Consider the following 112467-nt stretch of genomic DNA (forward strand, 5'->3'; position numbering starts at 1 on the left):
AGGCACTGAATCCCGAGCGCGTCGTTCTGCTGCCCGACGGCGTCGAGGACCACTGGAACGAAGACTACCTGGACCTCATCACGCTGGCCTAGTTTCACCGCGGGGCTGCTGGTGTGCCAGCTGCTGGCCGGCCTCGCTAGCCGTCCTTTAATGTCGCACCCCCGTATCAGACTGGTTCCATGGAAGCCATTGGGGGATTCACCGCAGACCGGGCCTTAGGGCCCCGTGCTTCCGGGCTGGCTTCTGCATTAGGGAACGACGGCGGTGACTGGCCTGATCGGCTCCCTTCCGACGGCGGCACTCCAGGCGGCCGGTCGCCCAACGACCGGTCTCACAGCGGCGGGGCTAATAATGTCAGACCCCCTGATCAGACTGGTTCCATGGAAGCCATTGGGGGATTCACCGCAGGCCGGGCCTTAGGGCCCGGTGCCGGTGGGTTGGCTACTGCCGGTGGGTTGGCTACCGCCGGTGCCAACGCCCTTCAGAGCCTTCCTGCTGCGGCGGACGTGATGGACCGCAGCCTTGATCTGCTGACCTCCAGCGCGATCACCGCCGGAGACACGGCGTTGTGGGGTTTCGGGCAGGCCGCGGATTTCGCGGGCCGGGTCGAGCAGCTCTCCCGTCACGTGGAGTTTCTGCAGGTGGTGGCCGCCGGCGCGGTGGACCGTGCCCGCACCGAGGCCCTCACCGGCGCGACGTCACCCCTCGACCCGACCGCTGCTGCAGGGGACCCGGGTCCGGGGGATGACGGGTCCCGCAACACTGTCGAGTTCCTGCAGGCCAGGCTGCGGATCCCGGCCGCCGAAGCCCGCCGCCGCCTCTCCCTGGCCGACGCCGTGCTGCCCCGGGCAGGTTTCGGCGGCCAGCAACTCCCGCCCCGCTACGAAGAACTCGCCGCCGCGATCAGCACCGCCCAGATCAGCTCCCGCGCCGGGACCACCATCACCCTGGCCCTGGACCGGGCCCGGCACCTCACCACCCCGGCCCTCACCACCGAGATGGAACACGCCCTGACCCAAACCGCCGTCGAAAGCGACGGCGACTTTCTGACCCGGGTCACCAAACACTGGGCCGAAGCGATCGACCAGGACGGGACCGAACCCTCCGAACCGGCCCTCCGCCAAATCCAGGGCGCCTTCATCCGCCGCCCCAAACACGGCCTGCAGCACCTGGAAATTTTCGCCACCGCCGAACAATTCGAAACCCTCACCACCGTCATGAACACCGCCACCAACCCCCGCACCCCGGCACCCGCCGACGGGACCGGCACCCGCCGACGGGACCGGCACCGCCAGGACAGACAGTGCCGGGGCAGATGCCGCCGGGGCCGGTGGCGACCGGACGGGTGGCGACCGGACCGGTGGCAACGGGGACGGGGATACTGAGGGTGGCCTGGCCGGCTGGGACACCCCGGGCGTCCCCGAGATCCCTTTGGATCACCGGTCCCAGGGCCAGAAGAGACTCGACGGGCTCGTCGGCGCCTGCCAAACCGCCCTCACCACCGACACCCTGCCCGCCAACGGCGGGCACCGGCCCCAGATCCTGGTCACCATCAACTACCGCGACCTCCTCGCCGAACTCCAGCAACGACAGGGCGCGCAGTGGGGCGCACCGCCGGCTGACTGGGCCCAGGGCGGCCAGTGGTCCCCGGGCGCGCAGTGGGCCCAGGGCGCGCAGGGTCCCCGGCCGGGCTACACCGGCCGGACCGGCGACGGCACCGCCCTGCTCGCGTACGGCGGCCCGGTGAACCCGGCCACGATCCGCAAAATCGCCTGCGACGCCGACATCATCCCCGTCGTCCTCGGCAGCGACGGCCGGATCCTGGACATCGGCCGCGCCTCCCGGGCCTTCCCGCCCCACATCCGCAAAGCCATCACGGCCCGGGACCAGGGCTGCGCGTTCCCGGGCTGCACCATCCCCGCCCCCTGGTGCGAAGCCCACCACATCACCTACTGGTCCCGGGGCGGAACCACCGGCACCGGCAACGGCGTCCTGCTCTGCAGCCCATCACCACCACCTCATCCACAAAGAACACTGGACCATCGAAGTCACCAACGACGTCCCCTGGTTCAAACCCCCACCAGAACTCGACCCCCACCGAAAACCCCGCCGCAACCACTACTTCCGCTCACGACCCCAACACGAATGAACAGCCACGAGCATTCAGCACCGGAGCCTGGGCTTCTGTATAGCGACCAGCTCGCCCTAGCTGATAGCGAACCTGAACTGGCCCAGTAGCGCGGCGGTGCAGCGGGCCAATCGCAGGACTTAAATCTTTCTGTCCGGATTAGTCGGACTGATGAGCCGTGGTCAGCCTCCCCTTTGGTAGCTAAGCTCGTCCCGCTGTGGCATTTGTATTTCTAAACCCGATCAGCCGCACCCGAGGAGAGCATCATGGCCGCTACCTATACCTTCGACGTCTTTTGCAGCCTCGATGGCTTCGGCTCGCACAGCGGAAACTGGGGCGGTTACTGGGGCAAGCAAGGGCCCGAGCTGCTCGAGCACCGCCTCGGCTTGTACGGCGAGGAGCAGCGGATGGTCTTCGGGGCCAACACGTATCGGGCGTTCGCACGGATGCTGGCCTCGAGCAGCGAGGAGCCCGAGGTCCTTGACCCATGGGTAACGCGGATGAGGAACCTACCGGCAACAGTGGTGTCGAGAACGCTGCAGGAACCGCTCGACTGGCCGGACGCGGCTGTCGCTAGCGGCGACGCAGTCGACGTCGTGGCCCGGCTCAAGGAAGAGTCAGAAATGCCGCTGCGCTCCCACGGAAGCCTATCGATGAACCGGGCACTGATGGCCGCCGGCCTGGTAGACCGCGTCCAGGTGACTCTCTTCCCTGTGATCACCGGTCAGACCGGGGCGGAGCCGATCTTCCAAGGCGCCGCCGACTTCGACCTCGAGCTGATCGAGAGCCGGACCCTCGACGGCCACACCCAGGAGCTCATCTACCGGCCCGCCCTGCACGTCTGAATCCAAGGCAACCGGGCGCAACTGCTACTTCGGGCCGCGGCCAAAAAAGGACTGAACGGCCCCGGTGCTCACCGCACCCGAAGCGCGTGGGCGTCCGTGATGCGTTGCAGCTCACCGTAGCTGATGGAGAACATGGAGTGATGGTCGCCGGCTCCGGCCCAGAGCGTCGGATGCTCTTCGAGCGAGGCATCCAGCAGGGTGCGGATCTTGGCAGGATGGCCCACCGGCGCAACGCCGCCCACCTCCTGGCCCGTGTGGTGCAGCACGAAATCCGGGGCCGCGCGGCGGATCCGTCCGGTGCCCAGCTGGGAGGCGACCAGTCGGACGTCCACTTTCGCGGCGCCACTGGCCAGGATCAGCAGGGGAGTGCCGTCCACTTCGAACACCAGGCTGTTGGTGATTGCCGCAACATCGCAGCCGAGCGCGTCAGCCGCGGCGGCCGCCGTCGGAACCGCACCGGGAAGAACCGTGACTGTGTCGCGGGCGCCTGCGGCGGTGAGGGCGCGGCGCACGTTGGCCACCGGGTCGGCGGCAACAGCGTCGGCGAGCATGTCCGTGCTCCCGTCGTCAGTAGCCCTGGGCATCCAGGATCGCGTCTTCCTCTTCTTCCGCCGTGGGCCGCTTTCGTTTCCGGGGTGCCGGCGGACGACGGCGGGCTCCCGCGGCGGTGTGGGCAGGCTCGCCGTCCAACGCCTCGGCGTCCTCGGCATCCATCGCGGCGTTGCGCGCCTGCTGCCGGGCGGCGTAACCAAAACCGACGAACATGAGGACACCGAAGGCGAACCACTGCAGCGAGTAGGACAGGTGCGTTCCCTCGTCCACCGAGGGCATGGGGAAAGGCTGCGGCATGTCCGCCACCGGCGGCGTCTCCGAGGCGAGCTGCCCGTAGGCGCCTGTCAGGAGCGGATAGCCGAGCTCGGCGGCGTACGTCGGCAGGTCAATGGAGGCCAGCTGGCCCTCCGGCGCGCCGCGCTGGAGCGTGGGTTCGCTGTGCTTGAGCCGCACCACTGCGGTGATCTGCCCGGTCGGTGGCGCCGGAATGGAGTCCGGCCGCCCGGGGGTCTTGTTGCCAATCGGCAGCCAGCCGCGGTCAACCACGACGGTCTCGCCAGACACGAGCTTGAACGGGACCACCACTTCGTACCCGGGCTGCCCGTTGAGGGGCCGGTTACGAACGATCCGCTGCCCGTCGACGTCGTAGCTGCCCTGGAGCTTGACCTGGGTCCATTCCCGGGACGGGTCCAGCTGGTTGAACTCATCGCGGGCCTGATCAAACGTGATGGGCGTTGCTGAGTAATTTGATGTCACGCGCTGGATTTCCGCCAGCGTCTCCGCCCGGCGATCCATCTGCCAGCGGCCAAGGAACACGCAGCCGGTGGCGAAGATCGCGGCCAGCAGGAGGTAGCCCAGCCACTTGCTGGAAAACAGGAATTTGTACATTTAGCTGTTCCCGCCGGTCTCTGCGGCCTCAAGCGGCACGGTCTCCTTCCAGAGCCCGCGCGTCTGCAGGTAGTCCTCCAACCACGCCTTGTGCTCACCGCATGCCAGCCACACCTTGCGGCGGTCAGGCGTGTGGATCTTGGGATTGTTCCACAGCAGCTGCCAGGACGCTTCGGCCCGGCAGGCTTTGCGGGAGCACGTGGCCGCGGATGCCGGTCCGGCAAGATCGCCGCTGCCGCCACCCAAGTTGAAAATGTTCATGAAGCTTTCTGTCCCCGGCCGTCGTCGTCTTCTTCGTCATCAGCAATGAGTTCGCCCTGGAGCACCGCCGGTTCATCCGCGGTGTCGGTGCTTTCCGCAGTCCCGGAGTCGTCGGCCGCTCCCAATTCAGCGTACGGCGTGTAATCGAGCAGGGCATCGCTGTGGATCTCCGCCTTGTCTGAACCGTTGGCGATCACCACGGCGACCCACGGCAGGAACACTGCGCCCGCCACGGCAACCAGCTTGAACCAGCCGTCCACCACGAAGATCAGGATCAGGCACACCATGCGGATACCCATGGCGAGGGCGTACTTGATCATGCGCTCACGCATGTCTTCGGAATGCGCCGCGGCGGCGTCGGTGATGCTGATTACTTCCGGATGGCCGGCGGCGGCATCACGCTTCCCGGGCGTCGGCTGTCCGGGTTGGGGTTCAGGTATCACGACTGTCTCATCACGCTCCATTGGCTACCCCAATTCTCTCACCATCCGAAGATGGCTCCCAATCGGGCGATAAGATCGAAGGCAGTTAAAAATCCAGCCACCACAGCGGAGCGCGCCTCCGCGGAAATCCGGAGCACACATGTCTGAAGCAGCAACCACGGCCCGCAGCGTCCTTATCACCGGCGGAAACCGCGGCATCGGCCTGGCCATCGCGGAGGCATTCCTGGCCAACGGCGACAAGGTGGCCGTGACGTACCGCAGCGAATCGAAGCTGCCGGAGGGCATCCTTGGGGTCAAGGCCGACGTGACCGACGAAGCCTCCATTGACGCCGCGTTCGCCGAGGTTGAGGCCGCCCACGGCCCCGTCGAGGTTCTGGTAGCCAACGCCGGCATCACCAAGGACACGCTGCTGCTGCGCATGACCGAGGACGACTTCACGTCCGTCATCGACACGAACCTGACCGGCGCCTTCCGCGTCATCAAGCGCGCCTCAAAGGGCATGATCCGGCTGCGCAGGGGCCGCGTGGTGCTCATCTCCTCCGTCTCGGGCCTGTATGGCGCGCCGGGGCAGATCAACTACTCCGCGTCCAAGGCCGGGCTCGTGGGCATTGCCCGTTCCCTGACCCGCGAACTCGGATCACGCGGGATCACGGCCAACGTGGTGGCACCCGGTTTCATCAACACGGACATGACGGCAGAACTGCCGGAAGCAACCCAGAAGGATTACCTGTCCAGCATCCCCGCCGGGCGCTTCGCAGACGCCTCCGAGGTGGCCAACGTGGTGCGCTGGATCTCCAGCGACGAGGCCGCATACATTTCCGGCGCCGTGATTCCGGTCGACGGCGGCCTGGGCATGGGGCACTAGGCCCCCTCTGGCGCCAACACAGCCTCCGCCAACGGGCGGGCCGGCATCTTCTTTGTCGCGTTCCGACAAAGGAAACCGGTGCGCCCGCTGGCATGATGGACTGCAGGCCATCAGTAATTGGACGTTTTGAACAAAGATTAAAGCTTTAGACAAGGGAGCCCACATGGGACAGCTGGACAACAAGACAGCCATCGTCACCGGTTCTTCGCGCGGCATCGGCGCCGAAGTTGCCAAGATCCTCGCCGGCGAGGGCGCCGCCGTCGTCGTTAACTACCGCCAGAAGGCGCCGCGCGCCAACAAAGTGGTGGCCGGGATCGAGGCCGACGGCGGCCGCGCCGTTGCCGTTGGCGCGGACCTGACCACCCTCGAGGGCGTGCAGGCGCTGGCCAGCGCCGCCATGGAAAACTTCGGCTCGCTCGACGTCCTCGTCCTCAACGCCTCTGGCGGCATGGAAACCGGCATGGAGGAGGGCTACGCCCTCAAGCTCAACCGCGACGCCCAGGTCAACATGCTCAACGCCGCCGTGCCCCTCATGAAGGAAGGCTCCCGGGTAGTCTTCGTGACCAGCCACCAGGCCCACTTCATCAACTCGGTCGCCACCATGCCCGAGTACGAGCCCGTGGCCCGCAGCAAGCGCGCCGGTGAGGACGCCTTGCGCGCGCTCCTGCCGAACCTGGCGGACAAGGGCATCTCCCTGGTGGTCGTGTCCGGCGACATGATCGAAGGGACCGTGACCGCCACACTACTGGACCGTTCAAACCCGGGCGCCATCGAGGCCCGCCGCGCCGAGGCCGGCAAGCTGTACTCCGTCGAGGAGTTCGCCGCAGTGGTAGCCAGCATGGCCACCGCCGACGTCGAATCCGGCCACACGGAATACGCCGGCGGCGCGGACTACTTCGGCAAGAACGCCGACTAGATACTCCCTCCGCGGCTGCCTGACGCGGTTCCTTGACACGAAGGCCCGGTGCAACAGCGCCGGGCCTTCGCTGTTCTCACCTCGCTGTTCCCGCAGCCACCTGCCCCTCCACCTGGCTGTCGCCGAACTCGCTGTCCCCGTGCTGGCGTCCACATCAGTCCCCGCAGGCGTTGTCCGGGCGGCCCATGGCGCCTAGGGTCATAGCCATGGCAGAGGATGCAGCAGTGACGAAGCGGAGCTATCCGGCCGGCGTGCCGTGCTGGGTGGACAGCCAGCAGCCCGACGTGGAAGCAGCCACGAGGTTCTACGGGGGACTGTTCGGGTGGGAGTTCGACGCCGTCACGACGCCGCCGGGGGACACCGGCAGTTATGTGGTCGCCCGGCTCGGCGGCCAGGAGACAGGCGCCATCACCGGTTTGGGCGACAGCTCCCACGGCGTGCCCGCCTGGAACACCTACATCGCGGTCGAGGATGCGGATGCCGCGGTGCGCCACCTGCTCTCAGCCGGTGCCACCCTGAAATCGGCCCCGGCCGACACGGGCGTTGGAGGCGTGCGGGCCGCGCTGGCCGATCCCGAGGGGGCGGAGTTCCGCATCTGGCAGCCCGGGGAGCGGCCGGGCGCCCAGGCGGTCAACCTGCCGGGTGGCTGGAACTTCAGCGATCTCCACACAGCGGACACGGATGCGGCCGCGGACTTCTACGCCAGGGCCTTCGGCTGGCAGTTCGACCGCCTCGACTTCGGCACCATGATCCGCCGCCCCGGGTACGGCGACCATCTGGAGGCAACCGTCGACCCGGACATCAGGGCCCGGCAATCGGGTGACATGGTCCCGGCCGGCTTCGCGGACGCCGTGGGCTGGCTTGCACCGGCGGCCCCGGGGGAGCGGCCGCACTGGCATGTCACCTTCACGGTCGCGGACCGGGACCGCGCGGTGCAGGACGCAGAGCGCCTAGGCGGCCACGTCCTGGGGCAGGATGACACCGAATGGACACGGACTGCCCTGATCAGGGACCCGGCGGGGCTGTGTTCACGGCAAGCCAGTTCACGCCGCCGTCGGGCTTCTAGTTCCGTAGGCTTCTAGTTCCGTAAGCTTCTAATTCCGGTGCTTCAGACACCGGCGATGTGCCGCACAGCGTCCAGGTACGGCATGTTGATGGCGGCGTCAGCCACGGCGCGGACGGCGGGCTTGCCGTTGTAGGCCACCCCGATGCCGGCGGCGCCGAGCATGTCCAAGTCGTTGGCGCCGTCACCCACCGCGATGGTGTGCTCCAGCGCGATGCCCTCGGCGGCTGCCCATTCGCGAAGGTACTTTTCCTTGGCGGCGCGGTCGATCACAGCCCCAAGGACCTTGCCGGTCAGGGCCCCGTCCACGATCTCCAGCTCGTTGGCGATCCAGTAGTCCATGCCGAGGTCCTCGGCGATGGGGCGCAGGATCTGGTTGAAGCCGCCGGACACCACCGCCACGGCATGGCCTGCTGCCTTGAACGCTGCCACCAGCTCGGCCGCCCCCTCGCTCAGTATCACTTCCGCGTGGACGGACTCGACGACGTCGGCCGGCAGCCCCGCAAGGACGGCCACGCGGGCGTGCAGGCTTTGCGCGAAGTCGAGTTCACCGCGCATGGCGGCCTCCGTGACGGCTGTGACCTCGTCGCGCTTTCCGGCGTAGGCGGCGAGGAGCTCGATGACCTCCTGCTGGATCAAGGTGGAGTCGACGTCCATGATGAGCAGCTTGCGTTCCGCATTCCGGAGTTCTGCGGGGACGATGGCGGTGTCGACGCCGGTCCGCTCCGCTTTCTCCCTCCCAGCGGCAATAGCGTGCCGCAGGCCGGCGATGTCCGCAGCGGAGCCCGAGGGTACGGAAAAGTCCACGGTGCAGACTTCGAAGCGTCCGTCGCCTGTGCTGGAGGCTTCTCCGAAGGTTGCGCCGGAGTCCGCCAGCAGGGACCGCAGGTTTTCCGGTTCCGAGGGGGACAGTTTCAGGCCATAGCTGACCGCAGTCACGTTCGAAGTCATGGCTTCAATCTTATCCAGCGCAGCGCCGCCTCCCGAATCTGTTGCGTTGGTCCACTGTGCAGAAGCAGTCCCAGCTGGCTCCCAGCAAACGTCCGGCCAACCCGGAGGCCGGTCGGGCAGAATGGTGCGATGCTCTTTGCCCTGATCGCCCGCCTGCGCCCGGCGCCGCTGCTGCGGGCGTCGCAGGAGGTACTTTTCTGCTGGGCCGGGGCTCTCCTGGTGGCCGGTGACGCTGTTTTCTGGCTCATGTTCGCTGCCATCCAGTCGGACTCGGGCCTGGCAGTGATGGACGGTCCTGTGCACAGCCTCATGGTGGATTCCCGGAATCCGGCCGCCACGGTGCTGTTGGCGGTCCTGGCCACCGTGACATCGCCGGAAGTGCTGGGCGTTATCAGCGCGGTGTTTGCCCTGGCGTGGGCGCTGTGGAAGCGGGAACTGTGGCGACCCGTCATACTCATGGGCTCAATGGTGCTGGCCCTCGCGCTGACCACCCTCATCAAGCAACTTGTGAGCCGGTCGCGTCCGCCCGCCTCTGATTTCCTGCTCGGCCCGGACGACGCGCTCTCGTTCCCCTCGGGGCACACCGTGGGCATAGGCGCGTTCACGCTTGTACTTGCCTACCTCGTAGTGTCACGGTCGGGGACGCGTACGACGGCGGTGCTTGGGTTCTCAGCGGCCTGTGCAGTCACAGCGCTGGTTGGCTTAAGCCGGCTGTATTTGGGCTACCACTGGCTCACCGACGTCGTGGCTTCCTTCGGGGTGGCGCTGGCCGTTGCAGCGGTAGCGGTGTTCACAGACGCAGTCTGGCACGGTTCTGCGAAGAATCGCTCCAAAACCCCGGGCAACCAGGGGCCCGCTGGTTCCTCAGCGCGGAACGCGCAGCCGTAGCAGCGCCACGGCTGCGGCCGCGACCACTGCCGCCGCCAGGACACTGACGCCGGAGTAGCCGGTCAGGCCCATGACGGGCCCTGCAGCCGCGCTTCCCACTGCTCCGGCCAGCGACATGGTGGCGTCCGAAAACCCTTGGACGGGGACGCGTTCAGCGGGTGTGAGCGTAGCCACGAGCAGGGTGGAACCGGCAACGGTGGTTGCCGACCAGCCCAGCCCGAGAAGGATCAGGCCGAACGTGACCGAGCCCATGTTCTGGGACGCCAGTCCGGTCAGTGCCACAGCCGCGACCAGGGTGAGCAGACCCGCCAGCGCGGCGGTGCGCGGCCCGAGACGGTCGGTGAGTAGGCCCATCAGCGGTGAGAGGGCGTACATCCCCGCGATGTGCAGGGAGATGGTCAGGCCGATCAATGCGATGGTGTCCGGATTACCGGCCGTGTGTCCGGCGTGGTGCTGCATGTGCAGCGGTGTCATGGACATCACGGCGACCATCACGGCGTGGGCCGCAATGACAGCGATGACGGCTCCGCGGGCCGTGGGGTGCTGCTTGACGATCCGCCATCCTTCCCGCCACGCGCCGGAGCGCTTGGAAGCAGGCAGAAGGTCCACCCCGTCGAGGGCGCGACGGGTCAGGAGCGGGTCCGGATGCAGGGACAGTGCCACGATGGCAGCGCCGACCACCATCCCCAGCGCGGAAATCAGGAAGGGGCCGGCAGCAGGCGGAATGTCCAGCCAGCCGGCCAGGACGGCACCGGGGGCCACCATGTTGGGACCTGCCACAGCGCCGACGGTGATCGCCCACACCACCAGGGACAAGTCCCGTCCGCGGTGGGCAGGCTCGGCCAGGTCGGTGGCCGCAAAGCGGGCCTGCAGGTTCACCGCCGAGGCCAAACCCACCAGGAAGGCCCCGCCGAGCAGGAGCACGAACAGTTCCGCGGTCACTGCGGCGACCATCAGGAACGTGCCGGCGATCGCTGCAGCCAGGCCGACGGTGAGCGCCACCCGGCGTCCCCGCCGCAGGGCCAGCCGGGAGAGCGGAATCGCCGTGACAGCGGTGCCCAGGGTGAGGGCGGTGTTGACGGACCCGGCCCACGCTTCGGAGCCTGCCAGGTCAACCGCCAGGATCGAGCCCAGCGCCAGGGTTGACCCGTTGCCCAGGCCGGAGAAAATCTGTGCGACCGACAGGGTCCGCACGACGCGGCGCTGCGTGGAACGGGTTGCTTCGGCGGTGCTGGTCACGTTGTGTGGTCCCCTCGGGCAGGTGCTCGTCGTGGAAAACTCCACAAGACAACTGTGCTGTCATGGTTCATGCAGTTCAACCATGACAACATGCACGGGGTGCGGCTGGCGGAATCACTCGTCAACATGCTCGCCGACGGCATGTGGGACAGCGACGCGCTGAAGGATCTCCTGACCAGCCACCTGTTCCGCTCGCCCAGGGGCCCGCGGCTTGGTACCCGTGAAAGCTACGACGCGTGCATACCGGCAACCGTGGGCGTCAGCACCATGTCGTCGAGTTTGGGCAGGGCGTGCCGGAGCCGGTGCCTCGCTTCATGCAGGGTCTGTTCAGCCAGCCGAAGACTGGCGTCGTCGTCCACGGCGATGGTCGCCGCACCTTGAAGGCGGTGCCCAACCCACCGCAGCTGCACGCGCTTCACGTCGATCACGCCAGGCGTACCCTCAAGGGCGTGGCGGGCGCGGTCCACGAGTTCCGGCTCGATTCCGTCCATCAGCCGGCGCCCGATGCTGCGGACGGTTCCCCACAGCAGCATGATGATGGCCGCGGAGATCAGCAGGCCAACGATCGGGTCCGCCAAGGGGAAACCGAGCATGACGCCGCCGGCGCCGAGAACCACAGCCAGCGACGTGAAGCCATCCATCCGCGCGTGAACGCCGTCGGCAACCAGCGCCGCCGAGCCAATCCGCCGCCCGATCCTGATGCGGTAGATCGCCACTGCTTCGTTTCCGGCGAAGCCGATCAGCCCTGCGCCGATGACCCAGCCCAGATTCTGGAGCACCTGCGGGTGGATCAGCCGGTCCACCGACTGCCAGGCCGCCAGGACCGCCGAGAGAGCAACGACGGCGACGATGAACAGCCCTGCCAGGTCCTCTGCCCGGCCGAAGCCATAGGTGTAGCGGCGGGTGGCCGCACGGCGCCCCAGAATGAACGCCACCCAGAGAGGAACGGCGGTCAGGGCGTCGGAAAAGTTGTGAATCGTATCGGCCAGCAAGGCAACCGAACCGCTCACCAGGACGACAAGGAACTGCAGTACGGTCGTCCCGAGCAGCATGAACAGGCTAATCTTCAGCGCCCGGATGCCCTGCGCGCTTGCTTCCAGGGCGTCATCAACAGAGTCGGCCGCGTCATGGGTGTGCGGGATGAACAGCTCGAATAGCCAGCCCTTCAGGCCCTTGTGATGCGTATGCCCGTGACCGTGCGAGTGGTCGTGGCCGTGTGAGGGGTCGTGATCGTGCTCGTGCTCACTGTGATCGTGCTCGTGCTCGTGCTCACTGTGATCGTGCCCGTGCCCGTGCCCACTGTGATCGTGCCCACTGTGCTCGTGCTCGTGGCGGTCCGGGGCGCTTCCGCCCGCGGGCACGCCGGTGGTCTGCGTCCGGTCGCTCATGATGCGGTTCCCTTCATGCGGTGGTGGGACGGCTGCCCGCCGAGCGCATGCTCGGCCTGGAAGATTGCATCCGCGACGAGCTGGCGTGCGTGCTCGTTTTCGAGCCGGTACAGGACCTTGGTCCCGTCCTGGCGCGTGGAAACCATGCGCGCCAGCCGCATTTTGGCCAGGTGCTGGGACACCGCCGCCGGTGACTTTCCCACCACCTCGGCCAAAGCCCCCACGGCCATCTCGCCCTCGCGGAGAGCCAGGATGATCCGCACCCTTGTGGCGTCCGCCAGCATGGCGAAGATCTCAACTGCGAGCTCCACGTACTGGCTGTCGACGTCGAGCCTGCAAACCTGCTTATCTGCGTTCATACGCATATATTGTCATAAGAGCGGACGGTCCGACGACGGCGGGCGCTACCGGTTATCAGTCGCACCGTGTTTTGTCCTAGTGTCTACTTCTATGAGTGATGTTCTTGAAATGGCCGCCGTCAGCGTTGTGCGCGGAGCCAAAACGCTCCTGAGCAAGGTGGACTGGCAGGTCAGGGAAGGCGAGCGGTGGGTCATCCTTGGACCCAACGGCGCCGGCAAGACCACTCTGCTGCAGATTGCCGCTGCGCGGCTCCATCCCACCAGTGGTGTCGCCGGCATCCTGGACGAAAGCCTCGGAAAGGTTGACGTCTTCGAACTGCGGCCGCGGATCGGCCTCTCCTCGGCCGCCCTGGCCAACCAGATCCCCGAATACGAGAAGGTGCTCAACGTCGTGGTCACCGCGGCCTACGGCGTGACCGGCCGCTGGCGCGAGGGCTACGAAAAGGATGACGAGCGCCGCGCCTTTGCCCTCCTGAACGACTGGGGCATGGGCCCGCTCCTGAACCGCAGGTTCTCCACGCTCTCCGAGGGTGAACGCAAGCGCGTTCAGATCGCCCGGGCCCTCATGACCGACCCCGAACTGCTGCTGCTGGACGAACCCGCCGCCGGTCTCGACCTGGGCGGCCGCGAGGACCTGGTGCACCGCCTTAGCCAGCTGGCCATGGACGAGGATGCCCCCGCGATCGTGCTGGTCACCCACCACCTTGAGGAAGTCCCGCCGGGCTTCACTCACGCCATGCTCATGCGCGACGGCGGAGTGGTGGCTGCCGGGCCGGTCGAAGGGGTCCTCACGTCGGGCAACCTGAGCGAGACCTTTGGCCTGCCCCTGGACGTCTCGGTCAACGCCGGCCGTTACACGGCAACCGCCCGCCGCTAGCGGAGCGGCCCGCGCAACGTGGAGTTTTTCAGCGGCATCCTTGTGTTCTTCGCCGGCCTCTGGGCGGGCACCATCAACAGCGTCGTCGGGTCCGGAACGCTTGTCACCTTCCCGGTGCTGATCGCCCTGGGCATCGCACCGGTAACGGCCTCCATGAGCAATGCCATGGGCCTCGTAGCCGGCGGCGCCGCGGGGGCGTGGGGTTACCGCCGCGAGCTGAAAGGCCGCGGCCGGCAGCTCCTGCGGCTGCTCCCGGCGTCCCTGCTGGGCGGCATCACCGGGGCCTGGCTCCTGCTCCACCTGCCGGAGAAGGTCTTCCACTACGCGGCGCCGGTCCTCATTGTCCTGGCCCTGCTGATGGTGGTGTTCCAGCCCCGGCTGCAGCGCTGGGTTCGAAACCGTGAGGAAAACCCCGAGCACGCCCTGCGGGACAAGCACCACGGCGTCTTGCTCGTGGTCCTCGTCTTCCTCGCCGGAGTCTACGGCGGCTACTTCGTGGCGGCACAGGGAATCCTGCTGGTGGGCATCCTCGGCGTGTTCATGACGGGCACCATCCAGAACGCCAACGCCATGAAAAACGTCCTGGTACTGGGCGTGAACCTGATCGCGGCCGCCTCCTATCTGCTGTTTGCCTTCGACCGGATCAATTGGGCAGTGGTGGCCATCATCGCCGTCAGCTCCCTCATCGGCGGCCTCGTCGGCGCCAAGGTGGGCCGCAGGCTGTCCCCGCCCGTACTGCGCGGCGTGATCTTTGCCCTCGGCCTGGTGGCGCTCGGGTTCCTGGTCGCGAACCTGCTCAAGTGACTACGGAAATGACTGGACCGTGACTTTCCACTATCTCGAGTCTGCCGCGGACCCGCGCGTCGCCGACTACACCCAGCTGACGGACGTGCACCTCCGGAAACTCCGAGAACCCGCCGAGGGCATGTACATCGCCGAATCCTCCCGCGTCCTGCGGCGCGCCCTCGCTGCCGGACACCGGCCACGGTCGTTTTTCCTCGCCGAGAAATGGGTTGCGGACCTCGCGGACATCTTCGAGCAGTACCCTGACGTTCCCGCGTACATCGGCAGCGCAGGCCTCCTGGAGGAAATCACCGGGTTCCACCTGCACCGCGGAGCGATGGCGGCCATGCACCGCCCCGCCCCGGTTCCGCTGCCGGAACTGCTGGCCGGGGCCAGGCGCGTGGCGGTCCTCGAGGACATCGTGGACCACACCAACGTGGGTGCCATCTTCCGGTCGGCAGCAGCACTGGACGTCGACGCCGTCCTGGTCTCGCCCCGCTGCGGCGACCCGCTGTACCGCCGCAGCGTCCGCGTCAGCATGGGCACCGTCTTCCAGGTGCCGTGGGCCAGGCTGGACAGCTGGCCGCAGGACCTGACCCTCCTCAAGGAGCAGGGGTTCACGGTGGCAGCCATGGAGCTCACCGACGACGCCGTGGACCTGGACGAGCTGGCGGCAAGAAACCCGGAGCGGCTCGCCCTGGTGCTGGGCACGGAAGGTGCCGGCATGAGCGCAGACACGCTTGCCGCCGTCGACCTCGCCGTCAAGATCCCGATGCGCGCTGGCGTGGACTCGCTCAACGTCGCGGCGGCGTCCGCCGTCGCTTTCTGGGAGCTGCGGCCGCGCGCCTGACCGCGCGGAGCGCCGGGTTCGTTAGATCCACCGCCATCGGCTATGATTGATAGCTGGTTCCCCTGTGTTTTTCGCTGGCCTTTCGGCTGGTCGAAGCACGGATGGAAGCCATCCCATTCATACCTGGCAACTGGCAAAATCCAGTTGCGTGAACAAAAGGTCCCATTATGAAGTCTGATATCCACCCGAAGTACGAAGCTGTTGTTTTCAACGACCTGGCCTCCGGCACGAAGTTCCTGACCCGCTCCACCGTGTCTTCCTCGAAGACCATCGAGTGGGAAGACGGCAACACCTACCCGGTCATCGACGTCGAAATCTCCTCCGAGTCCCACCCGTTCTACACGGGCAAGCAGCGCATCATGGACTCCGCTGGCCGCGTCGAGCGCTTCAACGCTCGCTTCAAGGGCTTCGGCGGCAAGAAGTAATTCACTTCTCCCCAAGGTTCTTTGGAAAGCCCGCACCGGCAACGGTGCGGGCTTTCCGCGTTTGTGGGGCAGGATGGAAGGCATGACTGCCACGCCAATATCTGCAAGGGGAGAGGCGGCCCCGGGGCTGCACGGCGAGTACAAGGTCCCGGGCGGCAAGCTCGTGGTGGTGGACCTGGACGTCGTGGACGGCGCTTTCGCGGACGTTTCCCTCAGCGGCGACTTCTTCCTCGAACCGGACGAGGCCCTCCTGGCCATCAACGCCGCCTTGGGAGGACTGCCGGTAAGTTCGACGGCGGCCGACATCGCCGCCGCCGTGGAGGCTTCCCTCCCGGAGGACGCGGTGCTGTTCGGGTTCTCAGCCGATGCCGTGGCCATCGCCGTCCGCAGGGCACTGGCGAAGGCCACCGCCTGGACGGACCACCACTGGAACATCATCGCGCCCAGTGTGCTGCCCACCCACCTCAATGTGGCGCTGGACGAGGTGCTCACCGAGGAGGTCGGCGCCGGCCGCCGCAACCCCACCATCCGCTTCTGGGACTGGGAGGAACCGTCAGTGGTGATCGGCAGCTTCCAGTCCTACCGCAATGAGGTACATCCCGACGGCGTGTCCCGGCACGGCATCACCGTGGTCCGGCGCATCAGCGGCGGGGGAGCGATGTTCATGGAGGCCGGCAACTGCATCACGTACTCGCTCTACCTGCCGCAGACCCTCGTGGACGGCATCAGCTTCGCCGACTCCTACGCGTTCCTCGACGCGTGGGTCATGGCCGCCCTGAAGAAGCTCGGCATCGACGCCTTCTACGTCCCGCTCAACGACATCGCCACCGGCCAGGGCAAGATCGGCGGGGCCGCCCAGAAGCGGCTGGCCAACGGCGGCATGCTCCACCACGTGACCATGAGCTACGACATCGACGCCGACAAGATGGTGGACGTCCTCCGGATCGGCAAGGAAAAGCTCTCGGACAAGGGAACCACCAGCGCCAAGAAACGCGTAGACCCGCTGCGCCGCCAGACAGGCCTGGCGCGCGCCGAGATCGTGGCGGCCATGATGGACGTGTTCGCCGAACGCTACGGGGCCACGCCGTCGGAGATCACGACGCAGGAGCTGGAGACCGCCCGTGAACGTGTCGAATCAAAGTTCGGCACGGACGCGTGGCTGCACCGGGTGCCCTAAGGAACCCATCGATTGCTCCCCAGCGGCCCTTTTGAGCCCTCATAAGGGCAGTTACGGAGCAACCGATGGGGTTGTCACCGAAAGCGCCTGCGCAGCGAGGGACCGGACCAGGTGGCTGCGCTGTTCGATGATGATCCGGCGCAGCGCACGCGGGGCGTCCGGGTGTTCTGCGAGCCAGCCGTCGGTGCGTGCCAGCACGGGATGGTCCTCGGGCTTCCCGGCCGGTCCCAGGTCCCGGACCCCGGGGAAGAGCCCCCGCACGATCCGGCTGGCGATTTCGATGCTCCGCTCCGCCCACACTTCTTCCAGGCAATCGAAGTAGGGTTCCACAAACGGGTCCAGCAGTTCTTCGGAGGCGGTGTTGAACCCCGCGATGGTCGCGCTGAGCAGCTGGTTGGACAGCCCCGTTCCGCGGACCGCTGCGTCCCAGGCCGCGGCCTTGACGGCCGCCTCGGGCCGGGCCGCCAGTGCCGTGGCATGGCCTGCCCGTCCGGAGGCAGTGGTGTCCCTGGCCAGCTCGGCGTCAAGCTCCTGCTCCGTGGCCAGGCCCTGTGCCGCCAGGGCGTGCCACAGGCTCCAGCGCAGCTCCGCGTCCACAGCCAGCCCGGGCACCCGCTCACTGCCGTCCAGCAGCCCGCGGAGCAGCGCCGCTTGGCTGCCTTCGGTCCGGCTGACCGTGGCGAGCGTCCTGGCCCAGGAAAGCTGCTGGTCGGAACCGGGCTCCGCCGCGTAGAGTTCCCGTGCCGCGCCTTCGGCAAAGGACTTCCGCAGGGCGTCCCGTTCCGTGGCCGGCACGTACTGTTCGAGGGCCATGGTGGCGTTGCCCTGGACGTTCAGCAGGACACCGATTCCGGACTCGGCGGCAGCAAACCGGAGAACGGCGTCCACGTACTGTGAAGCGGGCGTGATGCCGTCCCGGGCCGAATTCCACAGCGCGGACCAGCACAGGGCGCGGGCCATGGGGTCGCTGATCCGGTCCAGCGAGGCGCGGACGGTGGCCTCGGAAACGGGGTCCAGCCGGACCTTGGCGTAGCTGAGGTCCTCGTCATTGACCAGGAGCAGCGCCGGGCGGGCCTTCCCGGACAGGGCCGTGATTTGCTCGGCCCCGCCGGTCAGGTCGATCTCCACGGAATCCGTCCGGACCAGCATGCCGGCGGCGTCGAAGTTGTACAGCCCGATCCGCAGCCGGTGCGGGCGCGGCTCCTGACGGCCGGTGGCCGGGTCGGTAGCGTCCTGCAGCAGCGTGACCCGCTCGAGGATGCCGCCGGGAGTGACCGTGGCATCGGGGGTGACTGTGCCGTAAGGAGTTGCAGTGCCGTCCGCCGTTTCAGCCGTCTCCAGTTCGGCGCTCAGCGTTGAGATGCCGGACGTCTGGAGCCACTGCCTCGCCCAGGTGGTGAGGTCCCGGCCGGAGGAATCGGCCAGGGCGCCGAGCAGGTCCGCCAGCGTGGTGTTGCCGTACTCGTGCTCCCTAAAGTACTGCCGGGAGCCGGCAATGAAGGCGTCGAAGCCGACGTACGCCACGAGCTGCTTGAGGACGGAGGCGCCCTTCGCGTAGGTGATGCCGTCGAAGTTCTGCTTGGCCGCCTCGAGGTCCGGGATGTCGGCGACGATCGGGTGGGTGGTGGGCAGCTGGTCCTGGACGTAAGCCCACGCCTTGCGGTTGTTCGCGAAGTTGACCCAGGCGGTTTCCCAGCCCGTGGCGCGGTCCACGCCGAGGGTCCCCATGTAGTCCGCAAAGGATTCCTTCAACCACAGGTCATCCCACCACTGCATCGTCACGAGGTCGCCGAACCACATGTGCGCCATCTCGTGCAGCAGGGTGTTGGCCCGGCCCTGGTACTGCGAATCGGCCGCCCGCGACGTGAACACGTAGTTTTCCGTGAAGGTGACCAATCCGGGGTTCTCCATCGCGCCCAGGTTGTATTCGGGCACGAACGCCTGATCGTATTTGCCCCACGGATAGGGGTAGTCAAACAGTTGGTTGAAGAATTCGAGTCCCTGCTTGGTGAGCCTGAACAGCTCGGCGGCGTCGAACGACGGCGCCATGGAGGCCCGGCAGTAAAGTGCCAGCGGCACGTCAAGGCGGGTCCCGCCGTCGTCCGTCCTGCTCCAGCGGTCCTCGGCCTTGAAGTAGGGCCCCGCCAGCACCGAGGTGATGTAGGTGGACATGGGCAGGGTGGGAGCGAAGTCCCAGCGGGCCGCGGCGGCGTCCTCCGCCAAAGGAAGGCGTGCTGCGTCGGCGCCGTTGGAGGCCACCTCCCAGCCGGCCGGGGCGGTGACGGAAAAGGCGAACCGGGCCTTGAGGTCGGGCTGTTCAAAGTTCGCGAAGACCCGGCGGGCATCGGCCGGCTCGTACTGGGTGTAGAGGTAGCACTGGCCGTCGGCCGGGTCGAAGAACCGGTGCATGCCTTCGCCCGAGCTGCTGTACAGCGCAGTTCCGGTGACAGTCACCTTGTTCTCGGCCTGGAGGTTGTCCAGCCGGATCCGTGCGCCGTCCACCACCTCGGGGACGGGCAGCTCGACGCCGTTGAGCACCACGCTGTGCACGTCGCCGGCGATGAAGTCCAGGAAGGTGGATGTGCCCGGCTCCGCTGCCGAGAAGGCGATGGTGCTGCGGCTGGTGTAGCCGGCCTGCGCCGGATCCGGTGCGCTGCGGACGTCGAGCGAGACATCGTAGCTGTGGGTGGTGATCAGGGCGGACCGCTCTGCCGCTTCGCTGCGCTGGAGGTTCTGGTTCGGCACCAAGCTATTGAATCACGGGGGCTATCGAACCAGGTGCGCTATGGAACCATTAGCAGCGCGGCGGCCAGTCCGAGGACCGCGATCAGCAGCCACGCCGCGAGTGCTGCCAGCACGCCGCGCGCCCCGGTGTGCAGCAGGGTGCGGATACGCACCGCCGATCCGAGGCCAAACAGCGCAGCGCCCAGCAGCACGTCCTGCAGCCCGGCCGCCGCCTCAAGCCAGCCGGCGGAGAGCCAGCCGCTGGAGCGCAGAGCCGCCATCACGATGAATCCGGCGACGAACAGCGGAACAAGCGGCGGCTTGCCCGCGGCAGGGCCCCCAGCCCGGCTGCCTGCCTCCCGGCGGTGCCGGATCCGCTGTTCCGCCCCGGCCATGGCCACCATCGGCGCCAGGAGGATCACCCGGGTGAGTTTGACGACGACGGCGAGGGCCAGTGCCGCCGGACCTGCGGTTTGCGCCGTGGCCACCACCTGCCCGACGTCGTGGACCGAGGCGCCGGTCCACGCACCGAAGGCCTCGGCGCTCAGGCGCAGCGGATGGACCAGCAGCGGGAGCACACCGATGGCCAGCGTCCCGCATAGCGTCACGAGCGCCACAGGCAGGACTGTGTCCCGGTGGCTGATGCGCCGGACCGCGGCCATCGCGCCGATGGCGGAGGCACCGCAGATGGAAAACCCGGTGGCGATCAGCAGCGCAGTATCGGCCGGAAGCCGGAACAACCGGGAAATCCAGTAGGTGCCAGCGAAGCTGGCCACCACCACCGCCGTGATGAGCAGGAGGGCCAGCCAGCCGAGGCCCAGCACGTCGGAGAGGCTCACCTTCAGGCCCAGGAGCACGATGCCGCCGCGCATCAGGTGCTTGCCGGCGAAGTCCAGCCCAGGCCGGGCGCGGCCGGCCGTCCACACCGCTGTGCCGGGAAGGTTTGCCGCCAGCAGGCCCAGGACCACGGCCAGGGTCATGGCCGGCAGTGCGGGCACGGCCGCATGAATTGCAAAGGCGATGGCCAGGGCGACGACGGCGGTCAGCAGGCCGGGCAGAATCCGGGTAAGGTTCTGATGCGTCATCCCGCGCAACTGCGTTAGCAGCGGGAGTCGGAAGTCTGGCACCTCCCAACCTTGCCGGACGTCGCCGCCAAAGACCAACCGGAAGCCCGCCAACACGCCATGGCGGGACGGGAAATGAATTCGCAACAAAAAGGTGGTTGGCTAATGACCATGTCTGACCTATTCCAGGATTACTCCGAGGCTGCCGGCCGCACCGGCGCCTACGACGAGATGTTTGCCCCAGGGCAAAAGGCACGCCAGTCGTATGGCCAGGTTGCGGGTGCCCTGCGGGAGCTGTCCCTGGCAGACGTCAGTGCCCGGGCGGACTCGATGGCGAGGACGTTCCTGGACCGCGGCGTGACCTTTGACTTCGCGGGGGAGGAGCGCCCGTTTCCGCTGGACATCGTGCCGCGCGTCATCCCTGCCGGCGAATGGGACGTGCTGGAACGCGGCGTCGCACAGCGGGTCCGCGCCCTCGAGGCGTTCCTGAACGACGTCTACGACAAGATGACCGTGGTGTCCGACGGCGTGATCCCGCGGCAACTGGTCACCACCAGCGCGCACTTCCACCGCGCCGTGCACGGCTTCGAACCTGCCGGCGGGGTGCGGGTGCACATCTCCGGCATCGACGTGGTGCGGGACGCCGCGGGAACCTTCCGGGTCCTGGAGGACAACGTCCGCGTGCCGTCCGGCGTGAGCTACGTGCTGGAAAACCGGAGGGCCATGGCCAAAGGCCTCCCGGAGGCCTTCGGCCAGCAGCTCATCCGCCCGGTGGAGGAGTACCCGCGCCGGCTGCTTTCCGCCCTTCGCAAGACGGCGCCGTCGGGCGTGGACGACCCCACAGTGGTGGTGCTGACCCCCGGCGTCTTCAACAGCGCGTACTTCGAGCACACCCTCCTGGCCGGTCTGATGGGCGTGGAGCTCGTGGAGGGCCGCGACCTCATCTGCCGCGGCAACCGCGTGTACATGCGCACCACCGCCGGTGAGCAGCGCGTGGACGTCATCTACAAGCGCATCGACGACGACTTCCTCGACCCCCTGCAGTTCCGCTCCGACTCCATGCTCGGCTGCCCCGGCCTGGTCAACGCCGCCCGCGCCGGTGGCGTCACCATCGCCAACGCGGTGGGCAACGGCGTGGCGGACGACAAACTGGTCTACAGCTACGTTCCGGACCTGATCCGCTATTACCTCGGCGAGGAACCGGTAATCGCCAACGTGGACACCTTCCGGCTGGAGGAGAAGGAAGCCCGCGAGCACGTCCTGGACCGGCTGGACGAACTCGTGGTCAAGCCCGTGGACGGCTCCGGCGGCAAGGGCCTGGTGATCGGCCCGGACGCGTCCAGGGACGAACTCGACGCGCTGCGCAAGCGCATCATCGCCGACCCCCGCGGCTGGATCGCGCAGCCGGTGCTGCAGCTGTCCACCGTGCCCACCCTTAGCGGCGACAAGTTCGGACCGCGGCACGTGGACCTGAGGCCGTTCGCGGTCAACGACGGCGACGACGTCTGGGTGCTGCCCGGCGGCCTGACCCGCGTGGCCCTCAAGGAAGGGTCCCTGATCGTGAATTCCAGCCAGGGTGGCGGGTCGAAGGACACCTGGGTGCTGGCGGGTTCGCCGCAGGTGCCGGTGGAGCGGCTGCCGCGGCAGTCCGTCACCGTCCGTGAGCGGGTCTCCGTGTGGCCGGTCGAGAGCAACTGGCGCGACCGGCAGTCGGAACAGCAGCAGCAGCAGATTTCTGACCCGCAGGAGGTACCCGCGAATGCTTAGCCGAATTGCCGAATCCCTGTTCTGGATCGGCCGCTACGTTGAACGGGCCGACGGCACGGCCCGCATCCTCGACGTCCACCTGGAGCGCCTGAACCACCTGCCGACCGAGGAGCGGCGCAGCGTTGCCCGCGAGCTGCTCGGTGTCATGGGGGCGCGCCCGCAGAGCGAGGACTTCGGGCTGGAGGAACTGCTCCACGCCCTCGCCTACGACAAGCACAGCGCCACCTCGATTGCAGGGTCCCTCGGCGCCGCCCGCGAGAATGCCAGGCGTGCCCGCGAAACGGTCTCGTCCGGTCTCTGGGAGAGCCTGAACACCACCTACTACGGGCTGAACCAGCACCGCAAGGACGTTGTGGGTACCTACCGCTTCTGCCACTGGGTGCTCGAGCGCACAGCCATGGTCAGCGGTTTGGCCGACACCACGGTCAGCCACGACGACAGCTGGCTGTTCCTGGCGCTGGGCCGCTCGCTGGAGCGGGCCGACATGACCGCCCGGATGCTCTCCACGCGCGACGTCCTCTCCGCAGGCATGTCCTGGGTGAACATGCTCCGCTGCGCCGGCGCCTACGAGTCCTTCCTGCGGACCCGCCGGGCCGCGTTCGGCGACCAGCACGCGGCCGAATTCCTCCTGCTGGACCGGCTGTTTCCGCGTTCCATCGTCTACGCCCTGCGTGACGCCGACGAGTGCCTGGCGAAGCTGGACCCCTCGGCCCAGCGCGTCGGCTTCATCAACGACGCCCGCCGGATTGTGGGCCAGGCCCGCACCTTCCTGGAGTTCCACCGCACGGACGACCTCATGTCCGAGCTGCCGGAGCACATGGAGCGCGTGCAGAAGGCCGTGTCCCAGGCCTCCGACGCCATTTCCCGTAAGTACTTCAATCAGGCGGACGAACTGGCCTGGGTGGGAGAAGTTTCATGACCCGGCTGAGCATCGTTCACAGGACCGGCTACAAGTACAACAAGAGGGTCACGCTGTCCTACAACGAGGCCCGCATGACGCCGCTGACGGACCCGCAGCAGGTGGTGCTGGAGTCGTCCATGAAGGTCACGCCGTCGCAGGCTGCCGTCAGCAGCTACCGCGACTACTGGGGCACCCGGGTCACTGCGTTCGACATGCAGATGCCGCACGAGCATCTGGAAGTCCTTGCCACGACCACAGTGGAGGTCCACCGGGCGATACGTGTCCCTTCGGAGGACGACATTGTGGGCTGGGACGACCTCGCTTCCCCCGAGACGCTCAACCAGTTCAGCGACTGGGTGCCGCAGTCACAGCTGACCGGGCCGGGGGAGGAGGTCCTGGGCATCATCCCCGGTGTGGTCGAGGGCAAGAACCCGCACGAGGCAGCCATGGCCATCTTCGCCTGGATGCGCGGCGAAATGACCTACATGAAGGGAAGCACCGGCGTGACCACCAACGCCGAGGAAGCCTGGACCCAGCGCCAGGGCGTGTGCCAGGACCTGGCCCACCTCGCCATTGGTGCCCTGCGCAGCTGCGGCATCCCGGCCCGGTACGTCTCCGGTTACCTGCACCCCCGGTCGACGGCGGACATCGGCGAGTCGGTGGCCGGCCAGTCCCACGCATGGCTGGAGTGGTGGGACGGCGAATGGCGCAGCTGGGACCCGACAAACCACAAGCCGGCCGGCGACTTCCATGTGACGGTGGCGCGCGGCCGCGACTACCGGGACGTGCCTCCGCTGAAGGGCATCCTCTCCGGCGGCGGCGGCTCGAACCTGAGCGTGAGCGTGGAGATCACCCGGTTGGCCTAGGCCCGGGCGGAAGCTTCACTCCGGCGAGGCCTTCACGGCGCCGCTGAGCTGGGTCCACCACGTGAGCGGCGCGGTGACCTTGAACCGCCTGCCGGTGATTGAGTCCGGCGTGATGCGGATGAAGTTGTCCTTCTGTCCTGCCTGCCACGGAAAGAGGTAGAGCGAGGCGGAATCGAGGATCTCCTCAGTGCTCTTGAGGGCGGCAGCCTTCCCTTTGACCACCACACTCCAGGCCAACCCGGAAGTCGCATCCACGCCGTCGGCCTCCAGGGCCACGGGGGATTCCCCGAGGGCGCCACCAAGTTTGGTGCCCTCACCCGTGCGGAACACCAGTGTTCCGTGGTCCACGGTGTAGTTGAGCGGGAAAATGTCCGGGTGGTCGTCCACCCACACGGCGAGGCGGCCCACGGAAACCTGCCTCAGCAGGTCCCAGCACTGGCTGGAATCCAGGTGCTCAACGGACTCGTGGGATGCGTCGGCGGGTTGCACATTCGTCATGGACCAGAGCCTACGCCGGAGCCGTAGGTCCTGCCAGAGCGCTTCCGGCTACTCGAACGACGCCCTGCGCTGGTCCATGAGCCTGGTGCTCCAGATGTGCGGAGCCGCCACTTTGAAACGGCGGCCGGTCGACGGGGAGCCAGACCGACGGGGAGCCGGGCCGTGCCCCCGACAGAAGACAGCGCCGTTTTACCAGGGGCTGGCCTTGTAGTCCTTCAGGAACACCCCGTACTGGTCCTCGCCCTTTTCACCCATGACGATGGGGTCGTAGACGCGGGCCGCGCCGTCCACCAGGTCCAGGGGCGCGTGGAAGCCTTCCTCCATCAGCCGGACCTTGGTGAAGTGCGGGCGTTCGTCGGTGATCCAGCCGGTATCGACGGCGGTCATGAGGATCCCGTCGGTCTCCAGCATCTCCTGGGCGCTGGTCCGGGTCATCATGTTCAGGGCCGCCTTGGCCATGTTGGTGTGCGGGTGGCCGGGTCCCTTGTAGGCCCGGGAGAACTGGCCTTCCATTGCGGAGACGTTGACGATGTACTTGCGGCGCGCAGTTGAGCGCTTCATGGCGTCCCGCAGGCGGCTGACCAGCAGGAACGGCGCGGTGACGTTGCACAGCTGGACCTCGAGCATCTCCAGCGGGTCCACCTCGTCCACCACCTGCGTCCAGCTGTTGATGGTGGCGAGGTCCGGGACCAGGCCACCGGCGTCGATGGCTGTTCCAGCCGCGATCCGTTCCAGTGACGCCGAACCGGTGGAGAGGGCAAGGGACGTGACGGCGTCGCCGGCCAGGACCGGGTGTTCGGTGACGCTGCTGGCAAGCGCGAGCGGGTGCTTGTCGTGGGCATGGCCGAAGGTGACCAGTTCCGGGCCGCCGTTGGCTGCCTCCAGGGCGGCGGGGAGCGGCTCGTCCTCGGCGTCGACAAGCGGCTTGTAGGCATTGCCGGAGCGGCGCACCGTCTGGGCTGCGTTATTGATGATGATGTCCAGCGGCCCGGCGGCATTGAGGTCATCGGTGAGGGCAATGACCTGTGACGGGTCGCGGAGGTCGATGCCCACGATCTTCAGCCGGTGCAGCCATTCCCCGCTGTCCTCCATGGCGGCGAAGCGGCGCGCGGCGTCCTTGGGGAAACGGGTGGTGATGGTGGTGTGTGCGCCGTCGCGCAGCAGCCGCAGGGCGATGTACATGCCGATCTTGGCGCGGCCGCCGGTCAGCAGGGCACGCCGGCCGGTGAGATCGGTGCGGGCATCGCGCTTGGAATGGCTGAACGCCGCGCACTCGGGGCACAGCTGGTGGTAGAAGGCGTCCACCTGGGTGTAGTGCTGCTTGCAGATGTAGCAGGGCCGGGACCTGATGAGGTGGCCGGCGACCTTTCCCGTGGCGGACGGGGCAAGCTTGTTGCCGCGCGTCTCGTCGTCGATCCGGTCCGGCGCGGCGGTGGCAGTCTGCGCAAGCACGGCGCGGTCCGCCTCCGCGATCAGATCCCGCTTGGTCACCCGCCGGTGCCGCTTCACGGCCTTGAACATCTTGCCGGTGGCGCGGCGCACCGAGACGTAGTCGGGGTGTTCCTCGTCGTAGACGTGGATGCTGTTCAAAACCTTGAGGCAGGCCTGAATCTCTTCAGGCGTCAGATCGGCGGAGCTCATTGATCTGATTTTACAGCCTGCGGAGCGTCAGACCTGCCTCAAGGAAATTGCTTGAACAGGGATTACTTGAACAGGGGACTAGGAGCGGACGGTCTGCTGCGGCGGGGCGTCCACGCCGACGGCGGCCGCCTGGACCTTGCCCACCTGTTCCACCGAGTTGCGGACCTCGGGCCAGTTCTCCGTGGCGGCCTTGACGGCATCGGGGACCAGGTGCAGGTTCGCGGCGGACAGTGCCCGCTCCTCGTCGCCGGGCTCAGGAACGGCCTGGTACTTGGAGAGAACCGTAATGCCGGAGTCGGTCACCTTGAAGCCGCGGGCGCGGTCCAGCTCTGGATCAAGGCCGATGGCGGCGCCGGCGGGCACCTTGACGTTCTTGTCGATAATGGCCCGGCGCACCACGGCACCTTCGCCGATCTGCACCTTGTCCATGAGTACCGAGTCGATGACGCGGCTGGCCGAGCCGACGTAGACGTCGTTGGACAGCACGGAGCCTTCCACGATGCCGCCGGAGATGACCACGCCGCTGGCCACGATGGAATCAAGGGCCGTTCCCACGGTGTTGTTCTCGCCGCGGACGAACTTGGCCGGCGGGGAAATGCTCTGCCGGGTGTAGATGGGCCACTCGGAGTTGTACAGGTTGAATACCGGCAGCGGCGAGATCAGGTCCATGTGGGCGTCGTAGAAGGAGTCGATGGTGCCAACGTCACGCCAGTATGTGCGGTCCCGTTCGGTGGAGCCGGGAATGTCGTTGAGGGTGAAGTCGTAAACATCGGCCTGCCCCTGGTTCACGAAGTAGGGGATGATGTCCCCGCCCATGTCGTGCTTGGTGTCCAGCCGTTCCGCGTCGACGTGCAGCGCGTCCACCAGGGCGTCGGCGTCAAAGACGTAGTTGCCCATGGAGGCGAGGAACTGGGTAGGGTCTGCTGCCAGACCCGGGGTGGAGGCGGGCTTCTCGACGAATGCAGCGATCTTCTGGGGGTCTTCGGGGTCCACCTCGATGACGCCGAACTGGTTGGCCATGTTCAGGGGCTGGCGGACGGCGGCCACGGTGGCCTTCGCACCGCTCAGGACGTGCTGCTCAACCATCTGGGCGAAGTCCATGCGGTAAACGTGGTCGGCACCCACCACGACGACGATGTCGGGATTGGCGTCGTGGATCAGGTTCAGGGACTGGTAGATGGCGTTGGCGCTGCCGAGGAACCAGCTCTTGCCGACGCGCTGCTGGGCCGGGACAGAGGCGACGTAGTTGCCAAGCTGCGTGGACATCCGCCACGTCTCGGAGATGTGGCGGTCAAGGCTGTGGGACTTGTACTGCGTCAGGACCACGATCTGCAGATACCGGGAGTTGACGAGGTTGGACAGCGCGAAGTCGATGAGGCGGTAACTGCCGGCAAAGGGCACGGCAGGTTTCGCCCGGTCTGCCGTCAGCGGCATAAGACGGTTTCCCTCGCCCCCTGCAAGGACAATGGCCAGGACTTTCTTTGTTAACGGCATGGTCGCTCCTGTACGCCTTCGTAACTCCCCAAAAAATCCGGTTTGTCCGGACTTTCTTCACACTAGAACAGTTCCACCGTAACGACTACCTTGGGTAACGTGCGAATAGACATTGTGACTAAAGAATTTCCGCCGGAAATCTATGGCGGCGCGGGCGTCCACGTTGCCGAGCTGAGCCGGGTGCTGGCCAAGCATGTCGACCTCCAGGTGCGTGCCTTTGGCGCGCCCCGGGACGCCGACTATCATGGCGCCTCGGTGACCTCCTACTCGGTGCCCGAGGACCTGGGCGCAGCGAACGCCGCCGTGCAGACCCTGGGCGTGGACCTGCGCATCGTCCCGGACGTCGCCGGCGCGGATCTGGTGCATTCGCACACGTGGTACGCGAACATGGCGGGCCACCTGGCGTCGCTGCTGCACGGCATCCCGCACGTGCTCAGCGCCCACAGCCTGGAACCGCTGCGGCCCTGGAAGGCTGAGCAGCTGGGCGGCGGCTACGCCCTGTCCTCGTGGGTGGAGAAAACCGCGTATGAGGCGGCAGCCGCCATTATCGCCGTGTCCGAGGGCATGCGCCAGGACATCCTGCGCAGCTACCCGGAGGTGGACCCGGCCAAGGTCAAGGTGGTGCACAACGGCATCGACGTCAGCCTGTGGAACCGCGACGAGAACGACGACGTCATCCGCACCCTGGGCATCGACCCCGCCCGGCCCAGCGTGGTGTTCGTTGGCCGCAACACCCGGCAGAAGGGTGTTCCCTACCTGCTGCGGGCCGCCGCCAAGCTCCCCGCAGACGTCCAGCTGGTCCTCTGCCTCGGGGCGGCGGACACGCCGGAACTCGCAGCGGAGACGGCCCGGCTGATCGAGGAGCTGCAGAGCCAGCGCAGCGGCGTGGTGCTGATCGAGCGCATGCTTCCCCGCAACGAGCTGATCCAGGTCCTGAGCCACGCCACGGCTTTCGCCTGCCCCTCCATCTACGAGCCGCTTGGCATCGTGAACCTCGAAGCAATGGCCTGCGGCGCTGCCGTGGTGGCCAGTGCAACGGGCGGCATCCCCGAGGTGGTCAACCACGGTGAGACCGGCCTGCTGGTCGAGCTCGAGCAGGTGACCGACGGTACCGGCACGCCGCTGGATCCGGAGAAGTTCGTCAGCGAGTTCGCCGCGGCCCTGACCGAGGTTGTGTCGGACCCGGAGCGTGCCCGCGCCATGGGCCAGGCTGGCCGCAGGCGTGCCGAGGAGCACTTCTCCTGGGAGTCGATCACCCAGACCACACTGGACGTCTACCGTTCCGTCCTCAGCTAGGGTCACCTAATTCAACGCCCGACGGCGGGGACCTCCTAACGTAGGTCCCCGCCGTCGGGCGTTTAGTCAACTGCGGGGCGGGAGTGATTTCTCCGGCACGGGGGCTGTTCCGCTGGCACGCTGCACCCGGTAGTAATCCCGCGCCTCGTCCTGGCGGACCTTTTCAGCGCCGGTGGCGATGGCCGCGCGGAGATGGGCCGGGCCGTAGCCGAAGGCGTCCACGAGGTCCAGCGCATGGGGGCGCAGCTTGACCAGGAGCCGGTTGATGTAGCCGCCCACGGTGCGTGCGCGCTGCATGGAGAGCCTGCCGTTCATCAGGTACCACGAGAGGTTGTTCTCGATGAGCGACAGGCCGAACAGGTCGCGGAGCCAGGTCAGCACGGTCCTGGTTCCCGGGTCGCCGACCCGGCCCAGTGCCTCGGTGAAGGCCTCCCACTGCAGGAGCTCGGCGTGCGCCCGGGCGGCATCGATGAGCTCGTCCTGGTGCTGGTTGAACAAGGCGGACGCTTCGCGCTGGGGCAGCCGGCTGGCGCCCCGGAGGGCTGTGGCCGCTTCGGCAACCATCGTCTGGACCCGGTCCGTGAGCAGTGCGCGCTGGCTTTCCTCGTCGCGGAGGGCAATGGCGGCCTTCTGGACTGAGCCGTTGTCAGCCACGAACTGGGCCACCTGGCGCAGGCCCGTGCGGTGGACAGCGGTGCCGGCGGCCTGGTTGACCACGTACCGCGCCAGCACTCCGAACGTGGCACTGCGGAATTCCTTGGCGTAGTCGGCCAGCAACCGCTTGGCCACGAGCTGCAGCAGGACGGTGTTGTCGCCCTCGAAGGTGACATAGACGTCGAGGTCCGCGCGGAGCGAGGCGAAGCGGTTCTCGATCAGGAACCCGGCTCCGCCGCAGGCTTCGCGGCATTCCTGCAGCGTATCCAGTGCGTGCCAGGTACTGAGCGGCTTGAGCGCCGCGGCCAGGGTTTCCAGGTCCTGGCGGTCCTCGTCGGAATCGTGGGCGCCGGAAAAGACATCGTCCAGCTTTTGGAGCAGCTGGTCATGCGCGAAGCCTGCGGCGTAAGTGGTGGCCAGCCGCGTGAAGAGCCGGCGTTGGTGCCGCTGGTAGTCCAGCAGCACCTCTTCCTCGACCGGGGAGGAGGCGTTGAACTGCCGCCGTTCGGTTGCGTAGGTGATGGCCGTCTTCAGTGCGATTTTGGACGCTGCGACGGCCGCACCGTCCAGGCTCACTCGGCCCTGCACCAGCGTGCCGAGCATGGTGAAGAACCGCCGTCCGGGGCTCGCGATGGGCGAGGTGTAGTTACCCGCGGAATCGACGTCACCGTAGCGGTTGAGCAGGTTGGTCCGCGGGACCCGCACATGGTCGAAGTGCAGCCGGCCGTTGTCGATGCCGTTGAGCCCGCCCTTCACGCCGTCATCCTCACCACCGATTCCCGGCCGGAATGCCTTGCTGACGGGGTCACGCAGGTCCACGTAGAACGCGTGCACGCCGTGATTGACCCCGCGCGTCACCAGCTGGGCGAACACCACGGCCCCGAGGCCGTCAATGGCCGCGTTACCGATGTAGTCCTTCCAGGCGGCGCGGAAAGGGGTGTGGATCACGAACTCCTGCGCGTCAGGATCGTAGGTTGCCGTGGTGGCGATGCTGGCGACGTCCGAACCGTGTCCCGTTTCGGTCATCGCGAAGCAGCCCGGGATGTCCAGGTTCATGATGCCCGGCAGCCACTTCTCGTGGTGTTCCGCCGTGCCAAGGTGCATCACGGCCGAACCGAACAGGCCCCACTGCACACCGGCCTTGATCTGCAGGGACGGGTCCGCGGTAACCAGTTCCTCAAAGCCGGCGATATTGCCGCCGTGGTCGTCGGACCCGCCGAAGCTGGCCGGGAAGGCCCGGTGCACGGCGCCGCTGTCCACAAGGTGCTTCAGCTGTCGGAAGGTGCGCGCCCGGTGCTCCGTGTGCGTGAGCCCTTCCGTCTTGTGGAGCTCCTCGCGTGCGGCCAGGTCACGTGCCTGCCGGCGGACGGCTGCCCACTTGCCCAGGAGCAGCTCACCCAGGGCGGCGACGTCGACGGCGGGCAACGGGCCTGCCGTCCCCGCGGTTGCTGCATGGGTGGTTGTGCCCTGGCGGTCCGCTACTTCAGTCATGTCGATTCCTTCGTTGGTATTGACAGGTTCCGGTGCTATTGAATGTCGGTGAGTTCCGGCGCGATGCCGACGCACAGCCAGTCGGTGATCTGGCGTGCCATGGTTTCCTGGTCCGGCTTGCCGGGGGAGTCCGGACTGGCCAGCCACTGCTCGCCGGCGTTGCGGACCAGGCCGATGGCGGCATTGGGCCAGTAGCCGATAACGGACTCTTTGCCTTCGCCGAGATGGGCCCGCATGGGCGCGGCGATCATGCCCGCGATGGCGTCAAAGAAATGGCCCAGGGCGCCGGACGTCGTGATCGAGGTGGGACCGCCGTCGGCCTCCGCAGCGGAGTACCGGGTCACAAACGTGTAGACGTTGGGGCTGGTTTCGGCCATCTGGAGGTAGGCCGAGACCATGGCGAAAAGACCCTCCCGGGGCGTTTGAGCGCTTTGCGCCGCCTCCCTGATGCGCTGCTGCATCTGTCCCAGCACCACTTCCCCGACGGCCTGCTGCAGGCCGGCTTTGTCACCGAAGTACCGGTAGAACACCGACTTGGAGGTGCCGGCCGCAGCGGCAATGTCCTCCATCGACGCGTCGCTGCCGAGCGTGTGCACGGCCCGCCGGGCGGCCTTGATGAGTTCGCGCCTGCGCTCCTCGCGGTGCCCCTGCCAGCGCGAGGCGCGGCCGTCCACGGCTTCTGAGGGGGAGCCCGGGGATCCGGCCGGGGGAGTCAAGTTCACGATACCCAGCGTATCAGGTACGCTGGGTATCGATAACCAGCCGGATCAAAGGAGATAGCACATGCACGTGGATCGTCAGCCTCAAACCGTGCGGAAGGCCGTGGTGGTCGGCGGCAACAGGATCCCGTTCGCCCGGACAGGCGGTGCGTACACCAAGTCGTCCAACCAGGACATGCTCACCGCGGCCCTGGACGGCCTGATCGCCCGTTTCGGCCTGCAGGAGGAGCGGATCGGTGAAGTGGCCGCGGGCGCCGTCCTCAAGCATTCCCGGGACTTCAACCTGACGCGCGAAGCAGTGCTGGGCTCGGCGCTGTCACCGGAAACTCCCGCCTATGACCTGCAGCAGGCCTGCGCCACAGGCCTGGAAACAGTGCTGGGCCTGGCCAACAAGATCAGGCTGGGCCAGCTGGACTCCGCCATCGCGGGCGGCGTGGACTCCGCCTCGGACGCCCCGATCGCCGTCAGCGAAGGACTCCGGGAGGTGCTGCTGGACCTTAGCCGCGCCAAGACACTCCCGCAGCGGCTTCAGATCCTCGCCCGCCTGCGCCCCAAGGACCTCGCCCCGGATGCGCCGAACACCGGAGAGCCCAGGACCGGACTGTCGATGGGCGAGCACCAGGCTCTGACCACGGCCCACTGGAACATCTCCCGTGAGGCGCAGGACGAGCTTGCCCTCAACAGCCACCGGAACCTCGCCGCCGCCTATGATGCCGGGTTCTTCGACGATCTCCTCACGCCATACCGGGGGCTCACCAGGGACTCCAACCTCCGGCCAGACACAAGCCCCGAAAAGCTGGCGTCCCTGAAGCCGGTGTTCGGCCGGAACCTCGGTTCGGAAGCCACCATGACGGCCGGCAACTCCACGCCGCTGACCGACGGCGCCTCCACAGTGCTGCTCGCCTCGGAGGACTGGGCGGACGCGCACGACCTGCCCAAGCTCGCCACCGTCCTGGACGGCGAGGCAGCCGCTGTGGATTTCGTGCACGGCAAGGACGGGCTGCTGATGGCGCCGGTGTTCGCCGTCCCGCGCCTGCTGGCACGCAACGGCCTCACTTTGGACGACATCGACTACTTCGAGATCCACGAGGCCTTCGCCGGGACGGTACTGAGCACGCTCGCCGCCTGGGAGGACGAAAAGTTCGGCCGTGAGCGACTCGGGCTGGATGGTGCCTTCGGCAAGGTCGACCGGTCCAAGCTGAACGTCAACGGATCGTCGCTGGCAGCCGGGCACCCGTTCGCTGCCACCGGCGGACGCATCGTGGCCACGCTTGCCAAAATGCTGCATGAGAAGGGCAATGCCGGCGGACGCCGCGCCCTGGGACTCGTGTCGGTCTGCGCCGCCGGCGGCCAGGGCGTCGTCGCGCTGCTCGAGGCGTACTCGGAAGGAACCACCCAGGGGGACATCCATGACTGACACCTACGCACGGCTCGTCAACCACGGCCTCGGACGGGATCTGGCACGGAAGCTCGGCCTGCCGCAGCCGGCCGAACTGAGGCGCTACCGGCCCGGCCAGCCCTTGATCGACGGCCCCGTCCTGGTGGGCGGCTCCGGACCCGGCGCCGACGGAATCGCGGCGGCGCTGCTTTCGTGGGGACTCGATGTCCGCCGCCACGCTGTTCCCAAGGAACGGCTTGGCGGAATCGTGCTGGTCCTCGACGCCCTCGAGGCCCCCGGCGACCTGGAGCAGCCGGTCCTTGCGGCAGCCCCGTCGCTGCGCGACCTTGCGCCAGGCGGACGGGTGGTGACTGTTTCGCGCGCGCCCGGCGGAACGCCCTCCACGGCCGCGGCCCGGCAGGGCGTGGACGGGCTACTGCGGTCCCTCGCCAAGGAACTGCGCGCGGGCGCCACCGGCAACGGCATCATCCTGGCGGAGGACGTCAGTCCCACCGCCCCCTCCGCTCTGGGGGCGCTGCGCTTCTTCCTTTCCGGCCGGTCCGCGTTCGTGGATGGCCAGTTCATTCGGGTCAGTTCCGCCGAAGGCAGCCTGCCCGACGACGCCGACGCTCCGCTCGCGGGAAAGGTCGCCGTTGTGACCGGCGCGGCCCGCGGGATCGGCGCCGCCATCGCCCGGACACTTCACCGTGACGGTGCCACGGTTGTGGCGGTGGACGTTCCCGCGGCCGGGGACCACCTGGCGGAGGTCGCCAACGGGGTCCGCGGGACCGCGCTGCAGCTGGACATCACGCGTGACGACGCCGGGCAAAGAATCATCGACCACGCCGTGCACCGCCACGGCCGGCTGGACGTCGTGGTCCACAATGCCGGCATCACCCGGGACAAGCTGCTGGTCAACATGGACCAGTCCCGGTGGGGTTCGGTTATCGATGTGAACATCGCCGCCCAGCTGCGCATCAATGAGGCCCTCCTTGCCTCCGAGCACTTCCGTTCCACGCCGCGCATCGTCTCGGTTGCCTCCACGAGCGGCATCGCCGGCAACCGCGGACAGACCAACTATGCGGCGTCCAAGGGCGGGGTCATGGGCATGGTCCGGGCCACCGCACCGCTCCTGGCGCAGCACGGCGGTTCGATCAATGCCGTGGCACCCGGATTTATCGAGACAGAGATGACGGCGCGGATTCCCTTCGCCACCCGGGAGATTGCCCGGCGGCTGAATTCCCTGCAGCAGGGCGGGCAGCCGGGGGACGTTGCCGAGGCCATTTCCTTCCTCGCGGGCGATTCTGCCGGTGGCATTTCCGGAGAGGTTCTGAGGGTGTGCGGACAAAACCTGGTGGGGGCATGACCGGCGGCCAGCACCTCATCCTGGGGGAGATGCCGTCGCTCTCCAAGCTCTACGTGAATGCGGCGGCCTCGGCGGCCCGCCGCAGGATCCTGGGCTCGCATGCCGCCGCCGTGCTGCCTGCCGTCAGCCACGAAGTCCGGGAGGTCCGTCCCGACGTCGAAAACCTCACGGCGTACCAGCACCTGCTGGGTGAGACTGCCAGTGACGTGCTGCCGGCAGGGTTCATCCATGCGCTGTCGTTCCCCGTCGCCATAAGCGTCATGAACCGGGACGACTTTCCCCTGCCCCTGCTGGGAATGATCCATCTGCGGAACGTGATTGAGTACCGCAGGCCGGTCAGGTTCACTGAGACGCTGGAAATTGTGGCCAGGGCGGAGACGCTCCGGGCGCACCGCGCCGGAACGCAAGTGGATATTGCGGTAGAGGTGCGCGCCGCCGGTGACAGCGCTGTGTGCTGGTGCGGCGTGTCCACGTATCTCGCCAAGGGCGTGTTCCTGCCCGGCATCGACAAGGCCTCGGCAGCAGCCGCGCAGCAGGGTTTCACCGCCCCGGACCCCACAGCGCTCTGGCAGCTTGGCGTGGACACCGGCCGCGCCTACGCTGCCGTGTCCGGGGACTTCAACCCGATCCACCTGAGTGTTCTTTCCGCCAGGGCCCTGGGCCTGCGCCGGTCCATCGCCCACGGCATGTACCTGGCGTCGAGGGCGCTGGCGGACGTGGGCTCGGCCAAAGGCGGCGCCTTCCGCTGGGACGTGGAGTTCGAGGCTCCGGTTTTCCTGCCCGCACGGGTGGCGCTGGACATTTCGACGGCGGAGGCCGGGGACGGCGGCTGGCTGCGGTCCGACTATGTGGCCTGGAGCCCGCGGTCCGGCCGGAAGCACTTCAGCGGGTCGGTGGCGGCGCTGTAGCACGGGGTGTGCTGCGCGCGGCAGAGATGCTCCCGCCGGGCTACTTGCCGTCCGGGTTGGCTACCCGGAGGATGCGGTGCAGGCTGAGCAGGATTGATCCTGCGGCGCTCGGCGTGCCGGCCCCGTTGCCATCGGCGGCGGTGCGGTCCTCGAGGGAGGCGACCGCCGCGTGGGCCGCCTGGAACAGCTCTGCCTGCCGTTCGGCGTCGTCCTCCTCCGCTGCACGAAGCACCTCACCCACCGCGGAAAGGGCCTCCGCGAGCGGTTCGCTGTAGGGCAGGGGGATGGTGAAGGGCATGTCCTCGCTCCAGATGACGTCGGCAAGCACCTCTGTCATGTCCTGGATGTGGAAGGTGATGTGCTCCAGGTCGCGGACGCTGCGGTAGTCCTTGTCCACGTCACGCGGGTGGAAACGGCGCCGCGGGTTTTTCGCCCTGCTGGCGTCAGCCTTCTGGACTGCTGCCCGGACCGAGCGGGCCGACTGGGCCAGGTCCTCGGACCGGCGCGACCAGTCCTCGTGTTCGGGCGGCCATTTTTCGTGCATCGCGGCGCCCATGTCGGACAACTGGCGGGCCAGGGACAGCCGCAGCTCAGCGAGGCTGAGGGCGGCCGCGTTGAAGTGCAGCGGCGGAAACACCAGCAGGTTCACGGCAATGCCGACCACCACGCCCACGCCCATTTGCAGCAGGTAGCCGAAGGAGAAATCGTCCGGATTCTGCCCGCCTACCAGCAGCACCAGCAGGGCCGCCGTCGGAATCCAGTCCCGGCCAGCGCCCAGGCGCGGGAGCCCCGCGAGCAGGACGCCCAGTGCCATGACCGCTGCCACGGTGAGGGGCGTGGCCCCGAAACTGATGAGAAGGAAGGCCAGGCCGATGCCCGTTCCCAGGCCGACCAGGGTCTGGAAGCCCTGGCGCATGGAGCCCGACACGTTCTCGTACATTGCCACCAGTGCGCCGAGCGGGGCGTAGTACGCGTACTGGGCGGCGCCACCGGGCATGAGCGGGGCCACCCAAAACGCGATACCTGCCGCCAGGCCCGCCTTGGCGGCGAGTTGAAGGCGCGGTGCGGCGAGGGCCCGGGTAATCCTGGTGGCCACTGACTGCCAGATCCTGCGTGGCAGCGGGTCACGGGCCGCAGTCCGGTGCTGCTCCGAGGTGCTCATCGGGTCCCTGCGGTGCTAGCCGGCTCCGTGGCCGGGGGCCACTTCCTCGCCGGCCCTGACCGGTCCCGGCGGAGTGCCCTGGCCGAAGGGGCTGCCCCCCAGGGACTCCCTGCCATGGGCGGTCAGCCACCCGGACAGCTCCGGGCCCGCGGGAACGATCTGGGTGGGATTAATGTCCTCGTGCACGATGTAGTAGTGCTGCTTAATCTGCACGAAGTCGATGGTGTCCCCGAAGCCAGGCGTCTGGAAAAGGTCCCGGGCATAACCCCACAGCGCAGGCATTTCGGTGAGCTTGTTCCGGTTGCACTTGAAGTGGCCGTGGTAGACGGCGTCGAAGCGCGCGAGGGTGGTGAAGAGCCGGACGTCCGCCTCGGTGATGGAGTCGCCCACCAGGTACCTCTGGCCGGAAAGCCGTTCCTCGAGCCAGTCCATCGCGTTCCACAGCCGGGTGTAGGCAGCATCGTAGGCCTCCTGGGACCCGGCGAAGCCACACCTGTAGACACCGTTGTTGACCTCGGTGAAGACGCGCTTGTTAACGCTGTCGATTTCCGCGCGCAGGTGCTCCGGGTACAGCTGCGGCGCGCCCGGGCGGTGGAAGTCCGTCCATTCCGTGGAGAAGTCCAGCGTGATCTGGGGGTAGTTGTTGGTCACCACCGCGCCGCTGGCGACCTCCACCACCGCAGGAACCGTGATGCCGCGCGGGTAGTCAGGGAAGCGGCGGAAGTAGGCCTCCTGCAGCCGCTCGATGCCCAGCACGGGGTCCTTGCCGTCCGCGTCCAGGTCGAAGGTCCAGGACCGGGCATCGTGGGTGGGGCCGGGCTGGCCGAGGCTGATGGCGTCCTCGAGCCCCAGGAGCCTGCGCACGATGACAGTGCGGTTGGCCCACGGGCACGCCCGCGCGGCAATCAGCCGGTAGCGCCCCGGCTCCGCCGGCCAGCCTGGTTCACCGTTCGGCCCGGGGGTGCCGTCCCGGGTGATGCGGTCCTCGATGTAGTTGGTGTCCCGGGTGAACTCGCCGCCGGTGACATAGGCGCCCTTTGTACTGTGGGGTTCCGTGCTGCGCGGCTCCGCGCTGTGGAATTCCCTGGGCTGCGATTCCGCGGCGTGGCGTCCCCTGCTGTGTGCTTCGACTGTGCTGGCCTTCTCACTCATGGAACCAGACTATGTTGCCGCCCCAAAGACCCGCGACATCGGCAGCCAGGCAGCCACCCAGCACGCCGCCACCACCAGCGAGAACAGGGCGATCCAGACGCCCGACGGCACGGCGGTGGCGCGGTAGAGGATGTAGGCGTCGGAGGACCGCAGCTGGTCGCGGCGGCGGAGGTGGACGTTTGTGAGCTTGAGCAGGTCCCGGACGGCGGCGACGAGGAGGGCCAGGCCCAGGATGATGGCCACATGGCCGGTGAACTCGGCGGGCACATTGATGATCATGGCCGCCACCGCCACCACTGCCCCAAGGAGGATGAGCACGCCGGCGGCGTTGCGGATGAAGATCAGCGAGGCCAGCAGGACCAGCAGCCCGGCCGACAGGGCGGCCGGTCCCCAGCCGCTGAAGCCCGCCCACACCAGGGCGGCGCCGGTCACGCCGGGAACGGGATAGCCCCAAAAACCTGACCAGACTGCGGCGGCACGTCCCCGGGTGTACGAGGTCGTGGTGCCGCCGTGATTCAGCTGCAGCCGGATGCCGCCCAGCCGCTGGCCGCTGGTCAGGGCAGCAAAGGCGTGCCCGAGTTCATGGGTGACCGTGGCGAGCAGGCCGAAATAGCGCCACGTGGCGCGGGGAACGGAGAGCACCGCCGCAATAAGCAGGACAGCCACGAGCTCGGTGACGGAGACCGCGGGAACGGCCGTCTGGGTGAACCCGGCAGCCACCCGGTCCCACCATTGTTCGGGCAGGGACGGACCGGGGACTTGCACATAAACCATAGGAGTCAAGGCTACAGGGGCTTTGCCTTTCGGGTCCGGCTCATAGCCCGGGCAGCGTGGGCGGATCCTCCGTCAGCGATGAAGCGTCGTCCGGAACCACCAGATGCAGCATGCTTTCCACGGGGGCTTCGCCCATCGCGACAAGGAGCTCATTGATTGACATCTGCCCGGCAAGTTCACCGGGATGTTCCTCTTCCATACCTAGAACATATGTGCGAACGCTGCCGGCAGCGGCGAAAGACACGCGGCAACACCTGATCCCGGGCGTTGCCGGCCCCATGCAGTCCGGGGTTCTAGCAGTGCAGCCCGGCCGGGGTCCACGATTGAGGTACACACCACTCCCGAGAGAAGGAAATCATGGCCACGCTGAAGGAACGCCTGCACGGGGACGTCGTCGCACATCTGAAGGAGCACAACAAGGTGGCCCTGGGCACCGTGCGCAGCGTCCTGGGCGAGATCGAAACCCGGGAGAAGTCCGGCAAGACGCCGGTGGAGCTGGACGACTCGCAGGTGACGGCACTGCTGCAGAAGGAGGCGGCGAAGCGGCGCGACACGGCCCGTATCTACACGGAAGCCGGGGAACCGGAGCGGGCCGCGGCGGAAGTCGCCGAGGCGGAGGTTATTGAGGCTTACTTGCCGAAGGCCCTCTCCGCCGCTGAAGTGGAAAGCATCGTGGACGAGGTCATCGGGGGTTTGCGGGCTGACGGCACTGAGCTGTCCGTGCGGCACATGGGCGCCGTGATGAAACCGGTCACGGCCCGAGTGGCAGGCCGCTTCGACGGAAAGGCCGTGAGCGACATCGTCCGTCAGCGGCTCACCTGAACAAGCTGCGTGCCACGGCCCCCAGGCAACCTCCAGGCAATCGACACTGTCCGGCAATGGGAGGACGATAAAGGTACACCAACTGTTAGGAGGTCGGTGATGTGCTATTCATCGTGTGAGGGATGGCGGAATTACAGGAAGGAAGCGGCTAAGGAGGCCGAGGGACGCCCGGAAGCAAGGCCGGCCGAGACCCCTGAACCCCAGGTGCAGGCCGAGGAAAGCAGGATGTGGGCCTACCTCGCCAGGCTGGAGGAAACCGCTGACCGTGAGCCTGACCGCATCCGCGAGAACGCATAGGCACAGCAAAGAAGGGCCCCGCCGCTGCGGGGCCCTTCTTTCTGCCTTCCACTCTTTCGGCCTTCTGCTAAAGGAGGCCTGCCGCTATGTCCTGCCCGATCCGGCGCAGCAGGGCGGAGGAGAGCTGGGGGTCCCTGGCCGAGTCCCGGTCGGTGTACTCTGCCAGCGTGTAGACCCGGCTCAACGCCATCTCGGCCCACCGCTCCCGCGGGAGCAGCGACCGGCCAGCCACCGCGATGATCGGACGGCCGCCCGAGCGCCGGGCGACGGCGGCAGGAAGTTTCCCGGCCAGGGTCTGTTCGTCGATGCTTCCCTCGCCGGTGATGACGACGTCGCAGCTGTCCTTTCTGGTGTTGAAGTCCAGCAGGTCCAGGAAGTAGTCGGCGCCGGACACCTGTTTGGCCCCCAGCAGCAGGCAGGCGAAGCCGAGTCCTCCGGCGCTTCCGGCGCCTTCGTGACCGGCCAGGGATTTGGCCCGGTGGTCGCCCGCCTCGGCCAGTTTGGACACGTAGTGTGCCAATCCGTTGTTGAGGGCTGTGATCTCTTCCGCTCCGGCACCCTTTTGGGGTCCGAAGACGGCGGGTGCGCCTTGGCGCCCGAGCAGAGGGTTATAGACGTCGCTGGCGACGATGAGTTCCGTCTCGGCCAGTTCCGGCAGGCCGGTCCGCTCGACGGAGCGGATCTGCGCCAGGGTCTTGCCGCTGCCGGAGAGCTGGCGGCCCTCCGCATCCAGGAAGCGGTAGCCGAGGGCGGTGAGCATGCCCATGCCGCCGTCGGTGCTGGCGCTGCCGCCCAGGGCCAGGACGACCCTGGCCGGGTTGAGGCTGAGGGCGAAGAGGACTGCCTCGCCGAAGCCACGACTGGAGGCATCCAGCGGTTCCAGCTTCCCGTTCGGCAGTAGCGCCAAACCGCAGGTGTTGGCGACCTCGACGACGGCGGTGGTTCCGTCAAACGCGATGCTTGCCTGGACGGGCTGCCCGGTGGGCCCGGCCACGGTGTAGCTGCGGCGGGTGAAGCCGGAGTCAACGGCGGCATCCACGCTGCCGTCACCTCCGTCTGCCAGGGGGAGGAGTTCGCACCGGACCGCTCCTACTCTGCCGGACGCGTCAGTTACGGAGCGCAGCCCGGCGGCCAGGGCCTCGGCTACCTCGCCGGCGGTGAGGCTGCCTTTGAACTTGTCGGGTGCGATGAGGGTCCGGACGGTTTTCGGGGCGGTTGGGCTGGTCATATCAGACGGTTTCCGAGTAGGCGGGGCGACGGTCGTTTGTGGAGGGTGTGGCGTCGGCGGAGGGTCCTGCGTGCCTGGCGCTGGTTTCCTTCGGAGCGTGGTGGCCGTACTCGGCCAGGTCGTCGTCGATGTCGGTGGCTTCGTCGAGGTGGACGGGGTCCTCGGATGGCATGGGTTCGACGGTCTCGCCGTTGAAGACGCGGCGGACACGGTCGGCGTCGAGGGTGCGGTCCCACCAGGCGATGAAGAGGGTGGCAACGGCGTTGCCGGTGAAGTTGACGAGGGCCCGGCACTCGGACATGAACTTGTCAATGCCGAAGATGAGCATGATGCCCGCGGCGGGGATGGTACCGATGGTGGTCAGGGTTGCGGTGAGGGCGATGAAGCCACCGCCGGCCACGCCAGCCGCGCCCTTGGAAGTCAGCAGCATGACGGCGAGCAGGCCGAGCTGCTGGCCGATGGTGAGGTCCGTGTTGGTGGCCTGGGCGATGTAGAGTGCGGCCAGGGAGAGGTAGATGGCGGCGCCGTCGAGGTTGAAGCTGTAGCCGGTGGGGACAACGAGGCCCACGGTTTCCTTCTTGACGCCGGCGTGCTCGAGTTTGCGCATCAGGCCGGGCAGGGCCGGTTCCGCGGTGGAGGTGCCGAGGATGAGCATGTATTCCTCTTTGAAGTGCTTGAGCATCTTGAAGATGTTCAGCTTCAGGAAAGCCATGATGGAGCCGAGCACGATCACCACGAAGAGGATGGAGGTGATGTAGAACAGGGCGATCAGTCCGCCCATGCTGGTCAGGGACGAAACACCGAACTTGCCCACCGCGTAGGCCATCGCACCGAAGGCACCGATCGGAGCGGCCTTCATGATGAAGCTCAGGATCTTGAACATCACCCCGGTCAGGCGCTGCACGCCGTCCAGGACCGGTGCGCCGACCTTGCCCATGGCGTTCAGGGCGATGCCAAAGACCACGGCGATGAAGATGATCTGCAGGATGTCGCCCTCGACGAAGGGACCGACGATGCTCTTCGGGATGATGTGGGTGAGGAACTCCCACCACTGCTGGTTCTGGCCGGCATCAATGAGTTTCGCAGCAGATTCCGAGGTCTCGATCTTGCTGGCATCGGCGTTGACGCCTTCGCCGAGCCGGAAGATATTGATGGCCACCAAGCCGAAGGTCATGGCGCAGATAGTGCCGATCTGGAAGTAGGTCAGGGCCTTCAGGCCGGTCATGCCGACCTTTTTCAGGTCCGCGACACTGGCGATGCCGCCGACGATCGTGAGGAACACGATCGGGCCGATGAGCATCTTCATCGCATTCACAAAGGTGGTGCCGATGGGTTCCATGGCGACGCCGGTGCTCGGCGCAAGCCATCCGACGAGGATTCCGACGACGATGGCGGTCAGCACCCAGAAGTACAGCTGCCTGTACCAGCGGGTCTTGCGGGCCGGCGCGGTGCCGGCGGTGGTGATGTGGTCCATGATTCCTACCTCATTGTGGAATGTCGCTGGAGTGGGTAAGTGGCGTCCCGAGGGCCCCGACGCGAGCTTGCGAGCGCTGGGAAGGGACCGCCACGGAAGTATTGGGGGAATGCTCTGGAGAGCGGACGACGGCGGCCGGCCCGGCCGCCGTCGTACCTTTCAGTAAGCGGACGTAAGCGGCGTCCGGGGGTCCCAACGCGAGCTTGCGAGTGTTGGGAGGGGACGTCCTCGCTAGACGGCGACCGGGGCGAGGGTCAGGGCGGCGATGATCGCCTCGGTGACGTCGTCGGTGGTGGATTCCCCGCCGACGTCGCGCGTCAGGTGACCGGCGCCGGTGGTCTGCTCAATGGCGGCCTCGACGCGGCGGGCTTCCTCGTGCAGGCCGAAGTGGTCAAGCATCAGGGCTGCGCTGGCGATCGCGCCGATGGGGTTGCTGATGCCCTTGCCGGCTATGTCGGGCGCTGAGCCGTGTACGGGTTCGAACATGCTGGGGAAGCGGCGTTCCGGGTTCAGGTTGGCGCTGGCCGCCAGGCCGAGGCTGCCGGCCAGGGCCGAGCCGAGGTCGGACAGGATGTCGGCGTTCAGGTTCGATGCAACGACGACGGACAGATCCTCGGGGTGCAGGATGAACTTGGCGCTCATCGCATCGACAAGGACGCTTTCGGTCTGCACGTCCGGGTAATCCAGGGCCACCCGCTTGAAGGTTTCATCCCAGAGGACCATGCCGTACTGCTGGGCGTTGGACTTGGTGACCGAGGAAACCTTCTTGACCGTGCGGGTCCGGGCCAGGTCGAAGGCGAAGCGCATGATGCGCTCGCAGCCCTTCTCGGTGAACAGTGCGGTCTGCAGGGCGACTTCGTTGCCCGGACCGCGGCCACTGAGGTTGCGTCCGCCCAGTCCGGCGTATTCGCCTTCGCTGTTCTCGCGGACCACGATCCAGTCGAGTTCGGTGTTGTCCGCCTTCCGCAGCGGGGACTGGACGCCGGGGAGGAACTTGACCGGGCGGATGTTGGCCCACTGGTCGAAGTTCTGCGTGATGTTAAGGCGCAGGCCCCAGAGGCTGATGTGGTCCGGGACGTTTTCCCAGCCGACGGCGCCGAAGTAGATGGCGTCGAAGTCCTTCAGAACTTCCAGGCCGTTGGGGTCCATCATCTGGCCGGTCTTTTCGTAGTAGCCGCAGCCCCAGGGGAACTCCGTCCACTGGAAGGCGAACTTGCCGCCGGAGTTCTCCGCCAGGGCGTCCAGTACGCGGCGGCCTGCGGACACGACTTCCTTGCCGACGCCGTCTGCGGGGATTAAAGCGATGCTGAATGTCTGGTTGGCACTCATGCCGACCTCCTCGTTGAGTGTGTTGACAGCGTGATCCTGTTAGCGGGGTCACACCGTTTTTCTTCCTCTTCAAGTAGACGATCCGGCGGCTACGCGCGTCCAAGACTTACTTTCGATACGGGAGATAGGATCTGCCTATCAGTCCGGAACCTGCCCGGCGTCGGGATCCGGTGCCACGTGCAGCTCAGCAACCTTCAGGAACGCCCGGGCGGCAGGCGTCAGGTCTTCCCTCCTGCTCAAAATCGCAACATCGAGGTGGGAAACCGGTTCGATCAGCAGTGTACGGAGGCCTGCCTTGTGTGCCGTCGGGGCCCAGGAGGAGGGCATGACGGCGTGTCCGACGCCGGCCAGCACCAGGGGCAGGATGGAGGTCCGGTGTGCCACTTCGACGACGATTTCGGTGTTCACGCCCCGCGCCAGCGCGTCGTCCACGAGCCAGCGCATCAGCGAACCGCGCTGGCTGGCGATCAGCCGGTGGCCGCCCAGGTCTTCCCGCTGGATGGTGGTCCCAGTGGTGAACGTGTCCGCCTGCGGGTTCACAATGAGGATCAGCGGCTGGCGTTCGAGGTCCAGCACGTTGACTCCCGGGACCCGGATGGGGCTGGCTGAGCCGGCGAGCCCAATCTCCGTGCTGCCGGTCCGGACGGCTTCAATGACCTCCTCCGGCGTAAATGCTGCGCTGACGTTGAGGCGGACCTCCGGATGCAGCCTGGTGAACGCGGCGGTCATGGACGTCAGCGGCTCGATGCCGGGGGAGGGCATGGTGATAATGTCCAGGCGGCCGCTCCGCAAGCCGCGGAGCGCCTGCACGGCTGACTGGGCAGCGTCCAGGTCGCGCATCACCAGCCGGGCGGGGCCCACAAGTTCCTTTCCGGCCTCGCTCAGGACAGCCCGGCGCCCGATGCGGTGGAACAGCGGCACGCCTAGGTCCTTCTCCAGGCTGGCAATGGTCTGGGACAGGGACGGCTGCGCGATGAGCAGGTGTTCGGCCGCGCGGTTGAATCCCTCGTGGTCAACCACCGCCAAGAAATACTTCAGCTTTCGCGTGTCCACGCCAGCTCCTATCCGGTCCCCTTTGCTGTTTGCCCCGGAACTGGCTCTGCGATGGCTACTGCGGTGGCGCCGCATGCCGGGGCCCTGATAGCTTACGCCTATCAGCGGCCGGGGTTGGTTGTGCTTGGGGTTGGTGTGCTTAAGGGCTGTCCGCGAGCCGGCGGATCTGCTGGCATACTCTGAGCATGGCCGTCACCTTCGAAAGCACCACACGGACAACCATCGGGATGACCGAGCTGTTTGACCTCTCCCGAAGCATCGACGCGCACAAGCAGTCGATGGCCAACTCCCGGGAGGAAGCTATTGGCGGTGTCACGTCCGGGCTGATTTCCCTGGGGCAGGAGGTGACCTGGCGCGCCTGGCACTTCGGGCTGCCGGTACGGATGACGAGCCGGATCACCGCGATGGAGGCACCCCGCTACTTCGTTGACGAACAGGTCCGGGGACCGTTCCTCCGCTTTCGCCACGTCCACGAATTCAAAGATGTCCCGGACGGAACCGTCATGGTGGACCGGATCGACTTCGCGGCGCCCTTCGGCCTCGTGGGACGCCTTGCGGAGAAGCTCTTCCTGGCGCGCTACCTCCGCAAGCTCATTGAGAGGCGCAACCTGCACCTGACCGCCGGCGTGCAGTCTTCATAGGCGTACGGGCTTCATAGCCCGGCCAGAAGCGGTGGTTAGCCCGAATCACAGGCTTCGCTCACGGGCCCGCAATGAGCTCTGCGACCCGGTCCAGCTCTTCCTCGAGATTATAGAAATGGCTCGCCAGCCGGATCCTGCCAGCCCCGGACGGACACCACCACGTTCGCATGGCGCAGCCTGGCCATGACGGCGTGAGGGTCGTCCAGGGGAACAGAGACGATCGTGGATCGGTGCCGTTCGGGGAACGGACCACCCCGTTACGGCGGGGCGTTCCCCAGAATAAATCCAGACGCTCGATAAAAATAGCCTGAAAACGTTAACGTGAAGGGCCAGCCCGACTGGCGCGGGCTGGCCCTTTAATAGGCGGCGGGGTTAGAGAGGCCGCCGGGCAATCTTCCTGACCCAGGCCGGGCTCTCGATGCCCTGCTTCTTGTCTGTCGACAGGCGGAGACGGGCAGCACGAACAATGACGCGCTCCTGTGCCGGACTGACATATCGCTTCGGGCTTTCGTCCGCAGTCTTCTTTTCGGCTACTGCACTCATTGCTCACCATCCTCAGGGTCGTCTGTCACCCCATTGTCCGGCAACGGCGGCAACAGGTCCAGCGTGGCCTCGCCGTTCTGGAGGGGTCGCTTCCAGGCTTCGGCAATAATCTCGGCCTCCTCCGGACCGGCCAGATTGCTGGTATTAAGGAGCTCCAGCACAGCGAGGCCCACATCCTGCTTCTCCTCATTTTCGTCCATGGCAGCTTCGAACGCCCATTGGGCGCGGCGCCACCACTCGGCCCGGCTGTCGGCTTCACGCTTCTGGGCCAGCGCCTTTTCATCGGCGACGGTGCGTTGCCGCAGAGTGTTCCAACCAATGAATGCAGCAAGCAACGCACCGAGCAGGACTGCCAAGGGGCCCAGTGCTGCCAGAATCTGCCACCACTCGGCGGGCCCGGTGCGGACGAAGACATCCAGCGGAGTCGGTGAAGGGTTTGGGGTCACCGAACCAGCCTAGGCCGTGTCACGCCAGCCACGTGCGTTTCAGGCGCCTGCGCGGCCCGGGGGCCCCTGGCCGGCTACACCGGTGACGGCCCTCCGGGTTCGACGAAACGCTGGGTCCGCTCGATCTCCACAACCTTCGGGTCCGTTTCATCAGCGCCGTAGTCAGACCGGCGCGTCCTGTCCTCGCCCTGGGGCACCTTGAGCGCACGCAGCACCAAAGTAAGTACGACGGCGACAATCAGGTTGAGCACGAACGCCGACACGGCGATGTACACCGTGAAGTCGGTCCCCGGGACGGGAGCAATGGAGCCGCCGAAGTGTGCGCGGGTGACGGGGTTGATGACGTTGTAGGCCGAGGCGGTGCCGAAGGCTATGCCCACGGCCCATCCGGCCAGCAGCGCCCACCGGTCGAACCACCGCGTGTAGAGTCCTGCGACAACAGCGGGGAATGTCTGCAGAATCCAGATGCCGCCCAGCAGCTGCATGTTGATGGCCGCGGACTGGTCCATGGCAATGACGAAAATAAGCGCGCCGACCTTCACCACCAGGGAGACGATCTTGGACACCTTCGCCTCGGTCTTTGGGTCGACATCAGGCCGGAGGAAGTCCCGGTAGATGTTGCGGGTAAACATGTTTGCCGCGGCGATGGACATGATCGCTGCCGGCACCAGCGCCCCGATGGCGATGGCTGCCAGGGCCACTCCAGCGAACCACGCTGGGAAGTGGTCCAGGAAGAGCTGTGGGACCACGAGCTGGGGGTTGACCGACCCGTCAAGGTCGATCGGCCTGGTGCCTGCCTTGATGGCCACGAAACCCAGCAGCGCGAGGAAACCGAGCATGAGGGAGTACAGCGGCAGAATCGCGGCGTTGCGCCGGATCGTGTTGCGCCCCTTGGACGCGAGCACGCCGGTGATGGAGTGCGGGTACATGAACAGCGCCAAGGCCGACCCGAGCGCCAGTGTCCAGTAGGCCGAGAAGTTCGCAGCCGACGGGATGAACACCCCGGTGGGCTTCCCTGTCGCTTCGTTCACGGTGTCCAGCTTCGTCTTCGCCGCTCCGAAGATCGCGTCCCAACCGCCGAATTTGATCGGCAGGTAAATGACCGCGACGATCACCGCGAGGTAAATGAGCAGGTCCTTGACGACGGCGATCATCGCCGGCGCCCGCAACCCCGAGGTATAGGTGTATGCGGCCAGCACGACGAACGCCAGGATCAGTGGCAGGTCTGTCAGCAGCACGTTCTCGGAGCTGCCCAGCCCGAGCACCGTCAGCACAGCCTTGATGCCCACAAGCTGCAGGGCGATGTAGGGCATGGTTGCCACGATGCCGGTGACGGCGACGGCAAGGGACAGCCACCGGCTCCCGTAGCGGCCGCCCACGAAGTCCGCCGAGGTGACGTAGCCGTGCCGATGGGACACCGACCAGAGCCGGCTCATGATGATGAAGATGATCGGGTAGAGGACGATCGTGTACGGCACCGCGAAGAAGCCGCTGACCGCGCCTGTGGCCCACATCGCCGCAGGAACGGCAACGAACGTGTAGGCGGTGTAGAGGTCGCCGCCCAGCAGGAACCACGTGATCCACGTCCCGAAGCCGCGTCCGCCGAGCCCCCACTCGTCCAGGCTGTGCAGCCCCTCGCTTTCCGCCGTTCGGCGCCACCGGGCGGCCATGAAGCCCATGACGGCGACGATGACAAAGAGCAGCACCACGATGATGAGGGCGATCCAGTTGATCTCGCGCCCGTTCATGGCCGTTCATCTCCGTTTGCTGCGTCGCCGTCGAGCCCGGTAGCGCCAGCGCGGGCCGCTGCCCGCCGTCGCCGGTCTTCCGTTGTCACAAGCCAGTACGCCACGCCGCTCAAGGCTGCGGAAATGGGAACCCAGAGGAGCTGGTACCAGTAGAAGAACGGGATGCCGCCCAGAGTCGGGGCGTTGAAGGAGTAGGTCTGCGGCATCAGCGGGAGCAAGATCGCCAAGGAAAGTAATACGCCGGCGACGACGTACGGCCCGCGCCGCGCCGGGCCACGGGTTGCAGTGTTGCGGGTTGGCCGTCCGGTGCCCGGGGGAGCCCCAGAGTCGGGGCGCTGTTTCGGGTCATGACGATCTTGATGGGACACCCGACGACCTCCTTGTCAGCCCGTCTCCCGGACTCGCGGTTCCCGGAGGCCGGTGAGGCGAAGGTTACAACTGTTGCCCTCCAGTTCCTTTTTACGCCCGTCGGCGGCGCTCGGGAAGAGCGCAGACAGTGCCGTCACAGTCAGTAACGCGCCTGACTTTCCGGGTCATCTTCGGCGCGTTTTCCGGACGTCTTCGATGGATTCCCGCCGAAGAGCCCTGCCGCGGTAGGCGCCGCCGGACTCAAGTGTGGGTTTGCCGTGACGGGTGCGTTCCCGCTGTTCATGGAGGAACGGAAAAGCACGCGGAGAAACGAAAAAACCCCGGGAATCCATTGGATTCCCGGGGTGTTCCCTTTGTGCGCGGAGGGGGACTTGAACCCCCACCCCCTTTCGAGGACTAGCACCTCAAGCTAGCGCGTCTGCCATTCCGCCACCCGCGCAGGTGGTATTTCGGAGGACTCTCTCCGCCTTTCAGCGGTTCGCTTCTCTCCGAAGCAGCGAGAAAAACTCTAACACGAACTTTCCGGAAAGATGGAATCGAGCGGACTGGGTAGGCTGAACCCGGGTGTTCCGGCAGCCAAAAACCGCCAGAACCCGCATGAATCCGCGTAGTCCCCGCATCAAGGAGTGATCAATGACACACGTACGGCCCGAGGATGAAGTCGTCACCATCTGCCAGGAGCTCATCCGCATCGATTCATCCAACTATGGGGACGGCTCGGGTCCCGGCGAACGTGCGGCGGCCGAATACACCGCCGGCCTGATCACTGAGGTGGGGCTGGACGCGGAAATCTTCGAATCAGAGCCTGGCCGGGCCAGCGTGGTCACCCGCATGGCGGGGGAGGACCCCTCCGCCAGCGCCCTCGTGGTCCATGGCCACCTGGACGTGGTGCCTGCCCTCCGCGAGCAATGGTCCGTGGACCCGTTCAGTGGCGAGCTCAAAGACGGGCTGATCTGGGGCCGCGGCGCAGTGGACATGAAGGACATGGACGCGATGATCTTGTCCGTGCTGCGCAACTTCGCGCGCACCGGGCGCAAGCCCAAGCGGGACATCATCTTTGCGTTCTTTGCCGACGAGGAGGCCGGCGGCGTCCACGGCGCCCAGTACGCGGTGAAGCACCGTCCCGAACTGTTCGAGGGTGCGACGGAGGCCATCTCGGAAGTCGGCGGCTTTTCGACCACGATCGGCGGCCAGCGGGCCTACCTGCTGCAAACGGCGGAAAAGGGCATCTCCTGGCTGCGGCTCGTGGCGCACGGCCGCGCCGGCCACGGGTCGCAGATCAACACCGACAATGCCATCACCCGGCTCGCCGGCGCGGTGACCCGCATCGGTGAGTACCAGTGGCCCATCGAGTTGACCGCCACCACGCGCCAGTTCCTGGACGGCGTGACCGAACTGACCGGCGTCGAATTCGACCCCGACAACCCGGAGCTGCTGCTGAAGGAACTGGGCACGGTAGCCCGCTTCGTGGGGGCCACGCTGCAGAACACGTCCAACCCGACGCTCCTGGGCGGCGGCTACAAGCACAACGTCATCCCCGAGTCCGCCGAGGCACTGGTGGACTGCCGGACCCTCCCCGGCCAGCAGGACCAGGTTCTCGAGATCGTCCGCGAGCTGGCGGGCAGCGGCGTTGACGTCAGCTACGTGCACAACGATGTCTCCCTGGAAGTGCCGTTTGCCGGCAACCTGGTCGACTCGATGATCGACGCCCTGCACTCCGAAGACCCGGGCGCGAAGGTTCTCCCGTACACGCTGTCCGGCGGCACCGACAACAAGTCGCTCTCCAAGCTCGGCATTACCGGCTACGGCTTCGCACCCCTGCAGCTTCCTGACGACCTCGACTTCACCGGCATGTTCCACGGCGTTGATGAACGGGTTCCGGCGGAATCCCTGAAGTTCGGCGCCCGCGTCCTGAACACGCTGCTCACCAACTACTGAGGCCGGCGGTGGAACCGGAACAGCTGCTTCCTGACAGCCTGCTCGAGCGGATCCGCGGCAGGGCTGCGGAGTACGACGAACAGAACCGCTTCTTCGCCGAGGATCTTGAAGAACTCGCCGCCGCCGGGTACTTGAGGCTTTTCGTGCCGGAGTCCGACGGCGGAGCGGGCCTTGGCCTGGAGGCTGCGGTCCGCTGCCAGCGGCGGCTGGCGACGGCGGCCCCGGCCACCGCGCTGGCCGTCAACATGCACCTGGTCTGGACAGGGGTGGCCAGCGTCCTGGCCGCGCGCGGCGACTCCTCCCTGAACTTCGTGCTGCAGGAGGCAGCGGCGGGGGAGATTTTCGCCTTCGGCAATTCAGAGGCCGGCAACGACTCCGTCCTGTTCGATTCGCTGACGGCGGCCACGCCCCTGCCGGACGGCGGGTACTCGTTCACGGGCACGAAGATTTTCACGAGCCTCTCGCCGGCCTGGACGCGCCTGGGCATCTTCGGCAAGGATCCGGCTGCACGGGACGGCGAAGGGGAACTGGTGCACGGGTTCATCGGTCGGGACACGGCCGGCTACCGGATCCTGGAGGACTGGAACACGCTGGGGATGCGCGCCAGCCAGTCCAACACCACCATCCTGGACGGCGCGGTTGTCCCGCCCGGCCGCATCTTCCGGAAGCTGCCGGTAGGCCCCAACGCCGATCCGCTGATCTTCGCGATCTTCTCGTGCTTTGAAACCCTGCTTGCCGGCGTGTATGCCGGCATCGGTGAGCGGGCCCTGGTGCTGGCCGTGGAAGCCGCCAGGCGCAGGACATCGTTCAAGAATGGCGGCCGGAGCCTGGCCCAGGACCCTGATATCCGCTGGAAGGTGGCCGAGGCTGCCCTGGCCATGGATGCCCTGTACCCGCAGCTTTCGGTGGTGGCCGGAGATGTGGACCGCCTGGCGGACCATGGCAGCCAGTGGTTTCCCAAGCTGGTGGGCGTCAAGCTCCGGGCCACGGAGACGGCGCGGACGGTGGTGGATCTCGCCATCCGGGTCTCCGGCGGCTCCAGCTACTTCAGGGGTTCGGAGCTGGAGCGCCTGTACCGTGACGTCCTGGCCGGCATGTTCCACCCCTCGGACGACGAATCTGCGCACAATACGGTTGCCAACGCGTGGCTGGGCCCGCTCGAAGACTGACCAGGCTCCATGTGGAAGCAGGCGCGCACCATCGAGGTGCGCGCCCAGGGGGCCGGAGCGGCCTAAACTGTGCGCTGCACCTGCGTGACCCGGCGGCGAAGCCAGAAGCGCCTGCCGCCGCCCACGTAGAGTCTGCTGCGCTCGAGTTCCCACTTGCCGTACTCGGAGTGTTCCACGAGCCGGCGCCGGGCTTCGGGCAGGGAATCGTCAGGACCGACGGTCAATACGAGGTACTCGTATTGCCGGGCATAGTCCCTTTCCCGCAGGACCGAGCTGGTCAGAAAATGTTCCTTCATTGCTCTCCATTTTCGTCCTTTTCCCGCTAACGTGAAGGCATGAGCATCGATCCGCGTGTCGCGCTTCAGTCCTTGACTGCCGCTTTGGAAGAACACCTTGCAGCCGCCTCGGCCCGCCGCGGGGATGGTGACCCCTCAGTGGAGGCGGCATTCTTTGCCGTTGCTGATGCCTTCGAAGTCTATGAGGACGCCCTCTATGAGGCCTACAACGAAGTGACGCCGCTCCAGGTTTTCGATGACGAGGAAGACGAAGAGGAAGACGAAGAAGCCGACGACGAGGACCTGGAAATCGTCGAGGAGTAAGGCTGCCGGATGCGGCCCGGCCCCCGTCAGACCTGGTTGCTGGAGACATCCTCGAGGGCGCGTGCTATTTCCGCCGGCAGCGGCGTGAGCTGGGCATCCAGAATTTCCTTGAGCTGGACCGGCGTGCGCGCGCCCACGATGGCCGTCGCCACCCCGTGCCGGGACAGCAGCCAGCTCAGTGCAACATCCAGGGACGACCGCCCCAGGCCCCGGGCCGCCATGGCAACAGCCTCCACTACCTGCGATGAGGGCTGTTCAAGGTACGGCTCCACGTAGGTGGCCAGCCGCGTGCCGGCCGCTCTGGAGTCAGCCGGAACATGACCGCGGTACTTGCCCGTGAGCACGCCGCGGCCCAGCGGCGCCCACGCCATCAGCCCCAGGCCAGCATCCTCGATGGCCGGCACCAGTTCCGCCTCGGGCTTGCGGCGGAGCAGCGAGTATTCGGACTGGTTGGCCACGAGCGGGAACCCTGCCACTGCTGCGGCTTTGGCAGTCTGCCAGCCGTTGTAGTTGGCGATTCCCGCATAGCGGGCCCGTCCGCTGCGGACGGCGAAGTCGAGGGCGGACAACGTCTCCTCAAGCGGGACGTTGGGGTCCCATGCCTGGGCGAGCCAGAGGTCAACGTAGTCGGTGCCAAGCCGCGCCAGGCTGGCGTCCAGGCCGGACAGCATGGCATTCCGGGATGCGTCCACGCGCTGCCGCCCGTCCGACGGCGACACCCCTGCTTTGGTGGAGATGACCACTTCCGTGCGGGAGACGACGTCGCCCAGCATTGACCCGAGCATGGCTTCCGCCTGGCCGTCGGCGTAGGAGGCCGCAGTGTCCACAAGGGTCCCGCCGGCGTCCACGAAGGTGCGCAGCAGCTCCGATGCATCCTGCTCGTCCGTTTCGCGGGACCACGACATGGTGCCCAGGGAGAGGGAGGAGGCGCGGAGCCCGCTGTTGCCGATGTAACGCTGCTGCATAGCAGTTAGCTTACGGGGAAACCACCTGCATCATGACGTAGGGTCTTAGCGTGAACTGGATTGAAGCGGCCCTGCTGGGTCTTGTGCAGGGACTGACCGAATTCCTACCTATTTCATCGAGCGCCCACCTGCGGATTGTGGGCTCCTTCCTGCCGAACGCGGCGGACCCCGGTGCGGCCTTCACCGCCATCACGCAGCTCGGCACGGAGACCGCCGTCATTGTCTACTTCTGGCGGGACATCGTCAGGATCGTTAAGGCCTGGTTCGGCTCGCTGTCCGGGCGGGTTTCACGCCAGGACCCGGACGCCCGGATGGGCTGGCTGGTGATTCTGGGCAGCCTGCCCATCATCGTCCTGGGCCTGCTGTTCCAGGACCAGATCGAATCTGTCCTGCGCAGTCTCTGGATCGTGGCCACCATGCTCATAGTCTTCGGCCTGATCCTCGCCGTGGCGGACGCCGTCGGCAAGCAGGACCGGGACCTCTCCAGGCTCACCTACAAGCACGGCATCCTCTACGGCTTCGCCCAGGCCATGGCGCTGATCCCCGGCGTTTCACGCTCCGGCGGCACCATCACGGCCGGGCTCCTTATGGGCTACACGCGTGAAGCCGCCGCCCGCTACTCCTTTCTCCTTGCCATCCCTGCGGTGTTTGGCAGCGGCCTTTACCAGCTCTTCAAGGTGGTGGCCAAGGACGGCGTGGGCGGTCCCTTCGGACTGGGGGAGACGGCGCTGGCCACGGTAATTGCGTTCGCCATTGGCTACGTCATCATCGGCTGGTTCCTGAAGTTCATCTCAACGCGCAGCTACCGGCTGTTTGTCTGGTACCGCATCTTCCTGGGCCTCGCCCTGTACCTGCTGCTCGGTTTCAATGTCATCAGCGCCTAGCACTAGGCTTGGTCTGTGAAGTCCTGGATCTCCCGCCCCGTGCCTGTCCTGCCGGGGGAAATGCCCGCGCTCCGCTTGTTTGACACAACCGCAGACCGCGCCGTAACCCTGAACGCCGATGGCGCAAAGTCGATGTATGTCTGCGGAATCACCCCGTATGACGCGACCCACATGGGCCACGCGGCCAGCTACGTGGCATTCGATCTGCTGAACCGCGCCTGGCGCGACGGTGGCCAGCAGGTTGCCTACGTCCAGAACGTCACCGACATCGATGACCCGCTGCTCGAGCGCGCCGAAGCTACCGGCGTCGACTGGCGCGAGCTCGCGGCCAGCCAGATCGAGCTCTTCCGCACAGATATGGAAGCCCTCAACGTCATCGCCCCCGACCATTACATCGGCGCCGTCGAAGCCATGCCGCTGATCGTCCCTGCCATTGAACGGCTCCTGCACCAGGGACTGGCCTACCGCGTTAACGGCACCCCGGGCGAGCCCGACGGCGACGTCTACTACGACGTCGAGGCCGCCGGCAAGCACGCCGTCGGCGTGGACGCCTGGAGCCTCGGCGCAGTCTCCGGACTGCCGGAAGCCGAGATGCTGGAGCTGTTTGCCGAACGCGGCGGCGACCCCGGCCGGGCAGGCAAGCGCCAGGCCCTCGATCCGCTCCTGTGGCGGGTGGCCCGCGACGGCGAGCCCAGCTGGCCCGGCGGTGAACTGGGGGAGGGCCGGCCCGGCTGGCACATCGAGTGCACCGTCATCGCCCAGAAGTACCTGCCCGCGCCCTTCACCGTGCAGGGCGGCGGCTCGGACCTGGTTTTCCCGCACCACGAGATGGGTGCCGGGCACGCCTATTCGCTGTCCGGGGTTCCGCTGGCGGAGCACTTCGCCCACGCCGGCATGGTGGGACTCGATGGCGAGAAGATGTCCAAGTCCAAGGGCAACCTGGTCCTGGTCTCCAAGCTGCGCGCGGCGGGCGAAGAACCCGCGGCCATCCGCCTGGCCATCCTGGCGCACCACTACCGGTCCGACTGGTCCTGGACAGCGGAAGGCTTTGAGCAGGCCAAGGCACGCCTGAAATGGTGGCGTTCAGCCCTGGCTGCGGCGCCGGCCGGAACCGCCTCGGAACTGATCGGGCAGATGCGCGAGGCCCTGGCCGATGACCTGGACGCTCCTGCAGCGCTGGCCGCCGTGGATCGGTGGGCAGACACTGCCCTTAAGAACCCCGCCCTTAACAACACGGGCAGCGTGTCCGAAGCAGACCAGGCACTGGTGCGCGACGCCGTCAACGCGCTTCTCGGCGTCGAACTGTAGCGCCCACAACGGCGTATCCCTAGGGCTTGTCCTTGCCCCGCCGCTTCAGGTAGCGCTCAAACTCGCGTGCGATGGATTCACCGCTGGCCTCGGGCAGGTCGGCGGTGTCCTTCGCTTCCTCCAGCTGCCTTACATAGGCAGCGATTTCGGGATCCTCGGTGGCCAGTTCGTTGACGCCGCGCTCCCATGCCTCGGCCTCCTCGGCCAGCTCGTGGGTGTCCAGCGGAACCTGGAGCAGTTCCTCGATGCGGTGCAGGAGGGCCAGCTGCGCCTTGGGTGACGGTGCCTGGGCCACGTAGTGCGGTACGGCCGCCCAGAGCGAGACAGTGGGGATGCCGGCGAGCAGCGATACCTCGGACAGCACGCCGACGATGCCCACGGGGCCTTCATACTGCGAGGCCTCAAGGTTGAGCCGTTCCCGCAGTGCGCCGTCGTCAGTGGACGTGCTGACCGGGATGGGCCGGCTGTGCGGCACATCCGCCAGCAGTGCCCCCACCAGGACCACGTAGTCCACATGAAGCGCCTCGGCGTGAACCAGCAGTTCCGCTGTATACGCGCGCCACTTATAGGACGGTTCGGTGCCTTGGATGAAAATCACATCCACATTGGTGCCGGGGGCGCTGGCCTTGTAGATCCGCGTGGAGGGCCACTTGATCTTGCGTTCGCCGGAGGCCGTGCGGCGCACGGTGGGACGGGTGAACTGGAAGTCGTAGTACTCGTCGGCGTCGATGGACGCGACCTTCTTCCCGCCCCACAGCTTGTTCAGGTAACGGAGCGCATCACTGGCGGCTTCCCCCGCGTCATTCCAGCCCTCGAACGCAGCCAGCATCACAGTAATGCGCTGACCCTCGGGAACAGGCTGCAGCAGCTGCTCCGTCTCAGGCGCGGTGCCCGGTTCGTTGGTGTCTCCGTCAAAGCTGTTCATCCCTTCACCCTACGTCCACAAGTGTTGCTGTTGCATAGAACGAACCGCCGCAGATCCGGACAAACCCCCATCTCCGCCGGGCGGGGATGGGGAAATTCGCCGACGGCGTACGTCCGGGGGCCGCGGCAGGGCGCCGCCGGGCGGCCCGGTACAGTGGAATGCATGGAATCTGCCGCCACTCAGCCCTTGCTCAAAGCCGTTTTATGGGACATGGACGGCACCATCGTTGACACGGAACCGTACTGGATCGAAGCCGAACACAACCTTGTCGAGGCCTACGGGGGGACGTGGTCGCACGAGCAGGCCATGCAGCTCGTGGGGCAATCGCTGGTCCACTCCGCCGGCGTCCTCCAGCGCGCCGGCGTGCGCCTGGAGATCCGCGAGATCATCGACACGCTCACCGCCCAGGTGATCAGCCGCGTCCGGGAAAACGTGCCGTGGCGCCCAGGGGCCCGGGAGCTGCTGGATGAACTTTTCAGCGCCGGCGTGCGTTGTGCCCTTGTGACCATGTCAGAGGCACCGCTGGCCCGCGAAATCGTGGCGAGCCTTCCCCGGCCCTACTTCGAGTTCCTCATTACCGGCGACACGGTAACCCGGGGCAAACCGCACCCGGAGGCGTACCTCAAGGCTGTGGACCTGCTGAAGCAGCAGGACCCTGAGCTCACCGTCGACCACTGCGTGGCGCTGGAGGACTCGGCGCCGGGCGTCGCCGCTGCCGTGGCATCCGGAGCGGTGACCGTTGCAATTCCGCACATCGTGCCGCTGCCGGACGACGCCCGCCGGTCCACGTGGGACACCCTCACGGACCGCAGCGTGGCCGAACTCGAGGAGCTGGTGAGGCTCCGCCTCGGCTCGCGCGAACCGGCGGCAACCTTCGAAAACGTTAACTAAGGAGCCGGAACGTGTCTGATCCCGCGGGATCCGGTCAGCAGCCCCCGAGCGTGCAGACCAGGAACAGCCGGCGCGAGGGCATCCCGCTCGGCAGGATCGCCGGCATTCCCATCGTCCTGGCCTACTCCTGGTTCATTATCGCCGCCTTCACGGTGATCGTATACGGACCCGTGCTGCAGCACGGCACCCCGTCGCTGGGCATCGGGGCCTACTACGTGGCATTCGCCTACGCGGTCCTGCTCCTGCTGTCGGTGCTCGTCCATGAACTGGCGCACGCGCTGACCGCCAAGATCTACGGCTGGCCCAGCGAGAAAATCGTGCTCAACCTCTGGGGCGGCCACACCCAGTTTGAAAGCTTCACCGCGACCCCCGGACGGTCCGTGCTGGTGGCCATGGCCGGGCCCGCCGCCAACTTCGTGCTCGCAGGCGCAGCGTGGCTGGTGATCTCCGCGGGCGGGCTGTCCGGCGTGGCGGACACCCTCCTGAACATCTTCTTCTGGGCCAACCTTGTGATCGGCATCTTCAACGTGCTGCCCGGGCTGCCGCTGGACGGCGGCCGCTTGGTGGAATCCGCCGTCTGGAAGGCCACCGGCAGTCACGCCAAGGGCACCGTCGCCGCGGGCTGGGGAGGCCGAATCATCGTCATCGGCCTGGGCCTGTACTTCATTGTCCGGCCGCTGCTCAGTGGAGACGTCCCGGACACCAGCATGCTGCTCATCACCATCCTGGTCGGCGGCTTCCTCTGGATGGGCGCGTCAGCGTCAATCCAGCAGGGCCGCCTGCGCAGCCGGCTCCATCTGGTGAGCGCCGCCGCGTTGGCCGAACCCGCCGTCGGCCTTTCCGAAACGGTGAGCGTCAGCGACATCCTGAACGTGTCGGCAGGCGGGCGGACCGCCGTCGTGCTCTGCGCGCCGGACGGCAGGCCAAGCAGCGTGGTGGACCCCGCGGCCCTGGCCGCGGTGCCCGCCGCCGTGGCCGGCACCACCCCCGCCGGAGCGGTGGCCTACGCGCTCGGCGCCGGCGCCTACGTGCCGGAATGGTCCAAAGGCCAGGAGCTGCTCCAGTACCTGGCGCAGCTCGAAGGACACGACTACGCGGTGGTTGACCACAACGGCCGGGTCACCGGCCTGCTGCGTCAGTCCACCGTGGTGACGGCCATAACAGGCAAGGGACCCCGCTAAAACACGCGCCGGCGTGGCCGGAACCGGTAGAGTTACGTGCCGGTCGTGAAATCGGCAGCGGGTGCACGGCGCCCTGCCTGACCGCCACGGTGCACGCCAAGACAGCTTTCACAGGAGCGAGGACACAGTCATGAGCAGCGAATCTGCCGCCAACGGAACCAGCACGGGCCTTTCCTCCGGCACTGCAGCCGGGACGGCGGACCAGCCGGTCGGCGCTGCCCGGCGGCGCGGCCCCTTCCGTGAAGGCGAACGGGTCCAGCTGACGGACGAGCGCGGGCGTATGAACACCATCAGCCTGGAGGCAGGCGGAGCGTTCCACACCCACCGCGGCTTCCTCAACCACGATGACATCATCGGCAAGGTGGACGGCTCGGTGGTGGTGAACAACGTCGGCCAGCAGTACCAGACGCTCCGCCCGCTGCTGTCCGACTTTGTCCTGTCCATGCCCCGCGGCGCCGCCGTGGTCTACCCCAAGGACGCCGGCCAGATCATCACCATGGCTGACATCTTCCCGGGCGCCCGCGTGGTGGAGGCAGGGGTGGGCTCAGGTGCACTCTCCATCTCGCTGCTGCGTGCGGTGGGGGACCAGGGCTACCTGCATTCCTTCGAACGCCGCGAGGAATTCGCCGCCATCGCCCGCGGCAACGTGGAGACCATCTTCGGCGGCCCGCACCCGGCCTGGCAGATCTCCCTCGGGGACTTCCAGGAGGAAGTGGTCCGCGCCGAAGAGCCCGGGTCCATCGACCGCGTGGTCCTCGACATGCTGGCGCCCTGGGAATGCCTCGACGCCGTGGCCACCGTCCTGGCCCCCGGCGGCGTGTGGATCAACTACGTCGCCACTGTCACCCAGCTCTCCCGCACGGCGGAAGCCATCCGCGCCGACGGCCGCTTCACCGAGCCGGACGCCTGGGAATCGATGGTCCGCGGCTGGCACCTCGAAGGACTGGCCGTCCGCCCCGACCACCGCATGGTTGCCCACACCGGCTTCCTGCTAGTCACGCGGCGGCTCGCCGACGGCGTCACCGGCATCTCCGTCAAGCGGCGCCCGTCCAAGACCGAGTTCAACGAAGAGGACGTCAACGCCTGGACACCGGGCGCTGTGGGGGAACGCCTCGTCTCGGACAAGAAGCTCCGCCGGGCGGCGCGGGACGCGATCGCCGGCACCAACGTGAAGGACGACCCGGAGATCACAAACTAGTCCGTATTTCGGATGTCGTCGGCTCTACCAGCCAACTTGGGGCTATGGTCTTAAGAGAAGCGTAGGAAGGGGCTGATGCATCATGGAGACGCCAAACAATGACTCCGTGCCTACGCCGGCTGAGCAGGCTGGCGCCAACGAACTGTCTGTCGCGGACCGGCAGGTCAATATCCTCAGGGACAAACTGAGGCATATCGACCGCCAACTGGCCGCTGCCACGCAGAACAACTCCAAGCTCGTGGCGATGCTGGAAACCGCCAAAGCCGAAATACTCCGGCTGAAGAACGCCCTGGACCAGGAGGGGCAGCCGCCGTACAGTTTCGGCACCATCCTCCAGCTGAACCCGCGGCGCCAGGCCGCCGGCAGCGGCCAGGCTGCCACCGAGGAATCGGTGGACATCTTCAACGCCGGGCGCAAAATGCGGGTTGGCGTCAGCCCGCTGGTCAACATGAACCAGCTGGCGGTCGGCCAGGAGGTCCTCCTCAATGAGGCTCTCCTGGTGGTGGCTGGCCTCGGCTACGAGCGCGCGGGCGAACTGGTCACGCTCAAGGAGATGCTCGGCCCGGACCGCGCCCTGGTGCTGGGCCGCGCCGATGAGGAGCGCGTCATCCGGCTCGCCGGCCCGCTGCTGAGCGAGAAGCTGCGCGTGGGCGATGCCCTGTCCATCGATTCCCGCACCGGGTACGCCCTCGAAAAGGTCCCGCGGTCCGAGGTCGAGAACCTCGTCCTGGAGGAAGTCCCGGACATCACCTACGAGGACATCGGCGGCCTCGGCCCGCAGATCGAACAGATCCGGGACGCCATCGAACTGCCGTTCCTGCACCCGGACCTCTACCGCGAACACGGGCTCAAGGCGCCCAAGGGCATCCTGCTCTACGGGCCTCCGGGCTGCGGCAAGACCCTCATCGCCAAGGCCGTGGCAAACTCTTTGGCCGCGCGTGCCGCGGAACGCTCGGGCAACATCGACCTCAAGAGCTACTTCCTGAATATCAAGGGCCCCGAGCTCCTCGACAAGTACGTCGGCGAAACGGAACGCCACATCCGGCTGATCTTCTCCCGGGCCCGCGAAAAGGCCTCGGACGGCAGCCCCGTAGTGGTCTTCTTCGACGAGATGGATTCGCTCTTCCGCACCCGCGGCACGGGCATCTCCTCCGACGTCGAAACCACGATTGTGCCGCAGCTGCTGAGCGAGATCGACGGCGTGGAGCGGCTGGACAACGTCATTGTCATCGGCGCCTCCAACCGCGAGGACATGATCGACCCCGCCATCCTCCGTCCCGGCCGCCTCGACGTGAAGGTCAAGATCCAGCGCCCGGACGCCGAGGCCGCGGCGGACATCTTCCGGAAGTACATCACCCCGGACCTGCCGTTCCACGAGGACGACCTGGTGGAACACGACGGCGATGTGCTGGCCACGGTCGATGCCATGGTCCAGCGGACCGTGGAGTCGATGTACTCAACGGAGAAATCCAACGAGTTCCTGGAAGTCACCTATGCCAACGGCGACACCGAGATGCTGTACTTCAAGGACTTCAACTCCGGGGCCGTGGTCCAGAACGTCGTGGACCGTGCCAAGAAGTACGCCATCAAGGACCTCCTCACCACGCAGCAGAAGGGCCTGCGCATCGACCACCTGCTGCGCGCCGTCGTCGATGAGTTCCGCGAGCATGAGGACATGCCCAACACCACCAACCCGGATGACTGGGCACGCATCTCCGGCAAGAAGGGTGAGCGCATCACCTACATCCGCACCATCGTCCAGGGCAAGGCCGGCCAGGAGCCCGGCAAATCCATCGAGACCATGCCCAACACGGGCCAGTACCTGTGACGGCCGGCTCCGAATCGGCGCTGGGAGGTGGCCTGCCGGCGGGCGGCGCCATGAGGGTCATGGGGTCGGAAACCGAGTACGGGATTCACGCGCCGGCCGCACCGGGCGCCAATGCCACCATGATGTCCGCCCGGGTGGTCCAGGCCTATGCCCAGGTCACGCGGCTCCGGGCCGCCGGCGGGGCTGAAACCCGCTGGGACTACACGGACGAGGAGCCGTTGCACGACGCCCGCGGCTGGACGCTCGAACGCGGCCAGGCCCACCCGAGCCAGCTGACGGACCAGCCGCCCGTGCTGGACGCCGAGGCCGTGGCGCTTGCTTACGGCCGGGAAGAGCTTGAGCTCGACGGCGAGGACGAATCGGGCTCGCTGCTGATGAACATGGTGCTCGGCAACGGGGCACGGCTCTATGTGGACCACGCCCACCCCGAGTACTCCAGCCCGGAGGTCACCAACCCCGCGGCGGCAGTGGCCTGGGACGCGGCCGGGGACCTCGTGGGCCTGGCTGCGGTCCGCAGGCTGGCCAGCGACACGGAACTTCCCGCCGTCAACCTCTACAAGAACAACACCGACAACAAGTCCGTATCCTACGGGTCGCACGAAAACTACCTGATGCCGCGGTCCGTGCCGTTCGGCGACATTGTCCGCGGGCTGACCCCGTTCTTCGTGTCGCGGCAGATCATCTGCGGCTCCGGGCGGGTGGGCATGGGCCAGGACAGCTCCCGGCCCGGCTACCAGATCAGCCAGCGGGCGGACTTCTTCGAGGCGGAGGTGGGCCTTGAGACCACCATCCGGCGCCCCATCATCAACACCCGCGACGAGCCCCATGCCACGGCCGACAAGTACCGGCGGCTGCACGTCATCATCGGCGACGCCAACCTGAGTCAGGTGTCCAACTACCTGAAGTTCGGGACCACCGCCATGGTGCTGAGCCTGATCGAGGCGGGGCTCGCGCCGCGCATCGAGGTCCACGAGCCCGTGGCCGCGCTGCAGGCGATCAGCCACGACACCACCCTCACCACCAAGATCAGGCTGCTGGACGGCCGCCGGGTGACGGCCCTTGACCTGCAGTGGATGTACCACGAGGCCGCCGCCAAGCTCGCCCAGGATACGGGGGTCTCGGACGCCATTGACGGCGACGGCCACACCCATGCCGTGCTGGAGCGCTGGGCCACCACCCTGACCCAGCTGGACAGCGACCGGGCCGCCGCAGCCACCTCGGTGGAGTGGCTGGCCAAACTGTCCATCCTGGAGGGCTACCGCCAACGCGACGGGCTCCAGTGGGATGACGCCCGGCTCGGGCTGGTGGATCTGCAGTGGGCCGACCTCCGGCCCGAGAAGGGGCTCTACTACCGCATGCTGTCCCGGAACCGGATGCAGCGGATCGTGGACGACGCCGACATCGCAGCAGCGGTAACGGAACCGCCGTCGGACACCCGCGCGTACTTCCGCGGACGCTGCGTCAGCAGCTTCAGCAAGGACGTGGTGGGGGCCAGCTGGGACTCGGTGATCTTCGACGTGCCGGGCTACGGAAGGCTGCAGCGCGTCCCCACCCGGGAACCGCTGCGCGGCACGAAGGCGCTGACCGGAGGGCTGTTTGCCAGGCACAACGAGGCAGGACCGTTCCTCGCGGAACTGCTCGGATCGGCACCGGCTCCGCCACAGGCATAATGCACCCCGCAAAGGCCCTTTGCGTGGCAATATGGGCATACAGGATGTCCCTGAAGCAACCGGGGACTGGATAAAGGAGAAGGACATGGCAGGCCAGGAGCAGCAGCAGCCGCAGCCACGCGACACCGAGGTCGAGGAAGAGGTCCCCGCACCGCCGGCGCCCGCAGAAGGACAGGCATCCGCGTCGACACAGGGTGTTGACGATCTCCTCGACGAGATCGACGGCGTCCTGGAGTCCAACGCGGAGGAATTCGTCCGGGCGTTCGTCCAAAAGGGCGGCCAGTAGACCGGCAGCGACACCACCCGCACCGGGCACGGAGGCCAGAGGTACCGGACAGCCGCTGAAGTAACACGTTGAAGGAGTGCACCAGTGCAGGAGACAACAGCCAACAAGGTAGCCGCCCACGCGACGTCGTCGTTCACTGAGCATCTCCAACGCGACCGTCCGGAACTGCTTCCCCAATACGCACCGTTCGCGTCGGGCACGCCCGCCGCCCAGCCCCTCGCCGTGCCCCACGCCACCACCATCGTGGCCATGACCTACGCCGGCGGCATCGTCATGGCCGGTGACCGCCGGGCCACCATGGGCAACATCATCGCCAGCCGGCACATCGAAAAGGTCTTTCCCGCCGACCAGTATTCAGTCCTGGGAATCGCCGGCACCGCAGGCATCGCGATCGACCTGACCCGCCTGTTCCAGGTGGAGCTCGAGCACTACGAGAAGATCGAGGGCACCCTGCTGAGCCTGGACGGCAAGGCGAACCGGCTCGGCGCCATGATCCGGGGCAACCTGCCGATGGCGCTGCAGGGCCTCGCCGTGGTCCCGCTGTTCGCGGGCTTCGACACTGCCGCCGGGGTCGGCAGGCTCTTCTCCTATGACGTGACCGGCGGCCGCTACGAGGAACAGGAACACCACGCCGTGGGCTCCGGATCCATGTTCGCTCGCGGCGCCCTCAAGAAGCTTTGGCGGCCGAACCTGCCCGAAGACGAAGCGATAGCAGTCGCCGTCGAATCCCTGTACGACGCAGCCGACGACGACTCCGCCACCGGCGGCCCCGACCCCGTGCGGCAGCTGTGGCCCGTGGTGTACGCCGTCAACCGGGCCGGAGCCCGGCGGGTATCCGAACGAGAACTCGCAACAATGGCCGGAAACATCATCGAGTCCAGGGCAGCTGCCCGCAGGGAGGCCTGATATGACACAGCAGTTCTATGTCTCTCCCGAGCAGCTGATGAAGGACCGTGCGGATTTCGCACGGAAGGGCATCGCCCGCGGCCGGTCCGTGATCGTGATCAGCTGCGAGGACGGGATTGCGCTCGTGGCAGAGAACCCGTCACCGTCGCTGCATAAGATCGGCGAGATCTACGACAAGATCGCCTTCGCCGCCGTCGGGAAGTACAACGAGTTTGAGAGCCTCCGCCAGGCCGGGGTGCGTTACGCCGACGTCCGCGGCTATTCCTACGACCGCGACGACGTCACGGCCAGGGGACTGGCCAGCGTCTACGCCCAGAGCCTGGGCGCCGTGTTCACCGCGGAGCAGAAGCCGTTCGAGGTGGAACTGGCCGTGGCAGAAGTCGGAGCCAGCCAGGACCTCGACCACCTCTACCGCCTCACGTTCGACGGCTCGATCGCGGACGAGCACAACTTCATTGTGATGGGCGGCCAGGCGGACAAGGTGTCCGGGGCGGTCGAGGGCGGCTGGCAGCGCGACCTCTCGTTCGCGGCGGCGATCCGGCTCGCCGTCAAGGGACTCGTGACGGACAACGAGGCACCCGACCTGCCAGCCAAGGCCCTGGAAGTGGCTGTGCTGGACCGAAGTTCGGAAAGCAACAGGGGTACGCGGAGGGCTTTCCGCAGATTGTCCGACCAGGACGTTGTGGAACTGCTGGCTGAGGAGAGCTGACATGGACAAGAGGATCTTCGGCATTGAAACCGAATTCGGGATTTCCTATTCGAGCCCGGATTCCCGCCCCCTCGCCCCGGAGGAAGTGGCCCGCTACCTGTTCCGCAAGGTGGTGAGCTGGGGACGGTCCTCCAATGTGTTCCTCACCAACGGGTCCCGCCTGTACCTCGACGTAGGCTCGCATCCGGAATACGCAACCGCGGAATGCGACGACCTCGCCCAGCTGATCGCCCATGACCGCGCCGGGGAGCTCATCCTGGACGACCTCGTTGACGAGGCCCAGTCCAGGCTGGCTGCCGAGGGCTTCAACGGCACGGTGTATCTGTTCAAGAACAACACGGACTCCGCCGGCAACTCCTACGGCAGCCACGAGAACTACCTCATTCCCCGCCGCGGCGAGTTCACCCGGCTGGCCGAGATCCTGATCCCGTTCCTCGTTACGCGCCAGCTCATCGCCGGTGCTGGCAAGATCCTGAAGACGCCGCACGGAGCCACCTACGCGTTTTCGCAGCGGGCGGACCACATCTGGGAGGGCGTGTCATCCGCCACCACCCGTTCCCGGCCCATCATCAACACCCGCGACGAGCCGCACGCCGACGCCGAGTTCTACCGCCGCCTGCACGTGATCGTCGGCGACTCCAACATGTCCGAGACCACTGCGCTGCTCAAGGTGGGCACCGTGGACCTCATCCTGCGGATGATCGAGGCCGGCGTAATCATGCGGGACATGCGGATGGAAAACCCCATCCGCAGCATCCGGGAGATCTCCCACGACCTGAGCGGCCGCGCGCTTGTCCGGCTCGCCAACGGCCGCCAACTCACCGCGCTGGAGATCCAGCAGGAGTACCTGAGCAAAGTCACGGCGTTCGTCGAGGAAAACGGAGCCCACAACCCGCACGTCCCGCTGATCCTGGACCTGTGGGGGCGGACGCTGCGCGCCATCGAAAGCGGCGACTCCAGCACCATCGAGACCGAAATCGACTGGGCGATCAAGAAAAAGCTCATGGACAGCTACCGCAGGCGCCACGGCCTGGGCCTGGACGCCCCCCGGATCGCGCAGCTGGACCTCACCTACCACGACATCTCCCGTTCCCGCGGCCTGTATTACCTTCTGCAGTCGCGCGGGGCAGTCCGCCGGGTGACCGAGGAGACGGCCATCAAGGACGCCGTGGACGCCCCGCCGCAGACCACCCGGGCCAAACTGCGTGGCGACTTCGTCCGCAAGGCACAGGAGCTGGGCCGTGACTACACCGTGGACTGGGTCCATCTGAAGCTCAACGACCGCGCGCACCAGACCATTTTGTGCAAGGACCCGTTCCGCAACGAGGACGAGCGGGTGGATGCGCTTCTGGACTCTATGGGCTGATACCCAGCTTTCCGCGTTACTCTGGAAGAGGCCGTTCTGCGGTCCTGACTGCCTTGCCGTGTCCAGCATCCCGGCAGGGCATCCATCTTGCCCCGACGAAAGTTCTTACGTGCGCCGACTACTAGCAATCCTTCTTCCCGCGCTGCTTCTGCTGACCGCCTGCGGTGGCCAGGAGCCCGCAGCCCCGGAACCGACCAGCCAGTCCGCGGGTGAGACCGCCAAGCTCGACTCGCTCAAGCTGACGGACAAGGGGGACAAGAAAGCCCCGGGCGTCGAGTTCGCCAAGCCCCTCGAGGTTGCCGAACCCACCGTCAAGGTTGTCACCGAAGGCGGCGGGGAACGCGTGAAGGCCAACCAGATCGCCGAGATTTCCGTTCTTGCCCTCAATGCCAAGGACGGCTCCACGCTGGATGACAGCTTCCCCCGCGATCCCGAGCCCCTTGAACTGAACGATGAACTCAAGACCGGCAGCGCGATCGTCTACAACGCGTTTGTTGGCGCCAAGGTGGGCTCCCAGCTCGCCCTCGCCATCCCGGGCAAGGCAGCGGCAAAAGGCCAGGCTGCCCAGCCGACCCAGCTTCTGATCATCAAGGTGCTCTCGGCCAAGGAGGCCCCGAAGGTGCTCGACAAGCCTGAGGGCGATCCGGTCACCCCGCCCGCCGGCCTGCCGACCGTTACCGAGAAGGATGGCGTCCCGGAGCTCTCCGTCAAGGGCGTCGCAGCCCCGAAGAAGCTCATCGCCCAGGACCTGATCAAGGGCAAAGGCGCAACCGTCAAGGCCACGGACACCCTGACCGTGAACTACGTCGGTGTGGCCCTGGCCAGCGGCAAGAAGTTCGACTCCAGCTTTGACCGCAAGCAGACGGCAGAGTTCGCGCTCAACCAGGTCATCAAGGGCTGGACCCAGGGCCTGACCGGAAAAACGGTCGGTTCCCGCGTCCTGCTCGTCATCCCCAAGGATCTGGCCTATGGCGACTCCGGCCAGGGTGACGCGAAGGGCGACCTCGCGTTCGTCGTCGACATCCTGGGTGCTAAGTAAACCCAGGCGTCAAGCAACACCCCCGAATACCCAAGTTCCCACAAGCAGAAGGAGCAACCATGTCATTTGGCCAGCGCAAGCTCGACCGTGAAAAGCCGGAAATCGACTTCCCCGAAGGCCCGGTGCCCACGGAACTCGTCATCACGGACATCATTGAGGGCGACGGTCCCGAGGCCAAGGCGGGCGACACCGTCTCCACGCACTACGTCGGCGTGGCCTGGTCCACCGGCGAAGAGTTCGACGCCTCGTGGGGTCGCGGCGCCCCGCTGGACTTCCGTGTCGGCGTCGGCCAGGTCATCCAGGGCTGGGACCAGGGGCTGCTCGGCATGAAGGTCGGCGGACGCCGCCGCCTTGAGATCCCCTCGGAGCTGGCTTACGGCTCTCGCGGTGCTGGCGGAGCCATCGGCCCGAACGAAGCACTCATCTTCGTCGTGGATCTGGTGGGCGTCCGCTAATCCCCACCGGCTCCCTGCCCTCGCAAGCTCGGGCCGGGGCCCTCGCCGGCGTGGGCCCACCCACCGGCTCCCTGCCCTCGCAAGCTCGGGCCCCTGTACTGCGCAAGCGCGGTAACAATCGGAAGGATTTTCCGGATTGTTGCCGCGCTTTCGCGTTTTTGCCGGAACGGCTTTAGTAACGTAACGAGGGTGTCCGCCCAACGTACTGAACGCCTGCTGAACCTCCTGATCGCACTGCTGAACTCGCGGTACGGCCTGCGACGCAGTGAGCTGCGGGAGAAAATCTATGCCGGCGGCGCGGCCAGCGACGCCGCCTTTGGCCGCATGTTCGAACGCGACAAGAACGATCTGCGCGACTTCGGCTTCGACGTCGAGACGGTCACGGACCTGGGCTGGAGTTCGGACGATCCGGGCACCACCCGGTACCGGATCGGCAGGGAATCCAACCGCCTGCCCGATGTGGAGCTGACCCCGGACGAGTGGACGGTCCTGCTGCTGGCTTCGCAGCTTTGGGAGCAGGCGGCACTGGGCACGGCGGCGAGCAACGCCCTCCGCAAGCTCCAGGCGGCGGGCGGCCTGGCCGACGTCGAACTTCCGGCCGGCGTGCAGCCGCGCATCAAGCCGGCCGGCCAGGCGTTCGAGGACCTCGTGGCCGCCATGCACGCCCAACACGCTGTCCGCTTCCGCTACCTGGCCGGCAGCACGGGCCGGGAAGAGGAACGCACGGTTGAACCGTGGGGCCTGGGCAGCCGCTTCGGCCAGTGGTACCTCGTCGGCTTCGACCGGGGCCGCGGCGCCAAGCGCTTCTTCCGGCTGTCGCGCTTCACGTCGGCCGTCACCATTCTGGAGAGGGAGGCCTTCACGCCGCCCGCCGGCTTCAACGTGCGTGCCCAGCTGGACAGCCTTCCGGAGCTTCCGGTCAGCGCCGCCGTCGTGGATGTCCGCAGCGGCAAGCTGCTGGGGCTGCGCAAGCGTGCCGCCGGGGCCACTACGTCCGCGGCCGCGGATCCGGACGCCGCCACAGGGACAGAGGCCGACGCCGGCTGGGACCGGCTTACCGTTCCCTACCGGGACGCTGAGGTGCTGGGAGAAGAACTGGCCTCCTACGGGCCGAACGTCAGGGTGGTGGCCCCCGCGGAGCTGTCCGCTGCTGTGCAGCGCCGCCTTGCGACTGCTGCCGCCTTCATCGACGCCCCGGTGCCGGCGTATTCGTTCGGCCATGCCGGGACGGGAAAGCGGACCCGCAAGCGCACGTCGGAGGACCAGCTCAAGCGGATGCTGCAGCTGGTGCCGTTCCTGGTCCGCAACCAGGGCCTGCCCATCGAGGAGGTCGCCGACAGGTTCGGGGTGACCCGGCAGGAACTCGAGGGCGATCTGCTGATCCTGATCTGCTCCGGCCTGCCGCAGGGCTACCCGGACGAGCTGCTGGACATCCAGTGGGAGGAAGGACACGTTTTCATCAGCCAGTCCATGGAGCTGAACCGGCCCGTCCGATTCACCGTGGACGAGGCCTGCGCGCTGCTCACCGGACTCGAGACCCTTAACGGCCTGCCGGAACTCGCCGAGGGCAGTGCCCTGGAATCGGTGACACTCAAGCTGATGGCGGCCGCGGGGGAGGAGGGGCTCCGCGCCGCTGCCCTGTCCGGGCCGGAGGTGGGACCCGGCAACTCAGCCAACCTCGAGGTCATCCGCGACGCGATCGAATCAGGGTCCCAGCTGCACCTCGTCTACCTATCCGCGCAGAAGGACACCCTGTCGGAGCGGGACGTGGATCCGCTCCGGCTCTACTCCCTGGACAACACCTGGTACTTCGAGGCCTACTGCCATTCGGCGGCCGGCCTCCGGAATTTCCGGCTGGACCGGATCGAGGACCTCACCCCGACCGGCAAGCCCGTCTCGTCGGGGATAAAGCCCGACGGCGGGTTCCCGGCAAAGCTGTTCACCCCCAACGACGACGACACCCTGGTGACCGTCCAGCTCACCGCCCGCGGTGCCGGTCTCGCGGACGACTATTATGCCGAGCGGACAGCCCCGCTTCCGGACGGCGGCCTGGTGGCCGAAATCCGGTTCGGCAACACGGCATGGCTGCCCATGTTCGTAGCCCAGCACGGCGGAACGGCACGGATCCTGGAACCCGGGGCGCTTGCCCGCGCTTCACGGGAGTGGATCCAGGCAGCCCTGGCCCAATACAAGGGGTAGCCAGTACAACGGCCAGCCAGTACGCCAGTTAGACTACTCAGCATGCCTTGGTGGTCCTGGATCCTTATTTGGGTGGCGCTTGTGTCGCTGTCCCTCCTGTTCTTCGTGCTCATGGGTGTCCGCCTGTTCCGCCAGTTCATGGCGACGGTCAAGGAGCTCGGTGAAGCGGGGGACAAACTCACCCGCCTTCCCGTTCCCGCGGCAGCGTCCGCAGGTGCCATGGAGGCGGCCCCTGCTTCCGTCGTCGATGGGGTTGCACCAGGAACCGCCCCTTTTGCCTCGCCGCACCAGCTGCGCCATGATTACCACGCCTCCAAGGAGGCCCGCAGGGAAGCCCGGCACGAGCGCAGGGTCCGCCGGAAGGCCGAACGGGGCCAGCCCCAGTCGCTGCGCGACATCGAATTCAGATAAACGTAGGATGTTACTAAACGAAAGGAACACCCACCATGAGGCTTGAAGGCTGGCATCTCATCATCATCATCGTCCTGGCTTTGGTGCTCTTCGCGGCACCGAAGCTGCCCGGCATGGCCCGGAGCCTCGGCCAGTCGTTGCGCATTTTCAAGTCGGAAGTCCGCGAAATGAAGAAGGACGGGGCCCCGGAAGCCAAGGACGGCTCAGATCCCGTCGAAGGTACCGTCGTTAACCACCCGCGCTCCGCCACGACGGATAACCGTCCTGCCGACGGAAACGACGTTCCGCCCCCCAACCGCGCCTAAGATTTCGTGGCACTGACCATGAGTCGTCAATCCAACCCTGAGGGACGGATGGCTCTGCTGGACCATCTGCGCGAACTCAGGAACCGGCTGTTCAAGTCCGCCATTGCCGTTGTGCTCGCCACGGTTGCGGGTTTCCTGGTCTACCAGCCCATGCTCGCGGCCCTGATCAAACCGATCCGGGACCTCAACGAGAGCGAGGGCCGGCAGGCGTCGCTCAACTTCGACGGCGTGGCGAGCTCCTTCGACCTCATGATCCAGGTGTCGGTGTTCCTGGGGTTAATCCTGGCCAGCCCGGTCTGGCTGTACCAGCTGTGGGCGTTCATCGTCCCCGGCCTGCACAAGAAGGAGCGCCGGCTGGCGCTGTCCTTCGTGGCGGCCGCGGTGCCGCTCTTCATCGGCGGCGTGACGATGGCATGGCTCGTCCTGCCCAATGCGGTCCGAGTCCTCACCGACTTCACGCCCTCCGGCGGGTCCAACTTCATCAGCGCGCAGGTCTACCTGTCTTTCGTGCTGCGGCTGCTGCTAGCCTTCGGCATTGCCTTCCTGCTCCCGGTTGTCCTGGTGGGCCTGAACCTCGCCGGGCTCCTCCGCGGTGAGCAGCTCATCAAGAGCTGGCGAATCACCGTGTTCCTCGTCTGCCTGTTCGCCGCGATGGCCGCCCCAGGTGGCGACGCCATGAGCATGTTCTACCTGGCCGGTCCCATGCTCCTGCTCTTCTTCCTGGCCATCGGGCTGTGCGTCCTGAACGACCGCCGGCGTGCGCGCCGGGCAGAGAAGCGGGCCGCTGAGACCGAGGCCACAGCCGATATCGCAACTCCGAGCAGTGAGCTGAAGAATCTCTAGGTGCGCCCCCGCTAGGCTTGAGGCATGTCCACCACCACTCCGTCGCCTTCCGAACGGTACCGCGCCAGCGCCGAACGGGCCGCGGAAGCAAAGACCCACCTGGGCGCATTCGCCCGCACCCTAAGCTTTGAACTGGATGACTTCCAGCGGCAGGCGTGCAAGTCCCTCCAGGAAGGCCGCGGGGTACTGGTTGCCGCGCCCACCGGGGCCGGCAAGACCATCGTGGGTGAGTTCGCCGTTTACCTGGCGCTGCAGCGCGGACTGAAGGCCTTCTACACCACGCCCATCAAGGCGCTCAGCAACCAGAAATTCACCGAGCTGACGGAGAAATACGGCGAGGCGAACGTCGGACTCCTGACCGGCGACACCAGCATCAACGGCGACGCGCCCGTGGTGGTCATGACCACCGAGGTCCTGCGCAATATGCTGTACGCCGACTCCGACACCCTGTTCGACCTGGGCTTTGTGGTCATGGACGAGGTCCACTACCTGGCCGACCGCTTCCGCGGTGCGGTCTGGGAGGAAGTCATCATCCACCTGCCCAGCGAGGTGCAGGTGGCGTCCCTCAGCGCCACGGTCTCCAACGCGGAAGAATTCGGCGCCTGGCTGGACACCGTGCGCGGCGACACCGACGTCATCGTCTCCGAACACCGTCCCGTGCCGCTCTGGCAGCACGTCATGGTGGGCCGGGACATTGTGGATCTTTTCGCCGGCGAGACCACCTTTGACGAAATCGCCCCGGCCGGCAGCCCCGCAGCGGCCGCTGCCCTGCCCCTGGCGCCGTCACCCGCCGACGCCGGCCAGCGGGGATTCGAAGTCAACCCGGAGCTGCTGACCCTCTCGAGGGCTGAAAGCCAGCTCAACTTCCAGGGCCGCTTCGGCCATGGCGGCCGGAGCCAGCGGCGGCAGCAGCGCCAGCGCTACGGCGACAAGCCCCAGCAGGAGACCCGGACCGCGGTGCGGCGGGCCAGCCGGCCACAGGTCATCGCCAGCCTCGACCGGCAGGACCTGCTGCCTGCGATCACCTTCATCTTTTCCCGCGCCGGCTGTGACGCCGCCGTTGCCCAGTGCGTGGCGTCCGGGCTCTGGCTCACCACGGAGCGGGAGCAGCGCATCATCGCCCAGCGGGTGGACGAGGCCGGCCAGGACATCCCGTCCGACGACCTTGAGGTGCTGGGCTTCTGGAACTGGCGCGACGGGCTGCTGCGCGGCATCGCGGCCCACCATGCCGGCATGCTTCCCACATTCAAGGAAGTAGTCGAAAAGCTCTTTGCCGACGGCCTCGTGAAGGCGGTCTTCGCCACCGAGACGCTGGCCCTCGGGATCAACATGCCGGCCCGTTCCGTGGTGCTGGAGAAGCTGGACAAATTCAACGGCGAAGCCCACGTGGACATCACGGCAGGGGAGTACACCCAGCTCACCGGCAGGGCGGGCCGGCGCGGCATCGACGTCGAAGGCCATGCCGTAGTCCTGTGGCAGCCCGGCACGGACCCTGCCGCCGTGGCCGGCCTGGCCTCCCGCCGGACGTATCCGCTGAATTCCAGCTTCCAGCCCACGTACAACATGAGCATCAACCTGCTCGCCCAGTTCGGCCGGCCCAGGGCCAGGGAAATCCTGGAGTCCTCCTTCGCCCAGTTCCAGGCTGACCGTTCGGTGGTCGGCCTGGCCCGGCAGGTCCGCAGCCGCGAAGAGTCGCTGGCCGGCTACGCAAAATCGATGACGTGCCATCTTGGCGACTTCACCGAGTACGCCCGGCTGCGGCGGGAACTTTCCGACGCCGAGAATTTCAGTTCGCGGAGCAAGTCGCGGGCCCGCAAGTCGCTCAACGAGGACTCCCTGAGCCGTCTCCTGCCGGGCGACGTCGTGGACGTCCCGGCGGGCAGGGCCCCCGGATTTGCCGTGGTGCTGAGCTCGGACCACAGCTCCCGCGAGCCGAGGCCCGCAGTGCTGACGCTGGAAAGCCAGCTGCGCCGGATCGGCGTCGATGACCTGGAGGGCCCCATTACGCCGCTGACCCGGATCAGGATCCCCAAGTCATTCAACGCGAAGGTTCCCAAGTCGCGGCGAGACCTGGCCTCCTCCGTCCGGAACGCGCTGCGGGAGAACCGGCCGCCAGCCAGGGGAAGCAGCCGCAACAACGACTTCGGGCTTGGCTCCGCGCTGCAAAACCAGGAAAAGAAGATCGCCGACCTGCGGCGTGCCTTGCGGGCCCACCCGTGCCACGGCTGCAGCGAACGCGAGGACCACGCCAGATGGTCCGAACGCTGGTGGAAGCTGCGCAAGGAAACGGACGGTCTGGTCCGCCAGATCCAGGGACGCACCAACACCATCGCCAAGACGTTCGACCGGGTTTGCGATGTCCTGTCGGCCTACGGATACCTCGAGTCCACCGAGGACGGACAGCATCGCATCAGCACCGACGGCCAGCGGCTGCGCCGGATCTACGGCGAGAAGGACCTGCTGATTTCGCAGGCCCTGCGGCAGGGCGCGTTCGATGACCTCGACGCGGTGGAGGTGGCCGCGTTCGCCAGCGTGCTGGTGTACCAGGCCAAGCGTGAGGACCGCGGCCTGCGGCCCCGCATGCCCAGCGTTTCCCTGGAGACCGCCGTGGATATCGTGGTCCGCGAATGGTCTGCGCTGGAGGACGTGGAGGAACAGAACAAGCTCCCCCTCACCGGCGAACCGGAACTGGGCCTGATCTGGCCGGTGTACAAGTGGGCCCGCGGCCGCCATCTGCAGGACGTGCTCAGCGGCACGGACCTGGCCGCCGGCGACTTTGTCCGGTGGGTCAAGCAGGTGATCGACCTGCTGGACCAGCTGGCCAAGATCCCCGGCTTGGACCCTCGGCTGGCCCGGCTCTGCGCCGAGGCCATCAAGCTGATCAGGCGGGGCGTCGTGGCCTACTCCACTGTGGGCTGACTGCCAGCACCCCAGGCCCCGCCGCCGCACTGAAACACTTCCGCACTGAACACTTCCGTACCCAACAGCCCGCTTGAACTCTCCAAGGAGCGCCTCCATGGCCGATGCCCCCGCCCGCCCGCAGGAAGGAACCGGACCGTCAAAGGTCACGCTGTACCGCAACGGTTCCGTCTACACCGCGGCTGATCCCTTCGCCACGGCCATGCTGGTGGACGGCGACACCATCGCGTGGGTCGGCTCGGAACAGGCTGCCACCTCAATCGCCGACAGCTCCATGGACATCATCGATCTCCGAGGTGCCCTCGTTGCTCCTGGTTTTGTCGATTCCCACGCCCACCTGACCGAGACCGGCGTCGCGCTCGATTCACTGCAGCTGGGCGGTGTGCGGTCGGCCCGCGAGCTGCTGGACGCCGTTGCGGCTTCCGGCGGGGAAGGCGCCGTGCTGGGTCATGGCTGGGACGAGTCGCTCTGGGACGATCCCACGCTCCCGGACGCCGGCGAGCTGGAGCGGGCTGCCGCCGGCCGTCCCGTGTACCTTTCCCGGGTCGATGTTCATTCGGCCCTTGTCTCGCCGTCACTCGTTGCCAGTGCCGGACTGGCGGAGCTTGACGGCTACGCGCCGGGCGGCCATGTCCGGCGCCAGGCCCACACTGCCGCCCGGCAGGCCACCCGACGCCTATCAGCCGCCGCGCTGCAGGACTACCAGCGGCGTGCCCTGGACGAGGCTGCGGCCAACGGGTATGTGGCGCTGGCCGAGATGGGTGCACCAAAAATCAGCAGCTTCGACGACCTGCGGCTGGCGGCCGGATGGAACGACGCAGCAGGCACCCGCCCGGCGCCCGAGGTGCTGCCGTACTGGGGACAATTGACGACGACGGCGGCCGACGCCGAGGCGCTCCTTGCAGAGCTTGGGGTCCGAGTCCGCGGATTTGCCGGGGACCTGAACATCGACGGGTCAATCGGCTCCCGCACGGCGTCCCTGCGGGAACCCTATGCGGACGCACCCGGGGAGACCGGGACGACCTACCTGTCCGTGGCTGAGGCGGCCGCGCATCTGGCGGCGTGCTCCCTCCTGGGCATCCAGGGCGGATTCCACGTCATTGGTGACGCTGGCCTCGATGCAGCCCTGCAGGCCCTTGAGGAGGCAGCCGCTGAGGTGGGGGAGCAGCGGGTCCGGGCGGCCGGGCACCGCTTCGAGCACGTCGAAATGGCCGACGCCGACGCCATAGCCCGCCTGGCGAAGTACTCGGTGACGGTCAGCGCGCAGCCTGCCTTCGACGCCGCGTGGGGTGGCCAGGGCCGGCTCTATGAGCGGCGCCTCGGATCCCGCAGCCAGGGCATGAACCCGTTCGCCTCGTTCTATTCGGCCGGCGTCCCCATTTGCTTCGGCAGCGACACCCCGGTGACGCCGCTCCGTCCCTGGTCCAGCGTCCGGGCGTGCCTCGAGCACCACGACGCCGACCAGCGGATCTCCGCCCGGGCGGCCTTCCTCGGCCACACGCGGGCCGGCTGGCGTGCCGCCCGCTACGAAAACCCCATGGCGGGCCAGCTGGTACCGGGCGCACCGGCATCCTTCGCTGTCTGGGAAGTGGATGAGCTCATGGTCCAGGTGGCCGACAACAGGGTCCAGTCCTGGAGCACGGATCCCCGCGCCCGCACGCCGCTGCTGCCCGCCCTGGATACCGGCACGGATCCCCGGTGCCTGCAGACCGTGCGGAACGGGCTGGAGCTGTTCTCTGCAGAAGCCCTCCGGGGCTGATTTCGCCGGGCTTAATTCGGCGACACATAGCGTCCGGCCGTGCCGGGATTCCCTCCCGGAAAAGGCCTCTGACCTGCGACGATAGGTGAACGGGCAGGTCAGGGGGCTGTTGACAGCCCCCAGCCAGTCCGTAGCATTGAGCTTCCGGGGGCGGGTCCGAAGCGCAGCAGAAAACAGTTCCTCCATCCGCTTATCGCGGCACCAGGAACTGGCCCGTAGCGCATGGACCCGCCCGTGGCGGAGCCGGATCCCTGCTCGCGGACAGAAGCGCTGTGCGGGGCCCGTATAATAGGGAGTTGCGCTTGCGAGCCGGCGTTCCCGCCGGGCTCCCCGCGTGCTGACCGCTCCCATCCAGGAAAGGCCTCCCTGTGCGTGTCCTCACCATCATCCCCACCTACAACGAGCTGGAGTCGCTTCCCAAGACTCTGGGACGACTCCGCGCCGCCGTGCCGGCTTCCGACGTCCTCGTTGTTGACGACAACAGCCCGGACGGCACCGGGCAGCTGGCGGACAGCATCGCTGCCGGGGACAACCAGGTCCACGTCCTGCACCGGAAGGGCAAGGAAGGCCTGGGCGCCGCCTACATCGCGGGCTTCAGGTGGGGACTGGACGCCGGTTACGACGTCCTGGTGGAGATGGACGCTGACGGCTCGCACCAGCCCGAACAGCTGCCCTCCCTGCTGGAAGCCGTGGACCAGGGCGCAGACCTCGCCATGGGTTCCCGCTGGGTGAAGGGCGGAAGCGTCGTGAACTGGCCCCTGTACCGGCAGGCCATTTCCCGGACCGGCAGCACGTACGCGCGTATCATGCTCGGCCTCAAGATCAAGGACGTGACCGGCGGTTACCGCGCATTCCGGCGCACCACGCTGGAGAAGCTGAACCTGGACCAGGTCGATTCCGTCGGTTACGGCTTCCAGGTGGACCTGGCATGGCGCGTCGCGAAGATGGGCCTGAATATCGTGGAGCGGCCCATCACCTTCGTGGAGCGGGAACTCGGGGCTTCCAAGATGAGCGGCAACATTGTGGTTGAGGCCATGATCAACGTGACGAAGTGGGGCCTGACCGCCCGCTGGAAGAAGCTGACGGGCAAGAGCCCGCGCGGCTAGCCGGTACCGCGACCAGCTGGCACAAAGAGCCAGGCTGATACGCAAAAGGCCGGATCCGCTGCATCCATGGATGCAGCGGATCCGGCCTTTTGGCTGTAGCGCCTGCCTGCCAGCTAGCAGCGGCTAGGCTGAACGCCGTTCGCCGCGACGCTCGCGCAGAATGGTGAGGCGGTCTTCGAGGATCTGCTCCAGCTCGGGAAGCGAGCGGCGCTCCAGCAGCATGTCCCAGTGCGTACGGACTGCCTTTTCGTTGCTGGTGTCCGGGCGTTCGCCATCAACGAGCAGCGCTTCCTTACCGGTCTTGGAAACCCACACAGGGGGAATTTCGGCTTCGGAGGAAAAGGTTACAAAAACCTGTTCGCCGTCCTCGCACCGGTACTCAACCCGCTGACGCGGAGCCGGCTCCACGCCGGATTCCGTCTCCATGCTTTGGGCGCCAAGACGCATACCTCGCAGGCTGCGATCGCTCATGATTTCTCCCTCTAATCGGTTCGCGGAGCGGACTCCGCGCTAGCCGGAAGCCCTGGTTAGGGCGCCTCCGGACTACGGTGTGGTTCACGTAGCATCACTAGGTGAAACGCTTCGCCAAGCTTTGTTGTTCCGCACGGACTGATCCGGCCGGACAAATATCCTATTATACGGATTCCAAGGGGGCGCAGCAATCCGGCCGGGTGCAGCAATCCGACGGCGTGCAAAAGTCCGACAGTGCGCAGCAATCCGACGGCGTGCAAAAGTCCGACAAGGCGCAGCAGCGCAGCCGGGTGCCCAGAAAACGGGAGGCAGGCCGCGGCGGCCTGCCTCCCGTTGCTTCGCCATGAAAGGGTTGCTTTGTCTTGAAACGCTAGGCCTGGGTCCGGGCCGCTGCTTCGCCGGCCTGGCCGCCGTCCTCGCTACCGAAGAGGTCGCCGGAGCGGGGATCAGCGTTGGTTCCGCCCAAGGCGCTGCCGATGCCTTTCAGTGCCTCGCCGACTTCGCTCGGAATGATCCACAGCTTGTTGGAGGAGCCCTCGGCGAGCTTCGGCAGGGTCTGCAGGTACTGGTAGGCCAGCAGCTTCTGGTCGGGGTTGCCCTTGTGGATGGCGTCGAACACCTTCTGGATGGCCTGCGCCTCGCCGTCTGCGCGCAGGATGGCAGCTTTCGCGTCACCCTCGGCCTTAAGGATGGCGGCCTGCCGTTGCCCTTCGGCGGTCAGGATGGCGGACTGCTTGGTTCCCTCGGCGGTCAGGATGGCAGCGCGGCGGTCACGTTCTGCCCTCATCTGCTTCTCCATCGAATCCTGGATGGAGTGCGGCGGGTCGATGGCCTTCAGCTCCACCCGGGAGACACGGATACCCCAGCGGCCAGTGGCTTCATCCAGGACACCGCGCAGCTGGCCGTTGATCTGGTCGCGGGACGTGAGCGCCTCTTCCAGGTTCAGGCCGCCCACCACGTTACGCAGGGTGGTGGTGGTCAGCTGCTCCACGGCCTGGATGTAGTTGGCGATCTCGTACGTGGCGGCACGCGGATCGGTGACCTGGAAGTAGACAACGGTGTCGATGGACACCACGAGGTTGTCCTCGGTGATCACGGGCTGCGGCGGGAAGGAGACCACCTGTTCGCGCAGGTCCAGCAGCGGCAGGAGCCGGTCAACAAAGGGGATGAGGAGTGTCAGGCCTGGATTAAGCGTGCGCTGGTACTTGCCCAGCCGTTCAACGACGCCGGCCCGGGCTTGCGGCACGATCCGCACCGAGCGGACCAGCACGATGATGACGAAAATGATCAGAACCACCATCACGAATGTGAGTGCGATTCCTCCTGGGCTATCCATACTTCTCCTTGTCCCCAACTTTCAGTGAAGCTCTAACCTGGCGAAAACTCGCCGCAATCTGCTGCTCCGCCGCGGCGGGAGCAGAAACCCATGGGGGAGCCGGCCTACTGGACGGCGGTCTCAGCCTGGGGTGAGACGACCGCCGTCGCACCTTCAATGGCCGAGACGATCACGCGCTGGCCTTCGGGAAGGACGCCGGACTGGGAGCGGGCGCTCCAGATGTCGCCGCCGATCTTCACGCGTCCGCCGCTGGCCGTTACCGCCTCGAGGACGAGCGCTGATTCGCCGATCAGGCGGTCGATGTTGGTGCGCTGTTCCGGCGCGCCCTTGTGCAGGTGCTTGAGTGTCACCGGGCGGACGAACGCAATCATGAGCAGCGAGACGACGCAGAACACCACGATCTGAAGCCAGAGGTCAGCACCGGCAAAGTCGGCCACCAGGCCGGCAATGGCACCCCCGCCCAGCATGATGAAAAACAGGTCAAGGGTCAGCATCTCCACGGCGGCGAACACCAGGAAGAGGGTGAGCCACAGTGCCCACCAGTTTTGGCCAAGCCATTCAAACATCGCGTTCCCCCTTGATCCCGAGGGCTGCGGGGCAGCCCTCAGTGACTTTCTTCCATCGTAGACCGAAGCACGAGCGCCCGGCAGGGGAACGGCGGGCAGCACAGGAACGTGGCCAAGCCGTTATGGAGCCGGGATTTCCGCCGGGACGAAGATGCTGATCCGGAACCGGGCGGAGACCCTGGTTGCTTGCGGGAGCCCGGCGAGCCGTTCGGTCAGTGTGGTGCGGTCCGTGTGGTGGCCGGCGGGGCCCATAAGGGCAAGGTTGGCCACGTCCTCCGGGGAAAGCGACAGCTCCACGTCGATGTCCTGTGCCGACAGCGGCGAGAAGCGGCCTGCGAGCGCCTCGGCCAAGCGCTCGTCCTTGTCAGGGTCGATGCCCAGCATGCCCGCCTGGCTGGCAATTTCCTCGAGGTGGCCGGCGCGCGGCGTCACCACGATGAGCCTGCCGGAGGGTTTGAGGACGCGGGCGAACTCGGCAGCGTTGCGCGGCGCGAACACCACGGTGACGACGTCGACGGCGGCGTCGGGCAGGGGCAGCGGCTGCCAGACGTCACCCACCAGGTTGATGGCTTCCGGATTAAGTTTGGCGGCGCGGCGTAAAGCGAACTTGGAGATGTCCAGCCCGACGGCGGCCACGCCGCCCGTGCCCTCTGCCGGGGCGGTGCCGTCCACCGGGGCGGCGCCGTCATCGTCACTCTCCGGATGAAGGTTGCTGTCCAGATAATCAAGGATTGCGCGCAGGTAGTGGCCCGTTCCCGTGCCGGAGTCAAGGACAGTTGGGGCTGGCCCGTTCAGGGCCGGGCCGGCTGCCTCGGCCAGCGCGCCGGCCAGGGGCCGGTAGTGACCGGCGTCGAGGAAGGCTGCCCGTGCCGCAACCATGTCCGCGGTGTCTGATTCGAAGGCGGTTCCCTTGCCCACCAGCAGGTTGAAGTACCCCTGGCGGGCGGCGTCGAAGCTGTGGCGCTCCGGGCACGCCAGCGCGCGGACCCTGCCGTTGCCGCCGTCGTGGACGGGCTGGAGTTCCTGGCGGCAGACGGGACAAAGCAGAACGGGCAGGCGCGAGAGCATGAGGACCATCCTAGGGCAGGTGTTTTCGCGGCTGCCGTTCCGCGCCCTTGCCCGACCCGCTAGGCTCACGTGGGTGAAGCCTGAACATTTGCCGCTGCTCAACTCCGTCTCCGCCCCCGCCGTCCACCCTGACGGCACCAGGGCCGTTGTGTCCGTTGTCCATCCGGACTTTGACGCCGACTCCTATGTTGGCCAGCTGTGGAGCGTGCCCCGGGACCCGGAAAAGCTGCCCCGCCGCGTGACCCGGGGCTTCCGCGACACGGCGCCGGCCTTTTCGCCGGATGGCCGAGTGCTGGCTTTCCTCCGCGCCGCCCCGGGCGGCAAACCCCAGCTTCACGTGGTGGAGTCCGCGGGCGGGGAACCGCAGGCCCTGACCGACAGGAAGATGGGCGTCACCGCCTTCGCCTGGTCGCCGGATTCCACCCAGATCGTTTTCAGTTCGAGGGAACCGGAAGAGGGCCGCTACGGATCGCTCGACGGCGTGGGGTCCGGTGCGGAGGACGCCCGGCTGATCACGGATTACAAGTACAGGATGAACGGCGTTGGCTACACGCGGGACAAGCCGCTGCAGCTGTTCATGCTCGACGTTCCGGAACTGGGCGGCGAACCCTGGGTCAAACCAGTGGGCCGCGCCGCCAAGGGAAGCGAGAGCGCGAAGGGCGAAATCAACCGTGAGAATGAACGCTCGCCGGAATCCGGCGAGGATTCCGGCGGGTTCCCGGAGGCACGCCAGCTCACGACGTCGGCAACCGACCACACCGGCGCCACCTTCAGCAGCGACGGCAGTGCCATTTACTTCGTGGCAGCACTCCACGAGGATGCCGACCAGGACCTGGTATCCGGGATCTACCGCGTAGCGGCCGAGGGCGGGAAACCGGCATTGGTGCCGGTCCCCAACTTGGGCGCCCAGACCGTCTCCGACGTCAGAGAGTCGGCCGACGGACGCTGGCTGTTCTTCACGTCCCAGGATCTGGGCAGCACCCGCCAGGACTTCGTTGCCAAGAACACGGTCCTCCACGTCATGCCCGCCGCCGGCGGCGACGCCACGGCCCTGAGCGACCCGGAGAACATGGACGTGGGAGCGCCCGGTGCCACCATCGGCCTGCGCGGCAACGACAGTGCGCTGGTGCTCAACAATGCCCAGGGAACGGTGGAGCTGCTCGAATTCAGCGCCACGGGGAACCACTCCCTCCTGGTTCATGGTGACCGGGTGGTCGCCGGGGCCGGGGACGGTGCGGGCACGGTCTTCATCAGCTACAGCGACGCCGCCACCGCAGGTGATGTGGGAGTCCTCGAGGACGGCCAGCTCCGCCTGCTCACCGATTTCTCGGCCGCACTGCGGACCGAAGCAGGCATCATCGAACCGCAGGAACTTTCGTTTCCCGCCCCGGACGGCTACCCCGTCCACGGCTGGCTGGTCCTGCCGCCGGGGAAGGGCCCGCACCCGGTGCTGCTGAACATCCACGGCGGACCGTTCTCGCAGTACACCACCGCGTTCTTCGATGAAGCACAGGTCTATGCCGCGGCCGGATACGCCGTATTGATGTGCAATCCGCGCGGCTCAGCCGGTTACGGCCAGGCCCACGGCCGGTCCATCAAAGAGCGGATGGGCACGGTGGACATGCAGGACGTGCTCGCGTTCCTGGACGGCAGCCTTGAGAAGTTCTCCTCCTCCTTGGACGCCGGCGCCTTGGGGATCATGGGCGGTTCCTATGGCGGGTACCTCACGGCGTGGACCATCAGCCAGGACCACCGGTTCCAGGCCGCCATCGTGGAGCGGGGATTCCTGGATCCCGTGAGCTTCACGGGCTCGTCGGACATCGGCTGGTTCTTCGGCGGTGAGTACGTCGGCTCGGCGGCCGAACAGGTGGCCGCACAGAGCCCCATGGCAACGGTTGCCGCCGTCAGGACCCCCACACTGGTGATCCACAGCGAAGATGACCTCCGCTGCCCGGTGGAACAGGGCCAGCGCTATTTCACTGCCCTCAAGCAGCAAGGCGTCGACTCGGCGTTCCTCGTGTTCCCGGGCGAGGACCACGAGTTGTCACGCTCGGGGACACCGCACCACCGGCGGCAGCGGTTCGAACATATTCTGGCCTGGTGGGCGAAGTACCTGCCGACGGACAACAACCGCGCCGGCACAGCCTAATCCGGCACCGCCTAATCCGCGCCGGCCGGGAAGCCGAGCTCCCGGCTGGCCGTAGCGATGCCCGGCTCGGCCCAGCGCGTGGCGTACTCGCTGTTCGTGCTGAGTGAGCGGAGCTCGGCCCGGTCGATGTAGAGCATGCCGTGGAGGTGGTCCGTTTCGTGCTGCACGATCCGCGCCTGCCAGCCGCTGAAGTCCTTGGTGACATTCCCTCCGTCGGGCCTTAGGTACTCCAGCCGCACGCTTTCCGGACGCTCAACCACAGCCTGCAGTCCGGACAGCGACAGGCAGCCTTCGAAGAAGGCTGCGGTGCCGTTGCCCAGGCGGGAGTAGGACGGATTCAGCATGGCGAAGAACTCCAGCGGCGCCCTGCCCCGGGCCGCGGCCGTCACCTCGTCGATCTCGAACTGGTCTTCGAGGACGGCCAGCTGCAGCGGAATGCCCAGCTGCGGAGCTGCCAGGCCTACGCCGGGTGCGGCATGCATGACCTTCCTCATCAGGACGATCAGCTCGCTGAGTTCCTCGGGCTCCAACTGGCCCTCGAAGGGAGCCGCGTGCTGCCTGAGGACCGGATGCCCGGCCTGCACGATGGGCGGCAGGGCCTCTGAGGCCAGCAGTTCCTGCACGGTTTCCCGGATGCGTGCGGGGCTGTAGGTGGTGGGCGGAGATGCGTGGGTCATGGGGACAGCCTAGCGCCGCGTTGCCCAGTGCCGCGGTGCACAGCGCCGTCCCCTCTCACGCCCTGCAGCGGCCCGCTATTGAATCGTGAACGCGCTATTGCATCGTGAAGCGCCGGGCCACCAACGCGTTGAAGGCCGGTATGGCCGCCACGCTCGCGATCGCCGCGTTCCGGGGTCGCAGCAGGCCGGCCGGAAGCGGCCTGCCCAGCGCCATGTTCACCTCGGCCTGGCGTGCCGCCGCGGCTGCGGCCCGGCGCCGTGTGGCATCGAAACGCCGCAGCGACTCAGCGGAAGGCCCACCGCGCACGACGGCGAGGATCGCCGGGAGCAGCGCTTCGGCATCCAGCCAGCCAAGGTTCATGCCCTGGCCGCCGATGGGGCTGATCTCATGTGCCGCATCACCGATGAGCGCCGTCCGGCCGGAAACCATGCCCGCGGCCAGCCGCGAACGGACGCTGAAGCTGCTGAGCATGGTGTTCGCGCCGGGGTCCAGCGCCACGCTGGTTCTGCCGACAACGAGCCCGGCCAGCTGCTCCGCATCGGGGCGGGGCGGCGGACTCCCCAGCCGGACTACCCAGCGGCGGACTCCGCCGGGCAGCGGGAACGACTCCACAATGCCGTCGCTTTCCAGGAACAGCGCGGCGTCGCTGCCGAAGGGGCTGGACTCGGGGAAGTCACCCATCAGGTAGTGGTCCGGATACAGTTTCTCCGGCGCCGCGACCCGCAGAAGTGTCCGCACAGTCGAGTAGGCGCCGTCGGCGCCCACCGCGAAAGCGGCGGAGTGGCTGGACTCGGCCCCGGCAGTGGTGACGCGCAGCGTGACCCGGCTGCCGTCGTCGTGCATTCCCGTGACCCGGGCGTCACGGACAAACGCGCCGCCGTCCAGCTCCCGGAGCCGCCGCTCCAGGACCTCCTCCGTCACGGGCTGGGGCACGGCGAGGACGAACGGGTACCGGTCGGAGACCGGGGCGAACGGCATGCGGGCGATCTTCCGGCCGTTACTCACAGCGAAGCCCTGGCGGATGGGGACGCCGCGGCCGATCAGCTCCCGGGCAACGCCGATGCGCTCCAGGGCGGCGAGCGCCGGCGGATGGATGCCGATGGCCCGGGTGTGGGCATTGCGGCCGGTCCGCCTTTCGAGGACCCGCACCGTAACCCCGTGCTGCAGGAGCAGTGAACCGAGAAATAGCCCAACCGGACCGCCGCCGACGATCAGCACATCGGTCATGCCGGGCGCCGCCGGTAGGTGAGCAGGCAGTGGAAGGGGGAATGCGGTTCCACCGTCCAGCCGGCAGGGACCACGGCGGCCAGCTCCCCGACGGTGTAGCTGCGCCTGATCGAGGTCAGCCCGTCCCCGCGGATATAGGAGCCGGTGAGCGGGAGGGCGCCGGCACTGAACAGCGCATAGGCAGCCGCGCTCCGGGTCAGATCGTTGTGCAGGGCCAGGCGGCGGGCCAGCCCGGCGGAATCATCCAGGAACTGCTGCAATTCCGGCGCAGTCAGATGGTGCAGCACGTGGTTGGAGATGACGACGTCGTAGGACTTGCCCTCGGCGAGCAGATCGCCGCTGCTCGCCTGCCGGAACTCCACACCGGGGATGGGCTTGCGGCCGGCGGCGAAACGGAAGGCCCTTTCATCCGGGTCAATCCCTGTCACGTGAAGCTGGATCCCGTCCCTCGACGCCCAGCGGGCGAGCATTACGGCCAGGTCGCCGCCGCCGCAGCCAACGTCCAGCAACGTTGTGGTGCCCACGCCGCGCACCTGCGGGCGCACTCTGGTGCGGTACAGCCGGTGCCAGCCGGAGACCACGCGGTTGACCAGCGCGAACTGTTGGTAGGTGCGCTTCAGCCGGTCCGGATCGCAGTCCGGCCGGTCCATGTCCTCCACGGCGTCCGTGGCCCGCAGGCCAAGGATGCCTGGGCCCGTTCCCGGGATCCTCACGGCCGTCAGGCCAGGGAAGGCTCGGCCTCGCCGGCCACCGCATGAAGCCCATCCGCCGGCTGCTTCACCTTGGTGAACAGCCCGGTTTCCACCGTCAGCCCCGGGCCGAACGCCATGGAGCAGATGCGTTCGTCCCCCTCCCGCGAAGGAAGATCCAGAATGTGCTTGAGGACGAAGAGCACCGTGGCGCTGCTCATGTTGCCGTAATTCCGCAGTGTTTCGCGGGCCGGATGCAGCTGCTCATCGGTGAGGTCCAGCCGGGACTGCACCTTGTCCAGGATGCTGCGGCCGCCCGGGTGGATGGCCCAGTGGGTGATGTCGCGGTAGGCGAGTTCCCGCAGCGAGGGGTCGCGGGCCAGGAGCGGCTCAAGCGCGCCCACAATATGGCCGTCGATGATGTGCGGCACGTAGTTGCCGAGCACCATCTCAAAGCCTTCATCGCCGATGTTCCAGGCCATCGAGTCCTCACCCACCGGGGTCAGGACGGTCTCGAAGTGGTCCAGCTGGAGCAGCGGCGGAAATTCCAGGTCCACGCGTGCCGTCACCACGGCTGCCGCCGCGCCGTCCGCAAACAGCGCAGATCCCATGATCGTGTCGGGATCGTTGGAGGTCCGGACGTGCAGGGAACACAGCTCGGCGCACACGACCAGCACAACCGCCGTCGGGTCCGCCTCACAGAAGGATTTGGCTGCCCGGAGCGCCGGGAAGGCCGCATAGCAGCCCATGAAGCCGAGGTGGTACCGCTGCACCGCAGGGTTGAGGCCCAGGGCGCGGACGATCTTGTAGTCCGGCCCGGGATTGAAAAAACCGGTACAGGAGACCGTGATGAGGTGCGTGACGTCCGGCGGGTCAATGCCGTCGCACTTGGAAACGGCCGCGTCCGCCGCCTCGATGAAAAGCTTCGTGGCTTCCTCGGCGAAGAGGTTGTTGCGTGCCTTGGTGCTGGGGCTCCGCAGCACACCGGTCTGCGGATCGAAAAACTGGGGGTCTTCGGCGGCGGAGTCCAGGGTCAGTTCGCGGACCGCCGTGTACCGGGTGTCGATGGCGGCGGAATCAAAGCACGTGGACACAAGCCGTGAGCCAAGCCGGGTCAGCCCGGGCTGCGCCGCGAACACGTCGCGGGCCTCATGCTGGATGAGCAAAGTCGGCGGAACTGCAGTTTCGAGAGCTCTCACATAGACCGTCATTCGTTCATTCTTAACGAGAGCGCAGGTTAAGACAATGGATTGGACTGGCCGCAACTGGACAACTCCCGCGGGACTGGACAACTCGGGCCAGAGGTAGCACCATCTCGAATGTGACCACCAGACCCGCCGCAGAACAGCGCCTGGACGATCTGGCGCGGCTGCGCCGCGTCCGTGACCGCATCGACAGGGAGTACGCCCAGCCGCTGGACGTCGAGGCACTTGCGCGCGGCGTGAACATGTCAGCCGGGCACCTCAGCCGGCAGTTCCGGGAAGCCTACGGCGAGCCCCCGTACGCCTACCTCATGACGCGGCGCATCGAGCGGGCGATGGCGCTGCTGCGGCGCGGCGACCTCAGCGTCACGGAGGTGTGTTTCGCCGTCGGCTGTTCGTCGCTGGGGACGTTCAGCAGCCGCTTCACCGAGCTGGTCGGCATGCCGCCCAGTGTGTACCGGACACAGGCGGCGGGGGAGACGGAGGGCATGGCGTCATGCGTAGTGAAACAGGTGAGCAGACCGGTCAGGAATCGAGAAGCGGTCCCGTCCGGCCGCACCTAGACTGGCGGCATGAACCTCACCATTCACTGGACTTTCCTTCCGCATAACGACGCCGACGCCTCCTTGGCCTTCTATCGCGACACTCTCGGATTCGAGCTCCGCAACGATGTGGGGTACGGCGGAATGCGCTGGCTCACCGTCGGTCCTCCGGACCAGCCCGGCACCTCTGTGGTCCTGGAACCGCCGGCAGCCGACCCGGGCATCACCGAGGACGAGCGGCGGACCATCACCGAGATGATGGCCAAGGGCACCTACGCCCGCCTCGTGCTCGGCACCCCGGACCTGGACGGCACCTTCGAAAAGGTGCAGGCCAGCGGCGCCGAGGTGGTGCAGGAGCCCACCCAGCAGGCATACGGCGTCCGCGACTGCGCCTTCCGCGACCCTGCGGGGAACCTGATCCGCATCAACGAGGTCCGGTAAAACATTTCCGATCACGCCCGGACTTTCGATCACGACCGGCGGGCGCAGCTGTTGCGCCCGCCGGTCGCCGTGCGGAGTTACTGTTGCCGCAACCGCGGCAACGAACAAGAATCAGACATGGCGCGCGAAGCCGGCGAGCCCAACCGGCTATCCGCTTAACAGAGGGAGACACGATGACCATAACCACGAGGACGGATACCCAGTCATCCGGACTGCACACCGCCGATGGCCATCACCTGATCCGTGTGCAGGGCGCGCGCGTGAATAACCTCAAGGATGTCAGTGTCGAGATCCCCAAGCGCCGCCTGACGGTGTTCACCGGTGTCTCCGGTTCCGGCAAGAGCTCCCTGGTGTTCGGCACCATCGCCGCGGAGTCGCAGCGGATGATCAATGAGACGTACAGCGCCTTCGTGCAGGGGTTCATGCCCACACTGTCGCGGCCTGAGGTCGATGTGCTGGAGGGGCTGACGACGGCCATCATCGTCGACCAGGAGCGGATGGGGGCCAACCCGCGCTCCACCGTAGGCACCGCAACCGACGCCAACGCGATGCTGCGGATCCTCTTCAGCAGGCTGGGCCAGCCCCACATCGGCTCGCCCAATGCCTACTCCTTCAACATCCCGACTGTGAAGGCCAGCGGCGCAATCACCGTCGAGCGCGGCAACAAGACCAAGGCGGAGAAGGCGACGTTCAACCGGCTCGGCGGCATGTGCCCGCGCTGCGAAGGGATGGGCAACGTCAGCGACTTCGACCTTAGGGCGCTGTATGACGACAGCAAGTCACTCAGCGGGGGTGCCCTGACCATTCCGGGCTACAGCATGGATGGCTGGTACGGCCGCATCTTCAGCGGAGCCGGCTTCAACATGGACAAGCCGATCAACAAGTTCACCAAGAAGGAAATGCACGACCTGCTCTACAAGGAGCCGACGAAGATCAAGGTCGAGGGCATCAACCTGACCTACGAGGGCATCATCCCCAAGATCCAGAAGTCGATGCTGTCCAAGGACGTGGACTCGCTGCAGCCGCACGTCCGCGCCTTCGTGGAGCGGGCCATCACCTTCACGACCTGCCCCGATTGCGGCGGCACCCGGCTCAGCCAGGAAGCGCTGTCCTCGAAGATCAAGGGCAAGAACATCGCCGACGTCTGCACCATGCAGATCACCGACCTGGCCGACTGGGTCCGGGGCCTGGACGAGCCGTCCGTGGCCCCGCTACTCGCCGGGCTGCAGCACCTTTTGGACTCGTTCGCGGAAATCGGCCTGGGCTACCTCTCGCTGGACCGGCCATCGGGGACGCTGTCCGGGGGAGAGGCGCAGCGCACCAAGATGATCCGCCACCTCGGTTCGTCGCTCACTGACGTCACCTACGTCTTCGACGAGCCCACGATCGGCCTGCACCCGCATGACATCGAGCGCATGAACTCCCTGCTGCTCCAGCTGCGTGACAAGGGCAACACGGTGCTCGTCGTGGAGCACAAGCCGGAGAGCATCGCCATCGCCGACCACATCGTCGACCTCGGCCCGGGCGCCGGCACCGGTGGCGGCACCGTCTGCTTCGAAGGCACGGTCGAGGGGCTGCGGGGGAGTGACACCATCACCGGCCGGCACCTCGATGACCGGGCGCAGCTCAAGGAGTCGGTGCGCTCCGCTTCCGGCGCGCTGGAAATCCGCGGTGCGTCGACAAACAACCTCAAGAACGTCGACGTCGACATCCCGCTCGGCGTGCTGTGCGTCCTCACCGGGGTTGCCGGTTCCGGCAAGAGCTCGCTCATCCGCGGCTCCGTTGCCAAGCGCGAGGGCGTGGTGGTGATCGACCAGACCGGTATCCGCGGTTCCCGGCGCAGCAACCCCGCCACGTACACCGGGCTCCTTGAGCCGATCCGCAAGGCGTTTGCCAAGGCCAACGGCGTGAAGCCCGCGTTGTTCAGCTCCAATTCCGAGGGCGCCTGTCCCACATGCAACGGCGCCGGTGTCATCTACACGGATTTGGGTGTCATGGCCACGGTCGAGACGACGTGCGAGGAGTGCGACGGCAAGCGGTTCCAGGCAGCGGTTCTGGAGTTCACGCTCGGCGGCCGGAACATCGCCGAGGTGCTGGCGATGCCGGTGGCGGAGGCCGAGGAGTTCTTCGAGGACGGCGACGCGCGCACGCCGGCCGCCCACAAGATCCTGGACCGGCTGGCCGACGTCGGACTCGGTTACCTCACCCTCGGCCAGCCGCTCACAACGCTGTCCGGCGGCGAGCGGCAGCGGCTCAAGCTGGCCGCGCAGATGGCAGAAAAGGGTGACGTCTACATCCTCGACGAGCCGACCACCGGCCTGCACCTGGCCGACGTCGAAAACCTGCTGGGCCTGCTCGACCGGCTCGTCGACTCGGGCAAGTCGGTGATCGTCATCGAGCACCACCAGGCGGTCATGGCGCACGCCGACTGGATCATCGACCTGGGCCCCGGGGCGGGGCACGACGGCGGCAAAATCGTTTTCGAAGGATCGCCGGCAGACCTTGTTGCCGGCCGGTCAACGTTGACCGGCGAGCACCTCGCCGCCTACGTGGGCGCCATCTGACGGACCGGCATGCAGGTTATGCCGCCGGACCCGGCAGAACGGACAACCCGTCTGCCACAACGCGGCCCTCGTGGATGACGGTGCGGTCCGCTCCGCGGTCCATGACGGTGCTCGTGATGGTTTCGCCGTCCACCAGGACGATGTCTGCCGGGTCTCCGGCGGTCAGGCCGGGCCTGTCGTCGGGGCTCGTGAGACGGTGGATTCCGCGGTCCATGATGGAGGCACCCCCGACAGTGGCGATCGCCGCACAGTGCTCGATCAGCCGGTCCTTGCGCAGCCGGTGGGTGAACGCCAGCTGCCAGGTGCGGTCAAGCATGTCGCAATTGCCGTACGGGCTCCAGTAGTCCCTCTGGCCGTCCTCGCCCAGCCCCACCCGGATTCCGGCGTCGGTCATCTGGGCGAGGTCGAACTGGGTTCCTCCGCTGGCCGGGGCGACCGTCGCCCAGGCATGTCCAGTTCGGCCATCTGCTCCAGGAGCCGCGCGGTCACGTCCGGATGGACGTTGGCCAGGTCGTAGGCGTGGGAGAGCGACACGCGCCCTTCCATGCCAAGTGCCCGGGTGCGTTCAAAGATGAGTTCCGCGCTGAAAACGCCGAGGTGGCCGGGCTCGTGCAGGTGGATGTCGACGTCGGCCCCGTACTTCTCTGCCAGGCCAAAGACGATGTCCAAATGGCGCGCCGGATCCCTGTCCAGCTGGCAGGGATCTATGCCGCCGATTGTCGTGGCACCTGCCCTGAGGGCATCCTCGAGGAGTGGGACTGTCCCGTCCTCAAGCAGGAGTCCGGCCTGGGGAAATGCCATGATCTCCACGGTTGCGGCGCGGGCGAAGCGTTCCTTGGCAGCCATGACCGCCTCGAACCGTTCCAGCCTGCAGTCGACGTCGATCTGGGCGTAGGAGCGGACACGCGTGGTGCCCCGGGCAATCATCAGTTCCAGCGTTCCCGCCACCACCTCCGGGTAGGGGATGGGGGTGTCGCGCCAGTTCTCCCGGTCGTTGCACATCATGTTCCATACCCCGGGACCGCCGGTGTGCTCCCTGAACGGCAGCCCGATCCGGGTCGAATCGAGGTGGACGTGGACATCGGTGAAGGCAGGAATGGCGATCCGGTGACGCCCGTCCACTCTGGCACCGGCAGTCCGGGCATTGACGGCGGCGGTCCCCGGGGGATGCAGTGCAGCAATACGCCCGTCACTGACCTCGATGTCAACGGCATTCCCGCCCCACGGACGGACGTTGGTGATAAGCATGGTTGATTCCTTTCGCCCGGCACCTTCGCTGTGCACGTTGACCTCACTATTGGAGCATCTCTTGTCGCACTGTGCCCGCCGCCTGAGGCCTCGGAGCGCGTGGACCGGTCGCTGGGAGAGTCAGACGTTATGTCAAGTGCGGGTGGATGCGTCGGCCTGATGGATGCCAGCAGATGGCGGGTCCGAAAGCTGGCCAGGTCCTGCCAGGCTTGCCGACACGGATCCTACGGGATGTCCGAAGACAAAGGTTCGCAAACGCCAAATGGTTCGAATCTCTTGTCAGCGCGTCAGTGCTGGCCAGTACTTAGCCGCAATCTGTGGCTGAAAATGTTCCAAACCCCATGGAGATGAACCACGCCATTCGGTGGCCGTGCGGCATGTCTTCGCACCCACTTCTGCACCTCCCTGCATAACGCCGATAATCAGCATTATGTAAAGTAAAGTCGCGATTGCTGCAACCGATGGACGATGAACGCTCCCCCTATGGGTGACGCGGCGTCTTCGAGCTCAAACCTAATTACTGGCGCGGAGCGCCTGTGGTGCGCAAACAAAGAACAGCGGCTGCTCCACCTGGGCGAACGGCACGACGAGCCACCGACCGCCATAGAACTCGACATACGAGTCCGGTGCGCACCTTGCGAAAGCTTCTTCGCGTGTCATCGTCTTTCCTTTCACAATAAGCTCTTGGCCTGTAAGACTGTCATCACCGTGAGACCTGCTTCATTCCCACCGCGCACCGGATCAGCGGGTGTGGACCCAGCCGGCGCCGCCGCCAAAGCGGATGCCGCAACCGCATGCAGCACACGACCACTGGCCACGGAACCATCGGCGCTCAGTGACGCTTCGGCAGGGGCTGATTTCCGGACCGTCGCCGTCAGCGCCGGCCTGCACCATTGCGGCCAGCATGACCCGGACATCCGTTTCGTAAATGTCCATCGCGTGGAAATCGCGGAGTCCGCAGCCTCCCCCATGCAGGCACGCCCCATCGTGCAACCGGCGGGCGATCGTAAGCACCGCCTGGTCGTTGACGGTGACAGTCAGAACCGGGGCAGCGAAGTCTCCGGCGGCGCAGGCCCCCGGCGCAGGAAGGTCCGCGAAGGAATCGTCGATCAGGTCATTTATCGTGGCGGTCATCGGTGCTCCTCGGTACTCCAGTAGTTTTGTTGAACTCCCCCGTCTGCGGCATCTGGCGATGCAAGTCACGTTCACTCGTTTCATGAGCTAAGTTACGCTGCTTTAATCATCTAGTCCAGCTTTTTTTATATTTTAAGAGCTAGGCAAACGTTCATCCTGCGGACCGCGATCCGCGCACTGGTACGTCCCTGCCTTGGAATATGCGGGCCAAGCTTTATCCAACGTGCCGACACGTGAGCGAAAAAAGATCGGCTCCTGAGGGTTTTACACGCAACGCTCCCCCGCGGGCGCCACGTCGGAGAACACCAGGTCCAGCTATTCATGCGTCAAGGCGCGGTGGCCGCCGTCGTCCACGTCCGGTGGCCGGAGGGCGAGTAGCGCAGATCCATTCGCGGGTCGACCGCTTGAACTTACAGACCAGTGCCGACGCGATGCTCGCGCACGCGGTCGAGCCACTCCGTGATCAGCGCCGTGGTGAGGCCGGGCTGCTCGTGCGGCAGCGCATGACCGGCACGGTCGAGCACGGCGAAGGTAGCCCGTGGATAGTGCTCGAGCAGATCCCAGTGGCCGGCGTAGCCCACAGTGGAGTCCTGGCGTCCGGTGACGATAAGGACGGGGCTGGAGTACGGTGGGCCCGCTTCGGGACTGCTGCTGAACAGCCAGTGTTGGCCGATCCGCTCGAGTCCTTCTTGGTCAACCAGGCCAAGGGCGGGGACGATGTACTGCTTGTATCGCTCCAGCATGGACTGCGTTTGCACGACAAAGTAGTCGCGGAAGACGCTCGCCTCAGCCGGGCCGAGCGTCTCGCGCGGATCCGTCGAGACGTGCAGGACCTGGTGTGCCGGAAGATTCCGAACGTTCTCCCCCAACGGACAGATCAACGCCAGCCCTGTCACCTGCTCCGGGCGCCTGCCGGTGATGGCCCGGGCATAGTACGCACCGGCGGAATGGCCCATGAGCCGAAACTTCCCACCACCGATCACACCATCTATAAACGCGAGCAGGAGGTCGAGAACGTCGTCGGCACTGTCCAGGGTCCCCGCCGGCGTGCGCCCCATGCCGGGAAGATCAGGGTAAAAGCGCCGACAATCATCTATCCCGCTAAATATCGGCTCCATGGCACCGACCATCTCTCGGTGATCCACACCGGCACCGTGCAATACCAGGAGCGGCGCTCCGTCGCCATGCTCGACGTAATGTACAGGTATGCCCCGTGCTTTGTACTCCACAGCGTCAGCCTAATTTAGGCCCTTGGTCAGTGACAGGATGTGATTCATGTCCATTGATGTGCAAGCGGTGCGCCGAGAGACCCGCGGCGTCCGGAACGTGACCCATCTGAACCATGCGGGAAGCTCGCTGGTGTCCCGCCCGGTGGCGGAGACGGTGGTGGGCCATCTGCGCCGTGAGGAGGAAATTGGCGGCTATGAAGCGGCCGAGGAGGCTGCTGACCGGCTGGAAGACGTGTATTCGTCGGTGGCGCGGCTGCTCGGGGCCCAGCCAAACGAGATCGCCCTGGCCGAGAGCGGCAGCCGGGCGTGGGGTGCGGCGGTGTACAGCTTGCCCTTTGCCTCCGGGACCCGGCTACTGATTGGCCGTACGGAGTATTCCGGCAACGTTATCGCCCTGCGGCAGCTTGCGCGTCGGCATGGCCTGAAGATTGTGGTTCTCCGCGACGACCCTCATGGGCAGGTCGACGTCGGGCACCTTCAGAGGGAGCTTGAGCGCGGAAACGTTGCGATGGTCGCCCTGACGCATGTGCCCATGGCTAACGGTCTGGTCAATCCGGCAACGCAAGTGGGCCGGCTGTGCCGGGCTGCCGGTGTGTTGTTTGTCGTCGACGCATGCCAGTCGGTGGGCCAGATGCCGCTGGACGTGGAGTCGCTGGGCTGCGATGTGCTGGCGGGGACCGGGCGGAAGTTCCTGCGCGGTCCCCGCGGCACTGCGTTCCTGTATGTGCGTGCCTCGGTTCTGGAGCAGCTGGAGCCGGTCATGCTGGACGGGCACTCGGCCGCTCCGTCAGGCGCCAACGGATTCGAAATGCGCGGCGATGCGCGCCGTTTTGAAAGCTGGGAGGCCAGTGTCGCCGGAAGGCTGGGTCTGGGCCGCGCCGTCGACTATGCCCTGGCCCTTGGCCTGGACGCCGTGCAGGAGCGTGTGGCGTGGCTCGCGGAGCTCCTGCGAAACGCGTTGTCTGCGGTTCCGGCAATAACTGTCCACGACGGCGGAGTGACCCGATGCGGCATCGTCACGTTTTCGGTACGGGGAAGCGATGCGGGGACCATCAGGGCGAAGCTGGCGCATCACCGGATCAATGTCTCCGTGGCTCCCCTGCCCCCTAGTGAGGTCAACGCTGTCCTCACCGGGAAACCAGATGCGGCGGCCACGGTGGTGCGGGCCTCGGTGCACTACTACAACACCGAGGCCGAGATTCAGCGGCTCGTGAGCTTACTCGGGTGAGCCTTGCACGCCTCCCCCGGCTTGCCGCAGCCGCCCGGCTAAAGCGCCTCCGCGAGCGTCATCGCGTAGAGGTTCTGACTGTCGGTCCATTGCCCTGCAATGGAGAATCCCGCCGATTCCAGCTCGCTGGCTATGCCCTCGATCCGGAATTTCGCAGAAATCTCCGTGCGCAGTTCCTCGCCTTCGTGGAACCGGACGTCCATCCCCACTCCGGGCAGGCGCACGAGCATCGGTTTCCTGGCACGCAGCCGCATTTCGATCCACTCTTCGTCGGGCATCCACAGCGCGACATGGTCAAAGGCCATCACCTCGAAATCGGCGCCCAGCTGGGAGTTGAGGACACGGAGCACGTTCCGGTTGAAATCCGCGGTGACCCCCTCGGCGTCGGCATAGGCCGGAACAAGGATGTGGGGTGACTTGACCAGGTCCGTGCCAAGGAGCAGCGAACCGCCGTCGCCGTCGAGCATCTCGCGGATGCCCGTGAGGAAGCGGGCCCTGGCCTCCGGCTCAAAATTGCCGATGGTGCCGCCCAGGAAAGCAACCATGCGGCGCCCTGTTCGAGGGAGAAGGTGCAGCTGGGTTTCGAAGTCGGCTGCCACTGCCTCCAGCTGAAGGTCGGAGAAGGCCGGAGCCAGATCATTGCGTGCATCCAGCAGCGCGCTATCGCTGACGTCCACGGCGACGTAACGGCGAAGCGACCCCGCCTCCCTCAAGGCATCCAGCAGCAGCGGGGTCTTCCTGGACGATCCGGATCCGAGTTCAATCAATGTTTCTGCCGGGCTCGCGGCCGCCATTTCTGGGGCGAAGAGTTCCAGCACTTCACGTTCGGCGCGCGTCGGGTAGTACTCGGGCAGGTTCGTGATGCGCTCGAACAATGCGCTGCCGAGTTTGTCATAGAACCACTTGGGCGGCAGCGTTTTGGGTGACGAGCTGAGACCCGCGCGCACGTCTGCGCGCAGGCTGCGCTCCAGATGGTCCGGGGGAAGGTGATGAATGATGTCGGTGCGGTCGGCGGAGAGGCTCATGGGGCTGCGTGCTCCTTCGTGAGTGCCGGAATGGGACGTACTTCGACGCTGCCTGCGGTGGCGGTCAGGAGGGAACGGTCAGGCACCTGGTGCCAGTCCGGGCCGTCGTCGTATGGTTCGCTGGCGACGACGATGCCCCCGGTGCCGTTTCGCCAAAAGAGGCTGTCCCCGGCGGCTGTGGCGGCGATGGCCATGCCGTCTGTGAGCAGAAAGTTGAATCTGCCCCCAGCCACGGCTGAGACAGCGTTCACCACGTGCATCAGCGCCTCCCCGGCGGCATCGCCGGCGTCAAGCCGCTCCAGAACGAGGGCCCAGAGCAGCGCAGAGTCGACCTGCGCCTCAAGGGCCAGCAGTCGCGATGGCGGGAGTGAAGCGGCCAGTTCTTCCACCGAGTGCGGCCAGCCTTCCACGCGGCCGTTGTGGCTGAAGAGCCAGGGTCCATGCGCATATGGCGCAGCAGCTGACTCCTCAGGCGTCATCCCCGGTGTTGCTGACCTGACGGCTGCCAGTACGGCCCGGCTGGAGGTAACCCGGGCAACGTCGGCGAAGGATCTGTCCGACCAGATCGGGATGGAACGGCGGTAGCGGGCGGGCACAGGATCGTCAGGGGCGTACCAGCCGACACCGAATCCGTCGGCATTGATTGTCCCGTACCGTTGGCGGCGGGGCGCCCACGACTGCTCCAAAAGTCCATGGTCCGGGGCGAACAGCAGCTCGGCCAGCGGCATCGGCTTTCCGATGTAGGCGAAATGACGGCACATGGGCTAGCGACCCTCCACCGGAGTCGCGTCGCGCGCTGTGCGGAATCCGGTAAAAATCTGCCGGCGGATCGGATAGTCCCAGTTTCGGAAAGTGCCCCTGCAGGCGGCGGGATCCGCCGCCCAGGACCCTCCCCGGAGCACCTTGTAGTCGGACCCGAAGAACACCTCGCTGTATTCCGGATACGGGAATGCGGTGAATCCGGGATACGGGCGGAAGTCGCTGGAGACCCATTCCCAGACGTCGCCGATGAGCTGCCGCACTCCAAGCGGCGAGGCCCCCGCGGGAAAGGAGCCTGCCGGAGCCGGGCGGAGGGCAGACCCGCCAAGATTGGCGTAGTGAGGTGCAGGATCCTCGTCCCCCCACGGGTAGCGCCGGGAACGCCCGGACCGGGGATCAAAGCGCGCCGCCTTTTCCCATTCGGCTTCGGTCGGGAGCCGGCGCCCTGCCCAGCGGGCGTAGGCGTCCGCTTCGAACCAGCACACGTGCTGCACCGGCTCATCGTCCGGAACAGGCTCGACGACGCCGAACCTGGTCCTGCTCCAGCCGTCGCCGTCGCGTTCCCAGTACTTGGGAGCCGCCAGCCCGGCGTCCCTGCAGTGATCCCAGCCCTCCGAGGTCCACCAGCGGGAATTCCGGTAGCCGCCGTCGTCTATGAAATGCCGGTAGGCGCCATTGGTCACCGGAACGGTGTCGATCCAGTAGGCGGGCACGTCCACCGAATGGGACGGGCGTTCGTTATCCAGTGCCCACGGTTCCACCGACGTCCCCATGGTGAAAGGCCCTGAAGCCACCAGGACCTCCTTTGGCAGGGCATGCAGGTCCTGGGGTCCGACGCCGGACGCGAACGGTTGACCGTGGAGGACCGGCGTTCCTTTCCGGAGCTGGTGCGTGGCAAGCATTGTTTCGTCGTGCTGCTGTTCGTGCTGGATGATCATTCCGAAGGCGAAACCCCGGTTCACCAGCGGTGAGCCCTCCAAGGGGGTCCGCTCCAGGATGTCGAGCGCCTTGTCGCGCACCTCGGCGATGTATTTCCGTGACTCCTGCGGCGATAGCAGCGGCAGCGTCGTGCGGCTGCTTCGCGGATGCTGGAACGCGTCGTACATCTGGTCGAGATCGCACCGCAGCGGTTCCATCTTGCCGACGTCACGTACGAGCCAGAGTTCCTCCTGGCTGCCTACATGTGCCAGGTCCCAGACCAGAGGTGACATGAGCGGTGAGTGCTGCTTTAGCAGATCTTCGTCGTCACAGTCGGTCAGCGCATGGGTTCGGTTCCGGGCCCTTTCCAGCCCGTCGGCGATGAAGGTCCTGAGAGTTTCGGGATCGGCAGGGGCTCCGGGAAGGTCACTCCGCATTGTCGTCCTCCTCGTCAGGCTCTGGTCGGGCAAACCAACTGCCGGTTCTTCGCCACACGTCCAGCCGCTCCTGCGCCGGGCACCGGCCACGCGCCGTATGACGTTCCACGAACTGTTCGGCCCGCCTGCGGGTTGTGGCGTCGGCTCCTAACCGGGGCAACGCCATCAGGGCGGCCTCGGCGCAGGCGGTGGCAGCGGCGGCGAGTACGGGATTCGTCAGCCCGTCGCGGGCGGCAGTTCTCATCGGATCGGTCAGCGCAGCAAGCGGTTCGCAGGCGTCTGCGGCAAGATCGGCAGCAATTTCGTCGTCCATAAGCGCTGTGACGATCGCCGTGACCGGCTCCCAGTCATGACCTGCCTGCGCGTCGATCACCCTGAGCTCCATGAATCCGCGTGGCCGCACAGGCGGGAAAAGGGTTGTCAGGTGGTAATTCAGGTCAGCCAGCGTTGCGGGCCTGGGTCCCCTCCCCTGCAGCCAGTCCCGCATCGTCAGCTCCCGCGGCGGATCCCAGCATGCCTCCTCTGACGGGATGCACAGAACGAGAGCGTCGAGTGCGTAGCGCGCCCACGCCTGGCGCGGATCCTCCGAACGAGGGACGGCACTGGTCCTCGTCGGGTCAATGTCCAGCCAAGTGCGCTGCCGGTTGCTGTGCCATCCGCTCGGGATGCCGTGAAGGAAAGGCGAATTGGCGAACATCGCGACGAAAACCGGAAGGAGATTATGCAGGCGATGCCAGCGTTGCACTGCACCGGTGGACCCCGGAGTGTCGAATCCGGCTTCCAGCGAAATCTGGAGGGAAGCCGTGGAGCACATCATGGTTCGTCCGGCTGGGCCGAAACGGTCGAAGTGTCGTTCCATTGACGCATACCGCGGATGCGCCAATGACCGCACAGCCGGCCGGCCGGGGTCCACGGCCATGGGTCCGAAGCAAAGACCAGCCTTTGAGAGCCGGGCCGCAACGGCTGCAAGGTCTGTCCGGGTCGCTGCGACAAGAGCCGGAAGACCGGGGGCACAGGCGGAGCTCACCTCCAGTTGGCCCCCTGGTTCAAAGGTGATGACCCCACCGCCGGGCAGCGGCCCGGGAGATGCCGCCATGGCCGCGCTCAACCGTGCCACCGGAACCGGGATCTGTGGATCCACAACGTCGTGTACCACTCGCTCGACCTCCACGCCGGCAGCGCCCGGCGGTCCGGTCTTGAAACACACGGAGGCCACATACACCTCGGCCTCGGACTCGGAAAGCGGGCGAATGTCGCGCCCTGCCTGCAAAGCGGAATTCACGCGGCGCTCCTTCGACGGCGGTAGTCTTCTGGCGGCAAGCTAAACAGCCCCCTTTTGGCCTTGTCAACGGTCTGGCCACCGGAATCCGCCAACGTCGGCGCGGCTAGAACACGTCTTCGGGGTCGACGGTGGACGTCGCGTACTCCGGTCGCCCGCGGGGCCGATAGGTTTGGATGGTGATGCCCCGGGACGTGGACCGCGAGCTGACCAGTTCGAGCGCGATGTCGGGACCGGTTTCGGGGAACAGCCGTGTTCCCTGGCCGACGACGACGGGATAGGTGACCAGGTCGAGCTGGTCAACCAGGTCATTGGCCAGCAGCCATCTAACGAGGGCACCGCTGCCCGGCACCAGCAACTCGCCGTCGTGATTCGCCTTCAGTTCAGCGATGGCCGTGGCAACGTCGCCCTGCAGGACAGTCGTGCCCGCCCACCGCGGGTCGGCCAGAGTGGTCGACACCACGTACTTGGGGCGGCTGTTCAGCGCGGCGGCAATCGGGTTCGCGTCCGGGTTGGGCATCACTCCCCAGTACCCTGCAAAGATCTCGTACGTCCGGCGGCCAAAGAGGAACGCATCCGCCCCGCCGTAAACCTGGTTGAGATAGTCCCCTGCTTCGGCGTCGAGAAGCGGTATCGCCCATCCGCCGCGGTCGAAGCCGCCGCTGCGGTCCTCGTCGGGTCCGCCCAACCCCTGCATGACGCCGTCAACCGAGACGTTGGTCGTGGTGGTCAACCTCATGTCTTGTCACCTCGTCGGACAACGGCCGCGGACCCCTGACGGATCTGCGCTGGTTGCTACAGACAAGCACACTTGCGGTAGCCGCGCGAGGGCGAAATGGGCACCGGGCCCAGCTGGCCGGTGGCTAGGATGTGCATGTGAAGCAGCAAACCCATAAGTGGCAGGCCTCCTCCAGCACGTCCGAGCCGTCCCCAGGAGTCTTTTTCGTCGAGGGACCGGCATCAAACTGGATCGTGGTCCGCGACGAGACCGGATTCATGATCATCGACAGCGGTTACCCGTCCGACCGTCCGCTGGTCCTTGAATCCATCCGCCGTCTGGGACTGCGGCCGACGGATGCCCGGGCCATGCTCATCACGCACGGCCACGTGGACCACACCGGTTCGGCGGCCTACTTCTCCGAAACCTATGGCACGCCCATCCTGTGCGCGCCGGAGGAGCTGGCCCACGTCCAAGGGAGGGAAAAGCACCAGGTCACGTTCGGCCAGGTCATCATCCGCGCCTGGCGGCCCCGCGTGTTCCGCTGGATGGTCCATGTCATCAGGTCGGGAGCCCTCAAGGCGAAGCCCGCAACGGGGGCCCAGGCCTGGACCGCCGACGTGTTGAGAAACCTTCCCGGCAAGCCGGAAGCCGTGCTGCTGCCGGGGCACACACCGGGCAATGTCGCGATCCTGCTTCCTGAAGCCGGGGCGATAGCGGTGGGTGATTCGTTCGTCAGCGGCCATCCGCTGAGCCGGACAGCCGGACCGCAGATGCTGCACCCCATGTTCCACACCGATCCCGCACAGGCGCTCGCGGCGACCCATCGCCTGGACGAAATCGACGCCTCGGTGGTGCTGCCGGGCCATGGCGGTGTTCTCCGCAGGTCTCTTAGCGACGCACTGGAAACGTTGCGCGGACAGGCGTCGGCGTCGAATCCCGAAGCCGCCTGAGCATCTCCGGGCGTTGCCGCTATGAATAACGGCCCGGATCGCATAAAATGAACGACGTTCATTTATTTGGTCGGGCCCAAGGGGTCAGGCCAACGCCGTTCGAAGCGAAGGAGCCACCGACAGTGACGCCGGGGACAGCTGCAGGAAGCACACATGATGCCCGCGACCTCATAGGGACAGAGGTGAGGGTGGAACGGGCCGGAACGGTCATCCGAGTGGGCTACGTGGAAACCGCCACGCCCTCGGGAGAGCTGTTCTGGATCAGGGCCAACGGGTGTGAGCCCCGTGAACTGTTCGGTTCGGCGCTGGGCCACACGATTGTCCCTGCATCGGAACCCGGCCAGGTGGCCGGCTAAACCCCCGCCGCCTGTCACCTACGGGGTTGCGCCCTAGGAACCGGAACCAGCAGGAGCGGCACGGCTGTCCACCTCGGCAGTCAGCCGGTCGATCCGCTCAACTGCGGCGTCAAGGTCCCCGACTGTCGACCATAAGGCCGGCTGCTCGTTACGAATCTGTTCAAGCGTGCGCCCTGCGGAGGTGAGCGCAGCGAGATCGAAACTCACATTGGTACGGGCACCGGTCACCGCTGCCCGCAGGGCCCCGAAGGCGACGACGACGTCGGCAACCAGGGCCGAATTACCATTGGACGCCAGCCACTCCAGGTCCCCAATGGCATCGATGGCGTGCTCGCCGAGCACGGCAGAGGCCTTGGCGGCATCCACGGACGCCCGGCGTATCGCATCCTCCCGTTCCGGCCCCGGTTCCAGCCGGAAGGCGGCGCCGAAAGCCTGGGACGCTGAGGCGTCCTCGTCGGCCAGCCGAAGGGCGGCTTCCCGCAGCGAATGCACCCGAGCGTGAACATCAGCAAGTTCCTGCCGCTGGTGCCTGTCAGCTTCCGTATATCCGGCGACCATGGATGCCAGTGACGCGGCGATGGCAAGCATCACGCCCGCCCCGGCGCCGCCGCCTGGGGAACCAACGGACTCCGCCAAAGCCCGCGTCCAATCCTCAACTGTCGACCGCCGAGTCGTAACTGACTTCGAATCATCGCTCATGGCACCAGTCTGCCCGAAGCCCCCGCTACATTGTCAGGACGACGGGCCAGCCGGGAACGAAACGTGCGGCGCATTGGACCGGAAACCGAAAACGTACAAACCTATTTGGGTTCCGTTACATATTTCGGCGAATCCCGGCTCGATAGCATGAGGTGACCGGACAGAGCCGTCCGGGTGGATCGACGCAGAAGGAAGCTCATGCCCGCGGTAACGGTGGACGATATCCTTTCGGATTTCCCGCTGGGTTTCGCCACCCTCATCCTGCGACCCGCCCCTGACCGATCGGGCATCGAACGGTTCTTGATCGTCGACGCTGATGATGAAACGTCCGACGCCGGCGCAGCCTTTGTCCTGCTGATCGGCGTCCGCGGCCGCTCGGCTTTGCCCGCGTTGCGACGGCTCCTGAAGAACCCGCCGCAGGTTGTCGCGGTCAAGGGGACCCGCGAGGAGCTGACCGACGCCGAAGAACTGCTGGCCGCAGCGGGCAGCGGGCTGCTGCTGGTGGACCCGGCTGCCGATTGGGACCGGCTGCTGTCAATCGCCAAGGACCGGATCCAGCCGCGCAGTTACCAGAGCGAAGTGCTGACACTGCTGGAAGAGGACCTGTTCGCCATCGCCCAGACCACTGCACGGCTGACCTCCAGCCACGTGGTTATCGAGGACGCCGCCAACAAGGTCCTGGCCTACTCCACCGTCTCGAACGACATCGACGAACTGCGCAAGGCATCCATCCTGACCCGGCGCGGCCCCAGGAAATACGAACTGCTGCTCAAGGACCTCGGCGCCTACCGCGAACTGCACAGAACCCGGCTGCCTGTGCGTGTGCCGGCCCGGCCGCAGGACGGACTGCGCGAACGCGTGGCCATCACGCTGTTTGCCGGTGACCGGATCATGGGCTACATCTGGCTTCAGGAGACCGGGGACGGATTCGGCGCGGATGTAGACTACGTGCTGACGGGATCCGCAGCCCGGGCCTCCGCCGAGCTGATCCGGCACCGCAACCAGCAGTCGGTGCACATGCGCGAAGACCGTATTGCCAGGATCCTGTCCGGCCCCGCGGAGGCTGCCGCCAGTGCCCACAGCGGGAAAATTCCGGCGGAACGGCCAGCGGCACTCATCCTGATCGGAATGTCCGGCGCGGACACGCAGGCTGATGATGCCGCACTGAAGCACGGCGAACTCGCCAGTCTGGCGTCCATCCACGCCGCCGCTTACAAGGCATGCGCCGTCGTCGGGCAATTCAAGGGCGATACTGCGGTGATCGTTCCGGGGCTCCAGTCCACTGCGGCGGAACCCGGGCTGCGGAGCCTGGCCGAATCCATCATCCGGGACGCCGGCAAACACCTGGGCATCAGCCCCTTTGCCGCCGTCGGCCCGGTGGCACCGGATCTGCTGACTCTCCACTCGGTTACCCCGATCACCGAGGCCCTGCTGGATTGCGTTAGCGCCTCCCCTGACACCACCGTGGCCACGGTGGCTGACTTCGAGGGAGAAATCCTCTTCCGTGACGCCGTCCGGAATTTTCTGTCCTCGACGTTCCGTCACCGCAGCCTCTCCACTCTTTTGCGGGACGACGGCGACCTCGCAGAAACCTTGCTTGTGTACTTCGAAGCCTCGCTCGACGTGGCCGAATGCGCGAAACGCATGGCACTGCACAAGAACACCGTCTACTACCGGATCAGCAAGGCTTCCCGGGTCACGGGCCTGGACTTTGGCAATCCACGTGATGCACTGGTGGCCCTGCTGCATATTCAGGAATGGGCCGCCATCCATAAAGACCTTCGAGGCAGGAAATGACCACGACACTCGATGCACCGCCCTTGGGCCCGATGCTCGATGACATCGTCCGCAGCCATAGACCGCAAAGGGAAGCCGGCTCTGTTCCGGCCAACATCCCGTCTTTGGCGGCGGTTCCGTTCAGCAGATTCGGAATAGCTGTGGCCACCGCGGCCGGAGAGATCTTCACCTCAGGGGACGCCGATGTCCCCTTCTCCATCCAGAGCATCTCCAAGGTGTTCACCCTGGCTATGGCCCTGCGCCGCGACAGTTCCGGAGCGCTGTGGTCGCGGGTGCTGCGCGAACCGTCCGGCTCCGCCTTCAACTCCCTGGTCCAGCTGGAAGTGGAACACGGCATCCCGCGGAACCCGTTCATCAACGCCGGCGCCCTGGTGGTCACCGACCGTCTGATGGAAGAGACGCCCGACGCCGCCACCGCGGTCCTGCGCTTCCTCACCGGACAAACGGGGGAACCAGGGCCGTTCATCGACGAGGCAGCCGCGGTCAGTGAGCTTTCCAACAGCAGCCGCAACCTGGCCCTGGCCCACTTCCTCAAAGACTTCGGCAACCTCAGGCAGTCCGCCGAGGCCGTCGTGGAAAACTACGTCCGCCAGTGCTCCATCATGATGACCTGCGCGGAATTGGCCAGGGCCGGGCTCTTCCTCGCCCGGGAAGGTCGCGGAACGTCGGGAACCGTGGTGTCCCGGAGCGAGGCGAAACGCATTGGGTCCATCATGCTGACCTGCGGCATGTACGATGCGGCAGGCGAATTCGCCTACCGGGTAGGACTGCCAGGAAAAAGCGGCGTGGGTGGCGGCATCCTGGTCATTGTCCCGGGCCACTGCGCCATCTCCGTCTGGAGTCCCCGCCTGGACGCAAAAGGCAATTCCCTGGCGGGCAGCGCCGCGCTCGCCGATCTTTCGGACCGCACCGGCTGGTCTGTTTTCTAAGCGTTTCCCGCACTTTCCTGTTCCACCTTCAGTTAGATCTTCAACCGGTCGAAAGGATCACCCATGTCCAACAACCCCAATGACGAGGTTGCTCAGTACGACGCTGACGGCGGCCATGCGCATGCCACCGAAAATCTTCTTCACGCCGAGGACAAGGGCTACCACAAGAGCCTGAAGCCGCGGCAGATCCAGATGATCGCCATCGGCGGTGCGATCGGCACCGGCCTGTTCCTCGGCGCCGGCGGCCGGCTCAACGCCGCCGGCCCGTCCCTGGTCATCGCCTACGCCGTCTGCGGCTTCTTCGCCTTCCTGATCCTGCGCGCCCTCGGCGAACTGGTCCTGCACCGGCCCTCCTCGGGCTCGTTCGTCTCCTACGCCCGCGAATTCTTCGGCGAAAAGGCAGCCTTCGTCTCCGGCTGGTTCTACTGGATCAACTGGGCCACCACCACCATCGTGGACATCACCGCCGCCGCCCTCTACATGAACTTCTTCGGCAACTACATCCCCTGGATGGCCGACGTCCCCCAGTGGGTCTGGGCCCTGACCGCCCTCATCGTCGTCCTGGGCCTGAACCTCGTCTCGGTCAAGGTCTTCGGCGAAATGGAATTCTGGTTCGCCATCATCAAAGTCGCCGCCCTCGTCGCGTTCCTGCTGATCGGCACCTACTTCGTCATCTTCGGCACCCCGGTCCCCGGCCAGGAAACCGGCTTCAGCCTGATCACCGACAACGGCGGCATCTTCCCCAACGGCCTGCTGCCCATGATCATCCTCATGCAGGGCGTCCTGTTCGCCTACGCCTCCATCGAACTCGTCGGCACCGCCGCCGGCGAAACCGAAAACCCGGAAAAGATCATGCCCAAGGCCATCAACTCCGTGGTCTTCCGCATCGCCGTGTTCTACGTCGGCTCCGTCATCCTGCTCGCCCTGCTCCTGCCCTTCACCTCCTACCAGAAGGGCGTCAGCCCCTTCGTGACGTTCTTCGGCTCCATCGGCATCCAGGGCGTGGACGTCATCATGAACCTCGTCGTCCTCACCGCCGCCCTGTCCTCCCTCAACGCCGGCCTCTACTCCACCGGCCGGATCCTGCGCTCCATGTCCGTCGCCGGCTCCGCCCCCAAGTTCGCCCAGCGCATGAACAAGGCCGGCGTCCCCTACGGCGGCATCGCCATCACCGCCGGCGTCTCCCTGCTCGGCGTCCCGCTGAACTACCTCGTCCCGTCCCAGGCATTCGAGATCGTCCTGAACATCGCCTCCGTCGGCATCATCGTCACCTGGGCCACCATCGTCCTGTGCCAGATCCAGCTCAAGCGCTGGGCCGACAAGGGCTGGCTCAAACGACCCTCGTTCCGGATGTTCGGCGCACCCTACACCGGCTACCTCTCCCTGCTGTTCCTGGTCGGCGTGCTGGTCATGGTCTTCATCGACTCACCCCTGACCCTTCTGGTCACCCTCATCGCCATCGCCCTCATGGTCGCCGGCTGGTACGCCTGCCGCAAACGCATCCACGAAATCGCCGAAGCCCGCGAAGGCTTCACCGGCCTGTCCCCCGTCATCGCCAACCCGACCCCCATCAAATAAAGATCCGCAGCTTTACACACACCCGCCCGCCGAATAGCCAAAGAAAGCACATGACAACAGAGTCTCAGTCCACCCTGACCGCCACCGACAACCGCCCCGATCTTGACCGAGCCCAAGGACAGGAGTTCCGCCAGACTGGCCCCGAGAGCGTGCCTGCAGGACCGCGCCCGGTCCTGAAATCCGCCGGGCATGTGATCGTTGATTCGCTCGCGGCCCATGGCGTGGAGCGCACCTATGTGGTTCCCGGTGAAAGCTTCCTTGACGTCCTGGACGGCCTGCACAGCTCCGATATTGAAACCATCGTGTGCCGGCACGAGGGCGGGGCGGCGTACATGGCAGAGGCTGACGGCAAAATGAACCAGCGACCCGGGGTGGCGATGGTCACCCGGGGCCCAGGTGCAGCCAACGCGCACGTGGGGCTGCACACGGCCTGGCAGGACTCGACGCCGATGCTGCTGTTCGTGGGTCTGATTCCGTTCGCGCACCGGGACCGCGAGGCGTTCCAGGAGTTCGACATCAAAGCATGGTTCGATACCGGCGCCAAACGCGTCATGGTCCTTGACCACGCGGAGCGGGCATCCGAAATTGTGGCTGAGGCCATGTTTGCCGCTATGAGCGGGCGGCCGGGGCCAGTGGTGGTGGGCCTGCCGGAGGACATCCTCCGGGACCTGATTGATCCGACGCTGCACCCGGCCATCCCGGTGGCGGGCGGCGGCATGAGCAGCAACGACGTCGAGGCACTGAAGGCTGCACTGGCTTCGTCCAACAAGCCGCTGTTCGTGACGGGCGGCAACGACTGGACCCAGTCCGCAGCTGATCAGCTGACCGCCTGGCTGGAGCGGCACCAGATTCCCGCCGCCGCTGAATGGCGCACCCAGGGAACAGTCTCCTTTGACTCCCCGTCCTATGTGGGCCCCATCGGGTATGGCCGCCCGCGCCCCACCTACGACCTGCTGGAGGAAACCGACCTTCTCGTCTTTGTGGGCACTGTCCCGGGAGACGTGATTACGGACGGATTCGTCTGCCGGCAGGACTGGAGCAAGAAGAACTTCCTGGTCACCATCGACCCCGCACTGCGCGGCCGTTCGGGCCCCGTCTCGCGGCAGATCCTGGCGAAACCCGAGGCCTTCGTCCGCGACCTCGCCGGCATCGATCTGCAGGTGAAGGAGGAGTGGAAGGCGTGGACAGGCCGGATGAGGGCGGAGCAGGAGTCGTTCGCCGCGCTTCCCTCGTCCATCCCCGTCCCCGGGCCGGCCAGGATGGACACCCTGATGGCACACCTGGTCCCCAAGCTGCCGGAGGATGCCCTGGTGACGTTCGGGGCGGGCGAGCACACTAACTGGGCGCACCGGTACTTCCCCACCCGCCGGTACGCCTCAATGATCAGCGCCCGGAACGGCTCCATGGGCTATTCCATCCCTTCGGCCGTCGCGGCGTCACTTGCTGAACCGCGGCGCCGCGTGGTCACTGTTGCCGGCGACGGCGAGTTCCTTATGAACGGCCAGGAACTCGCCACAGCCGCCCAGTACGGTGCCACGCCGCTGGTCATCGTCGTGGACAACCAGGAGTACGGCACCATCCGCACCCACCAGGAGCGGCACTATCCCGAACGCGTGTCCGGCACCCAGCTGAAGAATCCGCACTTCGGCATGATGGCCACCGCCTTTGGTGGCTTCGGCATTACAGTTACCGAGGACAAGGACATTCCGGCCGCCTTGGATGCGGCGTTGGCCGCCATCGAGGAGGACGGTGTCTTCGCCCTCATCCACCTCGTGGTGGAACAGCGGGTCAAGGCCTACCAGGCCACCGCCTGACAGAAAACGGACGACGGCGGGACCTCCCGCCGTCGTCCCCCGGAGAACTTTTCTGATCCGGCTACCGGTAGACGCGCACCCAGTCGACGATCATCTGGGTCTGATTGGTGACGGTTCCGTCCGGGAACCAGTCGAGCTGGAGCGTCTGATGCATGCCCACGGTCGGCAGGTGGGACGGATTCGTATCGATGTACCACGGGACGCCGTCGATATAGCCGGTGATTCCGGTCCGGGTCCACTCAACGGCGTAGTTGTGCCACTGGGTAAGGTCGATGGCCTTAGCCGCCCGCGTCTGATAGTTGGACCGCGTGCAGGCGTAATGCAGGCTGAACTTGATCACGTTGACGTTGCCCAGCGCCTCCGCATAGTCAACCTCGGCGCAGTTCGGCGAGTTGTTGTCATTGGGCCACAGCAGCACCACCGGGTGGTACTCCACATCCCGCACAGTGGTTCTCATCCTGGTTTCCCAGCGGCCGTACTTCTGCTGGGCGAACCTGGCGGACATCCCGCCGGTGGTGCCATTGGCGTCGCCGGTGATGAAGGCCGCCCCGTAAATAACCTTCAGCGCCTTCGGGCTGCGGATCCCGTTGCCGTTATGGCCCACGCTGTCATACACCTTCCACTTCAGCGGGTTGGGCGCTCCCAGATAGTTGAACTCGTCTCCGGCCACCACCGGACCCCAGTTGCGCAGGACTGCGGCCTGCACGTTCGGCACGACAGTCGCTGCGAGTGCCCCGTCCATCGTTCCCACGGAGTAGTCTCCGTTCAGGTTAACTGCCGCAACATTCAACGTAACGGCAGCGATGATTGCCGTTGCCAGCCTTCTTCTCCACAGCATGACCTCACCTCGGTTTGCAGCCTTCGCAGCGCCCCGCCCAACGCATCCTGTTAATTACCCTGCCCACAGGGTACTGATACTTCTTGGAAAAACCTTGGGGTGCTGGGTGGGCCGGCTGTCCGGGGAACTACCCGCCGTCGTAAGCCCGCCGGAGTTCGGCGATCTCCAGCTTCTGCATTCCCAGCATGGCCTGGACGGCACGCTGGGCGCCGGCCGGGTCAGGCCCGTTGATCAGCTGGCTGAGAACTTTCGGCACTATCTGCCACGAAACACCGTACCTGTCCTTGAGCCAGCCGCACTGGCTTTCACTGCCGCCGTCCGTGAGGGAGTTCCAGTAGCGGTCAACCTCTTCCTGCGAGCCGCAGCCCACCACGAAGGACACCGCCTCACTGAAGGAGAACGCCGGTCCCCCGTTCAAGGCCTGGAAAGCCTGGCCCTCGATTTCAAATTCGACGGCGACGGCCTGGCCCGCCGGGCCGGGGCCGCCCTCACCGAAGCGTGAGACGCTGGTGATCGAGGCATTGTCGAAGACGGACACGTAGTATTCGGCCGCTTCCTCCGCCTGGTTATCGAACCACAGGCAGGGTCTTATTTTCTGCACGCCGCTCTCCTCCTTCGCGGGGCCGGCCGGTTTGCTGACGTTTGCTTACGCGGGCGTACCGCCGTCGGACGTGTGGCTCACCAGACCGACGGTGTTTCCTTCACTGTCCCTGATGAACGCCATCCATTCATCTGTACCCGCCGGGCCGAGCCGCGCATCATCGTGATGGAAAATCACGTGCGGCGCGCCGACCACCTCCACTCCCGCGGCCTCCAGTTCCGCTACGCGTGACCGCACGTCCGGGACCTCAAGGTAGACCACCGACGACGGCGCTCCCCGCTCCAGCAGGAGCCGGACGCCGTCGAGATCGAAGAACAGCAGTCCCGGCGGCTCGAAGACCGCCGCCGGAGCGGTGCCCAGCAGGGCGGAGTAGAACTCCGCCGCCCGGTCAAGGTCCTCGGCATGCTGGGCAATCTGGATGAGCTTCACCAGGCCTCCTTCAAGCCGCGCGCATTGGTTCTGCCTGACATCGTCACGGCATATTCCCGTCGGGGCAAGACCTGCCAAAAACGGATAGGCTCGGAAGCATGCCTTCCACGACAGACCGTTCCGGAACACGGGCGGTTCCGGCCCTGACGGCCGCCGCAGCTGCGGCCGATTTCATCCTCATCCTGACCTTCGCCGCCATCGGCCGCGATGCCCATGCGCGGGGTGAATCAGTGACGGGAATCCTGGCCACGGCCTGGCCATTCCTGGCCGGCGCAGCCGTCGCCTGGCTGCTGCTGCGGGTCTGGCGGCGGCCCCTGGCGCTGTGGCCGGCCGGGGTGGCTGTCTGGCTCGGCAGTGTGGCCATCGGAATGGCGCTGCGCGCGCTCACGGGACAAACCGTGGTGCTGCCGTTTGTGATCGTGGCCCTGCTGAGCCTAGCGGTTTTCCTCCTCGGCTACCGCCTCATCGTCGCCGTAGTCCTCCGCCTGCGCGGACGCCGCCGCGCCTGAGTCCATGTACTAGGCTGGCAGCACAGCTCAACAGATCCGGAAGGGTTCACAGTGATCACCGCATTCGTCCTGATCAAGACAGACGCCTCGCGCATTCCCGAGACGGCCGAGGAAATATCCGCCATGGAGGGCATCAGCGAGGTCTACTCCGTGACAGGGGAATGGGACCTGATCGCCGTTGCACGCGTGGCCCAGCACGAAGACCTCGCAGATGTCATCGCCGACAAGCTGTCCAAGGTGCCCGCCGTCGTGCACACCACCACCCATATTGCCTTCCGTGCCTACTCGCAGCACGACCTCGATGCCGCCTTCGCGCTGGGGTTCGAGGAATAGCAGCCCATATTTCGCTGTCTAACGACGGAGGGGCCAGGCACCTGCAGGTGCCTGGCCCCTCCGTCGTTGGCTGCCTTAGGGCTTGTTCGGTACCTTATGCCTGCGAGAGGCTGACCCACTTCTCAAGGACGGCAGCGGCTGCGCCTGAGCCGATGGACTCCGCGGCCCGGTCCAGGGCAAGCTTCATGCGGTCCGTGAGCGGACCGTCGGCCTGCAGGTCGTACGCCACCAGGCCCGCCGCGGCGTTCAGCAGGACCGCGTCCCTCACCGGGCCCGTTTCTCCGGCCAGGACATTGCGGACGACGGCGGCATTCGCCTGTGCGTCCCCGCCGCGAAGCTGCTCCACGGTCGCCTGACGGATCCCCAGGTCCTGGGGCGAGAAAGTCTGTTCGGTCACTTCGCCGCCGCGGATCTCCCATACTGTTGACGGTCCGGTGGTGGTCAGTTCGTCCAGGCCGTCGCTTCCCCGGAACACCAGGCCGCGGCTGCCGCGGCGCGCCAGGACGCCTGCCACCAGCGGCGCCATGCGGGCATTCGCCACACCTACTGCGGAGGCCTGCACCCGGGCGGGGTTGGTGAGGGGGCCCAGGAAGTTGAAGGCTGTGGGGATCGCGAGTTCACGCCTGGGAACCGCGGTGTGCCGGAAGGACGGGTGGAAGACCTGGGCGAAGCAGAAGGTGATGCCAGCTTCCTCGGCGTTCCGTGCGACGTCCGCTATGGGAAGGTCGAGCCGCACCCCCAGCGCTTCCAGGACGTCCGCCGATCCCGACGACGACGACGCCGCCCGGTTGCCGTGCTTAACCACCTTTGCGCCCGCGCCGGCACAGACCAGCGCCGCCATGGTGGAGATGTTCACAGTGTTGAGTTGGTCACCACCGGTGCCCACGATGTCCAGCTTTTCACCGGAGATGGAGATCGGATTGGCATGGGACACCATGGCGTCAACGAGGCCGGCGATCTCCTCCACGGTCTCGCCCTTGGCGCGTAACGCCACGAGGAAACCGGCGATCTGGACGGGCGTTGCGGCCCCCGACATGATGGTGTCCATGGCCCAGGACGTACTGTCCGCACTCAGGTGTTCGCCGTTCAACAGTGCCGAGATGAGGCGCGGCCAGGTGTTGCCTGCCGCCGGTGCCGATACCTGTGAAGTCACCTCCTGAT

The 112467-nt window shown here is 66.6% G+C and carries 111 protein-coding genes, 1 tRNA gene and 1 pseudogene (1 of these 113 cut by a window edge); 60 read left to right on the forward strand and 53 right to left on the reverse strand.

The features are described from left to right. From QF036_RS14225 to QF036_RS14235, 4 genes are all read left to right on the forward strand, one after another. Nucleotides 1-92: the 3' portion of an ABC-F family ATP-binding cassette domain-containing protein gene (locus tag QF036_RS14225; RefSeq protein WP_307102847.1), read on the forward strand. 1507 nt of this gene lie to the left of the window's left edge; only the last 92 of its 1599 coding nucleotides appear in the window; its start codon lies beyond the left edge, outside the window; its stop codon occupies nt 90-92. 288 nt (nt 93-380) lie between these two features. After that, the gene (locus QF036_RS25360) at nt 381-1385 is read left to right on the forward strand and encodes a DUF222 domain-containing protein (RefSeq protein ID WP_373460149.1); all 1005 of its coding nucleotides are present in this window, start codon (nt 381-383) and stop codon (nt 1383-1385) included. 46 nt (nt 1386-1431) lie between these two features. Then, a complete protein-coding gene (locus QF036_RS25365; RefSeq protein ID WP_373460151.1) occupies nt 1432-2238 on the forward strand; it encodes an HNH endonuclease signature motif containing protein in 807 nt (268 codons plus the stop codon). A 156-nt stretch (nt 2239-2394) separates the two neighbouring features. Next, nucleotides 2395-2973 (forward strand): dihydrofolate reductase family protein, encoded by a 579-nt coding sequence (locus tag QF036_RS14235; RefSeq protein ID WP_307102848.1) that lies wholly within the window; start codon nt 2395-2397, stop codon nt 2971-2973. A 68-nt stretch (nt 2974-3041) separates the two neighbouring features. On the opposite strand, the gene QF036_RS14240 is transcribed toward QF036_RS14235, so the two are convergent. The 4 genes from QF036_RS14240 to QF036_RS14255 are packed head-to-tail and all read right to left on the reverse strand — an operon-like array spanning nt 3042 to nt 5138. Next, entirely contained in the window at nt 3042-3557 is a 516-nt protein-coding gene (locus QF036_RS14240) for a YbaK/EbsC family protein (RefSeq protein WP_373460152.1), read from the reverse strand. Continuing rightward, nucleotides 3541-4413, reverse strand: coding sequence for an SURF1 family cytochrome oxidase biogenesis protein (locus QF036_RS14245; protein ID WP_307102850.1), 873 nt, complete (start codon nt 4411-4413; stop codon nt 3541-3543). Before QF036_RS14245 ends, QF036_RS14240 begins: the two co-directional genes overlap by 17 nt. Then, a complete protein-coding gene (locus QF036_RS14250) occupies nt 4414-4674 on the reverse strand; it encodes a hypothetical protein (protein WP_307102853.1) in 261 nt (86 codons plus the stop codon). After that, nucleotides 4671-5138, reverse strand: coding sequence for a DUF3099 domain-containing protein (locus tag QF036_RS14255; protein ID WP_307102854.1), 468 nt, complete (start codon nt 5136-5138; stop codon nt 4671-4673). Before QF036_RS14255 ends, QF036_RS14250 begins: the two co-directional genes overlap by 4 nt. Before the next feature lie 118 nt (nt 5139-5256). On the opposite strand from QF036_RS14255, the gene fabG reads away from it, so the two are divergent. From fabG to QF036_RS14270, 3 genes are all read left to right on the forward strand, one after another. Further along, nucleotides 5257-5982: a 3-oxoacyl-ACP reductase FabG gene (gene fabG / locus QF036_RS14260; RefSeq protein WP_307102856.1), complete on the forward strand. Its 726-nt coding sequence runs from the start codon at nt 5257-5259 to the stop codon at nt 5980-5982. Nucleotides 5983-6145: 163 nt separating this feature from the next. Beyond that, the gene (locus QF036_RS14265; protein ID WP_307102858.1) at nt 6146-6898 is read left to right on the forward strand and encodes an SDR family oxidoreductase; all 753 of its coding nucleotides are present in this window, start codon (nt 6146-6148) and stop codon (nt 6896-6898) included. Between the two features lie 206 nt (nt 6899-7104). Then, a complete protein-coding gene (locus QF036_RS14270; RefSeq protein WP_307102860.1) occupies nt 7105-7980 on the forward strand; it encodes a VOC family protein in 876 nt (291 codons plus the stop codon). A gap of 26 nt (nt 7981-8006) precedes the next feature. On the opposite strand, the gene serB is transcribed toward QF036_RS14270, so the two are convergent. Then, entirely contained in the window at nt 8007-8912 is a 906-nt protein-coding gene (gene serB / locus QF036_RS14275) for a phosphoserine phosphatase SerB (protein ID WP_307102862.1), read from the reverse strand. Between the two features lie 129 nt (nt 8913-9041). Here serB and QF036_RS14280 point away from each other — a divergent pair, with 129 nt between their 5' ends. Continuing rightward, nucleotides 9042-9800 carry a phosphatase PAP2 family protein gene (locus tag QF036_RS14280; protein ID WP_307102864.1) on the forward strand — a complete coding sequence of 253 codons (759 nt, stop codon included), beginning with the start codon at nt 9042-9044 and terminating at the stop codon, nt 9798-9800. Here the strand turns inward: QF036_RS14280 and QF036_RS14285 are convergent. The 3 genes from QF036_RS14285 to QF036_RS14295 form a co-directional block, all read right to left on the reverse strand. Further along, nucleotides 9777-11039, reverse strand: coding sequence for an MFS transporter (locus QF036_RS14285; protein ID WP_307102866.1), 1263 nt, complete (start codon nt 11037-11039; stop codon nt 9777-9779). The genes QF036_RS14280 and QF036_RS14285 overlap by 24 nt on opposite strands. Nucleotides 11040-11266: 227 nt before the next feature. Beyond that, the gene (locus QF036_RS14290; RefSeq protein WP_307102867.1) at nt 11267-12427 is read right to left on the reverse strand and encodes a cation diffusion facilitator family transporter; all 1161 of its coding nucleotides are present in this window, start codon (nt 12425-12427) and stop codon (nt 11267-11269) included. Continuing rightward, nucleotides 12424-12786: an ArsR/SmtB family transcription factor gene (locus QF036_RS14295; protein ID WP_307102870.1), complete on the reverse strand. Its 363-nt coding sequence runs from the start codon at nt 12784-12786 to the stop codon at nt 12424-12426. Before QF036_RS14295 ends, QF036_RS14290 begins: the two co-directional genes overlap by 4 nt. 91 nt (nt 12787-12877) lie before the next feature. Between QF036_RS14295 and QF036_RS14300 the strand changes: the two genes are divergently transcribed. The 5 genes from QF036_RS14300 to QF036_RS14320 all read left to right on the forward strand — a co-directional run bounded on the left by QF036_RS14300 (nt 12878) and on the right by QF036_RS14320 (nt 16898). Beyond that, complete coding sequence (locus tag QF036_RS14300; RefSeq protein WP_307102872.1) at nt 12878-13663, forward strand: ABC transporter ATP-binding protein; 786 nt, start codon at nt 12878-12880, stop codon at nt 13661-13663. A gap of 18 nt (nt 13664-13681) precedes the next feature. Continuing rightward, a complete protein-coding gene (locus QF036_RS14305; protein WP_102973584.1) occupies nt 13682-14467 on the forward strand; it encodes a sulfite exporter TauE/SafE family protein in 786 nt (261 codons plus the stop codon). A 19-nt stretch (nt 14468-14486) separates the two neighbouring features. Next, nucleotides 14487-15296, forward strand: a complete 810-nt coding sequence (locus QF036_RS14310) for a TrmH family RNA methyltransferase (RefSeq protein ID WP_307102876.1) — start codon at nt 14487-14489, stop codon at nt 15294-15296. A gap of 167 nt (nt 15297-15463) precedes the next feature. Next, the gene (locus tag QF036_RS14315; RefSeq protein ID WP_003802336.1) at nt 15464-15721 is read left to right on the forward strand and encodes a type B 50S ribosomal protein L31; all 258 of its coding nucleotides are present in this window, start codon (nt 15464-15466) and stop codon (nt 15719-15721) included. Between the two features lie 82 nt (nt 15722-15803). After that, nucleotides 15804-16898, forward strand: a complete 1095-nt coding sequence (locus QF036_RS14320) for a lipoate--protein ligase family protein (RefSeq protein ID WP_307102878.1) — start codon at nt 15804-15806, stop codon at nt 16896-16898. Between the two features lie 51 nt (nt 16899-16949). Here the strand turns inward: QF036_RS14320 and pepN are convergent, their stop codons facing one another. Further along, complete coding sequence (gene pepN / locus QF036_RS14325) at nt 16950-19643, reverse strand: aminopeptidase N (RefSeq protein WP_307102879.1); 2694 nt, start codon at nt 19641-19643, stop codon at nt 16950-16952. A 38-nt stretch (nt 19644-19681) separates the two neighbouring features. Then, nucleotides 19682-20707, reverse strand: coding sequence for a YeiH family protein (locus tag QF036_RS14330; protein ID WP_307102881.1), 1026 nt, complete (start codon nt 20705-20707; stop codon nt 19682-19684). A 150-nt stretch (nt 20708-20857) separates the two neighbouring features. Between QF036_RS14330 and QF036_RS14335 the strand changes: the two genes are divergently transcribed. The 3 genes from QF036_RS14335 to QF036_RS14345 are packed head-to-tail and all read left to right on the forward strand — an operon-like array spanning nt 20858 to nt 24220. After that, the gene (locus tag QF036_RS14335; RefSeq protein ID WP_307105932.1) at nt 20858-22453 is read left to right on the forward strand and encodes a circularly permuted type 2 ATP-grasp protein; all 1596 of its coding nucleotides are present in this window, start codon (nt 20858-20860) and stop codon (nt 22451-22453) included. Next, entirely contained in the window at nt 22446-23372 is a 927-nt protein-coding gene (locus QF036_RS14340) for an alpha-E domain-containing protein (RefSeq protein WP_003802325.1), read from the forward strand. Before QF036_RS14335 ends, QF036_RS14340 begins: the two co-directional genes overlap by 8 nt. Then, on the forward strand, nt 23369-24220 hold the full coding sequence (locus tag QF036_RS14345) for a transglutaminase family protein (RefSeq protein ID WP_307102884.1): 852 nt from the start codon (nt 23369-23371) through the stop codon (nt 24218-24220). Before QF036_RS14340 ends, QF036_RS14345 begins: the two co-directional genes overlap by 4 nt. A 15-nt stretch (nt 24221-24235) precedes the next feature. Here the strand turns inward: QF036_RS14345 and QF036_RS14350 are convergent, their stop codons facing one another. From QF036_RS14350 to glgC, 3 genes are all read right to left on the reverse strand, one after another. Continuing rightward, a complete protein-coding gene (locus tag QF036_RS14350) occupies nt 24236-24718 on the reverse strand; it encodes a pyridoxamine 5'-phosphate oxidase family protein (protein WP_307102886.1) in 483 nt (160 codons plus the stop codon). Nucleotides 24719-24907: 189 nt separating this feature from the next. Continuing rightward, nucleotides 24908-26359 (reverse strand): SDR family NAD(P)-dependent oxidoreductase, encoded by a 1452-nt coding sequence (locus QF036_RS14355; RefSeq protein WP_307102888.1) that lies wholly within the window; start codon nt 26357-26359, stop codon nt 24908-24910. Nucleotides 26360-26437: 78 nt separating this feature from the next. Next, nucleotides 26438-27853, reverse strand: coding sequence for a glucose-1-phosphate adenylyltransferase (gene glgC / locus QF036_RS14360; protein ID WP_307102890.1), 1416 nt, complete (start codon nt 27851-27853; stop codon nt 26438-26440). Between the two features lie 99 nt (nt 27854-27952). Here glgC and glgA point away from each other — a divergent pair, with 99 nt between their 5' ends. Beyond that, entirely contained in the window at nt 27953-29149 is a 1197-nt protein-coding gene (gene glgA / locus QF036_RS14365; RefSeq protein WP_307102891.1) for a glycogen synthase, read from the forward strand. Between the two features lie 66 nt (nt 29150-29215). Here the strand turns inward: glgA and QF036_RS14370 are convergent, their stop codons facing one another. Beyond that, nucleotides 29216-31294 carry an acyl-CoA dehydrogenase family protein gene (locus QF036_RS14370; RefSeq protein WP_307102893.1) on the reverse strand — a complete coding sequence of 693 codons (2079 nt, stop codon included), beginning with the start codon at nt 31292-31294 and terminating at the stop codon, nt 29216-29218. Nucleotides 31295-31329: 35 nt separating this feature from the next. Further along, nucleotides 31330-32016 carry a TetR/AcrR family transcriptional regulator gene (locus QF036_RS14375; RefSeq protein ID WP_307102895.1) on the reverse strand — a complete coding sequence of 229 codons (687 nt, stop codon included), beginning with the start codon at nt 32014-32016 and terminating at the stop codon, nt 31330-31332. Between the two features lie 61 nt (nt 32017-32077). On the opposite strand from QF036_RS14375, the gene QF036_RS14380 reads away from it, so the two are divergent. The 3 genes from QF036_RS14380 to QF036_RS14390 are packed head-to-tail and all read left to right on the forward strand — an operon-like array spanning nt 32078 to nt 35665. Then, nucleotides 32078-33430 (forward strand): acetyl-CoA C-acetyltransferase, encoded by a 1353-nt coding sequence (locus QF036_RS14380; protein ID WP_307102898.1) that lies wholly within the window; start codon nt 32078-32080, stop codon nt 33428-33430. Beyond that, nucleotides 33423-34757 (forward strand): 3-oxoacyl-ACP reductase, encoded by a 1335-nt coding sequence (locus QF036_RS14385; RefSeq protein ID WP_307102900.1) that lies wholly within the window; start codon nt 33423-33425, stop codon nt 34755-34757. Before QF036_RS14380 ends, QF036_RS14385 begins: the two co-directional genes overlap by 8 nt. Continuing rightward, on the forward strand, nt 34754-35665 hold the full coding sequence (locus QF036_RS14390) for a MaoC family dehydratase (RefSeq protein ID WP_307102902.1): 912 nt from the start codon (nt 34754-34756) through the stop codon (nt 35663-35665). The genes QF036_RS14385 and QF036_RS14390 overlap by 4 nt, the downstream gene beginning before the upstream one ends. A gap of 40 nt (nt 35666-35705) precedes the next feature. On the opposite strand, the gene QF036_RS14395 is transcribed toward QF036_RS14390, so the two are convergent. The 4 genes from QF036_RS14395 to QF036_RS14410 are packed head-to-tail and all read right to left on the reverse strand — an operon-like array spanning nt 35706 to nt 38952. Beyond that, nucleotides 35706-36827, reverse strand: coding sequence for an FUSC family protein (locus QF036_RS14395; RefSeq protein ID WP_307102905.1), 1122 nt, complete (start codon nt 36825-36827; stop codon nt 35706-35708). Between the two features lie 15 nt (nt 36828-36842). Further along, nucleotides 36843-37979, reverse strand: a complete 1137-nt coding sequence (locus tag QF036_RS14400; RefSeq protein ID WP_307102907.1) for a glutathione S-transferase family protein — start codon at nt 37977-37979, stop codon at nt 36843-36845. A gap of 9 nt (nt 37980-37988) precedes the next feature. Beyond that, nucleotides 37989-38753 carry a M50 family metallopeptidase gene (locus QF036_RS14405; RefSeq protein ID WP_307102909.1) on the reverse strand — a complete coding sequence of 255 codons (765 nt, stop codon included), beginning with the start codon at nt 38751-38753 and terminating at the stop codon, nt 37989-37991. Between the two features lie 40 nt (nt 38754-38793). Continuing rightward, entirely contained in the window at nt 38794-38952 is a 159-nt protein-coding gene (locus tag QF036_RS14410) for a hypothetical protein (protein WP_175304982.1), read from the reverse strand. A gap of 158 nt (nt 38953-39110) precedes the next feature. On the opposite strand from QF036_RS14410, the gene QF036_RS14415 reads away from it, so the two are divergent. After that, on the forward strand, nt 39111-39575 hold the full coding sequence (locus QF036_RS14415; RefSeq protein ID WP_307102912.1) for a GatB/YqeY domain-containing protein: 465 nt from the start codon (nt 39111-39113) through the stop codon (nt 39573-39575). Nucleotides 39576-39674: 99 nt separating this feature from the next. Continuing rightward, complete coding sequence (locus QF036_RS14420) at nt 39675-39872, forward strand: hypothetical protein (protein ID WP_306923678.1); 198 nt, start codon at nt 39675-39677, stop codon at nt 39870-39872. A gap of 67 nt (nt 39873-39939) precedes the next feature. Here QF036_RS14420 and QF036_RS14425 read toward each other — a convergent pair whose 3' ends face one another. The 4 genes from QF036_RS14425 to QF036_RS14440 form a co-directional block, all read right to left on the reverse strand. Further along, nucleotides 39940-41100: a glycerate kinase gene (locus QF036_RS14425; protein WP_307102914.1), complete on the reverse strand. Its 1161-nt coding sequence runs from the start codon at nt 41098-41100 to the stop codon at nt 39940-39942. A gap of 1 nt (nt 41101) precedes the next feature. Continuing rightward, entirely contained in the window at nt 41102-42574 is a 1473-nt protein-coding gene (gene dctA, locus QF036_RS14430; protein WP_307102916.1) for a C4-dicarboxylate transporter DctA, read from the reverse strand. Between the two features lie 231 nt (nt 42575-42805). Then, nucleotides 42806-43903 carry a tartrate dehydrogenase gene (locus QF036_RS14435; RefSeq protein WP_307102918.1) on the reverse strand — a complete coding sequence of 366 codons (1098 nt, stop codon included), beginning with the start codon at nt 43901-43903 and terminating at the stop codon, nt 42806-42808. Nucleotides 43904-44041: 138 nt separating this feature from the next. Beyond that, complete coding sequence (locus tag QF036_RS14440) at nt 44042-44956, reverse strand: LysR family transcriptional regulator (protein ID WP_307102920.1); 915 nt, start codon at nt 44954-44956, stop codon at nt 44042-44044. Between the two features lie 185 nt (nt 44957-45141). Here QF036_RS14440 and QF036_RS14445 point away from each other — a divergent pair, with 185 nt between their 5' ends. Then, complete coding sequence (locus QF036_RS14445; protein ID WP_307102922.1) at nt 45142-45597, forward strand: SRPBCC family protein; 456 nt, start codon at nt 45142-45144, stop codon at nt 45595-45597. A gap of 372 nt (nt 45598-45969) precedes the next feature. On the opposite strand, the gene QF036_RS14450 is transcribed toward QF036_RS14445, so the two are convergent. The 5 genes from QF036_RS14450 to QF036_RS14470 all read right to left on the reverse strand — a co-directional run bounded on the left by QF036_RS14450 (nt 45970) and on the right by QF036_RS14470 (nt 49142). Then, entirely contained in the window at nt 45970-46140 is a 171-nt protein-coding gene (locus QF036_RS14450; RefSeq protein ID WP_003802276.1) for a hypothetical protein, read from the reverse strand. Then, nucleotides 46137-46586, reverse strand: a complete 450-nt coding sequence (locus QF036_RS14455) for a hypothetical protein (RefSeq protein ID WP_307102925.1) — start codon at nt 46584-46586, stop codon at nt 46137-46139. Before QF036_RS14455 ends, QF036_RS14450 begins: the two co-directional genes overlap by 4 nt. 74 nt (nt 46587-46660) lie before the next feature. Further along, nucleotides 46661-48334 (reverse strand): monocarboxylate uptake permease MctP, encoded by a 1674-nt coding sequence (gene mctP, locus QF036_RS14460; RefSeq protein WP_307102927.1) that lies wholly within the window; start codon nt 48332-48334, stop codon nt 46661-46663. Further along, a complete protein-coding gene (locus QF036_RS14465) occupies nt 48331-48702 on the reverse strand; it encodes a DUF3311 domain-containing protein (RefSeq protein ID WP_307102930.1) in 372 nt (123 codons plus the stop codon). The genes mctP and QF036_RS14465 overlap by 4 nt, the downstream gene beginning before the upstream one ends. A gap of 357 nt (nt 48703-49059) precedes the next feature. Next, nucleotides 49060-49142: transfer RNA gene (locus QF036_RS14470), tRNA-Leu, on the reverse strand. A 194-nt stretch (nt 49143-49336) separates the two neighbouring features. On the opposite strand from QF036_RS14470, the gene QF036_RS14475 reads away from it, so the two are divergent. Both QF036_RS14475 and QF036_RS14480 read left to right on the forward strand, forming a co-directional pair. Beyond that, nucleotides 49337-50641, forward strand: coding sequence for a M20/M25/M40 family metallo-hydrolase (locus tag QF036_RS14475; protein WP_307102931.1), 1305 nt, complete (start codon nt 49337-49339; stop codon nt 50639-50641). Between the two features lie 8 nt (nt 50642-50649). After that, nucleotides 50650-51810, forward strand: coding sequence for an acyl-CoA dehydrogenase family protein (locus QF036_RS14480; RefSeq protein ID WP_307102933.1), 1161 nt, complete (start codon nt 50650-50652; stop codon nt 51808-51810). A gap of 62 nt (nt 51811-51872) precedes the next feature. Here the strand turns inward: QF036_RS14480 and QF036_RS14485 are convergent, their stop codons facing one another. Beyond that, on the reverse strand, nt 51873-52106 hold the full coding sequence (locus QF036_RS14485; protein ID WP_003802269.1) for a DUF5703 family protein: 234 nt from the start codon (nt 52104-52106) through the stop codon (nt 51873-51875). A 39-nt stretch (nt 52107-52145) separates the two neighbouring features. On the opposite strand from QF036_RS14485, the gene QF036_RS14490 reads away from it, so the two are divergent. After that, nucleotides 52146-52409 (forward strand): hypothetical protein, encoded by a 264-nt coding sequence (locus tag QF036_RS14490; protein WP_307102936.1) that lies wholly within the window; start codon nt 52146-52148, stop codon nt 52407-52409. Nucleotides 52410-52435: 26 nt separating this feature from the next. Here the strand turns inward: QF036_RS14490 and QF036_RS14495 are convergent, their stop codons facing one another. After that, the gene (locus QF036_RS14495; protein WP_307102938.1) at nt 52436-53374 is read right to left on the reverse strand and encodes an aldo/keto reductase; all 939 of its coding nucleotides are present in this window, start codon (nt 53372-53374) and stop codon (nt 52436-52438) included. Between the two features lie 50 nt (nt 53375-53424). Here QF036_RS14495 and QF036_RS14500 point away from each other — a divergent pair, with 50 nt between their 5' ends. After that, nucleotides 53425-54258: an undecaprenyl-diphosphate phosphatase gene (locus QF036_RS14500; protein WP_307102941.1), complete on the forward strand. Its 834-nt coding sequence runs from the start codon at nt 53425-53427 to the stop codon at nt 54256-54258. Between the two features lie 15 nt (nt 54259-54273). Beyond that, nucleotides 54274-55566: a cysteine--1-D-myo-inosityl 2-amino-2-deoxy-alpha-D-glucopyranoside ligase gene (gene mshC / locus QF036_RS14505; protein WP_307102943.1), complete on the forward strand. Its 1293-nt coding sequence runs from the start codon at nt 54274-54276 to the stop codon at nt 55564-55566. Nucleotides 55567-55585: 19 nt separating this feature from the next. Here mshC and QF036_RS14510 read toward each other — a convergent pair whose 3' ends face one another. Next, nucleotides 55586-56491, reverse strand: coding sequence for a PAC2 family protein (locus QF036_RS14510; RefSeq protein WP_003802259.1), 906 nt, complete (start codon nt 56489-56491; stop codon nt 55586-55588). Between the two features lie 162 nt (nt 56492-56653). Between QF036_RS14510 and QF036_RS14515 the strand changes: the two genes are divergently transcribed. The 18 genes from QF036_RS14515 (at nt 56654) to QF036_RS14600 (ending at nt 77562) form a co-directional block, all read left to right on the forward strand. Beyond that, nucleotides 56654-57382, forward strand: a complete 729-nt coding sequence (locus QF036_RS14515; RefSeq protein WP_307102945.1) for an HAD family hydrolase — start codon at nt 56654-56656, stop codon at nt 57380-57382. An 11-nt stretch (nt 57383-57393) separates the two neighbouring features. Further along, entirely contained in the window at nt 57394-58563 is a 1170-nt protein-coding gene (locus QF036_RS14520) for a site-2 protease family protein (protein WP_307102947.1), read from the forward strand. Nucleotides 58564-58693: 130 nt separating this feature from the next. Next, a complete protein-coding gene (locus tag QF036_RS14525; RefSeq protein ID WP_307102948.1) occupies nt 58694-59761 on the forward strand; it encodes a tRNA (adenine-N1)-methyltransferase in 1068 nt (355 codons plus the stop codon). A gap of 82 nt (nt 59762-59843) precedes the next feature. Beyond that, nucleotides 59844-61589, forward strand: a complete 1746-nt coding sequence (gene arc, locus QF036_RS14530) for a proteasome ATPase (RefSeq protein ID WP_307102950.1) — start codon at nt 59844-59846, stop codon at nt 61587-61589. Nucleotides 61590-61639: 50 nt separating this feature from the next. Next, nucleotides 61640-63259 (forward strand): depupylase/deamidase Dop, encoded by a 1620-nt coding sequence (dop, locus tag QF036_RS14535; RefSeq protein ID WP_307105934.1) that lies wholly within the window; start codon nt 61640-61642, stop codon nt 63257-63259. A gap of 85 nt (nt 63260-63344) precedes the next feature. Beyond that, nucleotides 63345-63545 (forward strand): ubiquitin-like protein Pup, encoded by a 201-nt coding sequence (locus QF036_RS14540; RefSeq protein ID WP_104138540.1) that lies wholly within the window; start codon nt 63345-63347, stop codon nt 63543-63545. Nucleotides 63546-63629: 84 nt separating this feature from the next. Then, entirely contained in the window at nt 63630-64451 is an 822-nt protein-coding gene (gene prcB, locus QF036_RS14545) for a proteasome subunit beta (protein WP_307102952.1), read from the forward strand. Nucleotide 64452: 1 nt separating this feature from the next. Then, a complete protein-coding gene (prcA, locus tag QF036_RS14550) occupies nt 64453-65160 on the forward strand; it encodes a proteasome subunit alpha (RefSeq protein WP_307102954.1) in 708 nt (235 codons plus the stop codon). Nucleotide 65161: 1 nt separating this feature from the next. Next, nucleotides 65162-66526 (forward strand): Pup--protein ligase, encoded by a 1365-nt coding sequence (pafA, locus tag QF036_RS14555; RefSeq protein ID WP_307102955.1) that lies wholly within the window; start codon nt 65162-65164, stop codon nt 66524-66526. A gap of 109 nt (nt 66527-66635) precedes the next feature. After that, a complete protein-coding gene (locus QF036_RS14560; protein WP_307102957.1) occupies nt 66636-67565 on the forward strand; it encodes an FKBP-type peptidyl-prolyl cis-trans isomerase in 930 nt (309 codons plus the stop codon). A gap of 59 nt (nt 67566-67624) precedes the next feature. Further along, entirely contained in the window at nt 67625-68020 is a 396-nt protein-coding gene (locus QF036_RS14565; RefSeq protein WP_307102959.1) for an FKBP-type peptidyl-prolyl cis-trans isomerase, read from the forward strand. A 189-nt stretch (nt 68021-68209) separates the two neighbouring features. Then, nucleotides 68210-70219 carry a helix-turn-helix transcriptional regulator gene (locus QF036_RS14570; RefSeq protein WP_307102961.1) on the forward strand — a complete coding sequence of 670 codons (2010 nt, stop codon included), beginning with the start codon at nt 68210-68212 and terminating at the stop codon, nt 70217-70219. 42 nt (nt 70220-70261) lie between these two features. Beyond that, nucleotides 70262-70630, forward strand: a complete 369-nt coding sequence (locus QF036_RS14575) for a hypothetical protein (protein ID WP_307102963.1) — start codon at nt 70262-70264, stop codon at nt 70628-70630. Nucleotides 70631-70665: 35 nt separating this feature from the next. Beyond that, nucleotides 70666-70935, forward strand: a complete 270-nt coding sequence (tatA, locus tag QF036_RS14580) for a Sec-independent protein translocase subunit TatA (protein WP_307102964.1) — start codon at nt 70666-70668, stop codon at nt 70933-70935. A gap of 48 nt (nt 70936-70983) precedes the next feature. Continuing rightward, the gene (gene tatC, locus QF036_RS14585) at nt 70984-71778 is read left to right on the forward strand and encodes a twin-arginine translocase subunit TatC (protein ID WP_307105936.1); all 795 of its coding nucleotides are present in this window, start codon (nt 70984-70986) and stop codon (nt 71776-71778) included. Nucleotides 71779-71802: 24 nt separating this feature from the next. After that, nucleotides 71803-74697: a DEAD/DEAH box helicase gene (locus tag QF036_RS14590; protein WP_307102966.1), complete on the forward strand. Its 2895-nt coding sequence runs from the start codon at nt 71803-71805 to the stop codon at nt 74695-74697. A gap of 97 nt (nt 74698-74794) precedes the next feature. Beyond that, entirely contained in the window at nt 74795-76456 is a 1662-nt protein-coding gene (locus QF036_RS14595) for an amidohydrolase (protein ID WP_307102967.1), read from the forward strand. 368 nt (nt 76457-76824) lie between these two features. Beyond that, the gene (locus QF036_RS14600; protein WP_307102969.1) at nt 76825-77562 is read left to right on the forward strand and encodes a polyprenol monophosphomannose synthase; all 738 of its coding nucleotides are present in this window, start codon (nt 76825-76827) and stop codon (nt 77560-77562) included. Nucleotides 77563-77685: 123 nt separating this feature from the next. On the opposite strand, the gene QF036_RS14605 is transcribed toward QF036_RS14600, so the two are convergent. Continuing rightward, a complete protein-coding gene (locus tag QF036_RS14605; RefSeq protein WP_003802221.1) occupies nt 77686-78033 on the reverse strand; it encodes an RNA polymerase-binding protein RbpA in 348 nt (115 codons plus the stop codon). A gap of 101 nt (nt 78034-78134) precedes the next feature. On the opposite strand from QF036_RS14605, the gene QF036_RS14610 reads away from it, so the two are divergent. Further along, nucleotides 78135-78380, forward strand: coding sequence for a hypothetical protein (locus tag QF036_RS14610; protein ID WP_307102971.1), 246 nt, complete (start codon nt 78135-78137; stop codon nt 78378-78380). Nucleotides 78381-78403: 23 nt separating this feature from the next. On the opposite strand, the gene QF036_RS14615 is transcribed toward QF036_RS14610, so the two are convergent. From QF036_RS14615 to QF036_RS14625, 3 genes are all read right to left on the reverse strand, one after another. Continuing rightward, complete coding sequence (locus QF036_RS14615; protein WP_307102973.1) at nt 78404-79369, reverse strand: SPFH domain-containing protein; 966 nt, start codon at nt 79367-79369, stop codon at nt 78404-78406. A gap of 104 nt (nt 79370-79473) precedes the next feature. Beyond that, nucleotides 79474-79935 carry an NfeD family protein gene (locus QF036_RS14620; protein ID WP_307102976.1) on the reverse strand — a complete coding sequence of 154 codons (462 nt, stop codon included), beginning with the start codon at nt 79933-79935 and terminating at the stop codon, nt 79474-79476. Nucleotides 79936-80055: 120 nt separating this feature from the next. After that, nucleotides 80056-81003, reverse strand: a complete 948-nt coding sequence (locus tag QF036_RS14625; RefSeq protein ID WP_307102978.1) for a putative RNA methyltransferase — start codon at nt 81001-81003, stop codon at nt 80056-80058. Nucleotides 81004-81076: 73 nt separating this feature from the next. Between QF036_RS14625 and QF036_RS14630 the strand changes: the two genes are divergently transcribed. Next, the gene (locus QF036_RS14630) at nt 81077-83152 is read left to right on the forward strand and encodes a S9 family peptidase (RefSeq protein ID WP_307102980.1); all 2076 of its coding nucleotides are present in this window, start codon (nt 81077-81079) and stop codon (nt 83150-83152) included. Between the two features lie 11 nt (nt 83153-83163). On the opposite strand, the gene QF036_RS14635 is transcribed toward QF036_RS14630, so the two are convergent. From QF036_RS14635 to QF036_RS14650, 4 genes are all read right to left on the reverse strand, one after another. Next, nucleotides 83164-83829, reverse strand: coding sequence for a peptide deformylase (locus QF036_RS14635; protein ID WP_307102982.1), 666 nt, complete (start codon nt 83827-83829; stop codon nt 83164-83166). Between the two features lie 94 nt (nt 83830-83923). After that, nucleotides 83924-85057, reverse strand: coding sequence for an FAD-dependent oxidoreductase (locus QF036_RS14640; protein ID WP_307102984.1), 1134 nt, complete (start codon nt 85055-85057; stop codon nt 83924-83926). Next, nucleotides 85054-85707: a class I SAM-dependent methyltransferase gene (locus QF036_RS14645; RefSeq protein ID WP_373460301.1), complete on the reverse strand. Its 654-nt coding sequence runs from the start codon at nt 85705-85707 to the stop codon at nt 85054-85056. The genes QF036_RS14640 and QF036_RS14645 overlap by 4 nt, the downstream gene beginning before the upstream one ends. 68 nt (nt 85708-85775) lie before the next feature. Then, the gene (locus QF036_RS14650) at nt 85776-86957 is read right to left on the reverse strand and encodes a type III polyketide synthase (protein ID WP_307102987.1); all 1182 of its coding nucleotides are present in this window, start codon (nt 86955-86957) and stop codon (nt 85776-85778) included. A gap of 110 nt (nt 86958-87067) precedes the next feature. Here QF036_RS14650 and QF036_RS14655 point away from each other — a divergent pair, with 110 nt between their 5' ends. From QF036_RS14655 to QF036_RS14665, 3 genes are all read left to right on the forward strand, one after another. Continuing rightward, nucleotides 87068-87511, forward strand: a complete 444-nt coding sequence (locus QF036_RS14655; protein WP_307102989.1) for a helix-turn-helix transcriptional regulator — start codon at nt 87068-87070, stop codon at nt 87509-87511. Between the two features lie 9 nt (nt 87512-87520). Beyond that, nucleotides 87521-87931 (forward strand): VOC family protein, encoded by a 411-nt coding sequence (locus QF036_RS14660; protein WP_307102991.1) that lies wholly within the window; start codon nt 87521-87523, stop codon nt 87929-87931. A 173-nt stretch (nt 87932-88104) separates the two neighbouring features. Beyond that, nucleotides 88105-90495, forward strand: coding sequence for an excinuclease ABC subunit UvrA (locus QF036_RS14665; protein ID WP_307102993.1), 2391 nt, complete (start codon nt 88105-88107; stop codon nt 90493-90495). A 16-nt stretch (nt 90496-90511) separates the two neighbouring features. On the opposite strand, the pseudogene QF036_RS14670 reads toward QF036_RS14665, so the two are convergent. From QF036_RS14670 to QF036_RS14685, 4 genes and pseudogenes are all read right to left on the reverse strand, one after another. Beyond that, nucleotides 90512-91743 (reverse strand): annotated as a pseudogene (locus QF036_RS14670) (amidohydrolase family protein). A gap of 513 nt (nt 91744-92256) precedes the next feature. Further along, nucleotides 92257-92403: a hypothetical protein gene (locus QF036_RS14675; RefSeq protein ID WP_307102994.1), complete on the reverse strand. Its 147-nt coding sequence runs from the start codon at nt 92401-92403 to the stop codon at nt 92257-92259. An 81-nt stretch (nt 92404-92484) separates the two neighbouring features. Continuing rightward, on the reverse strand, nt 92485-92877 hold the full coding sequence (locus tag QF036_RS14680) for a hypothetical protein (protein WP_307102995.1): 393 nt from the start codon (nt 92875-92877) through the stop codon (nt 92485-92487). A gap of 410 nt (nt 92878-93287) precedes the next feature. Continuing rightward, entirely contained in the window at nt 93288-94106 is an 819-nt protein-coding gene (locus QF036_RS14685; protein ID WP_307102996.1) for an alpha/beta fold hydrolase, read from the reverse strand. A gap of 46 nt (nt 94107-94152) precedes the next feature. On the opposite strand from QF036_RS14685, the gene QF036_RS14690 reads away from it, so the two are divergent. Continuing rightward, nucleotides 94153-95334 carry an aminotransferase class V-fold PLP-dependent enzyme gene (locus tag QF036_RS14690; RefSeq protein ID WP_307102998.1) on the forward strand — a complete coding sequence of 394 codons (1182 nt, stop codon included), beginning with the start codon at nt 94153-94155 and terminating at the stop codon, nt 95332-95334. 38 nt (nt 95335-95372) lie between these two features. Here the strand turns inward: QF036_RS14690 and egtD are convergent, their stop codons facing one another. From egtD to QF036_RS14715, 5 genes are all read right to left on the reverse strand, one after another. Next, a complete protein-coding gene (gene egtD / locus QF036_RS14695; protein WP_307103000.1) occupies nt 95373-96359 on the reverse strand; it encodes an L-histidine N(alpha)-methyltransferase in 987 nt (328 codons plus the stop codon). Continuing rightward, on the reverse strand, nt 96356-97120 hold the full coding sequence (gene egtC, locus QF036_RS14700) for an ergothioneine biosynthesis protein EgtC (protein WP_307103001.1): 765 nt from the start codon (nt 97118-97120) through the stop codon (nt 96356-96358). The genes egtD and egtC overlap by 4 nt, the downstream gene beginning before the upstream one ends. A 3-nt stretch (nt 97121-97123) precedes the next feature. Beyond that, nucleotides 97124-98473, reverse strand: a complete 1350-nt coding sequence (egtB, locus tag QF036_RS14705) for an ergothioneine biosynthesis protein EgtB (RefSeq protein ID WP_307103003.1) — start codon at nt 98471-98473, stop codon at nt 97124-97126. Next, nucleotides 98463-99755, reverse strand: a complete 1293-nt coding sequence (egtA, locus tag QF036_RS14710) for an ergothioneine biosynthesis glutamate--cysteine ligase EgtA (protein WP_307103005.1) — start codon at nt 99753-99755, stop codon at nt 98463-98465. The genes egtB and egtA overlap by 11 nt, the downstream gene beginning before the upstream one ends. 103 nt (nt 99756-99858) lie before the next feature. Beyond that, nucleotides 99859-100491 carry a dihydrofolate reductase family protein gene (locus QF036_RS14715; RefSeq protein ID WP_307103007.1) on the reverse strand — a complete coding sequence of 211 codons (633 nt, stop codon included), beginning with the start codon at nt 100489-100491 and terminating at the stop codon, nt 99859-99861. Between the two features lie 137 nt (nt 100492-100628). Here QF036_RS14715 and QF036_RS14720 point away from each other — a divergent pair, with 137 nt between their 5' ends. After that, on the forward strand, nt 100629-101423 hold the full coding sequence (locus QF036_RS14720) for an MBL fold metallo-hydrolase (protein ID WP_307103008.1): 795 nt from the start codon (nt 100629-100631) through the stop codon (nt 101421-101423). A gap of 122 nt (nt 101424-101545) precedes the next feature. Then, nucleotides 101546-101779 (forward strand): hypothetical protein, encoded by a 234-nt coding sequence (locus tag QF036_RS14725; protein ID WP_307103011.1) that lies wholly within the window; start codon nt 101546-101548, stop codon nt 101777-101779. 33 nt (nt 101780-101812) lie between these two features. On the opposite strand, the gene QF036_RS14730 is transcribed toward QF036_RS14725, so the two are convergent. Continuing rightward, nucleotides 101813-102478, reverse strand: coding sequence for a cyclodeaminase/cyclohydrolase family protein (locus QF036_RS14730; RefSeq protein WP_307103012.1), 666 nt, complete (start codon nt 102476-102478; stop codon nt 101813-101815). A gap of 198 nt (nt 102479-102676) precedes the next feature. Here QF036_RS14730 and QF036_RS14735 point away from each other — a divergent pair, with 198 nt between their 5' ends. From QF036_RS14735 to QF036_RS14750, 4 genes are all read left to right on the forward strand, one after another. Then, nucleotides 102677-104275: a PucR family transcriptional regulator gene (locus QF036_RS14735; RefSeq protein WP_307103014.1), complete on the forward strand. Its 1599-nt coding sequence runs from the start codon at nt 102677-102679 to the stop codon at nt 104273-104275. Beyond that, on the forward strand, nt 104272-105204 hold the full coding sequence (locus QF036_RS14740; RefSeq protein WP_307103016.1) for a glutaminase: 933 nt from the start codon (nt 104272-104274) through the stop codon (nt 105202-105204). Before QF036_RS14735 ends, QF036_RS14740 begins: the two co-directional genes overlap by 4 nt. Nucleotides 105205-105267: 63 nt before the next feature. Then, the gene (locus QF036_RS14745; RefSeq protein WP_307103018.1) at nt 105268-106782 is read left to right on the forward strand and encodes an amino acid permease; all 1515 of its coding nucleotides are present in this window, start codon (nt 105268-105270) and stop codon (nt 106780-106782) included. 50 nt (nt 106783-106832) lie between these two features. Continuing rightward, nucleotides 106833-108596, forward strand: coding sequence for a thiamine pyrophosphate-dependent enzyme (locus QF036_RS14750; RefSeq protein ID WP_307103020.1), 1764 nt, complete (start codon nt 106833-106835; stop codon nt 108594-108596). 61 nt (nt 108597-108657) lie between these two features. Here the strand turns inward: QF036_RS14750 and QF036_RS14755 are convergent, their stop codons facing one another. The 3 genes from QF036_RS14755 to QF036_RS14765 all read right to left on the reverse strand — a co-directional run bounded on the left by QF036_RS14755 (nt 108658) and on the right by QF036_RS14765 (nt 110464). Then, entirely contained in the window at nt 108658-109338 is a 681-nt protein-coding gene (locus QF036_RS14755; RefSeq protein WP_307105939.1) for a glycoside hydrolase family 16 protein, read from the reverse strand. A 223-nt stretch (nt 109339-109561) separates the two neighbouring features. Then, entirely contained in the window at nt 109562-110035 is a 474-nt protein-coding gene (locus QF036_RS14760; protein ID WP_307103022.1) for a VOC family protein, read from the reverse strand. Nucleotides 110036-110080: 45 nt separating this feature from the next. Next, nucleotides 110081-110464: a VOC family protein gene (locus tag QF036_RS14765; RefSeq protein ID WP_307103024.1), complete on the reverse strand. Its 384-nt coding sequence runs from the start codon at nt 110462-110464 to the stop codon at nt 110081-110083. Nucleotides 110465-110562: 98 nt separating this feature from the next. Here QF036_RS14765 and QF036_RS14770 point away from each other — a divergent pair, with 98 nt between their 5' ends. Further along, entirely contained in the window at nt 110563-110973 is a 411-nt protein-coding gene (locus tag QF036_RS14770) for a DUF3054 domain-containing protein (RefSeq protein WP_307103026.1), read from the forward strand. A gap of 51 nt (nt 110974-111024) precedes the next feature. Further along, entirely contained in the window at nt 111025-111306 is a 282-nt protein-coding gene (locus QF036_RS14775) for an Lrp/AsnC family transcriptional regulator (RefSeq protein WP_307103028.1), read from the forward strand. 94 nt (nt 111307-111400) lie between these two features. Here the strand turns inward: QF036_RS14775 and trpD are convergent, their stop codons facing one another. Next, the gene (trpD, locus tag QF036_RS14780; protein ID WP_307103030.1) at nt 111401-112459 is read right to left on the reverse strand and encodes an anthranilate phosphoribosyltransferase; all 1059 of its coding nucleotides are present in this window, start codon (nt 112457-112459) and stop codon (nt 111401-111403) included. Nucleotides 112460-112467 lie beyond the last annotated feature (8 nt).

This window comes from Arthrobacter globiformis, assembly GCF_030817195.1.
Classification (GTDB): Bacteria; Actinomycetota; Actinomycetes; order Actinomycetales; family Micrococcaceae; genus Arthrobacter; species Arthrobacter globiformis_D.

Excerpts from the sequence above, each read along its gene's own strand:
- QF036_RS14350 (WP_307102886.1), bottom strand. The coding sequence starts at position 24,718 with ATGACGAATGTGCAACCCGCCGACGCATCCCACGAGTCCGTTGAGCAC.
- glgC (WP_307102890.1), bottom strand. The coding sequence starts at position 27,853 with ATGCCGTTAACAAAGAAAGTCCTGGCCATTGTCCTTGCAGGGGGCGAG.
- prcA (WP_307102954.1), top strand. The coding sequence starts at position 64,453 with ATGACACAGCAGTTCTATGTCTCTCCCGAGCAGCTGATGAAGGACCGT.
- QF036_RS14245 (WP_307102850.1), bottom strand. The coding sequence starts at position 4,413 with ATGTACAAATTCCTGTTTTCCAGCAAGTGGCTGGGCTACCTCCTGCTG.
- dctA (WP_307102916.1), bottom strand. The coding sequence starts at position 42,574 with ATGGACCACATCACCACCGCCGGCACCGCGCCGGCCCGCAAGACCCGC.
- QF036_RS14435 (WP_307102918.1), bottom strand. The coding sequence starts at position 43,903 with ATGAGTGCCAACCAGACATTCAGCATCGCTTTAATCCCCGCAGACGGC.
- QF036_RS14690 (WP_307102998.1), top strand. The coding sequence starts at position 94,153 with ATGTCCATTGATGTGCAAGCGGTGCGCCGAGAGACCCGCGGCGTCCGG.
- QF036_RS14280 (WP_307102864.1), top strand. The coding sequence starts at position 9,042 with ATGCTCTTTGCCCTGATCGCCCGCCTGCGCCCGGCGCCGCTGCTGCGG.
- QF036_RS14625 (WP_307102978.1), bottom strand. The coding sequence starts at position 81,003 with ATGCTCTCGCGCCTGCCCGTTCTGCTTTGTCCCGTCTGCCGCCAGGAA.
- QF036_RS14770 (WP_307103026.1), top strand. The coding sequence starts at position 110,563 with ATGCCTTCCACGACAGACCGTTCCGGAACACGGGCGGTTCCGGCCCTG.
- QF036_RS14355 (WP_307102888.1), bottom strand. The coding sequence starts at position 26,359 with ATGAGCTCCGCCGATCTGACGCCTGAAGAGATTCAGGCCTGCCTCAAG.
- QF036_RS14650 (WP_307102987.1), bottom strand. The coding sequence starts at position 86,957 with ATGACGGTCTATGTGAGAGCTCTCGAAACTGCAGTTCCGCCGACTTTG.
- QF036_RS14425 (WP_307102914.1), bottom strand. The coding sequence starts at position 41,100 with ATGACCAGCCCAACCGCCCCGAAAACCGTCCGGACCCTCATCGCACCC.
- QF036_RS14450 (WP_003802276.1), bottom strand. The coding sequence starts at position 46,140 with ATGAGTGCAGTAGCCGAAAAGAAGACTGCGGACGAAAGCCCGAAGCGA.
- QF036_RS14755 (WP_307105939.1), bottom strand. The coding sequence starts at position 109,338 with ATGGACGGGGCACTCGCAGCGACTGTCGTGCCGAACGTGCAGGCCGCA.
- QF036_RS14750 (WP_307103020.1), top strand. The coding sequence starts at position 106,833 with ATGACAACAGAGTCTCAGTCCACCCTGACCGCCACCGACAACCGCCCC.
- egtB (WP_307103003.1), bottom strand. The coding sequence starts at position 98,473 with ATGCGGAGTGACCTTCCCGGAGCCCCTGCCGATCCCGAAACTCTCAGG.
- QF036_RS14745 (WP_307103018.1), top strand. The coding sequence starts at position 105,268 with ATGTCCAACAACCCCAATGACGAGGTTGCTCAGTACGACGCTGACGGC.
- QF036_RS14415 (WP_307102912.1), top strand. The coding sequence starts at position 39,111 with ATGGCCACGCTGAAGGAACGCCTGCACGGGGACGTCGTCGCACATCTG.
- QF036_RS14680 (WP_307102995.1), bottom strand. The coding sequence starts at position 92,877 with ATGACCGCCACGATAAATGACCTGATCGACGATTCCTTCGCGGACCTT.
- QF036_RS14620 (WP_307102976.1), bottom strand. The coding sequence starts at position 79,935 with ATGTTTGAATGGCTTGGCCAAAACTGGTGGGCACTGTGGCTCACCCTC.
- QF036_RS14475 (WP_307102931.1), top strand. The coding sequence starts at position 49,337 with ATGACACACGTACGGCCCGAGGATGAAGTCGTCACCATCTGCCAGGAG.
- QF036_RS14290 (WP_307102867.1), bottom strand. The coding sequence starts at position 12,427 with ATGAGCGACCGGACGCAGACCACCGGCGTGCCCGCGGGCGGAAGCGCC.
- QF036_RS14295 (WP_307102870.1), bottom strand. The coding sequence starts at position 12,786 with ATGAACGCAGATAAGCAGGTTTGCAGGCTCGACGTCGACAGCCAGTAC.
- QF036_RS14485 (WP_003802269.1), bottom strand. The coding sequence starts at position 52,106 with ATGAAGGAACATTTTCTGACCAGCTCGGTCCTGCGGGAAAGGGACTAT.
- QF036_RS14330 (WP_307102881.1), bottom strand. The coding sequence starts at position 20,707 with ATGACGCATCAGAACCTTACCCGGATTCTGCCCGGCCTGCTGACCGCC.
- pafA (WP_307102955.1), top strand. The coding sequence starts at position 65,162 with ATGGACAAGAGGATCTTCGGCATTGAAACCGAATTCGGGATTTCCTAT.
- QF036_RS14345 (WP_307102884.1), top strand. The coding sequence starts at position 23,369 with ATGACCCGGCTGAGCATCGTTCACAGGACCGGCTACAAGTACAACAAG.
- QF036_RS14595 (WP_307102967.1), top strand. The coding sequence starts at position 74,795 with ATGGCCGATGCCCCCGCCCGCCCGCAGGAAGGAACCGGACCGTCAAAG.
- egtD (WP_307103000.1), bottom strand. The coding sequence starts at position 96,359 with ATGAGCCTCTCCGCCGACCGCACCGACATCATTCATCACCTTCCCCCG.
- QF036_RS14675 (WP_307102994.1), bottom strand. The coding sequence starts at position 92,403 with ATGACACGCGAAGAAGCTTTCGCAAGGTGCGCACCGGACTCGTATGTC.
- QF036_RS14395 (WP_307102905.1), bottom strand. The coding sequence starts at position 36,827 with ATGAGCACCTCGGAGCAGCACCGGACTGCGGCCCGTGACCCGCTGCCA.
- QF036_RS14405 (WP_307102909.1), bottom strand. The coding sequence starts at position 38,753 with ATGGTTTATGTGCAAGTCCCCGGTCCGTCCCTGCCCGAACAATGGTGG.
- QF036_RS14400 (WP_307102907.1), bottom strand. The coding sequence starts at position 37,979 with ATGAGTGAGAAGGCCAGCACAGTCGAAGCACACAGCAGGGGACGCCAC.
- QF036_RS14735 (WP_307103014.1), top strand. The coding sequence starts at position 102,677 with ATGCCCGCGGTAACGGTGGACGATATCCTTTCGGATTTCCCGCTGGGT.
- QF036_RS14615 (WP_307102973.1), bottom strand. The coding sequence starts at position 79,369 with ATGGATAGCCCAGGAGGAATCGCACTCACATTCGTGATGGTGGTTCTG.
- QF036_RS14370 (WP_307102893.1), bottom strand. The coding sequence starts at position 31,294 with ATGACTGAAGTAGCGGACCGCCAGGGCACAACCACCCATGCAGCAACC.
- QF036_RS14575 (WP_307102963.1), top strand. The coding sequence starts at position 70,262 with ATGCCTTGGTGGTCCTGGATCCTTATTTGGGTGGCGCTTGTGTCGCTG.
- dop (WP_307105934.1), top strand. The coding sequence starts at position 61,640 with ATGAGGGTCATGGGGTCGGAAACCGAGTACGGGATTCACGCGCCGGCC.
- QF036_RS14660 (WP_307102991.1), top strand. The coding sequence starts at position 87,521 with ATGAACCTCACCATTCACTGGACTTTCCTTCCGCATAACGACGCCGAC.
- QF036_RS14380 (WP_307102898.1), top strand. The coding sequence starts at position 32,078 with ATGCACGTGGATCGTCAGCCTCAAACCGTGCGGAAGGCCGTGGTGGTC.
- egtC (WP_307103001.1), bottom strand. The coding sequence starts at position 97,120 with ATGTGCCGTCATTTCGCCTACATCGGAAAGCCGATGCCGCTGGCCGAG.
- QF036_RS14715 (WP_307103007.1), bottom strand. The coding sequence starts at position 100,491 with ATGAGGTTGACCACCACGACCAACGTCTCGGTTGACGGCGTCATGCAG.
- QF036_RS14515 (WP_307102945.1), top strand. The coding sequence starts at position 56,654 with ATGGAATCTGCCGCCACTCAGCCCTTGCTCAAAGCCGTTTTATGGGAC.
- QF036_RS14315 (WP_003802336.1), top strand. The coding sequence starts at position 15,464 with ATGAAGTCTGATATCCACCCGAAGTACGAAGCTGTTGTTTTCAACGAC.
- QF036_RS14410 (WP_175304982.1), bottom strand. The coding sequence starts at position 38,952 with ATGGAAGAGGAACATCCCGGTGAACTTGCCGGGCAGATGTCAATCAAT.
- QF036_RS14270 (WP_307102860.1), top strand. The coding sequence starts at position 7,105 with ATGGCAGAGGATGCAGCAGTGACGAAGCGGAGCTATCCGGCCGGCGTG.
- QF036_RS14590 (WP_307102966.1), top strand. The coding sequence starts at position 71,803 with ATGTCCACCACCACTCCGTCGCCTTCCGAACGGTACCGCGCCAGCGCC.
- QF036_RS14510 (WP_003802259.1), bottom strand. The coding sequence starts at position 56,491 with ATGAACAGCTTTGACGGAGACACCAACGAACCGGGCACCGCGCCTGAG.
- QF036_RS14340 (WP_003802325.1), top strand. The coding sequence starts at position 22,446 with ATGCTTAGCCGAATTGCCGAATCCCTGTTCTGGATCGGCCGCTACGTT.
- QF036_RS14265 (WP_307102858.1), top strand. The coding sequence starts at position 6,146 with ATGGGACAGCTGGACAACAAGACAGCCATCGTCACCGGTTCTTCGCGC.
- arc (WP_307102950.1), top strand. The coding sequence starts at position 59,844 with ATGGAGACGCCAAACAATGACTCCGTGCCTACGCCGGCTGAGCAGGCT.
- QF036_RS14525 (WP_307102948.1), top strand. The coding sequence starts at position 58,694 with ATGAGCAGCGAATCTGCCGCCAACGGAACCAGCACGGGCCTTTCCTCC.
- tatA (WP_307102964.1), top strand. The coding sequence starts at position 70,666 with ATGAGGCTTGAAGGCTGGCATCTCATCATCATCATCGTCCTGGCTTTG.
- QF036_RS14730 (WP_307103012.1), bottom strand. The coding sequence starts at position 102,478 with ATGAGCGATGATTCGAAGTCAGTTACGACTCGGCGGTCGACAGTTGAG.
- fabG (WP_307102856.1), top strand. The coding sequence starts at position 5,257 with ATGTCTGAAGCAGCAACCACGGCCCGCAGCGTCCTTATCACCGGCGGA.
- QF036_RS14250 (WP_307102853.1), bottom strand. The coding sequence starts at position 4,674 with ATGAACATTTTCAACTTGGGTGGCGGCAGCGGCGATCTTGCCGGACCG.
- QF036_RS14420 (WP_306923678.1), top strand. The coding sequence starts at position 39,675 with ATGTGCTATTCATCGTGTGAGGGATGGCGGAATTACAGGAAGGAAGCG.
- QF036_RS14240 (WP_373460152.1), bottom strand. The coding sequence starts at position 3,557 with ATGCCCAGGGCTACTGACGACGGGAGCACGGACATGCTCGCCGACGCT.
- QF036_RS25360 (WP_373460149.1), top strand. The coding sequence starts at position 381 with ATGGAAGCCATTGGGGGATTCACCGCAGGCCGGGCCTTAGGGCCCGGT.
- QF036_RS14540 (WP_104138540.1), top strand. The coding sequence starts at position 63,345 with ATGGCAGGCCAGGAGCAGCAGCAGCCGCAGCCACGCGACACCGAGGTC.
- QF036_RS14640 (WP_307102984.1), bottom strand. The coding sequence starts at position 85,057 with ATGACCGATGTGCTGATCGTCGGCGGCGGTCCGGTTGGGCTATTTCTC.
- QF036_RS14490 (WP_307102936.1), top strand. The coding sequence starts at position 52,146 with ATGAGCATCGATCCGCGTGTCGCGCTTCAGTCCTTGACTGCCGCTTTG.
- QF036_RS14385 (WP_307102900.1), top strand. The coding sequence starts at position 33,423 with ATGACTGACACCTACGCACGGCTCGTCAACCACGGCCTCGGACGGGAT.
- QF036_RS14390 (WP_307102902.1), top strand. The coding sequence starts at position 34,754 with ATGACCGGCGGCCAGCACCTCATCCTGGGGGAGATGCCGTCGCTCTCC.
- QF036_RS14335 (WP_307105932.1), top strand. The coding sequence starts at position 20,858 with ATGTCTGACCTATTCCAGGATTACTCCGAGGCTGCCGGCCGCACCGGC.
- QF036_RS14645 (WP_373460301.1), bottom strand. The coding sequence starts at position 85,707 with ATGGACCGGCCGGACTGCGATCCGGACCGGCTGAAGCGCACCTACCAA.
- QF036_RS14300 (WP_307102872.1), top strand. The coding sequence starts at position 12,878 with ATGAGTGATGTTCTTGAAATGGCCGCCGTCAGCGTTGTGCGCGGAGCC.
- QF036_RS14495 (WP_307102938.1), bottom strand. The coding sequence starts at position 53,374 with ATGCAGCAGCGTTACATCGGCAACAGCGGGCTCCGCGCCTCCTCCCTC.
- serB (WP_307102862.1), bottom strand. The coding sequence starts at position 8,912 with ATGACTTCGAACGTGACTGCGGTCAGCTATGGCCTGAAACTGTCCCCC.
- QF036_RS14565 (WP_307102959.1), top strand. The coding sequence starts at position 67,625 with ATGTCATTTGGCCAGCGCAAGCTCGACCGTGAAAAGCCGGAAATCGAC.
- QF036_RS14605 (WP_003802221.1), bottom strand. The coding sequence starts at position 78,033 with ATGAGCGATCGCAGCCTGCGAGGTATGCGTCTTGGCGCCCAAAGCATG.
- QF036_RS14320 (WP_307102878.1), top strand. The coding sequence starts at position 15,804 with ATGACTGCCACGCCAATATCTGCAAGGGGAGAGGCGGCCCCGGGGCTG.
- QF036_RS14255 (WP_307102854.1), bottom strand. The coding sequence starts at position 5,138 with ATGGAGCGTGATGAGACAGTCGTGATACCTGAACCCCAACCCGGACAG.
- QF036_RS14235 (WP_307102848.1), top strand. The coding sequence starts at position 2,395 with ATGGCCGCTACCTATACCTTCGACGTCTTTTGCAGCCTCGATGGCTTC.
- QF036_RS14635 (WP_307102982.1), bottom strand. The coding sequence starts at position 83,829 with ATGACCCACGCATCTCCGCCCACCACCTACAGCCCCGCACGCATCCGG.
- QF036_RS14445 (WP_307102922.1), top strand. The coding sequence starts at position 45,142 with ATGGCCGTCACCTTCGAAAGCACCACACGGACAACCATCGGGATGACC.
- QF036_RS14740 (WP_307103016.1), top strand. The coding sequence starts at position 104,272 with ATGACCACGACACTCGATGCACCGCCCTTGGGCCCGATGCTCGATGAC.
- mctP (WP_307102927.1), bottom strand. The coding sequence starts at position 48,334 with ATGAACGGGCGCGAGATCAACTGGATCGCCCTCATCATCGTGGTGCTG.
- QF036_RS14665 (WP_307102993.1), top strand. The coding sequence starts at position 88,105 with ATGACCATAACCACGAGGACGGATACCCAGTCATCCGGACTGCACACC.
- tatC (WP_307105936.1), top strand. The coding sequence starts at position 70,984 with ATGGCTCTGCTGGACCATCTGCGCGAACTCAGGAACCGGCTGTTCAAG.